This window comes from Arthrobacter sp. APC 3897, from assembly GCF_030407495.1.
In the GTDB taxonomy this organism is placed as follows: domain Bacteria; phylum Actinomycetota; class Actinomycetes; order Actinomycetales; family Micrococcaceae; genus Arthrobacter_B.
On record NZ_JASDDG010000019.1, the window covers coordinates 1 to 82,064 of the forward strand.

The 82,064-nt window shown below is 65.8% G+C and carries 78 protein-coding genes and 2 pseudogenes; 55 read left to right on the forward strand and 25 right to left on the reverse strand.

Going from position 1 to position 82,064, the window contains the following annotated elements; genetic code table 11:
* The 5 genes from QMA10_RS10370 to QMA10_RS10390 form a co-directional block, all read left to right on the forward strand.
* Nucleotides 1–882, forward strand: an 882-nt coding sequence (locus QMA10_RS10370) for a dihydrodipicolinate synthase family protein (RefSeq protein ID WP_290168097.1), incomplete at its 5' end; no start/stop codon positions are given.
* Between the two features lie 2 nt (nucleotides 883–884).
* On the forward strand, nucleotides 885–1,859 hold the full coding sequence (locus QMA10_RS10375) for an ROK family protein (protein WP_290168099.1): 975 nt from the start codon (nucleotides 885–887) through the stop codon (nucleotides 1,857–1,859).
* Nucleotides 1,852–2,553 (forward strand): N-acetylmannosamine-6-phosphate 2-epimerase, encoded by a 702-nt coding sequence (locus QMA10_RS10380; RefSeq protein ID WP_290168102.1) that lies wholly within the window; start codon nucleotides 1,852–1,854, stop codon nucleotides 2,551–2,553. The genes QMA10_RS10375 and QMA10_RS10380 overlap by 8 nt, the downstream gene beginning before the upstream one ends.
* A gap of 67 nt (nucleotides 2,554–2,620) precedes the next feature.
* On the forward strand, nucleotides 2,621–2,878 hold the full coding sequence (locus tag QMA10_RS10385; protein WP_290168103.1) for a MerR family transcriptional regulator: 258 nt from the start codon (nucleotides 2,621–2,623) through the stop codon (nucleotides 2,876–2,878).
* Nucleotides 2,863–3,348, forward strand: coding sequence for a hypothetical protein (locus QMA10_RS10390; RefSeq protein ID WP_290168104.1), 486 nt, complete (start codon nucleotides 2,863–2,865; stop codon nucleotides 3,346–3,348). The genes QMA10_RS10385 and QMA10_RS10390 overlap by 16 nt, the downstream gene beginning before the upstream one ends.
* A gap of 12 nt (nucleotides 3,349–3,360) precedes the next feature.
* Here QMA10_RS10390 and QMA10_RS10395 read toward each other — a convergent pair whose 3' ends face one another.
* Nucleotides 3,361–4,974, reverse strand: a complete 1,614-nt coding sequence (locus QMA10_RS10395; protein WP_290168107.1) for an SLC13 family permease — start codon at nucleotides 4,972–4,974, stop codon at nucleotides 3,361–3,363.
* Between the two features lie 172 nt (nucleotides 4,975–5,146).
* Here QMA10_RS10395 and QMA10_RS10400 point away from each other — a divergent pair, with 172 nt between their 5' ends.
* Nucleotides 5,147–5,707, forward strand: coding sequence for a small multidrug efflux protein (locus QMA10_RS10400; RefSeq protein ID WP_290168109.1), 561 nt, complete (start codon nucleotides 5,147–5,149; stop codon nucleotides 5,705–5,707).
* A 15-nt stretch (nucleotides 5,708–5,722) separates the two neighbouring features.
* On the opposite strand, the gene QMA10_RS10405 is transcribed toward QMA10_RS10400, so the two are convergent.
* Genes QMA10_RS10405 through QMA10_RS10420 form a run of 4 tightly spaced genes read right to left on the reverse strand, consistent with a single transcriptional unit; the run spans nucleotide 5,723 to nucleotide 7,504 of the window.
* On the reverse strand, nucleotides 5,723–6,130 hold the full coding sequence (locus QMA10_RS10405; protein ID WP_290168111.1) for a VOC family protein: 408 nt from the start codon (nucleotides 6,128–6,130) through the stop codon (nucleotides 5,723–5,725).
* 2 nt (nucleotides 6,131–6,132) lie between these two features.
* Nucleotides 6,133–6,633, reverse strand: coding sequence for an SRPBCC family protein (locus QMA10_RS10410; protein WP_290168113.1), 501 nt, complete (start codon nucleotides 6,631–6,633; stop codon nucleotides 6,133–6,135).
* Nucleotides 6,633–7,139 (reverse strand): SRPBCC family protein, encoded by a 507-nt coding sequence (locus QMA10_RS10415; protein WP_290168114.1) that lies wholly within the window; start codon nucleotides 7,137–7,139, stop codon nucleotides 6,633–6,635. Before QMA10_RS10415 ends, QMA10_RS10410 begins: the two co-directional genes overlap by 1 nt.
* On the reverse strand, nucleotides 7,136–7,504 hold the full coding sequence (locus tag QMA10_RS10420; protein ID WP_290168116.1) for a metalloregulator ArsR/SmtB family transcription factor: 369 nt from the start codon (nucleotides 7,502–7,504) through the stop codon (nucleotides 7,136–7,138). The genes QMA10_RS10415 and QMA10_RS10420 overlap by 4 nt, the downstream gene beginning before the upstream one ends.
* Before the next feature lie 211 nt (nucleotides 7,505–7,715).
* On the opposite strand from QMA10_RS10420, the gene QMA10_RS10425 reads away from it, so the two are divergent.
* Nucleotides 7,716–8,009 carry a hypothetical protein gene (locus tag QMA10_RS10425; protein ID WP_290168119.1) on the forward strand — a complete coding sequence of 98 codons (294 nt, stop codon included), beginning with the start codon at nucleotides 7,716–7,718 and terminating at the stop codon, nucleotides 8,007–8,009.
* On the opposite strand, the gene gluQRS is transcribed toward QMA10_RS10425, so the two are convergent.
* Entirely contained in the window at nucleotides 8,006–8,935 is a 930-nt protein-coding gene (gene gluQRS, locus QMA10_RS10430) for a tRNA glutamyl-Q(34) synthetase GluQRS (RefSeq protein ID WP_290168120.1), read from the reverse strand. The two genes, QMA10_RS10425 and gluQRS, sit on opposite strands and share 4 nt — an antisense overlap.
* An 83-nt stretch (nucleotides 8,936–9,018) precedes the next feature.
* On the reverse strand, nucleotides 9,019–9,447 hold the full coding sequence (locus tag QMA10_RS10435) for a VOC family protein (protein ID WP_290168122.1): 429 nt from the start codon (nucleotides 9,445–9,447) through the stop codon (nucleotides 9,019–9,021).
* A 118-nt stretch (nucleotides 9,448–9,565) separates the two neighbouring features.
* Between QMA10_RS10435 and QMA10_RS10440 the strand changes: the two genes are divergently transcribed.
* The 4 genes from QMA10_RS10440 (at nucleotide 9,566) to QMA10_RS10455 (ending at nucleotide 14,288) form a co-directional block, all read left to right on the forward strand.
* Entirely contained in the window at nucleotides 9,566–11,161 is a 1,596-nt protein-coding gene (locus QMA10_RS10440) for an exonuclease domain-containing protein (RefSeq protein ID WP_290168124.1), read from the forward strand.
* A gap of 62 nt (nucleotides 11,162–11,223) precedes the next feature.
* Nucleotides 11,224–12,084, forward strand: a complete 861-nt coding sequence (locus QMA10_RS10445; protein WP_290168127.1) for an MBL fold metallo-hydrolase — start codon at nucleotides 11,224–11,226, stop codon at nucleotides 12,082–12,084.
* A 120-nt stretch (nucleotides 12,085–12,204) separates the two neighbouring features.
* Nucleotides 12,205–13,440: an NRAMP family divalent metal transporter gene (locus QMA10_RS10450; RefSeq protein ID WP_290168128.1), complete on the forward strand. Its 1,236-nt coding sequence runs from the start codon at nucleotides 12,205–12,207 to the stop codon at nucleotides 13,438–13,440.
* 26 nt (nucleotides 13,441–13,466) lie between these two features.
* The gene (locus QMA10_RS10455; RefSeq protein ID WP_290168131.1) at nucleotides 13,467–14,288 is read left to right on the forward strand and encodes a putative hydro-lyase; all 822 of its coding nucleotides are present in this window, start codon (nucleotides 13,467–13,469) and stop codon (nucleotides 14,286–14,288) included.
* 41 nt (nucleotides 14,289–14,329) lie between these two features.
* On the opposite strand, the gene QMA10_RS10460 is transcribed toward QMA10_RS10455, so the two are convergent.
* The 6 genes from QMA10_RS10460 to QMA10_RS10485 all read right to left on the reverse strand — a co-directional run bounded on the left by QMA10_RS10460 (nucleotide 14,330) and on the right by QMA10_RS10485 (nucleotide 21,086).
* Nucleotides 14,330–14,995 (reverse strand): GntR family transcriptional regulator, encoded by a 666-nt coding sequence (locus QMA10_RS10460; protein ID WP_290168134.1) that lies wholly within the window; start codon nucleotides 14,993–14,995, stop codon nucleotides 14,330–14,332.
* A gap of 94 nt (nucleotides 14,996–15,089) precedes the next feature.
* Nucleotides 15,090–16,826 carry a biotin carboxylase N-terminal domain-containing protein gene (locus QMA10_RS10465; protein WP_290168136.1) on the reverse strand — a complete coding sequence of 579 codons (1,737 nt, stop codon included), beginning with the start codon at nucleotides 16,824–16,826 and terminating at the stop codon, nucleotides 15,090–15,092.
* On the reverse strand, nucleotides 16,823–18,535 hold the full coding sequence (locus QMA10_RS10470) for a carboxyltransferase domain-containing protein (RefSeq protein ID WP_290168138.1): 1,713 nt from the start codon (nucleotides 18,533–18,535) through the stop codon (nucleotides 16,823–16,825). Before QMA10_RS10470 ends, QMA10_RS10465 begins: the two co-directional genes overlap by 4 nt.
* A complete protein-coding gene (locus tag QMA10_RS10475) occupies nucleotides 18,532–19,290 on the reverse strand; it encodes a 5-oxoprolinase subunit PxpA (protein WP_290168141.1) in 759 nt (252 codons plus the stop codon). Before QMA10_RS10475 ends, QMA10_RS10470 begins: the two co-directional genes overlap by 4 nt.
* 135 nt (nucleotides 19,291–19,425) lie before the next feature.
* The gene (locus QMA10_RS10480; protein ID WP_290168143.1) at nucleotides 19,426–20,307 is read right to left on the reverse strand and encodes a CoA ester lyase; all 882 of its coding nucleotides are present in this window, start codon (nucleotides 20,305–20,307) and stop codon (nucleotides 19,426–19,428) included.
* Between the two features lie 8 nt (nucleotides 20,308–20,315).
* A complete protein-coding gene (locus QMA10_RS10485; protein WP_290168145.1) occupies nucleotides 20,316–21,086 on the reverse strand; it encodes an IclR family transcriptional regulator in 771 nt (256 codons plus the stop codon).
* A 222-nt stretch (nucleotides 21,087–21,308) separates the two neighbouring features.
* On the opposite strand from QMA10_RS10485, the gene QMA10_RS10490 reads away from it, so the two are divergent.
* From QMA10_RS10490 to QMA10_RS10545, 12 genes are all read left to right on the forward strand, one after another.
* On the forward strand, nucleotides 21,309–22,544 hold the full coding sequence (locus tag QMA10_RS10490; RefSeq protein WP_290168146.1) for an ABC transporter substrate-binding protein: 1,236 nt from the start codon (nucleotides 21,309–21,311) through the stop codon (nucleotides 22,542–22,544).
* 13 nt (nucleotides 22,545–22,557) lie between these two features.
* Complete coding sequence (locus tag QMA10_RS10495; RefSeq protein WP_290168147.1) at nucleotides 22,558–23,562, forward strand: branched-chain amino acid ABC transporter permease; 1,005 nt, start codon at nucleotides 22,558–22,560, stop codon at nucleotides 23,560–23,562.
* Entirely contained in the window at nucleotides 23,559–24,599 is a 1,041-nt protein-coding gene (locus tag QMA10_RS10500) for a branched-chain amino acid ABC transporter permease (RefSeq protein ID WP_227929131.1), read from the forward strand. The genes QMA10_RS10495 and QMA10_RS10500 overlap by 4 nt, the downstream gene beginning before the upstream one ends.
* On the forward strand, nucleotides 24,596–25,315 hold the full coding sequence (locus QMA10_RS10505; protein ID WP_290168148.1) for an ABC transporter ATP-binding protein: 720 nt from the start codon (nucleotides 24,596–24,598) through the stop codon (nucleotides 25,313–25,315). The genes QMA10_RS10500 and QMA10_RS10505 overlap by 4 nt, the downstream gene beginning before the upstream one ends.
* Entirely contained in the window at nucleotides 25,312–26,016 is a 705-nt protein-coding gene (locus QMA10_RS10510) for an ABC transporter ATP-binding protein (protein WP_290168149.1), read from the forward strand. Before QMA10_RS10505 ends, QMA10_RS10510 begins: the two co-directional genes overlap by 4 nt.
* A gap of 46 nt (nucleotides 26,017–26,062) precedes the next feature.
* Nucleotides 26,063–26,713: a hypothetical protein gene (locus QMA10_RS10515; RefSeq protein ID WP_290168150.1), complete on the forward strand. Its 651-nt coding sequence runs from the start codon at nucleotides 26,063–26,065 to the stop codon at nucleotides 26,711–26,713.
* Nucleotides 26,710–28,125, forward strand: a complete 1,416-nt coding sequence (locus QMA10_RS10520) for an MmgE/PrpD family protein (RefSeq protein WP_290168151.1) — start codon at nucleotides 26,710–26,712, stop codon at nucleotides 28,123–28,125. Before QMA10_RS10515 ends, QMA10_RS10520 begins: the two co-directional genes overlap by 4 nt.
* Nucleotides 28,122–29,510 (forward strand): FAD-binding protein, encoded by a 1,389-nt coding sequence (locus QMA10_RS10525; RefSeq protein WP_290168152.1) that lies wholly within the window; start codon nucleotides 28,122–28,124, stop codon nucleotides 29,508–29,510. Before QMA10_RS10520 ends, QMA10_RS10525 begins: the two co-directional genes overlap by 4 nt.
* A 65-nt stretch (nucleotides 29,511–29,575) precedes the next feature.
* Complete coding sequence (locus QMA10_RS10530; protein WP_290168154.1) at nucleotides 29,576–30,805, forward strand: CoA transferase; 1,230 nt, start codon at nucleotides 29,576–29,578, stop codon at nucleotides 30,803–30,805.
* Nucleotides 30,802–31,614 (forward strand): cyclase family protein, encoded by an 813-nt coding sequence (locus tag QMA10_RS10535; RefSeq protein WP_290168156.1) that lies wholly within the window; start codon nucleotides 30,802–30,804, stop codon nucleotides 31,612–31,614. Before QMA10_RS10530 ends, QMA10_RS10535 begins: the two co-directional genes overlap by 4 nt.
* Nucleotides 31,611–33,089: an MmgE/PrpD family protein gene (locus QMA10_RS10540; RefSeq protein WP_290168157.1), complete on the forward strand. Its 1,479-nt coding sequence runs from the start codon at nucleotides 31,611–31,613 to the stop codon at nucleotides 33,087–33,089. The genes QMA10_RS10535 and QMA10_RS10540 overlap by 4 nt, the downstream gene beginning before the upstream one ends.
* On the forward strand, nucleotides 33,086–34,549 hold the full coding sequence (locus QMA10_RS10545) for a dihydroorotase family protein (RefSeq protein WP_290168159.1): 1,464 nt from the start codon (nucleotides 33,086–33,088) through the stop codon (nucleotides 34,547–34,549). The genes QMA10_RS10540 and QMA10_RS10545 overlap by 4 nt, the downstream gene beginning before the upstream one ends.
* 142 nt (nucleotides 34,550–34,691) lie before the next feature.
* On the opposite strand, the gene QMA10_RS10550 is transcribed toward QMA10_RS10545, so the two are convergent.
* Nucleotides 34,692–35,789, reverse strand: a complete 1,098-nt coding sequence (locus QMA10_RS10550; protein ID WP_290168162.1) for a LacI family DNA-binding transcriptional regulator — start codon at nucleotides 35,787–35,789, stop codon at nucleotides 34,692–34,694.
* A 263-nt stretch (nucleotides 35,790–36,052) separates the two neighbouring features.
* Between QMA10_RS10550 and QMA10_RS10555 the strand changes: the two genes are divergently transcribed.
* The 7 genes from QMA10_RS10555 to QMA10_RS10585 all read left to right on the forward strand — a co-directional run bounded on the left by QMA10_RS10555 (nucleotide 36,053) and on the right by QMA10_RS10585 (nucleotide 43,084).
* The gene (locus QMA10_RS10555) at nucleotides 36,053–37,348 is read left to right on the forward strand and encodes a M20 family metallo-hydrolase (RefSeq protein ID WP_290168163.1); all 1,296 of its coding nucleotides are present in this window, start codon (nucleotides 36,053–36,055) and stop codon (nucleotides 37,346–37,348) included.
* Nucleotides 37,345–38,088, forward strand: coding sequence for a DUF5058 family protein (locus tag QMA10_RS10560; RefSeq protein WP_290168164.1), 744 nt, complete (start codon nucleotides 37,345–37,347; stop codon nucleotides 38,086–38,088). Before QMA10_RS10555 ends, QMA10_RS10560 begins: the two co-directional genes overlap by 4 nt.
* Before the next feature lie 29 nt (nucleotides 38,089–38,117).
* Entirely contained in the window at nucleotides 38,118–38,843 is a 726-nt protein-coding gene (locus QMA10_RS10565; RefSeq protein ID WP_290168167.1) for a hypothetical protein, read from the forward strand.
* Nucleotides 38,844–39,008: 165 nt separating this feature from the next.
* Nucleotides 39,009–40,199 (forward strand): amidohydrolase, encoded by a 1,191-nt coding sequence (locus tag QMA10_RS10570; protein WP_290168238.1) that lies wholly within the window; start codon nucleotides 39,009–39,011, stop codon nucleotides 40,197–40,199.
* Nucleotides 40,200–40,201: 2 nt separating this feature from the next.
* Complete coding sequence (locus QMA10_RS10575) at nucleotides 40,202–41,662, forward strand: amidase (RefSeq protein WP_290168169.1); 1,461 nt, start codon at nucleotides 40,202–40,204, stop codon at nucleotides 41,660–41,662.
* 477 nt (nucleotides 41,663–42,139) lie between these two features.
* On the forward strand, nucleotides 42,140–42,529 hold the full coding sequence (locus tag QMA10_RS10580) for a VOC family protein (RefSeq protein WP_290168172.1): 390 nt from the start codon (nucleotides 42,140–42,142) through the stop codon (nucleotides 42,527–42,529).
* A gap of 156 nt (nucleotides 42,530–42,685) precedes the next feature.
* The gene (locus tag QMA10_RS10585) at nucleotides 42,686–43,084 is read left to right on the forward strand and encodes a hypothetical protein (protein WP_290168173.1); all 399 of its coding nucleotides are present in this window, start codon (nucleotides 42,686–42,688) and stop codon (nucleotides 43,082–43,084) included.
* 83 nt (nucleotides 43,085–43,167) lie between these two features.
* On the opposite strand, the gene QMA10_RS10590 is transcribed toward QMA10_RS10585, so the two are convergent.
* Nucleotides 43,168–43,959: an acetoin reductase gene (locus tag QMA10_RS10590; protein WP_290168175.1), complete on the reverse strand. Its 792-nt coding sequence runs from the start codon at nucleotides 43,957–43,959 to the stop codon at nucleotides 43,168–43,170.
* A 415-nt stretch (nucleotides 43,960–44,374) separates the two neighbouring features.
* Here QMA10_RS10590 and chvE point away from each other — a divergent pair, with 415 nt between their 5' ends.
* The 12 genes from chvE to QMA10_RS10650 all read left to right on the forward strand — a co-directional run bounded on the left by chvE (nucleotide 44,375) and on the right by QMA10_RS10650 (nucleotide 56,838).
* Nucleotides 44,375–45,493: a multiple monosaccharide ABC transporter substrate-binding protein gene (gene chvE / locus QMA10_RS10595; RefSeq protein ID WP_290168177.1), complete on the forward strand. Its 1,119-nt coding sequence runs from the start codon at nucleotides 44,375–44,377 to the stop codon at nucleotides 45,491–45,493.
* Between the two features lie 88 nt (nucleotides 45,494–45,581).
* Nucleotides 45,582–47,129: a multiple monosaccharide ABC transporter ATP-binding protein gene (mmsA, locus tag QMA10_RS10600; RefSeq protein ID WP_290168179.1), complete on the forward strand. Its 1,548-nt coding sequence runs from the start codon at nucleotides 45,582–45,584 to the stop codon at nucleotides 47,127–47,129.
* Nucleotides 47,130–47,194: 65 nt separating this feature from the next.
* A complete protein-coding gene (gene mmsB, locus QMA10_RS10605; protein ID WP_290168241.1) occupies nucleotides 47,195–48,328 on the forward strand; it encodes a multiple monosaccharide ABC transporter permease in 1,134 nt (377 codons plus the stop codon).
* 299 nt (nucleotides 48,329–48,627) lie between these two features.
* Nucleotides 48,628–49,626, forward strand: coding sequence for an ABC transporter substrate-binding protein (locus QMA10_RS10610; protein ID WP_290168180.1), 999 nt, complete (start codon nucleotides 48,628–48,630; stop codon nucleotides 49,624–49,626).
* Nucleotides 49,623–50,507: an ABC transporter permease subunit gene (locus QMA10_RS10615; protein WP_290168181.1), complete on the forward strand. Its 885-nt coding sequence runs from the start codon at nucleotides 49,623–49,625 to the stop codon at nucleotides 50,505–50,507. The genes QMA10_RS10610 and QMA10_RS10615 overlap by 4 nt, the downstream gene beginning before the upstream one ends.
* Nucleotides 50,507–51,265, forward strand: coding sequence for an ABC transporter permease (locus QMA10_RS10620; RefSeq protein ID WP_290168182.1), 759 nt, complete (start codon nucleotides 50,507–50,509; stop codon nucleotides 51,263–51,265). The genes QMA10_RS10615 and QMA10_RS10620 overlap by 1 nt, the downstream gene beginning before the upstream one ends.
* A 9-nt stretch (nucleotides 51,266–51,274) precedes the next feature.
* Entirely contained in the window at nucleotides 51,275–52,096 is an 822-nt protein-coding gene (locus tag QMA10_RS10625) for an ABC transporter ATP-binding protein (RefSeq protein WP_290168183.1), read from the forward strand.
* Nucleotides 52,093–52,926, forward strand: a complete 834-nt coding sequence (gene hpaH, locus QMA10_RS10630; protein ID WP_290168184.1) for a 2-oxo-hept-4-ene-1,7-dioate hydratase — start codon at nucleotides 52,093–52,095, stop codon at nucleotides 52,924–52,926. The genes QMA10_RS10625 and hpaH overlap by 4 nt, the downstream gene beginning before the upstream one ends.
* Complete coding sequence (locus QMA10_RS10635) at nucleotides 52,911–53,729, forward strand: HpcH/HpaI aldolase/citrate lyase family protein (protein ID WP_290168185.1); 819 nt, start codon at nucleotides 52,911–52,913, stop codon at nucleotides 53,727–53,729. The genes hpaH and QMA10_RS10635 overlap by 16 nt, the downstream gene beginning before the upstream one ends.
* Nucleotides 53,730–53,876: 147 nt before the next feature.
* Nucleotides 53,877–55,259, forward strand: a complete 1,383-nt coding sequence (locus tag QMA10_RS10640; RefSeq protein ID WP_290168187.1) for an MmgE/PrpD family protein — start codon at nucleotides 53,877–53,879, stop codon at nucleotides 55,257–55,259.
* Nucleotides 55,260–55,330: 71 nt separating this feature from the next.
* Nucleotides 55,331–55,936, forward strand: a complete 606-nt coding sequence (locus QMA10_RS10645) for a VOC family protein (protein ID WP_290168189.1) — start codon at nucleotides 55,331–55,333, stop codon at nucleotides 55,934–55,936.
* Nucleotides 55,933–56,838 carry an alpha/beta hydrolase gene (locus tag QMA10_RS10650; protein ID WP_290168191.1) on the forward strand — a complete coding sequence of 302 codons (906 nt, stop codon included), beginning with the start codon at nucleotides 55,933–55,935 and terminating at the stop codon, nucleotides 56,836–56,838. The genes QMA10_RS10645 and QMA10_RS10650 overlap by 4 nt, the downstream gene beginning before the upstream one ends.
* A gap of 123 nt (nucleotides 56,839–56,961) precedes the next feature.
* Here QMA10_RS10650 and QMA10_RS10655 read toward each other — a convergent pair whose 3' ends face one another.
* Entirely contained in the window at nucleotides 56,962–58,221 is a 1,260-nt protein-coding gene (locus QMA10_RS10655) for a hypothetical protein (protein WP_290168192.1), read from the reverse strand.
* Between the two features lie 121 nt (nucleotides 58,222–58,342).
* Nucleotides 58,343–59,497 (reverse strand): flavin reductase, encoded by a 1,155-nt coding sequence (locus tag QMA10_RS10660; protein ID WP_290168193.1) that lies wholly within the window; start codon nucleotides 59,495–59,497, stop codon nucleotides 58,343–58,345.
* Between the two features lie 53 nt (nucleotides 59,498–59,550).
* On the opposite strand from QMA10_RS10660, the gene QMA10_RS10665 reads away from it, so the two are divergent.
* On the forward strand, nucleotides 59,551–60,102 hold the full coding sequence (locus tag QMA10_RS10665; RefSeq protein WP_290168195.1) for a carboxymuconolactone decarboxylase family protein: 552 nt from the start codon (nucleotides 59,551–59,553) through the stop codon (nucleotides 60,100–60,102).
* Here QMA10_RS10665 and QMA10_RS10670 read toward each other — a convergent pair.
* On the reverse strand, nucleotides 60,094–61,359 hold the full coding sequence (locus QMA10_RS10670; RefSeq protein WP_290168197.1) for a TetR/AcrR family transcriptional regulator: 1,266 nt from the start codon (nucleotides 61,357–61,359) through the stop codon (nucleotides 60,094–60,096). The two genes, QMA10_RS10665 and QMA10_RS10670, sit on opposite strands and share 9 nt — an antisense overlap.
* A 246-nt stretch (nucleotides 61,360–61,605) precedes the next feature.
* On the opposite strand from QMA10_RS10670, the gene QMA10_RS10675 reads away from it, so the two are divergent.
* Together QMA10_RS10675 and QMA10_RS10680 are read left to right on the forward strand one after the other, a co-directional pair.
* A complete protein-coding gene (locus QMA10_RS10675) occupies nucleotides 61,606–62,400 on the forward strand; it encodes an IclR family transcriptional regulator (protein ID WP_290168200.1) in 795 nt (264 codons plus the stop codon).
* 103 nt (nucleotides 62,401–62,503) lie between these two features.
* The gene (locus tag QMA10_RS10680) at nucleotides 62,504–62,920 is read left to right on the forward strand and encodes a VOC family protein (protein ID WP_290168203.1); all 417 of its coding nucleotides are present in this window, start codon (nucleotides 62,504–62,506) and stop codon (nucleotides 62,918–62,920) included.
* Here QMA10_RS10680 and QMA10_RS10685 read toward each other — a convergent pair.
* Nucleotides 62,917–63,498, reverse strand: coding sequence for a VOC family protein (locus QMA10_RS10685; RefSeq protein WP_290168205.1), 582 nt, complete (start codon nucleotides 63,496–63,498; stop codon nucleotides 62,917–62,919). The two genes, QMA10_RS10680 and QMA10_RS10685, sit on opposite strands and share 4 nt — an antisense overlap.
* Nucleotides 63,499–63,602: 104 nt before the next feature.
* Here QMA10_RS10685 and QMA10_RS10690 point away from each other — a divergent pair, with 104 nt between their 5' ends.
* Nucleotides 63,603–64,394 (forward strand): helix-turn-helix transcriptional regulator, encoded by a 792-nt coding sequence (locus QMA10_RS10690; protein ID WP_290168207.1) that lies wholly within the window; start codon nucleotides 63,603–63,605, stop codon nucleotides 64,392–64,394.
* Between the two features lie 87 nt (nucleotides 64,395–64,481).
* Nucleotides 64,482–65,651, forward strand: coding sequence for an SGNH/GDSL hydrolase family protein (locus tag QMA10_RS10695; RefSeq protein ID WP_290168210.1), 1,170 nt, complete (start codon nucleotides 64,482–64,484; stop codon nucleotides 65,649–65,651).
* Nucleotides 65,652–65,726: 75 nt separating this feature from the next.
* On the opposite strand, the gene QMA10_RS10700 is transcribed toward QMA10_RS10695, so the two are convergent.
* The 5 genes from QMA10_RS10700 to QMA10_RS10720 all read right to left on the reverse strand — a co-directional run bounded on the left by QMA10_RS10700 (nucleotide 65,727) and on the right by QMA10_RS10720 (nucleotide 71,471).
* On the reverse strand, nucleotides 65,727–66,443 hold the full coding sequence (locus QMA10_RS10700; protein WP_290168212.1) for a hypothetical protein: 717 nt from the start codon (nucleotides 66,441–66,443) through the stop codon (nucleotides 65,727–65,729).
* A gap of 155 nt (nucleotides 66,444–66,598) precedes the next feature.
* A complete protein-coding gene (locus QMA10_RS10705; RefSeq protein ID WP_290168215.1) occupies nucleotides 66,599–67,528 on the reverse strand; it encodes a carbohydrate ABC transporter permease in 930 nt (309 codons plus the stop codon).
* On the reverse strand, nucleotides 67,528–68,469 hold the full coding sequence (locus tag QMA10_RS10710) for a sugar ABC transporter permease (RefSeq protein WP_290168218.1): 942 nt from the start codon (nucleotides 68,467–68,469) through the stop codon (nucleotides 67,528–67,530). Before QMA10_RS10710 ends, QMA10_RS10705 begins: the two co-directional genes overlap by 1 nt.
* Before the next feature lie 77 nt (nucleotides 68,470–68,546).
* Nucleotides 68,547–69,923: an extracellular solute-binding protein gene (locus tag QMA10_RS10715; RefSeq protein WP_290168220.1), complete on the reverse strand. Its 1,377-nt coding sequence runs from the start codon at nucleotides 69,921–69,923 to the stop codon at nucleotides 68,547–68,549.
* Between the two features lie 36 nt (nucleotides 69,924–69,959).
* Nucleotides 69,960–71,471 (reverse strand): alpha-N-arabinofuranosidase, encoded by a 1,512-nt coding sequence (locus QMA10_RS10720; protein WP_290168221.1) that lies wholly within the window; start codon nucleotides 71,469–71,471, stop codon nucleotides 69,960–69,962.
* Between the two features lie 228 nt (nucleotides 71,472–71,699).
* On the opposite strand from QMA10_RS10720, the gene QMA10_RS10725 reads away from it, so the two are divergent.
* Together QMA10_RS10725 and QMA10_RS10730 are read left to right on the forward strand one after the other, a co-directional pair.
* Nucleotides 71,700–72,740: a LacI family DNA-binding transcriptional regulator gene (locus tag QMA10_RS10725; RefSeq protein WP_290168223.1), complete on the forward strand. Its 1,041-nt coding sequence runs from the start codon at nucleotides 71,700–71,702 to the stop codon at nucleotides 72,738–72,740.
* A gap of 183 nt (nucleotides 72,741–72,923) precedes the next feature.
* Complete coding sequence (locus QMA10_RS10730) at nucleotides 72,924–74,018, forward strand: endonuclease NucS domain-containing protein (RefSeq protein ID WP_290168225.1); 1,095 nt, start codon at nucleotides 72,924–72,926, stop codon at nucleotides 74,016–74,018.
* 85 nt (nucleotides 74,019–74,103) lie between these two features.
* Here the strand turns inward: QMA10_RS10730 and QMA10_RS10735 are convergent, their stop codons facing one another.
* On the reverse strand, nucleotides 74,104–76,767 hold the full coding sequence (locus QMA10_RS10735; RefSeq protein WP_290168227.1) for a M14 family metallopeptidase: 2,664 nt from the start codon (nucleotides 76,765–76,767) through the stop codon (nucleotides 74,104–74,106).
* 480 nt (nucleotides 76,768–77,247) lie between these two features.
* Here QMA10_RS10735 and QMA10_RS10740 point away from each other — a divergent pair, with 480 nt between their 5' ends.
* The 6 genes and pseudogenes from QMA10_RS10740 to QMA10_RS17685 all read left to right on the forward strand — a co-directional run.
* On the forward strand, nucleotides 77,248–78,027 hold the full coding sequence (locus tag QMA10_RS10740; protein ID WP_290168229.1) for a tyrosine-protein phosphatase: 780 nt from the start codon (nucleotides 77,248–77,250) through the stop codon (nucleotides 78,025–78,027).
* Nucleotides 78,024–78,296: pseudogene (locus tag QMA10_RS17680) on the forward strand (metallophosphoesterase); the annotation flags it as partial. The gene QMA10_RS10740 and the pseudogene QMA10_RS17680, both read left to right, overlap by 4 nt.
* 112 nt (nucleotides 78,297–78,408) lie before the next feature.
* Nucleotides 78,409–78,990 (forward strand): hypothetical protein, encoded by a 582-nt coding sequence (locus QMA10_RS10745; RefSeq protein WP_290168231.1) that lies wholly within the window; start codon nucleotides 78,409–78,411, stop codon nucleotides 78,988–78,990.
* Nucleotides 78,974–80,011, forward strand: a complete 1,038-nt coding sequence (locus QMA10_RS10750) for an ABC transporter substrate-binding protein (RefSeq protein WP_290168233.1) — start codon at nucleotides 78,974–78,976, stop codon at nucleotides 80,009–80,011. The genes QMA10_RS10745 and QMA10_RS10750 overlap by 17 nt, the downstream gene beginning before the upstream one ends.
* Nucleotides 79,995–81,734 (forward strand): iron ABC transporter permease, encoded by a 1,740-nt coding sequence (locus QMA10_RS10755; protein ID WP_290168235.1) that lies wholly within the window; start codon nucleotides 79,995–79,997, stop codon nucleotides 81,732–81,734. The genes QMA10_RS10750 and QMA10_RS10755 overlap by 17 nt, the downstream gene beginning before the upstream one ends.
* Nucleotides 81,735–81,880: 146 nt before the next feature.
* Nucleotides 81,881–82,064 (forward strand): annotated as a pseudogene (locus tag QMA10_RS17685) (ABC transporter ATP-binding protein); the annotation flags it as partial.

The following is an 82,064-nucleotide window of genomic DNA, read 5'->3' on the forward strand; positions in this document are numbered from 1 at the left end:
ACGCCCCGCAGCGCCGACGGCAGCATTGACACCCATTCCCTCACCCGGGTGACCAAACACCTGCTGGAAGGCGGCGTGCACGGACTGTTTGTCCTCGGCTCTTCCGCCGAGGTGCCCTACATGACCAACGACGAGCGGGAGCTGGTGGTCACCACCATTGCCGGCGTCAACGCCGGCCAGGTCCCGCTGATTGTCGGGGCGTGCGAGCAGACCACCAACCGCGTCATCGAAGAAGGCCGCAAAATGGTTGGCCTGGGCGCCGACGCCCTGGTGGTGACGTCCCCGTTCTACGCCATCCCCAACGTGCAGGAAACCGACACCCACTTCCGCAGCATCCATGCAGCCCTGGACGTGCCGCTCTTCGCCTACGACGTCCCGGTCCGCACCCACTTCAAGCTGCCGCTGGACCTGCTGATCCAGCTGGGCCAGGACCAGGTCATAGCAGGCGTCAAGGATTCCTCCGGTGACGACGTGTCCTTCCGCCAGCTCTGCCTGGCCGCCCGCAGCATCGAGAACTTCTCCGTGTTCACCGGCCACGAAGTGGTGGTGGACGGTGCCCTGCTGGGCGGCGCCGACGGGGTGGTGCCCGGCCTGGGCAACGTGGATCCGGCCGGTTACCGCCGGCTCTACGATGCAGCAGGCCGCGGCGACTTTGCCTCGGCCGCAGCCGAGCAGGACCGTTTGGCGGATGTCTTCAACATTGTCTACGCCCCCACCCCGGGCCGCGTCTCCGGTGGTGCGGCAGGGCTGGGTGCGTTCAAGACCGCGCTGATGCTGATGGGCGTCATCGACACCAACATCATGTCCGCGCCGATGGTCACGCTGAATGAGCCCGAAACGGGCGCCATCCGCACCATCCTTGAACGCAACGGCCTGATCTGACCATGCCCTCCGCTTCGCACTGTGTGATTGGGGTGGACATCGGCGGCACTAAAACCGCCGCCGGCCTCGTGGACGCCGCCGGCACGGTGCACGCCGCGGACTCCCGGCCCACCCCGGCCGCCGCCGGCTCCGCAGCCATCCTGGCCACCGCCGTCGGGCTCGTGGAATCCCTGCTGGCGCATGCCCGCACCCTGGGGCTGCGCCCGGCGGCCGTTGGCATCGGATCGGCCGGGGTCATCGACGCCCGGGACGGATCGGTGGTTTCCGCCACCGATTCGCTCACCGGCTGGGCCGGGACCCCGCTGGCCGCCCACCTCAGCCGGCACACCGGGCTTCCCGCCTACGCCGTCAATGACGTGCACGCCCACAACCTGGGCGAACACTGGCAGGGCGCGTCCGCCGGTGCGGAGTCCAGCCTGCTGGTGGCCGTGGGCACCGGCGTCGGCGGATCGTTGATCCTGGCCGGCGCACCACACCTGGGATCGCGTGCCGTGGCCGGACACGTGGGGCATCTCGCCTCGCCCTACGCGTATGACGACGGCGGCCGCCCGCTGCCGTGCAGCTGCGGACGCGCGGGGCACCTGGAAGCCATTGCCTCCGGCCCGTCCATAGCTAACCTGTACCGGCGGCTGGCAGGAACCGGTGATGCAGTCTCCGGGCGCGAGGTTGCTGTCCGCGCTGCAGCCGGTGAGCCCTTGGCGCTGCAGGCCCTGACCCTCGGCGCGCAAGCTGCCGGCCAGGCGGTGGGGGGACTGGCCAACGTCCTGGATCCGGACAGGGTGGTCATCGGCGGGGGAGTGTCCGCCGCAGGGGAGCTGTGGTGGACGCCGTTCCTCGCAGCGGTCCGGTCCGAACTCATGGATCCGCTGGCCGGCCTGCCCGTGCTTCCCGCCGTCCTGGGCTCCAACGCCGCCGTCGCGGGAGCCGCCAAACTCGCCTTGGACCGTATCGATGTTCCGGAGGAAACCCGTGTCTGACCCGATTGCACCACACCCCTCGAAGCTAGACCTTTTAACGCTGGAAGGCCGCCTGATTGTCTCCTGCCAGGCCTACCCCGGCGAACCCCTGCGGGACCCGCGGACCATGGCGCAGATGGCGCAGGCCGCTGTGACCGGCGGGGCCGCAGCGGTCCGCATCCAGGGCATCACTGATCTGGAACAGACCCGCGCCGCAGTGGATGTACCGGTGATCGGACTCTGGAAGGACGGCAGTGACGGCGTGTTCATCACGCCCACGCTGAAGCATGCCCTGGCGTGTGCGGCGGCAGGCTCGGACATCGTGGCGATTGACGGCACCCGCCGGCCTCGCCCGGACGGCCTGACCCTGGCTGAAACCGTCTCGGCACTGCACGAACAGACCGGGGCGCTGGTGATGGCGGACTGCGGCTCAGCGGCGGACGCCAAAGCCGCAGCCGACGCCGGGGCGGACCTGATCGGCACCACATTGGCCGGGTATACGGGGGAGCGGCCCAAGACCGACGGTCCGGACCTGGAACTGATCGCCGGGATCGCTGTGCTTGACGTGGGCCGGCCGCTGATTGCCGAGGGCCGTATCCATACTCCTGCCCAGGCCCGGGCCTGTGTGGACGCGGGCGCGTTCGCCGTCGTTGTCGGCACCGCCATTACGCACCCCGCCACCATTACCGGCTGGTTTGCGGACGCCCTGGCCTAACGGCACACTCTGCCCAGCCGCTCCCGGCGGGTATTCTTTGACTCTCGGGGCCCGGGGAGGGGATCGGATGGCGTGGAGCACGCGCGAACTGGCTGAACTGGCACACACCACGGTGAACACCGTGCGACACTACCACCGGCTGGGTCTCCTGGAGGAGCCCGACCGGCGGTACAACGGCTACAAGCAGTACGGGGCCCGGCACCTGGTGAGCCTCCTGCGGATCCGGCGTCTGGCCGCTCTGGGCGTGCCGCTGGCGCAGATGCAGGAGCTTGGTGCGGGCGCTCCGGCCCTTCGGAGGTTCTGCAGGAAGTGGATGCGGAGCTGAAAAAGAGCATCGAGCGGCTGCAGGAGGCGCGGGCCCATATCGCAGCCATTCTTTCGCACCGGGCGCCCGCAGACGTCCCCGCGGGCTTCGAAGCCGTCGCTTCGCGCTTATCCGAAAATGACACCGCCGTGATCCACCTGATGAGCCGGCTGTATGACGAAGAAGAGCTGGCTGATGTGCGGAGGATGACCGCGGACGAATCAGATGACACGGGCCCGGACCTTGACGGGCTGCCGGCCGATGCCGATGAGCAGACCCGGCAGGAACTTGCCGGCAGGATTGCGGTGGTGCTGGCACGGAATTTGACCGAGTACCCGTGGATGAACAACCCTGCGGCCGCTCGGACCGCATCCGGGCACCTCACCGCGGAAAAGGTGGGGGGAGGTCCTGGCCGAGTTGTACAACCCCGCACAGCTGGATGTGATCATGCGGGCGGGTATCCTGGCAGCCGAACAGGTGCGGGCCCCTAATAGCTAAACAGCTCAGAACGGCCAGATCAGCGGCACATAGAACACCCCGGCTGCCAGGAAGATCAGGGCAAGCGGCAGGCCCAGCCGCCAGTAATCGCCAAAGCGGTAGCCGCCCGGCTGCATGATCATGAGGTTCGCCGGTGTGGCGATGGGCGTAAGGAAGGCCGCGGCCCCCACCACGGTCAGCGCCATCATGAACGGCTGCACGCTCACCTCCAGCGTCTGGGCAAACGACACCGCCACGGGTGCCATGACCAGCACCGTGGCCACATTGGAGATGACTTGGCTGAGGATGAGCGTAAGCACGCAAATGATCAGCAGGGCAAAATGCGGGGAACCTCCGCCGGTGAGACGGTCCACGAGAGCGGCAATCTGATCAGCCGCACCTGATGAAACGAACGCGTTGGACAGCGGAATGAGACCCGCGATAAGGACAACGGTGTCCCAGGAAACGGCACGGAAACCCTGGGGAACGGTAACCGTTCCCGAGACAACGAGTGCCCCCGCAGCCAGCAGGCCAACGATCACCGGAGGAACAACACCGGTGGCCAGCAGGACGATGGTGCCGATGAGCACGGCGAGGCAGCGGCGCCAGCCGCGTCCCAGCGGCACGCTCCGCTGGACGGTTTGGGAGGGCTCGACGGCGATCACATCGGCGGAGTCGGTGTAGCGGTGCAGTGCATCCCACGGGCCGTGCACCAGCACACCGTCCCCTGCGTGCAGGGTGAGCTCACCGGTTGCGGGCGCGGCGTCCGGTCCGGTGGACGGGGTGCCGCCGCGGCGCAGGGCGATGACTGCGAGGTCGCCGTCCCCGATGATTTCTCCGGGGAAGACGGTGCGTCCGATCAGCCTCGAGTGAGGTGCCACTATTACCTCGGCCACGCCTTCGCCTCCGGTGAAAAGCCGCCCGGCGTCGAGATCGGCGGTGTATCTCTCCTGCCAGGACCGCACCCGTTGACGGGGGTCGGCGGTGTTTCCCGCGGCCCGTTCGGCGGTTCTCTCCGGGAGGAGCCGTCCGCCGAAGGCCACCACCAGGAGCGCGGTCACGATGACGAGGGGGATTCCCACCAGCGCAAACTCGAAGTAGCCGAACTCCCGCCCGCCCGAATCGGCGGCGATTTGGGACACGATGATGTTGACCGGTGTTCCGGTCAGCGTCAGCAGGGATCCGGCACCGGCGGCGAAGGCCAGCGGAATCAGCATGCGTGAGGGAACAACACCGGAGCGTCCCGCGGCAACGACGGCGACCGGCAGGAGCGCCGCAACGGCACCATTGATGCTGATCACGGCGGAGAGCACAGCCGCAGCGGCCATGACCGCCAGGAGAAGCCCTGCCCCGCGCAGGGACGAACGCCGCTCGAGCTGCTGCCCGATCCAGGCGGTGATGCCGGTGGCGTCGAGTGCGTCGCTGAGGACAAAGAGGAAGGCGATGAACAGGACCACCGGATCGCTGAATCCCTGCAGGGCTTCGGTCAGCGGAAGCACCCCGGCGGCCCAAAGCGCCAGGGGGACGAACAGCGCGACGATCACGAGCGGGATCCGGTTTGTCATGAAGCCCAGTACCGCCAGGACCAGCACCGCGTACGTGGCCCACCTTGGGTCCAGGACCATCTGCAGGTTGTCCACGAATCCAGTCAAGAGGGTTAACGCCGGCATGTCGATGGATCAGCGTCCCGGGCGGGTGCAGAGGAGCGAACTGCCTTCTGCGCCGGGGTTGACCCTGTTCCGGGAACACAGCTTCTACTGATGAAACGCCCGGAAATGTCCGGCGCATCAAGCGCAGAGAGGCACAATCGTCATGAACCCCATCGAGGATCTCATCCAAAACTTCCAGGAACTGGCGGCCCAGGTGCCGGAAGCTCTGCAGCCGTTGGTTGTGGCCTTGGCCGGTGCCATCCCGTTCATTGAGGGGGAGGGCGGAGCAATCATCGGCGTCGTCGGAGGAGTCCCTCTGATCCTTGCCGCAGCGGCAGCGGCTGCCGGCAATTTCCTGAGCGTCCTTGTCGTCGTCTTGCTCGGTTCCCGGGCGCGGCATGCCGTAGTTGACCGAAGGGCCGTGCACGCCGCCGCAGCAGGTGCCGCCGGGGGAGGGACGGTGGCGACACTCAACGCCGTCCCTGCGGCGCCTGAGTCAAAGGGCCGGCAGCGGTTTAAGCGCTGGCTGGTGCGGTTTGGGGTTCCGGGGGCCAGTCTTCTGGGCCCGTTGGCGGTCCCGACCCAGTTCACCTCCGCGATGCTGGTTGCCGCCGGAACTCCGCGGGGCTGGGTGCTGCTTTGGCAGGCAGCAGCCATCATCCTCTGGACGACCGTTGCCGCGGTCTCGATCTGGGCCGCGCTCACGTTTGTGATCGGCGCCTGAGATTCCAGGGCGGTATCAGCCGGCGCGAGGTATCAGCGGATGCTCGGCCCGGACCGTCAGTTCCTGGACGGTCCAGGAATTACCGTCCGGGTCCGAGAATCCGAACAGGGTCCCGCCGTCGCGCGGGTCAATGACGGTGACCTCGCCGGCGTCCACGCCGCGCTCCACCAGCTCCCGCCGGGCCGCCCGGGCATCCGAGACCACCAGCTGCAGTCCGTGCAGGGACCCGGGCTCCATCCGCTGCCGGGACGGATTGCCGATCACTATGGAGCATCCCGAACCCGGCGGCGTCAGCTGGGCAAAATCCATGTCGCCGGCGGTGGTGCGGTGGTCCAGGATGAAACCCATCTGGTCGCGGTAGAAGGCAATGGCCCGGTCCAGATCGGTAACCGGAACCTGCACCACTTCGAGGGTCCAGTCCACGGTTACTCCCTGCCTTCCGGCGTGTCGGCGGGCAGGGACGCGAGCAGGTCATCCAGCTGGTCATAACCGGAGGACATTCCCTCTTCCATGCCGTTGGACAGGAACGTGTCGCGGGCCTGCACCGAGGGGTACAGGGAACGGCCGGAGAGCCGGCTCCTGCCGCCGGGCAAGTCCGTGAAGGTGCTGTACTCCAGTGTCACCACGTTCGGATCAGCTTCGAATTCGAAGGTCTGCAGCACAAAATCGTCCTGCCGCAGGGTATGGAAGACACCCCGGAAAGCGTATTCATCCTCGCCCCGGCACTGCACAAACCGGTAGGCGCCGCCGGTGCGCGCTTCGAAGACATCAATCCGGGTGGCCAGGTCCTGCGGTCCGATCCACCGGGCGAACAGCTCCGGGTCCGTGTGGGCGCGGAACACGTCACGGACCGGGTAATCGAATTCCCGGGAGTAATCCATGTGCGGCTCACCCGTCGGAGCACTGAGATTCAGGGGGTTGCTCATCACGCACTCCGTCCCTGCAGCGCTTCCGGCTGGAGCTGGGCAAGCAGTTCCTCCATCCGGTCGAAGCCCTCGGCCACTCCGGATTCCATACCGGAAGCAGCCATGCCGTCCCGCGCCTCCATGGAGGGGTAGACGGCATGGGCGCTGATCCGGGTGCGGCCGCCGTCGAGCGGTTCAAGGGTCATGAATTCCAGGCTGGTGACATCCGGATATCCGGAGAACTCGAAGGTTTGGATGGCGGATTCGTTCTCCCGCACGGTGTGGAAGATGCCCCGGAATTCATAGGGGATCCCCTCCGGCCCGGTGTGGATGTAGCTGTAGGAGCCGCCGGTCCGGAAGTCGTAGTGGTTGATCTCCATCTTCATGCCGCGCGGACCGAGCCACTGGGCCACCAGCTCCGGTTCGGCGTAGACCCTGAAGACCTGTTCCACGGGGTAGTCCACCTCGCGGGTGAAATCAATGAACGGAACTCCGTCCGGAACGGAAAGCTGCAGTGCGTTGGTCATGATGGTTCCTTTGCCTGCGGGCCGCCTGTCGCTGCGGCCTGTGCGTGGAGCACGGCGTCAAGGCTGCGGAACTGCTCCTCGCGGATCAGCCGGTACTGGCCGATCCAGGCGGTGAGCGCCTCCAGCCGTGCGGGGTTCAGGTGGACGGGACGGCGCTGGGCGTCGCGGCTGCGCGTGACGAGCTGTGCCTGCTCGAGGACCTGAATGTGCTTCGAGATTGCCTGCTTGGAGATCTCGAAGGGTTCCGCAAGTTCGTTGACCGTGGCCGGACCCCGGGACAACCGGGCGATGATGCGGCGGCGGGCCGGATCTGCCAGGGCCAGGAAGGCCCGGTCCAGTTCTGCCTCGTCACCTGATGCGTCCATGGCTTTGGCCAGCTTCTGTCAGGGTGATCCGGGCGGTTTCCCGCCGGTAATCAAGGTGCTGGTTGTTCAACCTGTTGGTTGATTACGAAGCTACGCCCGTGCGGTGGCACGGTCAACGGGTTTTGCATCTTTTGTCGGAGACTTTTCCCCGGCGGGGACTGCCCGCCCCCGCCGGTATTCACAGGCACAGGGCACCGCCGGACAATAAAGCATGACTAGTTCGGTTTCACGTTCCCGTCCCCGCGGCGAGCCCGCTTTCCATTGGGGCAGTTTTGTCTTCGGGCTGATCATGCTGCTGCTGGTGATCGCGCAGGGGGTGGCCTCCGGGCTTCCGGGCTATGTGGGTATGGCCGGGCTGATCCTGCTGCTGACCGGCCTGTATGCCTTCTTCACCCGCCGGCCCTCCTGGCTGTGGCTGCATCACCGGCGGGACGCTGCCGTCGTGGCGGTCATCGGACTTGCAGCCTTCATCCTGGCACTGGGCATTCATCTCGGCAGGGTCTAGGAGCCGGACAGCGCTGGGCCCGGCGAGTCGAAGACCCACGGTCCGCGCGGCAGCCGGGCCGGAGAGAATGCCTCCACTGCGTCCTCCAGTGTGCCCGGCGGCAGGTTAAGCGAGCCCAGAATCATGTTCCGCACGTCATCCGAACCCATGCCGGTGCCGGCCAGCGCTGTCAGGGTGATGGCGCCGTCGCGCTTCGCCAGCCGCCGGCCCGCACCGTTGAGCACCAGCGGGACATGCGCGTACTCCACCTCGGGCAGGTTCAGCAGCGAGGCGAGGTAGGCCTGCCGGGGTGCGGAGGTGAGCAGATCACCGCCGCGGACCACCTGGTCAATGCCCTGTGCGGCGTCGTCGATGACCACCGCGAGGTTGTAGGGCGGCACACCGTCATTGCGCAGCAGCACCATGTCATCCACCGGCCCGGTAAATTCGCCGTGCAGCAGATCGTGCACCGTGTACTGCTCCGCATCGGCGCGCAGCCGGAGAGCGGCGGGACGGTCCCGGCGCCGCCGCTCCCGTTCCGAATCCGTGAGATCCCGGCAGGTTCCGGGGTAGGCGCCGGGCGGTGCGTGCGGAGCCCGCGGTGCGTCGGCAATTTCACTGCGGGTGCAGAAGCACTCATAAACCTTGCCGGCGCCGGCCAGTTCGTCGATGGCGGCCAGATAGAGCCCGGTGCGTTCGGACTGCCGCACGGGAACGTCGTCCCAGGAGAGGCCGACGGCGGCGAGGTCCCGCAGCTGCCCGGCCTCCGTCCGCGAACGCTCGGGGTCAAGGTCTTCCACCCGCAGCAGGAACCCGCGCCCGGAGGAGCGGGCAAACAGCCAGGCCAGGACGGCGGTGCGGAGGTTGCCGACGTGGAGATCACCGGTGGGGCTGGGGGCGAAGCGGCCGGCGCCTGCTGTCACGGCGGGTGCGGGGGAAGCTGTCACTTGTCCACCTTACGCAACCGGCTGCTCCTCGGGCGCCACCGGATCCCCGGTCCAGCCCGGAACCTGTTCCAGTGCCTCGATACCTAGTCCAGCTCCTCGAACAGGGTCAGCTGAAGACCCCCGGGTGCGTTGAGCCGGGAGTTCAGCGACCGCCACGGCGTTTCGCGGGGCTCGGCCACCAGCTGCGCCCCGCCGTCGACGGCCGCCGCGGTGGCGGTCCGCGCGTCGTCGACTTCGAAGGCCACCCGAAGTTTCAGGCTCGGCTTGCCGTTGGCCTCCACCCGGTCAATCATGCGGACCTGGGCAGCGTTGGCGATCTCCAGGGTGGCCCGGCCGGCGTCGAGGATGGTGACCTCGGCACCGTCACCGCCCGAGTAGGCCTCCTGCTGCGGCAGGCCGAGGGTGTCACGGTAAAAGGCGAGGGCGGCCGCATAGTCCTCGGCGGCGATCACGAGGCGCAGCTGGCGGACGGGGGTGGCCTGGCCGGACGGATCCGGAGCGGTTGTGGTCATGCCGGCACAACCGATCCGGACGCTTCTGCATTCCCCGGAGGGTAAGGTAGAGGGCCGCCGCCCGCGGTTTCGACCCCCGGCTGAGTTCGGCCGGAAAGCCCAAGGACTTGCACACAACATGACATTGAACTTCACCGCGATCGACTTTGAAACAGCCAACGGATCGCGGGCCTCGGCCTGTGCCCTGGGCATGGTCAAGGTTCGCAGCGGACAGATCGTGGAGCGGGGACAGTGGCTCCTTCGGCCCGCCGACGGCGGCGGATTCCAGCAGCGCAACATTGATGTTCACGGCATCACCGAAGCCATGGTGTTCAACGCACCCACCTGGGCCCAGGTCCATTCCGAGATTGCTGCCTTCATCGCCGACGACGCAGTGATCGCCCACAACGCAGCCTTTGACCTTGACGTTTTCCGTAAAACCAGCGAGGCAGCCGGAATCGCACCGGCACCGTACCGCTCCGGCTGCTCGGTGAAACTGGCGCAGAGCCTGCTGCCGCTGGAGAACCACAAACTGCCCACCGTCCACGCAGCGCTGGGCTTTGGAGCTTTCCAGCACCATGACGGGCTGGCCGACGCCGAGGCCTGCGCCAACATCACCATTGCCCTCGCGGACAGGGAGAACCTGGCGGACATCGACGCGGTGCTGGCGCTGTGCGGGTCCCGGAAGCCCGCGGGATCCGGCGGTGCTTCAGCCGCTGCATCATGGGCAGGTGCCGCAGCTCCCGCAGCTCCCGCGGCTGCGCGGGCTCAGCGGTTCGCGCCGCGCACCGCCCTGAGCCTCGCGGAACCGGTGACAGCGCGCTCCGACAAGATGAACGGTCACATGGTTTCCTTCACCGGCGACTTCTCCGTGGAACGCTCCGTCCTGCAGCAGCTGGTCCTGGAACACGGCGGGGCGCTGAACAACCACGCCCCCACGCGCACCACCACACTGCTGGTGGCCGGGGACTGGGACGCAGAAATGCTGCGGCCCGGCGCCGTTGTCAGCCGCTCCGTTCAAAAGGCCCAGGACCTGCGCGCCAAAGGCCAGGCGCTGGAGATCATCAGCGAAGCGGCGTTGTGGGAGCTGCTGGATGCTGATCCGGCGGCTGCGGCGGAGGCTGCCGCAGCTGCGGCCCTGCTGCCCTCCGCCTATGAACCGCTGTCCCTGGCCGACGCCCCGCCGCAGCTGCCCAAGCGCCGCGACGTCAAGGGGATGGCTGCCGTGCTGGCCCGGATGGGTCCGGCGGAGCTCGCCGCTGCCACCTTCAAGAGCGAGCACTACGGAGTGTTCCGGGTCTCCGGCACCGCCTTCAAATCCCCGGTCCTCGGTGTTCGGATGCTGGGCCACCGCAGCATCGAAAACAACGGCAAGCCCGAGCGGGACATTCATTCCTTGGCAGTTCTGCAGGACGAGGACGCCGCCTTTGTCGCCGTCCTCACCGCAGGCCTTTCCCTGGAAGAGTCCACCGGCCTGCTGCTGGGCAGCGTCCGGCACGGTGATGTGGTGACCGCAGTATTCGATGCCCTGGGCGGCCCGTTCGTGGTTCAGGGCGTGGCGGTTTACGCTCCCGTTGCCGACATGTTCATGCTGGGCTCGATGATTCTGGCACACCGCGGGCGGCCCGGAACCAAGCTCAGCTCGCTGGAGTCGATCACCCCGCGCGACGGGCACACGCTGGCAGTGCCCGAGATGATCACCGCCTGGGACTTCTACGAATCCTCGGCCGACTAGCGCAGCCAAGCTGTTGCAGCCCGCCGGAAGCCGGGCTATACCTCTATACAGGAGGTACCGGCATGCGCGGTGGACACAAACACCAGGGATACTCACTGAGCGAGCCGGCCCCCGACGTCTTCTTTGTTGAGGGGCCGGCGTCAAACTGGGTCATTCTGCGGCGCGGCGCCTCCTTCACCCTGATCGACGGCGGCTACCCCGGGGACCTGCCGCTGGTGCTGGCCTCGCTTTCGGACGCCGGCCTGCATCCTGCTGACGCCTCCGCCGTCCTCATCACGCACGCGCATATCGACCACGCGGGGACCGCCGGCCACTTCGCCGCAGCGTACGGCACCCCCGTGCTGTGCAGTGCGCCCGAGCTTCCGTACCTAGTGGGGCAGGACCGGGACCAGGTCTCAGTCATGACCATCATGAGCAGGGCCTGGCAGCCTTCGGTGCTGCATTGGGCCTTGCACGTCCTGGCTTCCGGCGGTGCCTCCCGGGTGGCGGTCCTGTCCGCCGCGGCATGGGCCGGCGACGACGAGCTCGCCGGACTGCCGGGATCTCCCGTGGCCGTTCCCACGCCCGGCCACACCCCCGGCCACACCGCCTTCTTCCTGCCGGAGGCCCGCGCGGCGGTGACCGGCGACGCTCTGGTGACCGGGCACGCGATCAGCAGGATCCGCGGGCCGCAGATGCTTGATCCGATGTTCCAATCGGATGAGGCCCGTGCCCGCCGCTCGCTGGGACAGCTGGGAAAACTGGAGGCCTCGCTGCTGCTGCCCGGCCACGGGCCTGCCGTCCGGACTGTGATGGGACGTGCGGTGGGAGCGGTGCGCTCGCACGCAGCGGTTCCGAAACGCAGGTTTGCGGTGCCGGGGCCGGCGGGCGGTTTTGCCGACCCGGTCTACGGCCGGAACGCCGCGGCTGGCGGGGACCAGTAGCCGGCGCAGCAGGTAAAAATCGCCGGACGGGGCAACACAATTTCCACAAGATTGTTCAACAACCCATAGACTGCTGAAAGTCATGTGGCAGCGGCCACATCCTCCGGCGATTGGAACAGCATGGATACAGCGGCCCCGAACGAGACTCCTCCCCGCAAGGCAAAGCTCAAACCCAATGCCAAGCGGACGGCGCTGCTCGGCGCCATGTTCCTCATGGCCACCAGCGCCATCGGGCCCGGGTTCATCACCCAGACAACCGTCTTCACCGTCCAGCTCGGCGCCGCCTTTGCCTTCGCCATTTTGGTGTCCATCCTCGTGGACATTGCCGTCCAGTTGAACGTCTGGCGGATCATCGGCGTCTCCGGCCTGCGCGCCCAGGTGCTGGGCAACAAGGTCCTGCCGGGAGCCGGCTGGCTGCTCGCCGCGCTGGTGTTCATCGGCGGCCTGGTCTTCAACATCGGAAACATTGCCGGCACGGGTCTGGGCATGAACGCCATGTTCGGGCTGGATCCCAAAATCGGCGGTGCCGTCTCCGCCGTCGTCGCCGTCCTGGTGTTCCTGTCCAAACGGGCCGGACTGGCACTTGACCGGATTGTGGTGATGCTGGGCGCCGTCATGATCCTGCTGATGCTCTATGTGGCCATTGTGGCCGCCCCTCCCGTGGGTGAAGCCCTCAAGAACACGGTGCTTCCTGCCGAGGTGAATTTCCTGACCATCACCACCCTGATCGGCGGGACCGTGGGCGGGTACATCACCTATGCCGGTGCGCACCGCCTGCTGGACTCCGGCACCACAGGCACCGGTCACGTCAAGGAAATCACTCGGGTTTCGCTGCTGGGCATCATTGTCACGGGCATCATGCGCGTGCTGTTGTTCCTGGCCATCCTGGGCGTAGTGTCCAGCGGCGTCGCGCTGACGGGCAGCAACTTGGCCGCCGATGCCTTCCTGGCAGCAGCCGGTGAAATTGGCCTGCGCATGTTCGGCATCGTCTTCTGGGCCGCGGCCCTGACATCCGTCATCGGCGCCGCGTACACCTCGGTCTCCTTCGTCACCACGCCGGCCACAAAGGACCGCACCCGCAGTCTGATCACCGTGGCATTTATTCTCTTCTGCCTGGCCGTCTACCTGCTGGCAGGCCAGGCACCGCAAACGCTGCTGGTGTTCGCCGGAGCGTTCAACGGCCTGATCCTGCCGCTCGGTTTCGGCATCCTGCTCTATGCCGCGTGGCGCCGCAGGGACCTGCTGCAGGGGTATGAGTACCCGAAGTGGCTTCTGGGCATCGGAGTGCTGGCCTGGCTGCTCACCCTGTTCCTGGGCTGGAATTCCCTGTCCGGTCTCGCCGCGCTGTGGCAGTAGCACCGGCACCGTCGAAAGGACCCTCCATGAACGCCGATTTCGAATTCCGGCATCTGCTCGCTGATACCGTATCCACAGCCGCGCTGACTGCGGCCGAGGCGCGCACCCTTTTCCGCAGCGGGCTGGTTACCCCCACGGCGGGCTGGTGTGCCGGCTATGCGCAGGCCAACCTGATCATTGTGCCCAAATCCCAGGCCTTCGATTTCCTCCTTTTCGCGCATCGGAACCCCAAATCCTGCCCGATCCTGGGCGTGCTCGACGCCGGTGAAACCTCCGGACCGCTGCTGGCCGACGGCGACATCCGGACGGACCTGCCGCAGTACACGGTGTACGTGGACGGTGAGAAAGTGGCTGAGCCAACGGACATTTCCGGCTACTGGCGCGATGACCTGGTGACCTTCATTGTGGGCTGCAGCTTCACCTTTGAGGCTGCTCTGCAGGAGGGCGGCATCCGCGTTGCGCACATTGACCAGGGCACCAACGTGCCCATGTACCGCACCTCGATCTGGTGCCGGCCGGCGGGAAGCATCAGCGGCCCCCTGGTGGTGTCGATGCGTCCCATTCCGGCCGCCCAGGTGTCCGACGCCGTCCGGATCACCTCCCGCTATCCTGCGGTTCACGGGGCTCCGGTCCATGTGGGAAACCCGGAGGAACTGGGCATCACCAACCTGGGCCGGCCGGACTTCGGTGATCCGGTGGAGATCCAGGAAGGGTACGTTCCGGTGTTCTGGGCGTGCGGGGTGACTCCGCAGGCCGCCGTGATGGAGTCGAAACCGTCACTGGCGATTGGACACGCCCCCGGGCACATGCTGATCACGGATGCGCGGGACAGTTCGTACCTGGTGTGAGCGGGCCCGGCGAGAATCAATAGGCCGCAGGCCGGGGCCGGCTAAGGAGCCAGATGTCCCAGCAGTTCGGCCTCGGCGGCGTCGAGATAGCCGCGAAGCGCATCGGCGGCTTCCGCCCGGCGGCCGGCACGCAGCAGCACGACCAGTGACGCGTTTTCCTCAACATAGCGGCTGTGGAAATCAGGTTCGCTGCGCATCGAATGAAACACCAGGCGCATCTCTGCGAGCACACGGCCCATCATCTGCTGCAGCTGCACACTGCCGGACATGGCCACCAGACTCTGATGGAAGTCCTGATTGGCCGCCGCCATTTGCGCCACAATTCCCCGGGATCTGGCCGCCCGGGCATCTGCAATGACCGCATCCATCCGGGGCAGGTCCAGCTTCGGCCCCCACTGGACGGCGGCCGGTTCCAGCATCCGCCGGACGCTGTAGATTTCGCGCACCGCATCGGCGTCGGGGGAGGCGACAAACACTCCGCGGTTGGGGTAGCGCGTCACCACGGATTCGATGCTGAGCATGGTGAAGGCTTCGCGCAGGGTATTCCGGGAGACCTGCATGGAGTCGGCGAGCTGCTGTTCCGACAGCTTGGTGCCCGGCGGCAGTTCGCCGGCGGCGATGCGGCTGCGCAGCACATCGGCCACCCATGCCGTGGTGTTGGCATGGCCGGAGCGATCGGTGGTGATGTCCCCCAGATTCACAAGCATCTCCCTAATCTAGCGGGCGGGCAGTCGCAGATGGTGCAGGACGAGAGATCCGGAGCACCGGCCGGAGGGGGGGGCGGCCGGTACTCCGGACGATTTAGGAGCCGATTCGGCCCAGAGAGTCCCCGCGTGCCACCGGGGACCCGGTCTCCAGATCGGCACGGGTGAAGGAGCCGGCACGGTCGGCAAGGACGGTGGTCTCCATTTTCATCGCCTCCAGCACGGCCACGGGGTCGCCCTCGGTCAGCTGGGCGCCGTCGTCGGCCAGCCATTTGACCAGGTTGCCGGCCATTGGCGAGGCCAGGAACCCGCCGTCGTCGGCCGCTGCCGCGGGACCCGCACCTTCACCGGCGCCGCCGCCGGAACGCAGCGCATTCAGCAGCGCCGCCGGCACTCCGAGCGCCACGGCACGGCCGTCGACGTCGATGGTGATGGTTTCGCGTTCGGCACCGGGCAGCGAGGCGGCGATTTCGGGGGAGGCCGCCAGCGGCTCGGCGAATTCGGACTCGATCCACGTGGTGTAAACGCCCAGCTGATCCTCGCGGGTGAACGCCTCGGAGCGGACCACGGCGCGGTGGAACGGAACCACCGTGGGCAGCCCGCGGATGACCAGTTCATCCAGTGCTGCCTTCGCGCGGCGCAGCGCCTGCGCCCGGTCCTCGCCCCAGACAATCAGCTTGGCCATCAGGGAGTCATATTCTGCCGGGACCACGGAGCCGGACCGGACGCCCGAATCCATCCGGATGCCTGGGCCGGTGGGGGGTTCAAAGGACTCCACCGGGCCCGGGCCGGGCAGGAAACCGCGCGCGGGATCCTCGGCGTTGAGCCGGAACTCGAAGGCATGCCCGTGCGGCACCGGATCCTCGGTGAGGGACAGCGGCAGCCCGTCGGCGATGCGGAACTGCTCCCGGACCAGGTCCACGCCGGTGGTTTCCTCGGTGACCGGATGCTCCACCTGCAGGCGGGTGTTCACCTCCAGGAAGCTGATCAGGCCGTCGGGGGAGACCAGATACTCCACGGTCCCGGCGCCGGTATACCCGGCCTCCCGGCAGACTGCTTTGGCCGAGGCATGGATGGCGGCGCGCTGCTCCTTGGTCAGGAACGGAGCGGGCGCTTCCTCCACCAGCTTCTGGTTCCGGCGCTGCAGCGAGCAGTCGCGGGTGCCGACGACGACGACGTTGCCGTGCGTATCGGCCAGCACCTGCGCCTCCACATGCCGGGGCTTATCCAGGAAGCGTTCGGCGAAGCATTCACCGCGGCCAAACGCGGACACGGCCTCCCGGACCGCCGACTCAAAGGCGTCCTCCACGTCTTCGAGCTTCCGGGCGATCTTCATGCCGCGTCCGCCGCCGCCGAAGGCCGCCTTGATTGCCACCGGCAGGCCGTGCTCTTGGGCGAAGGCGCGGACCTGTTCAGCGCTTTCGGCAGGTCCATCGGTACCCGGCACCAGCGGTGCTCCGGCGCGGACGGCGATCTCGCGGGCGGTGACCTTGTTGCCCAGGTCGCGGATGGCCTGCGGTGACGGACCGATCCAGGTGAGTCCGGCGTCGAGCACTGCCTGTGCAAAGTCCGCGTTCTCGGACAGGAAACCGTAGCCGGGGTGGACGGCGTCGGCCCCGGCAAGCTGTGCCGCCCCGATCAGCTTCGGGATGTTCAGGTAGGTGTCCGCGGAGGCTGAACCGTGCAGGGGAAAGGCTTCGTCGGCGATCCGCACGTGGAGGGCATCGGCGTCGGGGTCCGAGTACACGGCCACGGAACCGATTCCGGCGTCGGCGCAGGCACGGGCCACCCGCACGGCTATTTCGCCGCGGTTGGCGATCAGGACCTTCTTCATGGGGTTCCTTCCGGAAACAGTGCGGCTGCCGCGTCGGGGGAGAGCGGGGCCAGGGTATCGGGGTTCACGAATACAAAGCGGACGGGGTGCCCCGGCGGCAGCTGCGCAGCAACGGGGATGTCCTGGGGTACGACGGCGGCAATCACCGGATAGCCGCCGGTCACCGGATGGTCGGCGAGGAACAGTACGGGCAGGCCCGACGGCGGAACCTGCAGCGAGCCGGCCACCACGCCTTCGCTGGGCAGTTCGCCGTCCCGGGTCCGATGGAGGGGGTGAGCTTCGGCGTCGTCGGGGTCGGTTGCGAGCCGCACGCCGATCCGGTTGGACTCGTTGGTGGTGTACCAGGTGCGGGCTGTCAGGGCAGCGGCGGCGTCGGCGCCGAACCAGTCCTGACGGGGGCCGGCGATGATGCGCAGCTCGGCGGGGGCGTTGCCGCTGCCGAGCAGGCCGGGGCCGGTGCCGTCCGGCAGGGACGAGGGTTCCGGTGCACCCACGGGGACAACCCCCACGGGGACATCAGAGGAGGCTGCAGGAACTGCGGCCACCGGGAGGCGGACGCCGGCGGTCAGCGGGGCCGGGCCGATGCCGCTCATGGAATCGGTGCTGCGGCTGCCCAGGACGGGTTCCACCGCGATGCCGCCGCGGACCGCCAGGTAGGAGCGGATTCCCCGGAACGCGCTGCCGAGGGTCAGGGTTTCGCCGTCGAGCAGGGCGAAGGGAGCGTTCAGGGGAGCGGGGCGGTCCCGGTCTCCGTTCGGGGAGACAACGGCGGCGGGAATTCCGGCGCCGGCCAGAGCCAGGACTGCGTCGCCGTTGGCGGTGAGTTCGAGGCCGCCGAAGAGGTTCTCGATCACGGCGGCTTCGGCCGGGTTGCCGACCAGCCGGTTGGCCTGCCGGGCGGACCGGACGTCGGCGGCTCCGGCAGCTGAAACGCCGAGGTCCGCATAGCCGGGGCGGCCCAAATCCTGGATCAGGGATTGCAGGCCGGGGGAGCGGACTTCCAGGGCGGAGCCGCCGCGGCCCTCCGTGCTGTCATTGCCGGACGTATTGGGCGTCGCAGCGGGCGCCGTCGTCGTGATCAGTTCGCGGACGGCGTGGAAGATGACCTTGTCGCCGGGACGGATGAGAGCGGGATCGTTGCGGTTGAGGTCCCACATGGGGGCGTTGGTGCGGCCGATCAGCTGCCAGCCGCCGGGAGATTCGCGCGGATAGACGGCGGAGTACTCGCCGGCCAGTGCCACCGAGCCGGCAGGAACCGCGGTGCGCGGGCTGTTGCGCCTGGGCACGTTCAGGACCGGATCGCCGCCGGTGAGATAGGTGAAGCCGGGGGCGAAGCCGCCGAAGCCTCCGAGCCAGGGACTGCCGGTATGGGCCTTGACCACTGCCTCTTCGGAGAGCCCGGTGAGCCGGGCCACCTCGGCGAGGTCGGCGCCGTCGTACACCGTGTCAATGCTGACCGTGCGGGCTTCCGGAGTTTCGGCGTGGGCGAGATCCAGCGACTGGATGCGGGCCGCGGCAGCTATGGTTTCACGTCGTCCGGCGAACCGGACCAGCACGGTGGTTGCTGCCGCGAGGACATCTGCCTGCCCGGGCAGCGGATGGGCCTTGAGCTGCGCGTGGAGAGCGGTGACATCGGCGAGCGAGCCCAGTTCGACGAGCAGGGAACGGGTGCCCGCCGGCCGAATGCCGATGACCGGCGAGGACGTCATACGAAGCTCTGGATGGTGACGCCGGCGTTTTCCAGGGCGGTCCGGACCGCCTTCGCCATTGCGACGGCGCCGGGAGTGTCGCCGTGGACGCAGATGGAGTCCGCGTTCATCGGGATGTCCGTGCCGTCCACCGCGGTGATGGTTCCTTCGGTGGCGAGGCGGACCATATTGGCGGCAACCCGGTCCGTGTCGTGGATGACGGCATTGCTCTCACGGCGCGACACCAGGGTTCCGTCCGGGTTGTAATTGCGGTCGGCGAAGGCTTCGGCAACGCCGCGCAGTCCGGCGTCGGAGGCTTTGTCCAGAGCTACGGCGCCGGGCAGCAGCAATACGGGGAGGTCCTTGTCGAAGGTGCGGACGGCGTCGATGACGGCGGAGGCATGGACCTCGTGGTGGACGATCGTGTTGTAGAGCGCGCCGTGCGGCTTCACGTATTTGATCTCTGCGCCGGCCGCCCGGGCCATGGCCTGCAGGGCGCCGAGCTGGTAGAGGACGTCGTCGAACAGTTCGGTGTAGGAGCAGTCCAGGAACCGGCGGCCGAATCCGGCCAGATCCCGGTAGGCCACGTGCGCTCCGATGGTCACGCCGGCGGCAACGGCGTCGCGGCAGGTCTGCGCGATGGTGGAGGGGTCTCCGGCGTGGAAGCCGCAGGCCACGTTCGCGCTGGAAACGGACTCGAAGATGGCGGCGTCGTCGCCCATCGTCCAGTTGCCGAAGGACTCTCCGACGTCGCTGTTCAGATCAATGACCGGCATGCTGGCCTCCGTGCTTCTGCTGGGAGTTGGTGTCCCTACAGTGTGCGCGATCACGTTCAATTGTTCAACAATCTAAAGTCATGTTGCGCTGCGGTACTGATCCCGCTGGTTGAAGTGCCGCGGGCAACCGTGGAATCAAAACGCCGCCGCGCGGGTGACCAGCTCCCTCGCCGAGCGGACCACGGCGGCGTCAACCATGCGGCCGCTGCCATCCACGGTTACGCCGTCGTCGCCGGTGTCAAAACCCGCCAGAACTTCGCGCGCCGCGGCAACCGCATCAGGTGCTGGTGTGAAAACACGGTGGATCACCTGCACCTGCGACGGATGCACGGCCGTGCGGGAACGGAATCCCAAATCATGCATCTTCCGCCCGGTGGTCTCGAAGGTGACCAGATCCCTGATGTCGGTGGATGTGGGGGCCACGGGGGCGCTGAGACCGGCGGCAGCACAGGCAACAACGATGCGGGTGCGGAGGGAATCCAGTGCTGGTTCCGTCGAATCACACCGGGTCATCCGCAAATCCGCCATCAGGTCCACTTCCCCTACCCCGAGAGTGACGAGGCGCTGGCAGCGAGTCAGGGAATCCAAATCCGTCAGCGCCGCGGCATCCTCAATCAATCCGATGAGACCTGTCCCCGGCGCTAGACGGCCTTCGGCTTCGAGTTCGGCCAGCATGGCGGCAGCTGCCTGCAGGGAATCTGCACTGCATTTTGCCAAGAAGATCCCGTCCAGTGCGGGTGACGCAATACTGAGCAGGTCGGCGGCAAAGTCGTCCGCCGTGACCCGGACCCACTGCTGCTGCCGCACCGTGCCGGAGCCCTCTGGTGCCCCGTCAGGTTCCGTCAGCCAGGTCCGCACGGCTTCCCTGGCCTCCACTTTGCGGTGCAGCGGAACGGCGTCTTCCAAATCCAGGATGACGGCGTCCGCTGGACCTGCGGCAGCCTTGGGGAATAGCTCGGGCTTATTCCCCGGAACGTAGAGGAACGACCGAGGGAGAACTGAAAGGCTGCGGTGCATTGTGGCTCCTATCGGGCGAGCAAATCGGATATTTCGCGTGCGGCTGCGGTTACTTTGGCGGCATGCCCGGCGGTATCTGCGGACGTAAAACGGAAAATGGGCCCGCAGGAGCTGATGGCGCCCAGGACATTGCCGGTCTTGTCGAAGAACGGTGCCGCAATGGATGCCGCTCCGATGTTGCGTTCGTTATAGGACGTTGCGTAGCCGTCGCGGCGAACCGTTTCCAGCAGCCGCCGGTACTCCGCCTCGTTGAAGTCCGGTTTGGACTGCCGCAGCGCGGAGACGGCCTCCTCCACATAGGACTCGGGCAGGAAGGCGATCATGGCCCGGCTGGATGCGCCGGAGTGCAGCGGATGCCGGGCCCCGATGTCCACCACCATCTTGATTTCCTGCGGACTTTCGAACTGGTCCACATAGAGCCGGGAATGATTCATCAGCACCGAGAGGGTGGTGGTTTCCCGGGTGTCGTCGCGCAGCTGGCGCAGGACCGGGGCGGCAATGCTGCGGAAGTCGAGCTGGCCCCAGGCCTTGTTGCCCATGCCGATGGCCGACGGTCCCAGCACGTAGCTGCCGGAGGCATCCACGGTGGAGAGCAGTCCGCGTGAGCCCAGGGACTGCAGGATCCGGTGCACTACTGCCTTGCTCAGGTTCAGGGTGCGGGCAATTTCGGAAACCCCCAGCGCGCCGTCAGCCCGGCTGAACAGCAGCAGGACGTCCGCCACCCGGTCTGCTGCCTCGGTTCCCCCGGCAGTGGGTTGAAGATCTGTTGTTGGCGCCATGGTGAGTCCTTTCCGGAACGTAACTCTATCCTAGCGTTCCGTTCAGCGGAATGATTCCGGCACGTAAACTCTGGATTAACGGCTAGTAATCCAGGTCACACTCGTGCACAATGGTCGAAAGCCTTGCTGCTCCCCCACCGGCAGTCCGCTGAACGGAACATTAGGAACTTCTGTTGTTCCGCTCAGCGGACCGGCCTCAGGCATATGAAGGGAAATACCATCATGAAAAGAAAAGCCCTATCCGCAGCGGTGCTGGCTGCCAGCCTCGTTGGGCTCTCCGCCTGCTCCTCCGATTCCGCTGAATCCGGCTCAGACTCCGTGGAAACAGTGACCATCGGCTCCGTCCACCCGCTCAGCGGAAGCCTTGCCGGTGTGGGCGGGCTGATGAACGACGGCGCCAAGATGGCTGTGGAGGACATCAACGCCGCCGGCGGCATCGAATCCCTCGGCGGCGCACAGCTGGAACTGCTGGACGGCGACAGCCAGGGCGAGGCACAGGTGGGCCAAAGCGAAGCACAGCGGCTGATCAGCGGCGGCGCCGTCGCCCTGGTGGGCACCTACCAGTCGGACGTGACGCAGAACGTGGCCTCCGTGGCGGAGCGTTCCAAGGTCCCCTTCGTCATTGACGTGGCCGTGGATGACAAGATCCTGGAGCAGGGCTACAAAAACACCTTCCGCATCCAGCCCGATGCCAGCAGCATGGGCCAGGCCGGCGCACAGGCGCTGGTGGCCATGGGGGAGGAGACCGGCGAGCCCATCGATTCGGCGGCCTACATCCACATTGAAGGCGCCTTTGGCGACTCCGTCTTCGCTGCGTTCAAGGAGGAAGCGGAGAAGCAGGGCATCACCATCACCAAGGAAATCACCTACTCCGGCAGCAACTTCTCCGACGCCACCACCCAGGTCAGCGAGGCCCTTGCCGGCAATCCGGACATCATCGCCGTCACCGGCTACTATCCGGACAACCTGCTGGTGGCCAAGGCGGTGGGCTCCATGGCCAATGACACCAAGGCCGTCTTCGGCATTGCCAGCGGAGCCTTTGATGACACCTCCTTCCCGGCCGCGGCGGGCGACGCCGGCACCGAAGTGCTCAGCGCCAACTACCACTACAGCGCCACCAGCGACCGTGCCGCCGACATTCGCGCGCGCTTCGAAGAGAAGTACGGCAAGCCCATGGAGACGGCGTCCATGCTCTCCTACCAGGCGGTGGAAGTCATTGCCGAGGGCCTGGAGGAGAGCGGTTCCGATGATCCGGAGGAGCTGCGGGATGCGATCGCCGGGCTCAGCCTCGAGGACCCGCTGCTGGCCTTCGACGGCCCCATCCAATTCGGCGAGGACGGGCAGAACGAGAACGCCACCGTCATTGTGATGCAGGTCCTGGACGGCAAGGTGGAGCAGGTCTTCCCGCAGCAGTTCGCCACCGCGGAGCTGGTCTTCCCGGCCGGCTCCGGTAACTAAAAGCAGGGAATTCATGGCTATTACAGAAGCTCCGGCGGCTCCGGCCGCCGACAAACGCAATCCGCTGACCGCCGGCGGCACCCGGATCACCCTGATCATCGGCGGCATCGCCGTCGTCGGACTGGCCCTGGTGTACCTGCTGGGGGACCGGGAGCCGGCGCTGATCACCCAGTACCTGGTCTCCGGGCTGCTGCTGGGCGGGGTGTACGCCCTGGTCTCACTGGGCCTAACCCTGATCTTCGGTGTCCTGGGCATCGTCAACTTCGCCCAGGGCGCCATGCTGACCCTGTCCATGTACCTGGTCTACGTGCTGCAGAGCAGTCTGGGGCTGAACCTGTATGTGGCGGTGGTGCTGACTATTCCGCTGCTGTTCGGCTTCGGCTGGCTGGTGCAGTCCATGCTGCTGAACCGGCTCACCGAGGACGCCAGCCATGACCGGCCGCTGCTGGTCACCCTGGGCCTGTCCCTGCTGATTGTGAACGTGCTGCTGATGATCTTCGGCGGCCGGCCCAAGAGCGTGGACGCCCCGGTCAGCGGCAGCATCGAGATCCTCGGTGCGCTGGCGGACACCCAGCGGATCATTGCCTTCGGCGGTGCAGTGCTGGTCGCGGCGGCCCTGACCCTGGTACTGCGCAAAACCTCCATGGGCCTGGCCATCCGCGCGGTGGCCGCCAACGGCACCGGCGCCTCACTGGTGGGCGTGAACGTCCGCCGCGTTTATGCCATGACCTTCGGCCTCGGCGCCGCCTCGGTGGCCGTGGCCGGCGGCCTGATCACCCCGTTCACCACACTGGTGCCCACGGCCGGTGAGCAGTTCACCACGCTGGCCTTCGTGATTGTGGTCCTCGGCGGACTGGGCAGCATCCCGGGCGCCCTGGTGGGCGGCCTGTTCATCGGCGTGCTGCAGACCGTCGGGTCCCTGTACCTGCCCGGCAGCGGCTCCCTGATCCTGGTCTTCGGGATCTTCGTCCTTATTCTCTTTCTGCGTCCCCAGGGACTGTTCGGAGCAAAACAATGACGGCCACCGACGCCCCAGCCGCCCCGCAGGCACCCAAACTGCGCCCGGCCAACGGAGCCAAACGCCAGTACACCTTCCTGCTGATAGTTATTGCGGCGCTGTTCTTTGTGCCCTACATCCTGCCGGATTCCGCCCAGCCGGTGGCGGTGCGGACCCTGATCTTCGCCATTATGGCCGTGGGCTGGAACCTGATGAGCGGCTTCGGCGGCATGTTCAGCTTCGGCCACGCCGTCTTCTTCGGTGTCGGTGCCTACACGGATGCCTACCTGCTCACCGCCTTCGGGGTCTCGCCCTGGCTGTCCATGATCATCGGCGCCGTCCTCGCCGCCGGCGTCGGGCTCACCATCGCCTACTTCTGCCTGCGCTATAAACTGGCCGGCTCCTACTTTGCCCTGGCCACCTTTGCCTTCGCGCAGATGTTCTACCTGCTCAGCCAGAACCTGGGCTTCCTGAACAAAACGGACGGCATCAACGTTCCGCTGCTGCCGGAGGAATCCTGGGCGATGCTGCAGTTTGACCAGGACTCCAAGTTTTACTTCTGGATTCCGCTGGTGATCCTGGGCCTGGCCATGGCCGTGACCATCTACTTTGCCCACTCCCGGGCCGGACAGTTTGCCCAGGCCATCCGTGACGACGCAACGGCCGCCGAATCGCTGGGCATCAAGGTCATGAAATACCGGCTGATCACGGTAGCCATGAGCTGCGCGATCACCGCCGTGGCCGGCGCCTACTACAGCCAGTACTACCTCTTTGTGGGGCCGGAGCAGGCCTTCGGCATCCACGTCTCCACCGACGCCATCATCCCCGCGGTGATCGGCGGCATCGGAACCATCTGGGGCCCGCTGATCGGTGCCGCCGTCGTCGGACCTCTCTCCGAACTCATCGCCCACCTGCTGCGCAACCCGCCGGAGTTCCTGGAATTCCTGCAGGGCACCAGCGGCCTGGACGTTGCCGTCTACGCGGCCCTGCTGATTGTCATTGTCATCTTCCTGCCCAAGGGCATCTACGGAACCATCCGAGAAAGGATGCGCAAATGAGCCTGCTGACCCTGGACGGCGTCTCAAAATCCTTCGGCGGCCTCAAAGCACTGGGGGAGACCACGCTGGAGATCCCCGAACACGAGTTCTTCGGGATTATCGGCCCCAACGGCGCCGGGAAAACCACCCTGTTCTCCGTCCTCGCCGGCCAGCTTGCCCCGTCCTCCGGACAGATGATGTTCGACGGCGTGGACATCACCGGCTGGTCCGCGGATAAAACCGCCGCGCAGGGCTTGGTCCGGACCTTCCAGCTGATGCGCCCGTTCGAAAGCATGACCGTGCTGGAAAACGTCACCATCGCCTCGCACAACAAATACCGTTCCCCGCACAAGGCACGCGAACATGCTGCCGCGGTGGTGGAACGGGTGGGGCTGGATTCCTACATGTACGCCATGTCCGGCACCCTGCCCACTGCCGGCCTGAAACGCCTGGAACTGGCACGGGCGCTGGCCCTGGAACCGCGCATGATCCTGCTGGACGAGGTGCTGGCCGGCCTGGTGCCCACCGAACGCGCGCCGATCATCGACCTGCTGCGCAGCATCCACGCCGAAGGGGTCACCGTGATGTTCGTCGAACACATCATGGCTGCCGTCATGGCGCTGTCCGAACGGCTCCTGGTGATGCACGAGGGCAGGGAGCTCGCCCTGGGCCTGCCCGAAGAGGTCATCGCCAACCAACAGGTGATCGACGCCTACCTCGGAGAGGACTACTCATGATCCTGGAACTGGACGCCGTTTCCGCCGGCTACCGGCGGCTGGAAATCCTGCACGAGCTGACGCTGGGGGTGCAGGAAGGCGAAATTGTCTCCATCATCGGCGCCAACGGCGCCGGGAAAACCACCACGCTGCGCGCCGTGGCCGGGCTGATCTCCACCTCCAAGGGCAGCATCAGCTTCAAGGGCGAACCCGTGCACAACACCCGCCCGGACAAGCTGGTGCGCTCCGGACTGGTCCATGTGTCCCAGGACCGTGCCCTGTTCGGGAACCTGCAGGTGCTCGAAAACCTGACCATGGGGGCCTATACCCAGCCCAGGAACACCATCGCCTCCTCCCTGGAACAGGTCTTTGACCTGTTCCCCATCCTCAAGGAACGCCGCGCACAGCGGGCAGACACCATGTCCGGCGGGCAGCAGCAGATGCTGGCCATCGGCCGGGCGCTGATGGCCCGGCCGGCGTGCCTGACCCTGGATGAGCCCTCCATCGGCCTGGCCCCCAACCTGGTGGCCCAGGTGCTCGAAGCCATCACCCGGATCCGGGACACCGGCGTCACGGTACTGATCGTGGAACAGAACGCCTCCCAGGCCCTGGCCATCTCGGACCGCGCCTACGTGATGGAAAGCGGCGCCATTGTGCTGGAGGGCACCGGCACCGAACTCGCCGACAGCGCCGAGGTGCGCAAGGCCTACCTGGGCATGTAACCGGGCCCCATGCCCCGCGCATGCCCGGCAATTTGAAAGGAACACCATGCAGATCCTTGCAGTGACCCCCATCGCTGTTCCCGAGGACGAACTGAAGCGCCGGCAGGAGCGCTACACCCGGCTGGCTCCCGCCGGCCTCACCGTCACCCTGCACAACCTGGGCACCGGCTCCTCCGTGCCGAGGGCCCTGGAGACCGACGACGACGTCGCCGCCTCCGAGGCGGCCGTCACCGAATGGTTCGCTATGGCGGACCCCGACGGCGTGGATGCCTTCCTGCCCGACTGCGTGCTGGACCCCGGCGTTGGTCCGGGCGCCCGCGAGCAGAGCCGCCCGATGCTGGGCCTGACCCGGCTGGGTGCCGGATTCCTGGACGGCGCCGGCGCCACCTTCGGCGCGGTGGCCCGCAACGAGGCCATTGCCCGCGAACTCGACCGCAAGGTGGCCTCCTACGGGCTGGGCCTGCACGAACCCGTGTCCGTGCTGGGCCTGACGCTGGCGGATATTGCCGACGATTCCGGCTGGAACAAGGCCGTGGATTCCGCCCTGACCGGGCTCTCTGCCGACTATGTCCTGAACGCCTGCTCCGCCGTGAACCTGACCGGCCGGAGCCCCGGCGGCCCGGTACTGGTGGATCCCGCTGCCCTGGCCCTGCAGCTGGCGGGCCTGCTCACCGACCTCGGGAAGGTTCCGGCATGAGCCTGGCTGCCCGCCCGGAACTGTCCGGAACTGCCGCTGCCGTCGGCTCAGCCGTGGACGAGCTGGCCCGTTTCGCCGCGGATCTGGACTACGCGGGGCTGCCCGAACCGGTCCGTGAACGCCTGGCCCTCATGCTCACGGATCTGTGGGGCGTCACGGCGGCCGGTGGCGTCACACGGGAACAGCAGGCGCTGTGCACCGCCTGGCAGGCCGCACCCGGGGACTGTCCCGTGCTGGGCAGCGGAATCAACTCCACACCCGAGACCGCTGCGTTCCTGAACGCCGTGGCCGCCTGCCAGCTGGAACTGGATGAGGGCAACAAACACGCCCAGGGCCACCCCGCCGTGCACGTAGTCTTCGCCGCGATGGCCGCCGTCCAGGGAGAATCCCGGCCGGTGTCCGGCAAGGAATTCCTCACCGCCGTGGCCGCAGGCTATGAAGTGGCTGCCAGATTTGGCCGAGCCCTGACCCGTAACCCGGGCTGGCACACCCACGGACACTGGGGTGCCAGCGGTGCTGCCTGCGCAGCTGCCCTGATCCGCCGGCTGCCGGCGGATCAGATCGCGGCCGCCATCGACGCCGCCGCCGGGCTGGTGCAGGTAGCAGCCTGGGACATGGTGCTGGGCGGTCAGTACACCCGCAACCTCTGGGCCGCCGGCGCCAACTTGGCCGGACTGAACGCCGCTCGGCTGGCCGCGTCCGGACTGACAGGCAATGACGGTGCAGCAGCCATGAGCCTGGGTACGCTGGCAGGCACCCTGGACCCGGAGCGGCTGGTGGAAGGACTCGGCCGGGACTGGCTGCTTCCGCAGGGCTACGCGAAGCTGCACTCCTCCTGCTCCTACACGCACGGAGCCGTGGACCTTGCCCTGGAACTGAGGCCGGAGCCCTTCGAACCGGACCGGGTCACCGAAGTACGGGTGCACACCCATTCCCTGGCCGCACCGCTGTTCCCGGGCGCCGGCAACGGCGGGCCCCGGAACCGGCTCGCGGCCATGTTCGACTTTCCATTTGTAGTGGCCAACGCGCTGCTGGCCGGGGAAATCTCTCCGGCCAGCATGGCCCCGGAGGCTCCGGGGTTCGACGCCGCGCAGCAGCTGGCCGCCAAGGTCAGCGTCACAGCCGATCCGGCGTATGACCGGGTGCTGCCGGACCAGCGGCGCACCCGGCTGGAGATCCGGTTCACCGACGGCACCGTTACCGCCGCCGAGTCGCCCAACCCGCGCGGCGACGTCGATCATTTCCCGCTGGACCGCGCCGGCCTCGGCACCAAACTGGCCGCCCTGATCGGCGCCGGCCCAGCCAGCCGGCTGGATGAGGCAGTCCGCGGCCTGCCGGCCACAGCCGATGCAGCAGGCCTCCTCAACACCTTGATGCCCCCGATGACCTCCCCGGAAGGAGAAGCCCAATGAGCGAAGACGATTTCGCCGGACCCGATCTGGTGGTTGCCGGCGCGGGCGGAGGGCTGATCGCTGCCCTGCGCGCCGCCCAGCTGGGACTGTCCGTCCTGGTGGTTGAACCCAATGAACATTTCCGCCGCGGAAACAACACCGCCATGTCCACTGCCATGATCCCCGGAGCCGGCTCCCGCTGGCAGGCGGAGGCCGGGGTCCGGGACTCGCCGGAGGCTTTTGTCGCGGACATCATGGCAAAGACCAAGGGAACCGCGGATCCCGTGCTCGCCGCAGCGCTGGCCAAGGTCAGCGCCCGGCTGGTGGAATGGATGGCGGATGACCTCAAGCTGCCCCTGAGCCTGGTGACGGATTTCTCCTATCCCGGACACAGCAACCACCGCTGCCATACCGTTCCGGGCCGAATCGGCACCGCACTGCTGGACGGCATCTGGGAACGTGTTGCTGCTGAACCCCTGATTGACCTGTACAGTCCCGCGCGGCTGATGGATGTGACCACCGAGACTGGAGCGGTCACCGGCGTCGTCGTTCAGACCCCGGACGGGGACGAGGAAATCCCCACCAGAGCCGTCCTGCTGGCGACCAACGGATTCGGCAATAACACCGAACTGGTCCGCAAGTACCTTCCCGAAATTGCCGGCGCCCAGTACTACGGGAGCGAAGAATCCCGCGGAGACGCACTGCGCATCGGCACCGGGCTTGGCGCCGATACGGCCTATTTGGATGCTTATCAGGGCCATGCAGCGCTCGCAGCGGCGTCGGCAACGCTGGCCGGCTGGGCCACCGTGATGCACGGGGGATTCCTGGTGAATGCGGAAGGCCAGCGTTTTGGCGACGAGACCATGGGATATTCCGAGTACGCCCTGGAATCCCTGAAGCACGCCAACGGGCAGGCCTGGATAGTGCTCGACCAACGGATCTTCGAGGCCTGCGAAAGCTTCTCGGACTTCCAAGCGACCGTTGAATCAGGCGCCCTGAAGTGGGCCGATGATGTCGCCGAAATGGCCGCCGCCACCGGGATCAGCGCTGCGGGACTGCGGCAAACCCTGGACCAGACACAGCGGATCGCAGCCGGAGAGGCTGTGGACAGCTACGGCCGGACCCATTGGGAGGAGCCCCTGGCCGGAAGAATCGGTGCCATCTCAGTGGTTCCCGCCCTCTTCCATACCCAGGGCGGGCTCCGGGTGGACGGCAACGCCCGGGTACTGAAAGCCGACGGCACCGCCATCGGCGGGCTCTACGCCTCGGGCGGTGCAGCCAACGGTATCTCCGGGCACGGGGCGGGCGGCTATCTGGCCGGCAACGGTTTGCTGCCGGCCCTGGGACTGGCATTGCTGGCAGCCGAAGATGCAGCCGCCAACGGTCCGGACCCGCAGGGTCCCTGACATCCGTCCCACGGGCGGCAACCCCCCCCAGATTTGAACCAACCATGAGAACGGAACAAGACAACGTGAGCGAGCAAGTTGTATCCCCTGAGCAATCAGGCACAGGCACCGGTCCGCTGCAGGGCCTGCGGGTCCTGGACGCGTCCACCATTCTTGCCGGTCCGCTCTGCTGCCAGATGCTTGGTGACTTCGGTGCTGAAGTCATCAAGATTGAGCACCCGCGAATGGGTGACAGCATGCGCGGACATGGAGAGAGCAAAGACGGGGTTTCCCTCTGGTGGAAGGAGATTTCCCGCAACAAGCGCACCCTCGGTCTGAGCCTGAGCACACCGGACGGTGCCGAGGTCTTTCGGCGTTTGGCTGCGACGGCCGACGTTGTGGTGGAGAACTTCCGTCCGGGCACCCTGGAGCGCTGGGGACTGGGCCCGGAAGTGCTGGCGGAGCTGAACCCCGGACTGGTCCTGGTGCGCCTGACCGGTTTCGGCCAGACCGGCCCGTATAAGGACCGGCCTGGTTTCGGCACGCTGGCCGAGGCCATGAGCGGGTTCGCCCATCTCACCGGGCCGGCAGACGGCCCGCCCACCCTTCCGGCTTTTGGACTGGCAGACAGCATCTGCGGCATCGCGGCCTCCTCCGCTGTCCTGATGGCCCTGCGCCACCGGGACCAGACCGGCGAGGGGCAAACGGTGGACATGAGCATCCTGGAACCCATCATGACCGCGGTGGGACCCAGCCCCACCGTCTACCAGCAGCTGGGCGAGGTGGGACAGCGCCACGGCAACCGCTCCACCAACAACGCTCCGCGCAACACCTACCTGACCAAGGACGGAAAGTGGGTGGCCGTTTCCACCAGCGCGCAGCGCATTGCCGAGCGCGTGATGGAACTGGTGGGGCATCCGGAAGTGATTGCCGAGCCGTGGTTTACTGCCGGGAACACCCGGGTGGAGCACGTGGAGGAGCTGGACACGTACGTCGGAAGCTGGATCGCGGACCGAAGCCGGGAAGATGTGCTGGCGGCTTTCTCAGCGGCAGGCGCTGCCGTCGCCGCCGTCTATGACGCCCGCGATGTGGTGGAGGACCCGCACATCCGTGAAACCCAGATGCTGCTTGAAGTGGAAGACCCGGAACTCGGCCCGTTGCTGCAGCACAACGTGATGTTCCGGCTCAGCAAAAGCCCGGGGCAGATCCGGTTCACCGGGCGCAGCCTCGGCGCGGACACCGCGGACATACTGCACGAAATCGGTTACTCGGACACACAGGTCTCCAGTCTCAGGGAAAGCGACGTCATCAAATGAGCGATGCACTGCTGGAAGCAGTCACCAACGGCATCACCTTCGTGGATCTTGGCCGGCAACTGAGCGTCGGCATGCCGCAATCACCCAACCATCCGCAGTTCTGGCACACCCTGCCGCGCCGGCACGGGGACATGGTCCGCGCCGACGGCGGCAGCGCCGCGAATGACATGATCACCACCGGCACCCACGTGGGCACCCACATCGATGCGCTCGCGCACGTCAGCCAGGACGGCAAGCTGTTCGGCGGGGCGGACGCAGGCCAGTCCTGCCTGGGCGGCAAATACGTGGAGCACGGGGTGCACACGATCGAGCCCATGGTCCGCCGCGGCATCCTCCTGGACGCCGCCGGGCACCTCGGCGTCGACGTGCTGGAGGGCGGCTATGAAATCACCGTGGCAGACCTGCAGGGCTGCCTGGCCGCCCAGCAGGTGGACCTGCGCGAAGGAGACGTGGTGCTGATCCGCTCCGGCTGGGGGCGAAGGTTCGCCGAAGGCACCGCCTACGTGGGCAAGGACTCCGGAGTGCCCGGCATCAGCGAGGACGGCGCCGAATGGCTCGCCGCGCAGGGCATCCATGCCGCCGGTGCGGACAGCATCGCCTTTGAATGCCTGGCCCCCGGCGGCGGCCACGCGTCCCTGCCGGCGCACCGGGTGTTCCTGGTGGAAAACGGCATCTACATCATCGAAGCCCTGGACCTGGAGGAACTGGCCCAGCGGCGGATCTACGAATTCACGTTTGTCCTGGTGCCGCTGAACATCTTCGGCGCCACCGGATCCCCCGTCCGCCCGCTGGCGCTGGTGAGCGCATGAGCGCCGTCGACGCCGGGGAACGGACCCTGGCACAGCAACTTGGCGACTTCGCCGCGGGAACCCGCTACGAGGACCTGCCCGACGAGGTGATTCAGAGCGTCAAGGCCCGGGTGCTGGACATCCTGGGCATCGCCGCCGCCGCAGCCCCACTGGACACCAGCCGGGCCGCCCGCCGCTGGGCCGCAGACCAGGGCGGCACGCCGTCGGCCTCCGCAGTGGGGATCGCTGACCGGCTGCCGGCCAGCCAGGCCGCGTTTGTCAACGGCGTCCTGGCCCACTCGCTGGACTATGACGACACGCATCTGCCCTCCGTGCTGCACCCCAGTGCCAGCGTGATCCCGGCAGTCCTTGCCGCTGCGGAGGCCGCCGGAAAGGACGGACGGGCGACCATCCGCGCCATCGCCGTCGGACTGGAAATCTGCGTCCGGCTGGGCATGGCCGGCTATGACGTGGAGGCGAAGAACTCCACCTTCTTTGAGCACGGCCAGCACGCCACCTCCATCTGCGGGGCCATGGGCGCCGCAGCCGGGGTAGCCGCACTGCTCGGCGACGGTCAGCTGGTCACCGATGCGCTGGGCGTCACCGCATCCATGGCCTCGGGAATCATCGAATCCAACCGCACCGGCGGCACGGTCAAGCGCATCCACTGCGGCTGGGCCGCGCACGCCGCCGTCAGCGCGGTGGAACTGGTCCGCTACGGGCTCACCGGCCCGCCCACCGTGCTGGAGGGCAGGTTTGGCTTCTTCCAGGCGTGGCTGCAGGGCAAGTACAGTCCGGACGCCATCACCGACGGGCTGGGGGAGCGGTGGCAGGTGCCGGACATCTTCTTCAAGCCCTATCCGGCCAACCACTTCACCCACGCCGCGGTGGACGCCGCGGCCGCGCTGCGCCGCGCCGGCATCGGGCCCGACGACGTCGAATCCTTCACCCTCGGCGTGCCGGCACCGAACCTGCGCACCATCGGCGAACCGCTGGCAGTCAAGCAGCAGCCGGAAACGGGCTACATGGCCCAGTTCTCCGGACCGTACGCGGTGGCCGCCGGGCTGCTGGGCGGCGGCGGCCTGGAAGTGGGCCTGGACGACTACACGGACGAGCTCGCCAAGGACCCCGTCCGCCGGGCCATCATGGCCCGCGTGGATGTGGTGCCCGACGACGAATGCACCGCGATTTTCCCGATGCAGTTCCCGGCCGTGCTGACCGCCCGGCTCACCGACGGCCGCACCGTCACCGAGAAGGTCCTCACCACCCGCGGCGGGCCGCAGCGTCCGCTGGGCTTTGAGGATCTGGGCCGCAAATTCGAGGACAACGCCCGCCGCACCCTGGACCCGGGCGCCCGCGACCATCTGCGCGAAACCTGCCGGACGCTGCAGGACTGCACCGACCTCTCCGTCCTGTTCAAGGACCTTTCCACAGCCGACACCCCGGTGCCCGGCACCCCCACAAACCTCCCCAATGTAGAAAGAGGAAACAAATGAGCAACTATGACCTGCTGGTAAAGAACGTCCAGGTTGTCCGTCCCGGCGGCAACCGCGCCGAAGCCCTCGACCTTGCCATCAAGGACGGCAAGTTCGCCGCCATCGAGGCCAACATTGATCCCGCCACCGCCGCCGAAGTGGTGGACGGCGGCGGGAAGCACCTGTTCCCGGGCGTGGTGGACGTCCACCAGCACTGGGGCATCTACAACGAGCTGGGCGAGGACACCGAGTCCGAAAGCCGCGCCAGCGCGCAGGGCGGCGTCACCAGCGGCATCACCTACATCCGCACCGGCGCCTACTACCTGAACAAGTCCGGCCCCTACAAGGAGATCTTCCCGGAAATCCTGGAGGCCGCGGACGGCCGGGCCTACATCGACTACGGCTTCCATGTGGCACCCATCCTCAAGGAACACATCGAGGAAATCCCGGACCTGCTGGACATGGGCGTGCCGTCCTTCAAGATCTTCATGTTCTACGGAATCCACGGCCTGCACGGCAAGTCCAGCGACCAGGGCAAGTTCCTGATGATTCCGCCGGAGGACTCCTACGACTACGCGCACTTCGAATTTGTCATGCGTGCCATCGAAAAGGCCCGCCGGGATCCGAAGTATGCGGACATTGCGGACCAGATTTCCCTGTCCCTGCACTGCGAGACCGCGGAGATCATGCGCGCCTACACCAAGCTGGTGGAGGATGCAGGCGAGCTGAAGGGGCTTGAAGCCTACAGCGCGTCCCGGCCGCCGCACTCGGAGGGGCTGGCCATCACCATCGCTTCCTACCTGGCGTACGAGACCGAGCTGCCGAACATCAACCTGCTGCACCTGTCCTCCCGGAAGGCCATCGAAGCGGCCATGATGATGCAGGAGACCTTCCCGCACATCAATTTCCGCCGTGAGGTCACCGTGGGCCACCTGTTGGCGGACTACAACACCGCCAACATGGGCGGCAAGGTCAACCCGCCGCTGCGCTCCCCGGAAGACGTCGAAGCGCTCTGGGAACACCTGCTGGCCGGAGACTTTTCCTGGGTCACCTCTGACCATGCCTGCTGCAAGGACGAGACCAAGTTCGGAGACCCGCGGGATGACGTGTTCCTGGCCAAGTCCGGTTTCGGCGGCGCGGAATACCTGCTGCCGGGCATGATCTCCGAGGGCCGCAAGCGCGGGCTGTCCTACAACCGGATCGCGGAGCTGGTCTCCAAGAACCCGGCTGAGCGCTACGGCATGCCAGACAAGGGCGACCTGGCGGTGGGCTTCGACGCAGACTTCTGCCTGGTGGACGACGGCGTGCAGTACACGGTCCGTGCCGAGGACTCCATGTCCACCCAGGATTACACCCCGTTTGAGGGCTTCGAGCTCACTGCGGCCGTGACGGATACCTATCTGCGCGGCAGCAAGGTGTTCGGCGACGGCGCCATGGTGGGCGAGCCCCGCGGCCAGTATGTAAAGCGGTCCGGGAACTAGTACCGGCCTTTTCCCTCTAATCGCAACGACGCAGAGGCACCACGACGGCGCAGCCCAGGCAGGCTGCGTCGTCGTCTTCTTTGCGGAAAAGGCAGCCGAAGCGGTGAGAGCGCCGCAGTCCGGCAGTTGCGGGACAGGAGGGCTAGCGGTCCCTTCTCACGGATCCATCGGGACCGCCGGGTTCGACGCCGAGCGTTGACGCCCGCGGCACCAGCACCGGAGGCAGCAGGACTGAAGCCACGTCCCGCCCGGCGATCCGGTCCAGCAGTACTTCCAGCGCCAGCCGGCCCATCTGCTCCCGGTCGGAGCGCACCGAGGTCAGCGGCACCGGCAGATCGGCGGCCAGTTCGACGTCGTTGTAGCCCACCAGGGCGACGTCGGATCCCACCGTCCGGCCGGCGTCACGCAGCGCGCCGAGGACTCCGACCGCCGTAAGGTCATCCACTGCGAACACCGCCGACGGCGCCGGACCGGACCGGCAGAGCAGATCCCCGGCCTGATGCCCGGCAGCCACTCCAAACCCGGTGGCTGCCACCTGGTCTTCTGCAACCGGCAGGCCTGCGTCGGCAAAGACCTCCCTGAACCCGGCGGTGCGGTCCCGTCCCGTACTGGCCAGCGGATCACCGGCCGCCACGGCTACGCGGCGGTGGCCAAGTTCCAGCAGGTGCCGGGCGGCCAGCCGGCCGCCTTCCAGATCATCGGTGCTGACGCTGATATGGCGGGGCAGAGTGCGCATGGCCAGGACATAGGGGACGCCCAGTTCCTGTAAACGTTCGGCAAGGGTGTCATCGAGCCGCGCATCAGCCAGGATCACGCCGTCAATGCGCCGGGCCAGCAGGGCATCCAGACGCCCGCGGCGGACTACCGGATCATCCAGCCCGTTGGCCACCACCGCGCTGTAGCCGGCTGCGGCCGCTGCCAGGTCCACTCCCGCGTACATAGTGGACAGCGCCAGATCCGTCAGCCGGTGCACCAGCACTCCTATCAGCCGGGAGCTGCCTGTGCGCAGGGCTGCCGCAGCGCTGTCCCGCTGGTAGTCCAAGGTGCGGGCGGCTTCCCGCACCCGGGCCACGGTGGCCGAACTGATGCGCACCGGACGTTCCGCCAGAGACCGCGAAGCCGTGGAGGCATGGACGCCGGCCAGCCGGGCAACGTCCTCAAGAGTTGCGGGACGGAGCTGGCGGGGGCTGGTATCGCTGATGGCTCGTGCCCCCTCCGATCGGGAAAACCCATGACGCACCGGCGGCGCCGGAGGTGCAAGTGTAAGCCATGACGCTGCCCGTGCCGGGGCGGTTTACACAATCGAATTAAACAATTTACGTCCGGCTTTGTTGCGGAAGAAATAATTTGGAATTAATCCGCTGGCTATAGACGCCCTTCCCGCCGCTGTGTGAGTGTGGTGCCCAAGCCCGCCCGGGGAAGTGGTCCGACTCTCCCCGGCACCGGGCCTTCTGCACAAAGTGTTGTGCAAACGATTGCATTTCGGGAGGTAAGCCTTTGTCTGTGTCGTTGTCCGACGCCGGGGAAATCACCGGCAGTCTCAATGCCGCCATTGCCGGGCTGTCCGAGTTCCACACCCCGGGACGCCAGGGCTGGACCCGTGAAGTCTTCAGCGAGTCCTACCTCGACTCACGCCGATGGGTCCAGGCGCAGATGGGTGCCGCGGGCCTGGAGGTCCATCGTGACGCGGCGGGCAATCTTGTGGGCAGGCTCGCGGGACGGAACCCGGCCGCCCCGGCACTGGTAACGGGATCACACACGGACACGGTGGACGGCGGCGGACGGTTCGACGGCGTTGTCGGTGTCCTGGGCGCCCTCGAAGCCGTGCGGCTGCTGCGCGAATCCGGCACCGTCCTGGAACGGGACCTGCTGGTGGTGGACTTCCTCGGTGAAGAGTCCAATGCCTTCGGCCTCAGCTGCCTGGGCAGCCGCGCCCTGGCCGGAGAACTGACCGCCGCGGACCTGGCCCGGACCGACTATTCGGGGAAAACCCTGGCTGCAGCCTATGCGGACTTCGGGGTGGACCCGTCCGCGCTGCTGTCCTTTGCAGGCTGGACGGGCAAACGGCGTCCGCATGCCTACCTGGAGCTGCACGTCGAGCAGGGACCCACCCTGGAAGCACGCGGCCTGCCCGTCGGCATCGTCACCGCCATCACCGGGATCGAACGCCTGGTGGCCAGCTTCACCGGCACGCCGGACCATGCGGGAACCCGTCCCATGGACGACCGCCGGGACGCCATGGTGGCTGCCGCGGAAGCAGTGCTGGCCATCCGGTCGGAGGGCTGCGGTGCCCCGGAGCACGGCGTTGCCACCGTGACCCGGCTGGAAAACGCCTCCCGTTCGCCCAATGTGGTGCCGTCCCTGGTCCGCCTGCACGGGGAAGTGCGCAGCGTGGACGAGTCCTGGCTCTCCGGCACCCGCAGCCGGCTGGCCGCTGAAATCGCGGCCCGCGCGGCGGAGTACGACGTCGAAGCGGACCTGAGCTGGTCCACGGACAACACCGTGGTCCGCGCCTCGGACAGCGTGCAGGACCTTGCCGGCGACGCCGCCTCGGCTGCCGGCATTGACTGGATGCCCATTCCCAGCGGCGCCACCCATGACGCCGTTCACATGGCCGCACTGGCGCCCATGGGCATGATCTTCATTCCTTCAGCCAACGGCAAGAGCCACTGCCCGGAGGAATTCACTGCCACTGACCACATAGCCACCGGCGTGCGGGTCCTCGCGGACACCCTGGTCCGGCTGGACCAGCACAAGTTCTCCACCACTCCCCACACAACTCCAAGGAGTACCTTATGAGCCCTCTCCTTCCCCGTGACGGCAGTTCCACCAACATCATCCAGGTGGCGAATACCCCCATTCTCTGGGTGTTCGCGCTGGCGGTGTTTGCCGTCGTCATCATCCAGAGCCTGATCTACATGAAGGCCGCCGCCAAGGCCGGCCCCGCCGCGGACATTTCCCAGGCCGAACTGCGTGCCTCCTTCCGTGCCGGAGCGGTGGCCGCAGTCGGCCCGTCGCTGGCCGTGGTGCTGGTGAGCATCGCCCTGCTGTCCCTGTTCGGCACCCCCGCCGTCCTCACCCGGATCGGGCTGGTGGGCTCCGCGGCAACCGAGACGGCGTCGGCCTCCATTGCCGCCGGCACGATGGGCGCGGAACTGGGCGGGGCGGACTACACCCAGACCGTATACGCCGTGGCATTCACCGCCATGAGCCTGTCCGGAGCCATGTGGATGGTCTGCTGCCTGATCTTCACCCCGCTGCTTCGCCGCGGCGACACCAAGCTGCGCAAGGTAAACCCGGCCCTGATGGCGATCATCCCCACTGCCGCGCTGCTGGGCGCCTTCGCCAGCCTTGGCGTGGCCGAGCTGCCCAAGAGCGGCGTGCATGTGCTGACCGTCGCTGCGTCCGCCGCCGTAATGGCCATGTGCCTGTTCCTGGCCAAGCGGCTGCAGGCGCCCTGGCTGCGTGAGTGGGGACTTGGCATCTCCATTGTGCTGGGCCTGGTCATCGCCTACCTCGCCCACACCGCCGGCGCCTAACTACCCCCACTTTCGAAGGAGAACGGCTTATGTCCACCACCGCCACGGGCGCCCAGGCCTCCGCGCTCGCCGAATTCGACCGCACCACCTCCCGGTGGGGCCAGCTGACCATGACCGCAGCACTGCTGCTCTCACTGGCCGGCCCCGCCTACCTGGTTTTCTTCGCCGACCTTGGGGTCACGGGCACCATGGTGCTCACCGCGGCCCTCGCCGTGGGCGCCTCGTTCTTTGTGCTCTGGTTCGTTGAACCCATTACCTACTACCCGGTGCTGGGACCGGCAGCCATGTACCAGGCCTTCATGATCGGAAACCTGGCCAACAAGCTGCTGCCCGCCGCGATGGTTGCCCAGGCCACCATCGGTGCGAAGTCCGGTACAAAAAAGGCCGACTTCTCCGCCATCATGGCCATCTGCGGCGCCGCCATGGTGCACGTGATGTCGATGCTGATCTTTGTCGGTTTGCTGGGCACATGGCTGCTGAGCCTGGTTCCGCTGGAAGTCATGGAAGTTACCCGCATCTACATCTTCCCGGCCATCATCGGCGCCGTGATCGTGCAGCTGGTGTTCTCCGCCAAGCAGCCCCGCATCACCATCGTTGCCGTGGGCGTGGCGCTCCTTGTCATCTTTGTCCTGGTTCCGCTTGTTCCGGCCCTGGCCAAGCTGGCCACCGGCATCAGCGTGGTGGTTACCGCGGTGCTGGCCTGGTTTGTCCGGGACCGCAACGCCGCCGCCGGCAAGGCCGAGCTGGTCAACTAGTCCGGCTCAAGCAGATTGACGCCGGCGGGCACCGCTGCCCGCCGGCCTCCCCACTCCACCGGGCCGCGCCCGCAACTGAAAGGTTTATCCATGAGCACCAACACCGAAACCGCAGCACCGGCCATTCTCACCGCCTTCGGCTATACCGCTGCGGACCGGCAGAAGATGCACGAAACGTACCGCTACCTGCACGCCAATCCGGAACTGTCCATGCAGGAATCCGGGACGGCGGCGTTCCTGCTGCAGCGGCTGCAGGAGCTGGGGCTTGAGGCTTTCACCTGCGGAGGCACCGGCGTCGTCGGCGTCCTGCGCAACGGGGACGGACCGGTGGTGGGGTTCCGTGCGGACACCGACGGGCTGCCGATAGCGGAGAACACCGGTCTGGAATACGCCAGCACCGCCACCGGCACGCTGGAGGACGGCACCGCGGTGCCGGTGATGCACGGCTGCGGCCATGACACCCACATGTCAGTGGCTCTGGCCAGCGCCGAACTGCTGGCCCGCGGCACCGATACCTGGAGCGGAACCGTGGTGTTCATCTTCCAGCCCGGCGAGGAGACCGCCGCGGGAGCACAGGCCATGGTGGCGGACGGGCTGTGGGACAAGGCTCCGAAGCCCGAGGTGATTTACGGGCAGCATGTCTGGCCCGGCGTGGCCGGAGGGCTGGAAATCAGCAGCGGCACTGCCATGGCCATGGCGGACTCCTGGAAGATCACCGTCATCGGCAAGCAGGCGCACGGGTCGCAGCCGGAGAAATCGATTGATCCGATTGTGCTGGGTGCGCACATGATTGTCCGGATCCAGACCATTCTTTCGCGGGAAGTCCCGGCGCGGGACTCCGCCGTGATCACCATCGGCACCTTCCACGGCGGGCTGAAGGAGAACATCATCCCCGGCAGCGCCGAATTCACCGTCAATGTCCGGACCTTCGAACCTGCCATCCGCGAGCAGGTACTGGGCGCCCTGAAGCGGATTATCGCCGCCGAAGCCGCGGCCTCCAACGCTCCGGATCCCGTGATTGAGGAGATTTCCAGCTTTCCGCGCTGCTACAACGATCCCGATGCCACTGCGGAAGTGCTGGCCCGGCTCCGGGGAGCGCTGGGGGAGGAGAACGTCAGTGTGGTTCCGCCGGTGATGGGCAGCGAAGACTTCGGTCTGCTGGCAGACGCCATTGGCGTCCCCTCCGTGTATTGGATGTTCGGTTCCACCAGCGCCGCCAGGATCGACGCCGGTGATCAGGTGGCCGGAAACCACTCGCCGGAGTTCGCTCCCGAGCTGGAACCGACGCTCGGCACCGGGCTGGCCGCCGCGCTCGCCGCCATCGGCACGCGCCTCGGAGTGGAAGGACGGGCCTGAACATGGGGCTGACACCGTCCGCCGAGGCCATTCAGGCCATGTCCGCGGTGGAGCTCACCGGGGCCATCAGGGCCAAACAGCTCTCCGCCCGCGAGGCCCTGGACGCGCAGCTGGAGCAGATTTCGGCGGTGAACCCGCAGATTAATGCGGTGGTGACGCTGGACCCGGAGGGCGCCCATGCGCTGGCCACGGCCGCCGACCAGCGCACCGCAGCCGCGGCGGGGGATTCTCTGCCGCCGCTGCACGGGCTGCCCATGACCCACAAGGACACCCACAACACACGGGGAATGCGGACCACCCAGGGGTCCGTCCTGTTCCGGGATTCTGTGCCCGACGCCGATGACCTCATCATCGCCCGGCTGAAGGCCGCCGGCGCAGTGACCACGGGCAAGTCCAACGTGCCCGAGTTCGCCGCCGGTTCACACACCTTCAACGAGGTCTTCGGCACCACCACCAACCCGTACGCGCCGGACCTCAGCGCCGGGGGCAGCAGCGGCGGGGCGGCCGCTGCCCTGGGTGCGCGCATCCAGGCGATCAGCGACGGCAGCGACATGGGCGGATCCCTGCGGATCCCGGCGTCGTTCTGCAATGTGGTGGGGTTCCGGCCCACGGCCGGCGTGGTGCCCACCTGGCCCAGCCGCGATCTGTGGAGCTGGCTGGCCCGAAGCGGCCCGATGGCCCGCGACGTTGCCGACATTGCCCTGATGCTCACCGCGGTCGCCGGGCCGGGCCCGGGACCGGCTGTGCTGCCCTCCCTCTCGCCGGAAACCTTCGCGCAGCCGCTGGAGCGTGACCTGACCGGGATGCGGATCGGCTGGACCCCGGACTTTGGCCTGGGGATCCCGGTGGAGAAGGAAGTGCTGCGGGTGCTGGAAGCCCAGCTCGGAGTGTTTGAAGAGCTCGGAGCCAGAGTGGAACAGGCCACCCCTGACCTGCAGGATGCAGACCTGGTGTTCCGCAACGTCCGCGCCCTGGAGTTTGTCCAAACCCTCGGGGACCTGGTCCGGGATCACCCTGAATCCATCAAGCCGGAAATCCGGTGGAATGTGGAACAGGGACAGCAATTGACCGGACAGGACATCGCCGCCACCGCAGCAGCGCGTACGCGGCTGGCATTGAAGGTCCACGAATTCTTCGGCGGCTACGACGTGCTGCTGGCACCGGCCGCCCAGGTACTGCCCTTTGACGCGCGTCAGCGTTACCCGGAGACCATCAACGGCCAGGCGCTGCCCACGTACCTGGACTGGATGCGCTCGGCCTGTGTCATCTCAGCCACGGGGCTGCCGGCGCTGTCCATGCCGGCCGGCTTCAGCGCTGAGGGATTGCCGGTGGGCCTGCAGATGGTAATGAACCACGGGCAGGATTTCCAGCTGCTCCAGGTGGCACGGGCCTTTGAACAGGCCACCGGCTACGCCCGCCGCGCCCCGGCACTGGTCGCAGGGGAAGGGGTGGGGATGGGCTGACTAATCCATCCGCTCCAGGACGAACACCGGGATCTCCCGGTCCGTTTTCGCCTGGTCATCCGCATACGGGGGGATAAGCAGCCACGGACCGTTTTTGGTTGACCGGGCCTGCGCCGGATCCTAACGTGTCGTCTGTTCGTCCCGCCGGCAGATCGGACCGATGATGACAACACCGCTAAATGCCCTTCCCAAGGTTGGAGCCCCTGCAGCCCGGGCGCTGGACGCTGCGGGGTACTCATCGCTCCGGAGTCTGTCTGGAGTTCCACGCAGGGAGCTTGCAGCTCTGCACGGACTGGGGCCCAAAGCCCTGGACATTATTGAGCGGGCCCTTGCCGAGCACGGACTCGAGCTCGGCTGAACTGTTTGCCGCCGCACTGTTTGCCGCCGCACCCACGGTGTCCCCGGCATGCAATGATGACCTTGTCCGGCGGCCACTTCCGGCGCGACGGCGTACAACACAACACCCGGGGGGGCAGAATGCGGCTACACCATGTACAGGTCTCGATACCCCAAGGCGGGGAAGATCAGGCGCGCAGCTTCTACGGAGACGCGCTCGGTATGACCGAGGTGCCCAAGCCTCCGTCCCTGGCCGGACGCGGCGGGTGCTGGTTCCGCGCCTTCGACGGCGAGGCCGTGGTTGCCGAAATCCATCTGGGCGTCGATACGCCGTTTGTTCCCGCCAAGAAAGCTCACCCGGCACTGGTTCTGGCTTCACCCGAGGAGCTCGAAGTCCTCGGTGCCGCGATTGAATCGGCGGGGTTTGAAGTGTCGTGGGAAGAGCGGCACACCTTTGAGGGCTACGAACGGTTCCACTGCCGGGATCCGTTCAACAACCGGGTGGAAGTGCTTTCGCCGCTGGCGGGCTGAATCCGACGACAGCGCGAGCACAGTCGCTTTTCGTCCATACGGTCCGCTTCGGCTTTTCGGGCCGGCGACCTGAAAGAATGGAAGTTCGTCCGGCCTGCCTGCTCGCCGGACCGCAGGTAACCGCACAGTCTCACCCCTGGAATGGAGCTCCACCACATGTCATCCGATTCAACTGCTGCCCGCATCTTCGGGATTTCCACGGAGGACCGGGTCACGGTCTATGGTGCAGCAGACCGTCCGGAGGTAGCGCCGTTCCTGCCTGCCCAGGCGTACCTGGCCGAATCCGGCTCGCGGAACCCGGCCAACGTCGTCGTGCTGTTTGCAGGCTCAGCAGCAGATCTGGCCCATGAGCTGTCCGGTGCCGCGGCTGCCGTGGAATCCGGCGGCGTGCTGTGGGTCTGCTACCCCTCGGCCGCAGCGGTGAACGAGGAGCGTGACCTCAACCGTGACACCGTGGTCTCCCTGATGGAGGACAACGGATGGCAGCCGCTGGCGGATGCCTCCGTGAGCGAGGCATGGTCCGCGGTGCGCGGGCAGCCGACGCCCCAGCAGTAAAGACTCACCGGGACACTGTTCACCGGGTTTCGGGGAAGCATGCCTGCAGCGCACTTCCCCGGAACCCGCCTTGCTGATGCCGGCTAAGCGAAGTTGATTCCGCCGTCGATCAGTACGGTCTGTCCGGTCATGTGATCAGAATCAGGACCGGACAGGAACGACACCAATTTGGCGACGTCCTCCGGGACGGAGACCCGCCCCGCAAGGATGCCGTCCACCTGGCGCTCAAGAGCGCTGCCGCGGGGAGTGCCTTCAATGGTGGTGAGGCGCTCGTCAATGAGGTCCCACATAGCCGTGCCCACCACACCGGGAGCGTAGGCATTGACGGTGATCTTATGCTTCGCGAATTCCATGGCAGCAGCTTGGGTTAGCCCTCTGACTGCCCACTTCGTCGCTGAGTAGGAGGCAAGGAGGGGAAAGGGCCGATAGGCAACTATCGATGCTGCTCCGATAATCTTGCCGCTGCTTTTCTGGGCGATGAACTGCCGGGCTGCTGCCTGGTAGCAGTAGTAGACGCCCTTGATATTGACGTCGAGCATGCGGTCCAACGCGGCGGGCTCAACATCAAGAATGGGATCAACCTGGGCAATCCCCGCGTTGGCGACGAACACATGCAGGTCGCCAAGAGCCGTGGTGCCTTCGGCCACGAAACGGGCCACGTCATCGGGGTTTGAAACGTCGCCGAATACGCCCACGGCTTCCCTGCCCCGCTCCTGGACCGCGGCGACGACGCTATCGACATTGTCTTTGGCATCGGGGACATCCGCCACGATGATATTGAAACCGTCGTCGGCCAAGCGCTCTGCAATAGCCCGGCCGATTCCCCTGCCGGCTCCGGTGATGAGTGCTGTGCTGCCTTGGTTCTGAGTAACCATGATTGCTCCTTTGGTGGCTCCGGGGTGCTCCCGGTTGGCGTCGTTGCCCGTGCCCAGTCTTCGCACCGCTGCAGGACCCAGTAAAGAGTGGGCACAGATCCGCAGGGAGCAACCGCCAAAAAGCCGATGCCGCACGGGGTCTCGATGCCCGCCGACGGACCGGCGGGCCGCCGCTACTCCCATCGCGGCAGGAGCGATGTTGCGTTCGCATAAACATTCCAAAATCTCTTGTCCAGATGCGGTCGGAGTGGAATTGTTGGCTCAGCCCGCAAATAGGTGACGGTTGCTCGTCACGGGGCGCTACAGCGTTGTATCCGTCCGATCCGGACCTGCGGTGCATGAGCGGGGTCTCCCGCCGTTTCCCGCGGCGCCAGGCCAACCCCGCGGGGCCGGATCCTTTTTCAAAGGCTCAACAATGACTCGAATCAAGCATCTTTCGACCCTGTGTCTGGCCCTCGGACTTGCTGCCGGCATGTCCGCCTGCGCCCCGGCCGGGTCCAACAATGCCTCGGAGGACGGCGACGCCGCCGAATGCAACGTGGGGATCTCCATGCCCACGCGCAGCCTGGAACGCTGGATCAACGACGGCGAGGGGCTGGAGGAAAAACTTGAAGCCCGGGGCTGCACCGTTGACCTGCAGTACGCGGAAGACAAGACCGATCAGCAGATCAGCCAGATCCAGAACCAGGTGGCCGGCGGCGCCAAGATCCTCGTGGTGGCGGCCATCGACGGCAAGACCCTCGGCCCGACCCTGGAAAGCGCCAAGGACCAGGACGTCACCGTTATTGCCTATGACCGGCTGATCAACGGCACCGACGCGGTGGACTACTACGCCACCTTCGACAACTACCAGGTGGGCCAGCTGCAGGGCGAGTTCATCGAGGAGGAACTGGGCCTGGCCAACGGTGAGGGCCCGTACAACCTGGAGCCCTTCGCCGGCAGCCCGGATGACAATAACGCCTCCTTCTTCTTCTCCGGCGCCTGGGACGTGCTGCTGCCCTATGTGGAAAGCGGCCAGCTGGTGGTGCCCTCGGGCAAGTCGCCGGCGGACAATGACGCCTGGACCTCCATCGGCATCCTGGGCTGGAAGTCAGCGGATGCCCAGTCGGAGATGGACAACCGCCTGCAGTCCTTCTACACCGGCGGTGACCAGGTCGACGTCGTGCTCTCGCCCAATGACAGCCTGGCGCTGGGCATCGAATCCTCCCTCCTGGCCGCCGGCTACACGCCCGGCACCGACTGGCCGCTGATCACCGGGCAGGACGCCGACGCCGCCAACATCAAGGCGCTGCTCAACGACCAGCAGGCCATGACCGTGTGGAAGGACACCCGTGAACTGGGTGCCCAGGTGGACACCATGATCGCCTCGCTGGTGGCCGGGGAAGATCCGGAAGTGAATGACACCGAGACCTACGACAACGAGGTGAAGGTGGTCCCCACCTACATTCTGGAGCCGCAGGTAGTGGTCAAGGATGACGTGCAGGGCACGCTGGTGGACTCCGGTTTTGTCTCTGCGGATGAGGTTGGGCTCTAACCAGCCCCGTTCATTGACCGGAAGCGGGGCGCGGCCGGTCCGCGTCCCGCTTCCCGGGTCTCCAATTCGGCACCGAAACGAGAACGGCATGAATGACGTCATCCTCTCCATGGACGGCATTGTGAAGGAGTTCAACGGCATCAAGGCGCTCGACGGCGTTTCCGTGGACATTGAACGCGGCGGAGTGCACGCCATCTGCGGCGAAAACGGCGCCGGCAAGTCCACCCTCATGAAGGTGCTCAGCGGCGTGTATCCGCACGGCAGTTTCGAGGGCAGCATCACGCTGGAAGGCTCGGCGGTGTCCTATTCCACGATCAATGACAGCGAGCGGGACGGGATTGTGATCATCCACCAGGAGCTGGCGCTCAGCCCGTTCCTGTCCATCGCGGAAAACATCTTCCTGGGCAACGAAGTGTCCCGCGGCGGCGTGATCGACTGGAACCAAACCAACCTGCAGGCCGCAGCCCTGCTGGAGCGCGTGGGGCTGGATGAAAGCCCGGCCACCAAAATCCTCGAGCTCGGCGTGGGCAAGCAGCAGCTGGTGGAAATCGCCAAGGCGCTGTCCAAGGAAGTGAAAATCCTGATCCTGGATGAGCCGACGGCGGCGCTGAACGACGGCGACTCCGCGCACCTGCTGGGGCTGATCAACCAGCTCCGAGAACAGGGCATCACCTCGATCATCATTTCCCACAAGCTCAACGAGATCCGGGCCATTGCGGACATTGTTACGGTCATCCGCGACGGGCAGACCATCGAAACCTTCCCGGTCGAGGACACCGACGACATTGAAACCCGCATCATCCGGGCCATGGTGGGCCGGCCGCTGGACAGCCAGTTTCCGGAACGCGAGCCGGACATCGGCGCGGAGAAATTCCGGGTCGAGGACTGGACGGTGCACCACCCCGTGGACACGGAGCGCGTCGTCGTCGAATCAGCCTCCTTCAATGTCCACGCCGGAGAAATTGTGGGCTTTGCCGGGCTGATGGGCGCCGGCCGCACCGAACTGGCGATGAGTATCTTCGGCCGCTCCTGGGGGTCCGGAATTTCCGGACGCGTATATAAGGACGGAACCGAAATACACACGCGCACGGTGGGCGAAGCCATCCGCAACGGCCTGGCGTACGTCAGCGAGGACCGCAAACGGTACGGGCTGAACCTCATCGGCAGCGTCACCGTCAACGTCTCCGCCGCAGCGCTGCGCAAACTGGCCAAGCTGGGGATCATCGACCGCAACCGCGAGTACGGGGTGGCCGATGATTACCGCCAGCGGATGAACATCAAGACCCCCAACGTGTCCTCCCTGGTGGGGAACCTGTCCGGCGGCAACCAGCAGAAAGTTGTGCTCAGCAAATGGATCTATTCCGGTCCGGACGTGCTGATCCTCGACGAGCCGACGCGCGGGATTGACGTCGGCGCCAAGTTTGAAATCTACGGAATCATCAACGAGATGGCGGCACAGGGCAAAGCCGTCATCGTCATTTCCAGTGAACTGCCGGAGCTGATCGGGCTCGCCGACCGCATCTATACGATCGCCGAAGGCCGGCTCACGGCCGAGGTGCCCCGCGCCGAGGCAACGCAGGAAGAACTGATGCGCCACATGACCGCCGCCCGGAACCAAGGAGCACAAGCCCCGTGACCACCACTACTCCAGAACAGGCGAAGGCACCGCTCCCGCCGAACCCCAAGAGCTCGAAACGGCGGATGCGCGTTGACCTGCGGCAATACGGCATCCTTGCCGCGCTCGTCGTCATCATTGTGCTGTTCCAGATCCTCACCGAGGGGCGGCTGCTCTATCCGGGCAACGTCTCCAACCTCATCCAGCAGAACGCCTACGTGCTGATCCTGGCCATCGGCATGGTCATGGTCATCATTGCCGGGCACATTGATCTCTCCGTGGGATCCGTGGTGGCCGTGGTGGGCGGTGTTGCGGCGCTGTCCATGAACAACTGGGGTCTGCCGTGGTGGGGAGCCGTTGTCCTGGCCCTCGCCGTCGGCGCCCTGATTGGTGCGTGGCAGGGATTCTGGGTGGCGTTTGTGGGCATACCGGCGTTCATTGTCACGCTGGCCGGCATGCTGATCTTCCGCGGCCTGGCCCTGGTGCTGCTCTCCGGCGGCACCGTCAGCGGCCTGCCCCGGCCCTATGTGGCGATCGGCTCCGGCACGCTGCCCTCCACCGGAACACCGGACCTGATCACCCTGGGGATCGGCGCCGTTGCGTCGGTGGCCGTGATTGTGCAGCAGCTGAAGAGCCGCGCGGACCTGCAGCGGCTGGGACTGCCGCGCGAGCAGGCCCTGTCCTTCTGGTTCAAGATTGCCGTGGCCGTGGTGGCCATCATGTACCTGTGCTACCTGCTGGCCTACAACCGGGGGACTCCCATCATCCTGGTCATCCTGGCCGTGCTGGTGCTGGCGTACTCCTTCCTGCTGACCCGCACCGTGTTTGGCCGGCACATTTACGCCATGGGCGGGAACCTGAATGCGGCCATGATGTCCGGCGTGAAGACGCAGTGGGTGAACTTCTTCATTTTCGTGAACATGGGCTTCCTGGCCGGGCTGGCCGGCGTGGTCAGCACGGCGCGCGCCGGGGGAGCGGTGGCCTCGGCCGGCGGCGGCTATGAGCTGGACGCGATTGCCGCCGTGTTCATTGGCGGTGCGTCGGTGCAGGGCGGCGTGGGGACTGTCATTGGCGCGGTGATCGGCGGCCTGGTGATGGGCGTGCTGAACCAGGGCCTGTCCATCCTGTCCGTGGACGCCGCCTGGCAGCAGGTGATCAAGGGCCTGGTGCTGCTCCTCGCGGTGGCGTTTGGGTTCAGCCGGCGGAAGGGTGCGCGCTAGGTTCCGCAGTTCCAGAACGACGACGGCGGCCGTCTCCTTCGGGAGGCGGCCGCCGTTTTGCCGCCGGGGCCGCTCCGCAGGAGTTGGAGTGAGGTCCGGCCCCGAATATGTCGCGCCGATCCGGCGTTTTTGACGCCGTTTTTCACTATCCGGAATGCTGCGTTGCTTCGGGGTGTGATGCTGATTACAGTTTCTGAACCAAGCACTACAGAAACACCCTGTTTCGACGTCGTTCGGAGCTGGGATTGACCGTAGGTCCCCCACGGCCCATCACCTTCGAAGGAAGATTGGTACATCACATGCGAGCTCTTTCCACGCGCCGGCGCCAGCGCGGTTACGCCGTCGTAGCCGCTGTTGCGCTGACTCTTTCCGTCAGCGCCTGCACCGAATCAGCGGCCTCTGACTCCGCCCAGGTTGAATCATTGACTGTTGGCAGCACCACCAGCCTGGCCGGGGTGGGTGTCCGCAACGCCATTTCCGGCGGCAAGTTCGAAGATGCCGGACTGACGGTGTCAGCCACGGGCATCAAATCCGGCAATGACGCCGTGCCCCAGCTGCTCAGCGGCGATCTGCAGATTGCCCAGGTTGACACCACAACCGCAATGCAGGCCATTGAAAAGGGAATTCCGATCAAGATTCTTGCCGCAGCCGGTGTCCAGTCCACTGACGGAGCCGACGGCGATCCGTCCACCGGCAGCGTGCTGGTCACCCCGGACAGTGACATCAAGACGGCTGCTGACCTGACCGGAAGGAACGTGGGAGTACCGGCCATCAACAACCAGATCTGGATGAATATCCAGGTGGTGGTCGATGAGGCCGGCGGCGATTCCTCACAGGTGAAGTTTATTGAAATCCCGGGCCCGCAGGCCGTTGACCTGCTGCTCAAGGGAGACGTGGACGCAACCACCGCGTCGGAGCCCCTGGCATCGGCGACGGTGGCTGAGGGGAAGGCGCGGCTCATCCACAGCACGGACATTCCCGGCGGCAAGGGCGAGCCGAGCTCGGTGTACATCGCCACCACGGAATTCATCGCGCAGAATCCCGAGACCCTGAAGAAGTTTGTCTCCGCGGTGTACGCCGGCCAGGACGAAGTCAATAAGGACAAGGAACTGGGCAAGAAGATTGCCGTGGAACAGCTGGGCTACAAGACCGAACAGCTTTCCCAGGCCTTCATCCTGGACTACGGAACCAGTGCCATTGATCCGGAGCAGCTCGGCTCGGTGGCCGAGACCGCAGTGAAGTACGGAATCCTCGGTGAGGTTCCGGATCCGGCCACCCTCCTGGCGGACGTCCAGTGACGCTGAGTACCTCACCCAGCGCTGCGCCCCCGCAGACGCCGGCCTCCTACTCCGGTACCGGCGCAAAATCGCGGCGCATCAGTTCGCGCCCCGCGCCGGGCCGGCCCGGAGGGACTCATGCCCGGCTCCGCACCGTCCGGTGGCAGGTGACGGCGGTCCTGGCTGTTCTTCTGGTCTGGCAGCTGGCGGCCGTAACCTCGGACGGCAGCCTGCCGGGTCCGCTCCAGGTCGCCTCCGCCCTGGCCGGACTGTGGGGAACCGGCGCCTACTGGACCGCCGTGCTGACTACCCTCAAAGTATGGGCGCTCGGCCTGGCCATCTGCACCGTCATCGGCATCCCGCTGGGACTCCTGATCGGCATCTCCCTCAATGCCACCCGGAGCACCCGGTGGGTAATCGATTTCTTTCGGACCATCCCCACCATTGCGCTGCTTCCGCTGGTGCTGCTGCTCTTTGGCCCCAGCATCCGGATGGAGGTTACTCTGATTGTCCTCTCAGCCGTGTGGCCGCTCATGATTCAGTCCATGTATGCGGTCAAGCAGGTGGAACCGGTCCTGAAATGGGTCACCAAAGTCTTCCGGGTGTCCCGCCGCGACCGCATCCGTTTCCTGTGGGCGCCCAGTGTCACCCTGCTGGTCACCACCGGTATGCGGCTGGCTGCCACCATTGCCCTGCTGATGACCGTCAGCGCCGAGTACATCGGCGGTGCGGCGGGTCTTGGCAAGCAACTCTCGATCTCCGAGCAGGCGTTCCAGCGCCCCGAGGTCATCGCCTACGCTCTCACCGCCGGAATCATCGGCCTGGGCGTCAACATGCTGATCATCTTCGTCCAACGCCGCCTGCTGTGGTGGCATCCGATCATCCGGGGGGAGCGCGCCTGATGAACACCCTGAAAAAAATTGCCTGGGAACTCTGGCTCCCGATCGTGCTCATTACCCTGTGGCTGGTCCTGTCCGCCGGGAGCACCTCCTTCTACTTCCCTCCGCTGTCCAAGATCATGGAGCAGTTCGTCCACATCTGGTTCTTCGACGGGATTGTCAGCGATCTCCTCCCGAGCCTGCAGCGGATTCTGCTGGGATTCCTGCTGGCCGTGGTTGTGGGCGTGGGCGGCGGCGTTCTGCTGGGACTGCTGCGGCGCACGGAAGAGGCACTCCGCCCCCTCCTGGAACTGCTGCGGTCAACCCCCGGGGTTGCCCTGCTGCCCATCGCCACCCTCTTCCTGGGCGTGGGCCAGGAAATGAAACTTTTCATGATTGCCCTGGCCTGCACCTGGCCCATCCTCCTGAACACGATTGACGGTGTGCGCTCGGTGGAACCCGTTCTGCTGCAGGTGGCCAAAAGCTACCGGCTGACGCTGCTGCAGCGTATCCGCTTCATCTACATTCCCAACGCCGCCCCGCAGATCTTTGCCGGGGGACGATTGTCGCTGGCCATCGCCGCCGTCGTCATGGTTGTGACCGAAATGATTGGATCGCCCGGGGGCGTTGGCTACTTCGTCCTCAACGCCCAGCGGAACTTCGACCTCCTGAGCATGTGGACAGGCATCATCATGCTGGGCCTGCTCGGGTACCTCCTGAACTTTGCCTTCCGACTGGCCGAGAACCGCATCCTCCGCTGGCACCACATCAAGAACGCTTAGGAAAAGACTATGAACCAGCCAACCGCCACCCGAAAATTCCCGGAGCCCCGCACCGCGGGCGAAACGCTGCTTTCCGTCCGCAGCCTCGGTAAAAGCTACGGCGCCCACCAGGTTCTCGGTGACATCAGCGTGGACGTTCGCACCGGAGAATTCCTGTGCATCGTGGGGCCCTCCGGGGCGGGAAAGACAACCCTGCTGCAGTGCCTGTCCGGGCTGATTCCGCCGTCCTCAGGATCCGTATCCCTCCGCGGCGTTGAAGTGAACGAGCCGCCCGCCGAAATGGCCATTGTCTTCCAGGACTACTCGCGGTCGCTGATGCCCTGGCTGTCCGTCCTGGACAACGTTTCCCTGCCGCTGCGTTCCACCAAGATGCCCAAGGCAGACATCAAGAAGAAGGCGACGGCGGCGCTGGAGGAAGTGGGCCTGGCCGGGCACCTGGACAAGTACCCCTGGCAGCTCTCCGGCGGCATGCAGCAGCGTGTGGCCATTGCCCGGGCACTTGCCTTCGAGCCGGAAATCGTCCTGATGGATGAACCCTTTGCCTCAGTGGACGCACAGACGCGCTCAGACCTGGAAGACCTGACCCTGAGGCTCAAGCAGCATCTGGGCATCACCATTGTGCTTGTCACCCACGACATTGATGAGGCGGTGTACCTGTCAGACCGCGTCCTGGTCCTGGGCGGAAAGCCCACCGAGGTTGTTGACCTGATTGAAACCCACCTTGGCGATGACCGGGACCAAATCAGCACCAAGTCCACCGCACAGTTTGCGGAGCTGCGTGCCAAGGTCTACCAGGAAATCCGGACCCAGCCGGCTCCGGGACAGGCATGAGCGTCCAGACCGTACAGGGCCCGGAAGCGGGACAGGGGAACGCCCGGCTTGATGAGCAAACCATCATCGGCATTGCCGACGAGCTGGTCGAAGCGGGCAGGACCCGGATCCCGGTGCCCCGCCTGACGGCACGGTATCCGGACATGACTGTGGAGGATTCCTACCGGGTCCAGAATCTGTGGAAGCAGCGGAGCCAGGACGCCGGGCGCAAGCTGGCGGGCCGGAAGATCGGCCTCACCTCCCGCGCCATGCAGCTGGCCACCGGAATTACCGAACCGGATTACGGCATCATCTTCAGCGACATGATCCTGGAAAACGGCTGCACCGTCCGGTGGGACCAGTACAGCTTTCCCCGGGTTGAGGTGGAGCTGGCCTTCGTCCTCAACCGGGACCTGGCCGGCCCCGGCGCCACCATTTTCGACGTCCTGGACGCCACCGAGTATGTGGTGCCGGCGCTGGAAATCCTGGATTCCCGGATCGAGATGGAGGGGAGAACCATCGTGGACACCATTGCCGACAACGCGGCCATGGGAGCCATGGTCCTGGGCGGCAACCCCGTCCGTCCCCGGGACATGGACCTGCGCTGGGTTTCAGCCATCCTCCACCGGAACCAGAGCATTGAGGAAACCGGTGTCGCGGCCGGCGTCCTGGGCCACCCCGCAGCCGGCGTGTACTGGCTTGCCAACAAAATCGCCCCTCACGGCGACCTGCTCAAGGCCGGCGACATTATCCTGGCCGGTTCTTTTACCCGGCCCATGCCGGTGCACCGGGGCGACACCGTCTTTGCCGACTACGGAACGCTGGGAACCGTCACATGCCGCTTCGAGTAACTCCCGATCCCTCCTTTAAGACACTCATTGAGGAAACGGACCGCACCGTCACCGGCATGTTCCTGTGCAGCGGCGATGCCACAGCGGCGGAAATCTGTGCCGGATCCGGGCTGGACTACCTCCTCATCGACGCCGAACACGGTCCGATGGGGCTCGAGTCCATTCTGGCCCAGCTCCGCGCCATCGCAGGCTCTCCCGCAGTGTCAGTGGTCCGGGTTCCGGTCAATGACCCGGTCATCATCAAGCAGGTCCTTGACCTGGGCGCCCAGTCACTGATTGTGCCCATGGTCAACACCGCGGAGCAGGCGGCCGACGCGGTCCGCTCCGTCCGCTACGCACCGCTGGGCCACCGGGGAGTCGGCGCTGCACTTGCCCGGTCCGCCCGCTGGAACCGGATACCGGATTACCTGCAGCGCGCTGATGAACTGATTACCGTGCTGGTGCAGATCGAATCCTCGGAAGCCGTGGCCAACGCCGGCGAGATCGCCCGCGTGGACGGCATCGACGGCGTCTTCATTGGCCCTTCGGACCTCGCTGCGACCATGGGACTGCTTGGCCGGCAGCAGCACCCGGACGTGACGGCGGCCGTGGTGGACACCATCAGGGCGGTGAAGAGCGCCGGCAAGATCGCAGGCGTCAACGCATTTGTCCCCGCCCAGGCACGGATGTATATCGATGCCGGTGCCGACTTCGTGAATGTTGGCGCTGATGTCTCCGTCCTGGCCCGCGGAACCGAGGCACTGGCTGCCGAGTTTGCGGACCTGTCCGCCGGCGGCGTCTACACGGCGCCGGAGAGCTATTAGCCCGCCCGGTGCACGGAGCCCGTACGGGCAGCTCCTCCGGACGGCCCAGACGGCGTTTCCAGATACCGGAATGCAGGCTTACCCGTGCACCTGCCGAAGAATAACCTCGCACCTGAACCAAGATCCTCACTGAAAGGCGGGAACAGCATGGCTCCGCGCATCATCGACCGGCTGGTCGAGCACATACTGGACACCCCCTACGAAGCATTCACCGAAGACGTGATCGAGGCAGCGAAAATGCGGCTGATTGACGCCCTGGGCTGCACCGTTTCGGGTGCGGGAGGAGCCGGCAACGATGCGGTGCTTCAGGTGGTCCGCGCCCTGGGCGGGGCACCCCAGGCGTCCCTGGTGGCCAGCGGTGAGAAGCTGGCTCTTCCTTACGCCGCCATGATCAACTCGCTGCAAAGCAGGAGCTTTGACTTCGAGGTGTGCGGGCCGGAACCGGAGGGGGTGAATGCCGGCAAGATGGTGGGACACGTAGCCAGCACCACTGAGCCCACGGCCTTGAACGTGGGGGAGTTCATGCACTCCAGCGGAAGGGAGCTGCTCGCGGCGGTCATCCTCGGCGGCGACGTGGCGGCCCGCGTTTCGGTCGCGAACACTTTCAATTTCGACGCCGACTTTGAAGTCTGCGGAACATCGAACGCTTTTGGCGCCGCCGCGGTGGCGGGCCGGCTCATGGGCCTGACCAGCGACCAGCTGCGCAACGCTTTTGGCATCCTGCTCAACCTGATGGCGGGCTCCTATCAGGGGATTTGGGACGGTGTTCCCTCCTTCAAACTCCCCGGTGCCATGGCGGCGTTCAACGGCATTCTCAGCTGCCAGCTTTCGGTGGCGGGCTTTGACGGCGTCCGCGACGCCCTGGAAAGCCGGCTGGGATACTTCAGCCTGTACACGGATGATCCGCACCCCGACGCCATGACCGCTGACCTGGGCGATATTTTCTACGTCCGGGGACAGCACAAAATGCACCCGTCCTGCTACGGAAACCACAACCCCATCGACTGTGCCCTGGAAGTCAGGGCGGAACACGGGTTTGCCGGCGACGACGTAGCGCAGGTGTACCTGGACGTCCTGCCCCAGCGCATTGACCATTTCCTCAATCAGGTTCCCGGCCCGGATGACCTGCAGCCGAAGTTTCTGTTCAGCATTCCCTACGGTGTGGCCAATGCGCTGTACCGGGGGCGGCCGGAACTGGAACATTACAGCGAACCTGCCATCCGTGATCCGCGGATCCTGGACCTGGCGTCCCGGGTGGTGCTTCGGCCCAATCTGCCCAGCGGCAAGACGCATGCCATCCGGCTCACCATCATCCTCAAGGACGGCCGCGAACTGGAGTTCTTCCGCGAGAATCCGGTTGGCTGGCTCGATGACCCGGTGGGATACGACGACGTCGTCGCCAAGTATTGGCGCAACGTCCGGTTTAACGGCGCGCTTCCGCAGGAACAGGCCGAAAGTGCCCTGGAACTGATCCACAAACTCGAAGACGTCCCGGACGTCGCAGAACTTGCAAAGCAGCTGTCGCTGTAATGCACCACCGCACCCCCGCCTTGCAGGGGCTGCACCGCACCATTTCCGCACAACCAAAGGATGGAATCGACATGACACTGACCACCGGCACCGAAGCGCAGGTCAAGACAGAGTTCAACCCCCGCCTGGCCCACCTCGGTATCTTCTGCAAGGACCTCGACGCGATGGTTGAGTTCTACTGCCGTGAATTCGGCATGATTATCAGTGACTCCGGGCTCGGCAAATCCGGCAAAGCAGCCACCAAGCGACGCGGCGCCTTCCTCACCGGTGACCCGAGCGAGCACCACCAGCTGGCACTCATCGAAGGCCGCGCCCCGGAAACCCCGCCCACCACGGCGCAGATCTCCTTCCTCGTGCCCAACCTCAGTGAGCTGCGGGCCTTCTGGCGCCACGTCGTCACCACCGGCATTCCGGTTCAGGTGGTCAAGAACCACGGCAACGCCTGGAGCATCTACATCGATGATCCGGACGGCAACATGATCGAGGTCTACACCCACTCTGACTGGTACACGCAGCAGCCCCTGGGGGAGCCGCTGAACCTGGAGGACAGCGAAGAAGAGATCCTGCGGCAGACCGAGGCACTGGTCAGCCAGGACCCGAAGGCCCGGCCCCGTACCGAGTGGATGGCAGAGCAGGCAGCAAAACTCAAGGCTGCCCGAGTCGCTCTCGCCTCGTGACCGCCGCCGTCGGGGAATTCCGCAGCGTCTGGACTTACCTGAACCGCACTCCGCACGCCCTCCGCACGGTGGAGGCGCGCGGGGTGCGCACCAGGTACCTGGAAGCGGGCGATCCCTCCAACCCCGTCCTCATCCTGCTGCACGGCACTGCCGGCAGCCTGGAGAACTTCTGCGCCAATTATGAGGCGCTGTCCCGGGATTACCACGTCCTGGGGCTGGACCTGCTGGGCTGCGGGTACACGGATAAACCGGACTTCGATTATCAGATTTCCGATTATGCAGCGCATGTGCGCGATTTCATGGACGCCCTGGGCATCAGGGAAGCCTCGCTGATTGGCGTGTCCCTGGGATCATGGGTGGCCGCCCGGCTGGCCAGGGATCTGCCGGAGCGGATTGTGTCCCTGGTTGCGCTGGCACCGGCCGGAATCGTCGTCGACGCCGCTGCCGAGGAGAGTTTTGCAGCTGACGTCAGGCGGCGCCGCGGAGCCGCGGCAGCGGACCCGACCTGGGAGACGGTGAGCGCGGCCATGGGACGCCTCATGCTGAACCGCGAGGATCTTATTGATGACCTCGTGGCCGTGCGGCTGGGGATTTACCGGCAGGATTCCATGAAGGCCGCCATGGGCCATCTCCTGGCCTTCACCCGCGGGAACAACAAACTGACCCGCGAGGAGTGGTCCGAGATCCGCCAGCCCATGCTGGTGGTGGCGTCGGTTGATGCGCCGAATATGTTCCTGGACAACGCGTATGAGATCACGCGTCTGGTGCCGGGCGCCGAACTCTGCGAAATGCACGGGTGTGACCACTGGCCCCAGTTTGAACAGCCGGAAGTTTTCCACGAAGTGGTGCTCCGGTTCCTGGGCAAACATGTGAAGGGCCGTGAACTGACCAGCGCGCGCTGATGATACGAAAGGCCGGCCGGACGCTTCACCGTCCGGCCGGCCCTTTGGGTTTTCATACACCGGCCGAGAGGGTGCACCAAAAAGGGGCGGGATGTCTTCATCCCGCCCCTTCCCGTGTTCGGCCTACTTGTAATAGGCCAGGGTGCCGAAGTCAGTGAACGGTGCAGGCGGCAGCCCGAACAGAGTCTTGATGTACTGTCCCGCCGCCAGTTCACGGCCTGCCGAACCGTGGTTCCGGGCAGCCATCAGATCCCGGAAGGTCTGCTGCAGCGGGTTGCTGGAAGCGGAAGCTGCAGCGCCGGCAATGGGCCAAATGTCGGCAAAGGACTCGAAGCACGTGGCATTGGCCTGCGCTGACTCGTAACGGATCCGCATGCGCTCCAGCGGAGTGGCTTCCTCTCCCCGGCAGGCAATGTCAAATAGCATCCGCCAGTTCTGCAGGTGGCGCTCCCGTGCCGTACCGATCTTGGTCAGCGCCTCGGCTACCTTCAGGTGCAGGAAAGGGTTCTGGGCGATGGGAGAACCGGTGCCCTGACGGGTGAGCCGCAGGCGGGACTGCTCAATGAACGTGTTGATGCCCCCGAGTCCTGCGCCCAGGACGGTGTTGGTGGGTGTGGCGTTAAAGACGGCCGAGAAGGACATCCAGTAGAGGGGAACGTTGTTGACTGCCCATCCCGGGTTCTCGTCATTGTAGGTGTCGACGAATTTGTGCACCCGGTAGTCCGGCACAAAGACATCGGTGAGCGAGACTGACTTGCTTCCGGTGCCCTTGAGTCCCTGGACATCCCAGCTGTCATGGTCCACCGTTACATCGCTGATCGGCACAACAAAGGCCTTGTCGCCGCCGCCCAGGATCACCCACTGGGCATGGTCAACACCGCTGGAGAACGTCCACGTGCCGTTCAGGACGTAGCCGTCACCGGCTTCCGTTACCTTGCCGATGGGAGCGTAGGAGCTGGAGGCGCGGGTGTCCGGGCCGGTGGCCCAGAATTCATCCTGCATCCGCTCGGACATGAGCGCGATCTCGAAAGAGTGCACGTTGAGCTGGCCGGCAATCCAGGCGGCGGAGGCATCGGCCTCGGCGATTTTCATGATGCCTTCGAAGAAGGACGCCGGGTCCATCTCAAGTCCGCCGTAACGCAGGGGAGTGAAGGCCCGGAACAGTCCGGTCCCGATCATGTCCTCAACCGTGGCGTCGGGGACCCGCCCCTCGGCTTCGGACTGTTCCCGGCGGGACCGGACGCCCTCAAGGATTTCGTCAACGGCTGCGAGGTAATCCTGGCCGGCGGACAGTGCGCGTTCCCGGTAAGCGGACCAGTCAAGGGTGCGGGGGTTGGAATCAGTGATGGTGGCTGGGTTCAGGGAGTCGGACAAGGTCGACATGTTCCCTCCTCTTGTTTCTTTGGTCGGTGCGCGTCGCCGTATTTTGGGCGGGCTGACGCAGGTCATTCAGCGGGCTTCAGGGAACGCGGCTAACCGGTTCCCTGCGGTTATCAGGAAGTGGTTACGGTGCCAGAAGGCGGAGCAGGACCCGGCGGGCAGCTTCCAGGTCAGCGGGGTCTATGCCGTTCAGCTGTGCGGCGGTGAATTCCTGCGCGCTGCTCAGGAGATCACGGCGCACGGCCCTGCCGGCGTCAGTCAGTTCAAACACGTTGCCTGCGGAAACGGCAACCCACCCCCTCGCACGGAAATCGTTCAGCGTGTCCTCCACCGTGGCTTCGCCCAGCAGCGCCCGCTCGGAGATCTCGGCGGCTGTTGCCGGGGCAGCATCGAGCAGGTTGATGACCCGGCTTCCCACCACATTGATGTCCAGGCGGCTCCGGTACTCATCAAAGAGGCTGGACATGTGCTGTTCCGTGGCCTTGAGCAATGACATGAACAGGGGCTGATCCCCTTCGGCGCCGGCAGGCTTGACGGAGGGCGCTGCTGAGGTCAGCTCCACCTGCGGATGTGCCTCGGCTATGCCGTACTGTCCCTGCGAGAAGAGCAGCGGTGCACCGTCCAGCCGGGTGCAGCGATTGACCCGGCCAATGATGATCTGGTGATCGCCGCCGTCGTGCGTTGCCTCCAGGGTGCATTCGAAGTGCGCAATGGCCTGGTTCAGGACCGGGTCGCCGTGCATGCCGGCAGTCCAGGAAACCTGGTCAAACTGATCGTCCTGCGGACGTGCGAAGAGGCCGGAGACAGCCACCTGGTCCTCTGCCAATACGCTGACGCTGAAGTGCCCGTTGCGGGTAAAGGTGTCGCGGTTCCGGGATTCGTTGCGGATGGACCATGAAATAAGCGGGGGATCCAGTGATACGGCGGCAAAGGAATTGACCGCCATGCCCACGTGGCTGGTTCCGTCCGACGTCGTGATGACGGTGACTCCGGTTGCAAACTGTCCAAGGGCCCGCCGGAAGGCGCGGGGGTCCTCCGCGGGATCTCCCCGCTCAATGATGCCGGCAGCGGTTGGCTGCGGCGAATAGGTGATGCTCATTTCCTGGTCTCCTTGTTGGTGCGGCATGACCGTCACGGCCCATGTCTCCTCGCCCAAAGTATGGTCCGTGGCGGGACGCGCCGGGAGCAGGTGTTCCGGATGCCGGGATAGTTCCCCGTCGGCCGTGCCCGGCATTCCGCACAGCGGAAGACGGCGTGCCGGCAGCTCCGGATCAGCCATAGACTTCCCGGGTGGCAAGGCCCGCTGCACTTACTCCGACAGAAGGAGCCCCCGTGGCACGCATCCCCTACCTCGATCCTGCTGCCGCGCCCGCACGGACGCGGCAGGCGCTGGACGGCAAACGAGGCATCAACATTTTCCGGCTCATTGCACAGGCGGAAAACGCGGCACCCGAAGTCCTGGCGCTCGGGCACCGGCTGAGCCGGGGAAGTTCACTGCCGCCGGTTGAACGCGAGGTGGTCATTCTCCGGGTGGCCCGGCTCTCGCAGGCAAGCTATCAGGCGCACGAGCACCATGCAGTGGCGCTGCGGCACGGGTTCACGGAAGAGAAGATCGCCGCGGTGGCCCAGTATCCTGCCGCAGGAAGCGCGGAGCACCTGACGGACTTTGAGCAGGACCTGATCAGGTTCACGGATTCAGTGGTGGAGACCACCACAGCCCCGGATGATCTGTTTGCCCGGATCACTGCTGTCTACAACCACTCCGAAGTGGTGGAGCTGGTGCTCATGATCGGCTTCTACATGATGGTGGGCCGCGTCATGAATACCTTCGAGGTGGAACTGGAAACGGGTCCGGTGGAGATCTTCAGGACCGCGTCAGCCTAACTGCCCGTCCGTTCCGCCCGCCGTGCCTTCGATCATGGCGCCAACAAGTGCGGAGAGCAGAGCCGTGTCATAGGTCTGGCCGAAAGCGACGCCGAGCATCAGCCCTTCCCGAAGGACATTGGCGGCCCAGCCGATGCCGGCAGGATCGGCTGTTGTCCCGGCGGACCCAGCGGCCGCGGCAATCCACGTGTCCAGGGCGGCAAACTCACGCGCCATACCCAGCTGGATGGCCTCTCCGCCCAAGGACGGCGGGTCCCTGCGCTGGAGTTTCAGGAGCAGTCCTGCCTTGACCGTATCCGGACACCTCATGGCACCCTCTACGCTGCCTACCAGTGACCCGGCCAGGGCAGCGGACCAGCCGGTCCCGGACCGGGGGTCGGTGTGCGGTGCGTTCATGAGGCTGAGGAAGGGTTCGGAGACAGCCTCGCGGATCAGCGTCTCCTTGTTTTGGTAGCGCCAGTAGATGGAACTGCGCTGCATCTGCGAACGCTCGCAGATCCGGGCCAGGGTTGCTCCTTCGTATCCGCTTTCGGCCACAAGGGAACGCGTGGCGGAAAGCAGGAACTCCGGCGAGCCCGGCTCCGGGTGGGCCGTGTCTTTTCCCGCGAAATCCGGGGCGCCCGCGATGGCCGGGGGAAGCAGGTGTTCCCGGGACAGCAGTTCCTCGAAGGCTGCAGAGAGCGCCGCCGCTACGAGGGTGCCACCCCGGTGGACGGGCGGCACATCGGAAATATAGTGGCCGTCCAGGAAAGCGATGGTCAGCATGGTCATCCACTCGGCAATGTCTTCCCGGGGAGACCCGAAGCGCGCTTCAGCTGCAGCCTTCCACCAGGCGGCAAGTTGCCGGCGTACCCGCTGGCGGCGTCCGCGGAAGGGCTCCTGGGCGGGGGACCCGGCGGCGTTGCCTTCCAGGGCGATCATGATGCCCAACCGAACGGGAGCTTCTGTCGGCGCCGGGGTGAAGTCCGCTCCGAGCACTCGGAACAGTTGCTCCGCCAGGGGAGTCTCCGGATCAAAGTCGGGCCAGCCCGGTGCTTCGTCCGCCCGCCGCCGGTATGTGCTTTCCAGCGCCGCGGCAATCAGGCCGTCCTTGGTATCGAAGTACCAGTAGATGGAGCTGGCAGGCCTGCCGGTGACTCGTGTGATGCGCGCAATGGTGGTGCCGTCATATCCATACCGGCTGACGAGGCTCACGGTTTTCGCCAGGATGGTCTGCAATGACACCTCGCCGCGCGCGTTTCTGCGACTGGTGTTCATCGCCGCCTTCCCCTAGCTTTCGAAACGGGCAGTGCGCCTATTCTGCCCTAAATCCTATCCGCACCAGCCACCGAGCATATTGCCTATCCCGGTGGATGGGAATGCGCTTGCGGCGGCGCGCCGGGGGATTGACCACGCGTGGACCATTCACTACAATCTCTGTACTAAGCACTCCAGAAGTGATGTAGGCCATAGAACGTACAGTGCAGAAGCAAGGATGCTGTGCGCTGATCTGAGGGAGCCGGTATGTCGATCGCCATTGAAGACAGAAAAACCAAAAAGGGCAGCCATGATACGGACCCCACGGAGGGAAGGGCGTCCGTACTTCGTGCGCTGCAACTGCTGGACGTCTTCACGGGCGACCAGCCAACACTCGGCGTCAGCGATATCGGCCGCCGCGCCGGGATCCCCACCTCCACCGTGCACCGATTGCTGTCGCACCTGGTCAAGGGTGACTTTGTTGCCAAGGAAGGATCGAGCTACCGGCTCTCCGACCGGCTCTTTGAGTTGGGAAACAAGGTGGGGCACAGCCGGCCCAAGGGGCTGAGGTGCACGGCGGCACCTTTTCTGGGTGAATTGTTCGGCGCCACGCGTCTGACCACCCACCTGGCGGTGCTTGACGGACCGCAGGTGCTGATTGTGGACAAAGTGGTGGGCCTGAGCACCTATCCGTCGCGGACCGACATCGGCGGACGGTACCCGGCGTTCTGCACGTCCTTGGGGAAGGCCATGCTGGCCTTCGAGCCCGAGGCACAGATCCGCGCCGCAATCGCCGCGGGAATGCCGCGCCGCACCAGGCACACCCTCACCAGTCCGGCTGCCCTGCTGCAGGAACTTGCCCAGACAAGGACCACACGGCTGGCCTATGACCGGGAGGAGGCCACGCTCGGCCAGATGTGCGTCGCGGCGCCCATTCTCTGTGATGGCAGGGCTGTCGGCGCGATCAGCCTTTCCGGCGCGGCGCATTCCTATGACGTCGCGGCACATGGCGCTGCCCTGGTGCGGATTACGGCTCAGCTGGGGCGGAAACTGGGAAGCTGACGCATTCGCGATCCGGAACCCCTTCCTCCCGGATGCTGTCCGCGCCTACTCTGGCTGGACATCCATCCACACCGTTTCACACGGAGTTTTGAAGGAGATCACCATGTCCGTCCTCATGAATCCCTACCTCAGCTTCCGGGACAACGCCCGCGAGGCCATGGCTTTTTATCAGAGCGTGTTCGGCGGATCCCTGGAAAGCAGCACGTTCGGGGAAATGAACATGGCCAATGACCCGGGCGAGGCGGACAAGATCATGCATTCGTCCCTGAAGACGGACGACGGGCTTGTCCTGATGGCCTCGGACACCCCGGCCGGGATGAACCTGGACGAGGGCAGCAGCTACTCCATCTCCCTGAGCGGCGACGACGGCGAGCGCCTGCGCGGCTACTGGGACAAGCTGCTCGACGGCGGCCAAATGACGATGCCGCTGGAAAAGGCACCCTGGGGCGACGTGTTCGGGATGCTGGATGACAAGTTCGGCACCAGCTGGATGTTCAGCATCGAGACGGAGGACTCCTAGGAGTTCTTTCCGGAGTCCGCCTGGACGTCCTCTCCGGAGCCGGCCGACATGCCCTGCCCGGCCGCCCACTCGGCAACCCGGGCGGCACTTTCCTCCTCGGACAGGTCCTCCACCCGGGACATCACGGACCAGCGGACCCCAAACGGGTCACGGATACTGGCGAACCGGTCCCCGGAGACGAAAGTGGTCAGCGGTTCGCGGACGGTGGCCCCGGCTGTTTCTGCCCGGGCCACGGTCTCATCCGCGTTTTCGCAGTACAGGCCCATCGAATAGCAGTCGGCGTCACCTTCCGGGGCAGGGACCAGCCCGTAGTCGGGGTTGGGTTCGCCCAGCTGCAGCCGACCGCTGCCGAAGTCCAGATCGGCGTGAACCACAATGCCGCCCATCTCGGTGGCATCGATCAGCCGGGCGCCAAAGACATCACGATAGAAGTTGATGGCTTCGCGGGCATTCGGAACGGCGAGGAACGGGGTCAGCGTGGTGACTCCGTGCGGGACGCCGCCTGTTGTGTGCCGGCCGGTGACACCTGACGTACCCGGCGCTGCGGCAGAGGAAGGGGAGTTGGGTGTAGTAGTCATGTCTTGACAGTAGGAGTGCGGACAGGGCTCAGGCTTGAAGATTCGCGACAGCTTGGCAGACGCGGACACGGGAGAGGCATCGGCCGGACACGGCAGGGACGGACATGGGCGAGGAGCAATGGCGAGGGGCGCTGTATCCCGCGCGGCTGCCCACCTTCCATCGGATCCCGGCACCGGCAGCGCTCGCAGACCGGGTGCGCTGGTTCTGGATTCCGGAATGGAACCTGGCCCCCGGCCGGGTGTCGCGGCAGGAATTGCTGCCCTTTCCGGCATTGAACCTGGTGGTCCAGCCGGGCGGCGTCACGCTGTCCGGTCCGGCGACCCGGCGTTCCTTCAGGGACCTGTCCGGACGGGGCTGGGCCGTGGGAATGCTGCTGCGTCCGGCGGCGGTGCCGGTGTTCGCGCAGGACCCGGGCAGTCTGCGCGGCGTCGAGATTCCCTTTCCTGCGCCGGATTTGCTGGCGCAGGTTTCGGCTGCCATGGCGGAGGACGACGGCGCCTCCCGCCGCAGTGCCGCGGCGGCTGCGGCGTCCGGCTGGTTGGAAGCACAGGTCCCTGCCCCCGGCGCTGACGCTGTGCTGGCCAACCGGCTGGAAGACCTGATCGCTGCGGATCCGGCACTGGTACGGGTGGAGCAGGCCGCCGAACAGCTTGGCGTCTCCGTCCGGACGGTGCAGCGGCTGGCACGGCGGCATGTGGGAGTGCCTCCGTTGGCCATGATCCGCCGGTACCGGTTGCAGGAAGCGGTTGAACGGGTGCGGCTGCAGCCCTCAACCCCTATTGCGGACATCGCTGCGGAACTGGGCTACGCGGATCACGCGCACCTGGCGGCAGCCTTTCGCGAGGTCCTCGGGTTCACCCCCAGCAGCTACCGCCGGTCCGCGGGCGGGTCGTAGCCAACAAGCGGGTTCCGGCCGGAAATGCCCGGACCTGACGCATGCACTAAGGTGGCTGGGCACCTGGATACCGACGAAAGACCCCCCATGATCACCACTGCCATCACGCCCGATCTCGTTCACGGAGCCGCGGAACTCGAAACCACTGCCCGGGGACTGCGGCCGCACCGCCTGCCCGCCGGGGTGCGCTCGCGTTTCCCGGATCCGCAGCTGCTCATGGCCGAGGCCCAGCCCTCCGGCGTCCGGCTGGTGCTGTGGACGACGGCGGAACGGCTGGAGATTGTTACGCACCCCGCCCGCGTGGTCTATCTCGGCGCCGACCGCCCCCGCGGACACGTGGATCTGCTGGTCGACGGCGAGCTGATGCACAGCGACACGCTCAGCGGGGGCTCCTACACCGAGGTCAACATGTCCACCGGCGCCAGCCGGCAGGTCGAAGGAGCCTCGCACACCAGTATCTTCACCGGCCTGCCTGCCGGGTCCAAAGTGGTGGAGATCTGGCTGCCGCACAACGAGTCGGTAGAGCTGGTGGAGCTGCACAGCGACGCTCCGCTGGAACCGCACCGCTATGACCGGCCGGTCTGGCTGCACCACGGCAGCTCGGTCAGCCACGGCTCCAACGCCGCCGCGCCGTCGGGCATTTGGCCCGCTGTGGCGGCGCGGATTGGCGGTGTGGAGCTGCGCAACCTGGGGCTGGGCGGCAGTGCCCTGGCGGATCCGTTCACCGCGCAGGTCATGCGGGACACTGCGGCGGACCTGATCAGCGTGAAGCTGGGGATCAACGTGGTGAACATGGACGCCATGCGGCTGCGCGCGTTTGTGCCCGCTGTGCACGGCTTCCTGGACACCATCCGGGAGGGCCATCCGGAAACACCGCTGCTGCTCATTTCGCCGATTTTCTGCGGCATCCACGAGGACACCCCCGGTCCCGGCGCCTTTGATCCGGCGTCCTTCGGCACTGACCAGGTGAAGTTCATCGCCACCGGTTCGCCGGAGGGGGTGGCTGCCGGCCAGCTGACGCTGCGGGTAATCCGCGACGCGCTGCAGTCCCTGGTGGAACGCCGGTCCGAGGACGCGAATCTCTATTACCTGGACGGGACGGCCCTGTATGGCGCCGAGGATGCTGAGGACCATCCGCTGCCCGATGCGCTCCACCCGGATTCTGCTACGCACCGGCTGATCGGGGAGCGGTTTGCGAAGTACGCTTTTGCGGGCGAGGGCCCGTTTGGACAGAACGCGAAGCGGGCTGTTGCCTAAGCGGACCCGTTAAAACTCGTTGGGGGTGCCGGCTGAATTCAGCCGGCACCCCCAACAGCGGAAATATGGTGGCGGTTAGGCCTGGTAGCCGCCGAACTTCTTGGCCTGCCGGTAGGCCTTGCTGCGGGTGAAGTACTCGCTGGAGGGCTTCATGAACATCAGGACGACGGCGGTGAACGTGGCCAGCAGTGCCAGCAGCGTCAGGATGCCGGAGACAGTCCCCGCGGCGAATAGGCCGATGAGCCCAAGGAGGGAGAACACGGCGAAAATGGTGATGACGATCCGCGCCCAGTTAAAGCCCGCGCGCACCAGGAAAGCGAGCGTCACCCGGACTGCGAGCCCGACAACGCCGGACAGCACTGCCGACAAGGTACCGCTCGCCACGCCGGCGGACAGCGTGTCGGAATCGACGTCCAGTCCGGCGTTCCGCAGCGTCTCCTCGAGGGTTTCGAGGTATTCGGGGGAGTTCACGTAGATCAGGCCGAAAGGCAGTGCAATGAGTCCCAGGACAGCGCTGGCGATCAGGAGCCAGAAGGCCTGATCGATTTGCTTGGGCCGGGGCGGCTCTTCGGCCGGGGTCATCTGGCCGTAGGGACTTCCCTGGTAGGCGTAGCCGCCCTGTGCCGGGGAGCCGCCCGGAGCCGGATAGTTGTAGTTGCCGGGCGTGCCGGGGCCGCCCGGATAGGCCTGTCCGCCCTGCGCCGGCTGCTGTCCCGGCTGACCCGGCTGGCCGGAATTCCACGGTCCGGGGTTGTTGCCGGACTGATCGTTGGGTTGGTTAGGTTCGCTCATAAGTTGTTCCCCCTGGAAGATGCTGTGCCGTGACGGCAATCGCGGTGAGCCGCCCGAGCCGGGCGGTCGAATCGGTCACGGCCAGCCTAGCGGTGATGGATGACGGATGACGGGATTCAAGGGGCCCGGTCGCCCTTGTTTTGCAGGGTTACTTGTTATTTCAGGCTTCCCAGTGACAACCCGCCCTGCCAGTATTTCTGCAGCATCAGGAAGGCGATGATGAGCGGGATGACGGACACCAGGGAACCGCTGGTCACCAGGTTCCAGACCAGGCTGTTGGCGGTGGCGGAGTTTGACTGGACCTGCCAGGCGTTCAGTCCCACCGTGACCGGCAGCAGCGTCTGGTCCGAGATCATGGCCAGCGGCAGGAAGTAGTTGTTCCATCCACCCACCACGGACAGCAGCAGCACGGTGACCACGGCCGGCCGCATCAGCGGCAGGGCAATGGTGAAGAAGGTGCGGATCTCTCCGGAGCCGTCCACCCGCGCCGCATCGAGCAGTTCGTCCGGGATGGCGTCCTGGACGTAGACCCGCATCAGGTACACGCCAAAGGGGCTGAGCAGTGACGGCAGGATCACGGCCCAGACGGTGTTGGTCAGGCCAAGGTTGTTGAAGAGCACGTAGGTGGGAATGACGAGCGCCGTCGCCGGCACCATCACCGAGGCCAGCAGCACCATGAAGCTGACGGTCCGGCCCCGGAACCGGTATTTGGCAAAGGCGTAGCCGGCCAGCACGGCGAGGACAGTGGCACCGACCCCTCCGGCCGTTGCATACAGGAAGGAGTTGCCCAGCCAGCGCAGGTAGATGCCGTTGTTGTACGTGGCCAGCTGCTGGAGGTTGTCGAACAGGGCAAAGTTCGAGTCGAACCAGAGCGGACCGCCGCTGCCGGTGAACAGGCCCTGGGTACTCTTGGTGCCGGCCACAATGAGCCACCACAGCGGCAGCAGAAAGTACAGGGACGCCACGGCCAGGAGGATGTGCAGGCCAACGGACCGCTCGCGCCGGGGTTTGGCGGCGGCGCGTTTGCGCCGCGGACCCGAGGCGGTGACGGCGTCGTCGAGGAGGGGTGCCGGTGTAGTGGTCATCAGTTGAGTCCGCTCTTCTTGCGGGTGGCGATCAGGAAAATGATGGAGGCGAGGAAGACCATGAGTCCCAGTGCAAAGGAGATGGCCGAGGCGTAGTTGAACTGCTGATAAGAGAACGCCAGGTTGTAGGCGTAGAGATTTGGCGTGTAGGCGGCGTCGATCGCGTTGCCGGCGAGCGGAGCGAGCACCTGCGGTTCGGTGAAGAACTGCAGCGTCCCGATAAGAGCGAACACCATGGTCAGGACCAGCGACGAGGTGACAATCGGGATTTTGATCTGCAGGGCGGTCTGCAGCTTTGTTGCCCCGTCAATCCGTGCGGCTTCGTAAATGGACGGGTCGATCGACTGCAGCGACGCATAGATGATGATCATGTAATAGCCGGTCCACTGCCACGTCACGATGTTGGTCAGCGACCAAAAGATCGAGTTCCGGCCCAGCAGGTCCGGCGCCTGCACATTCAGGAAATCGAAGAAGCTCACCAGCGGCCCGAAGGACGGGCTGTAGAGGAATCCCCACATCAGGGCACCGATAACACCCGGAATGGCGTACGGCGCGAAGATGAGCAGCCGCGAGAACCGGGACAGCCGCGTCCTGACGTCGTCAAGAAGGAGCGCAAAGATGAGCGCCAGCCCAATCTGGAGCGGCACAAAGACGACGGCGAACCCCGCCACCCGCGTCATGCCGGACAGGAACCGCTGGTCGGTAAAGGCCTTGACGTAGTTCGCCAGGCCGGCGAACTTCTCGCCGCCGGCGAGAGTGTTGGTGTGCAGGCTCATCCAGAACGCGTAACCCAGCGGCAGGACAAGGAATACCAGGAAAACGATTGCGAAGGGGGCGAGGAACACCCACCCGAACCGCGCGGTTTTGCGCTCCAGGCTGGTTCCCCGTTTCAGCGCGGCCGGGAGCCGGGCCGGCGTTTCAAGCTCTGAGGTGGCTGACATGTGTCTCTTCCTTGGGACGCATTGGGGGGGGGGTGACCTCCGTGCGGGCGGGGTCTGCCCCGCCCGCACGGAGTAACTTATTTCAGGGTGAAACCCTGCTCGGTGGCATAGGTTTCCAGTGACTCCTGGAGCTGATCCGCAGCATCCGAAGCTGAGATGTTGCCTTCGATCGCTTCCGAGAGCAGACGCTGGGACTCGTCGTAGTAGTACTGCGAGAAGGGCGAGAATGTCACGCCCTCATACTCAAGCGCTGCCGTGCCGAAGATTTCCTTATTCAGCTGCTGCCCGTCGAAGAACTCGTAGGGGCGGTTTTGGAAGTAGTCGGATTCGATCATTTCGGGGTAGGCCAGGAAGAGTCCGCCCACCTCGACGCCGAGTTCCTTGGTTTCCTCTGACTCGTAGAGTTCCGCGGCCACCCTGGTGGCGAGGGCGGCGTCGTCGGCCTGGACCGTCACGGCCAGCGTGCTGCCGCCCCAGTTCACCTGCTTGGGGGTGGAGGCATCCCACTGCGGGATCGGAGCCGCCCGCCACACCGCTTCCGCGTCGGCACCTTCCAGTGCGGGGATGTGGACGTTGTACCAGAACGGGTAGATGGCCGTGGCGTACTTGCCGGTGCCCAGAGCGGTACTGAATTCGGGGGTCCATGCCTGGTCGGTGCCCATCAGGTCCTGATCGACCAGGTCCAGCCAGTAGTTGAAGACCTTTTTGCTGGCCTCGTCATTGTGGTTGATGCTGATCTCGGTGGGGTTGCTGTTGTCGAACTCGAAGGGCACGGCATCCGCCTGGTCCAGGAAGGCGTAGTGCTGGCCCTGGCCGTTCGGCGCGAAGTTGCCGATCAGGGTCTTTCCGCCGGTGGCCTCGCTGAGCTGCTTGGCCGCAGCGGCGTACTCGTCCCAGGTGGTGGGAACCGGAATCCCGTGCTTGTCGAAGATGTCCTGCCGGTACCACATCCCCACGGGCCCGAGGTCGACCGGCACCGCGTAGACGCTGTCGCCGCTGGAAACATCGCGCCACGCACCGGCGGTGAAACTGTCCTTGTACTCGTCAATGCCGTGTTCGCTCATGTCCACCAGCCCGCCCTGCATGAGGAAGCTGTTCAGCCAGTCGTACTCGATCTGGGCGATGTCCGGGGCACCGGACTTCGACTGCAGCGAGGTGGAGAGCTTGGTGTACTGATCGGCTCCCTGCCCGGCGTTGGTCCAGCAGATCTGCACGTCATCGTGGCTTGCGTTGAACGTGTCGACCGTCTGGGCAGTGTCCTCGAACCAGCCCCAGTAGGTGACCACCGGGACGTCGTTCACCTTGATGTCGTTGGCGCAGTTTGTTTTGCTCGCGCCGGCCCCGCTGCTCCCGCCGCCGTCGCCGTCGTCGTTACTCCCACAGGCGACCAGTCCTGAGGCGAGGACCGCCGTCATGCCTGCTGCGAGCAGGTTCTTTGTTGTTTTCTTGTGCACCGCTTACTCCTTTGTATGGGTGGTGTTGGCAAATGCTTAGTGCAGGTCCAGCGCGGTCCAGGAGACCGGGGGAAGGGTCACGGTGACCGTTCCGTTGTCGATGCGTGCGCTCTTGTTGGGTTCGGGGACCACCCGGTCCTGGTTGTTGAGGGTGTTGGTGGCGGAGAAATCGTCGTCGTGCAGGGTGTCCGCGCTGCGGAGCGTGTCGACGCCGAGGGTGCCGGCGTCGATGCTGACGGTGACGGTTTCCGTGAGGCTGCGGTTGACCAGGAACACGGCAGCGGTTCCGGCTGCCTCATCCGAGGTGGCGACGGCGTCGACCATGGGCACGTCGCCGTACAGGGCGGTGGACATCAGCGGGGACTCGATTTTCGGATCCAGGACGGTGCCCCTAGCCAGCCGGGAGGTGATGGCAAAGGGGTAGAAGGTGGTTTGCCGCCAGGCCGGTCCCTCCGGTTCGGTGGTAATCGGGGCGATCACGTTCACCAGCTGGGCCAGGCTCGCGGCGGTCACCCGGTCCGCGTGCCGGAGCAGGCTGATCAGCAGGTTTCCGACGACGACGGCGTCCATCGCCGAGTAGGCGTTCTCCAGCAGGCGCGGGGCCTGCGGCCAGTCGGCGGGATCGGTGACCTTTTCGACGTCGTCGTAATGCGAGAGGTACCAGACATTCCACTCGTCGAAGGAAAGGTACATGGTCTTCTCGCTGCGGCGGACGGCCTTCACATGGTCCGCGCTCGCCACCACGGAGTCGATGAACCGGTCCATGTCCACGGCGGAGGCCATGAAGCTGGCGAAGTCATTGTCCTTCGGCTCGTAGTAGGCGTGGCAGGAAATGAAGTCGACGTCCTCGTAGGTCTCTTCCAGGACGGTCCGCTCCCAGTGCCCGAACGTGGGCATGTTGGCGCCGGAGCTGCCGCAGACCACCAGTTCCAGCGCGGGGTCCACCTGGCGCATGGCGCGTGCGGTTTTGCCGGCCAGCCGCGCGTATTCTTCGGCGGTGCCGTGGCCGAGCTGCCAGGGGCCGTCCATTTCATTGCCCAGGCACCAGAGGCGGATGGCGTGCGGCTGCGGGCTGCCGTTGCTGATGCGCTGGTCCGAGAGCGTGGTGCCGCCCGGGATGTTCGCGTACTCGAGCACGTCCAGGGCCTCCTGCACGCCGCGGGTGCCGAGGTTGACGGCGTACATCAGTTCGGTGCCGGTTTCCCTGCTCCACCGGGCGAATTCATCCAGGCCCACCTCGTTGGTTTCGGTGGAGTGCCAGGCCAGGTCCAGCCGGCGGGGCCGCTGCTCGCGGGGGCCCACGCCGTCCTCCCAGCGGTAGCCGGAGACAAAGTTGCCGCCCGGATAGCGGACGGTGGTCACTCCGAGTTCGCGCACCAGGTCCATGACATCTTGGCGGAAACCGTCTTCATTGGCGGTGCGGTGGCCGGGCTCGTAAATGCCGTTGTAGACGGCGCGGCCGAGGTGTTCCACAAAGGAGCCGAAGACCCGTCGGCTGACGGGCGCCACGGTGAAGTGCGGGTCAAGGGTGAGGCGGGCATCGGGCATGGGGACTCCGTTGTCTAAATGGTCCAGGGCCGGTGTACGTCCGGCGCTGCGGAAGGCTTTTTTCTGAGGTGCTGGTGGTGCAGGCTTGATGTAGGTACAACGTTGTACCCGGAACGCTAAACCGCGCACGGTTGAGGCGTCAAGGGTTCGGGGCATTGTTTTTATCCGGCTAGGATTTGAAGACGTTTTGGCCGGAGAGGCCGCAGGGCAGGAAGGCTCCTTCGAACCATGAATCCAACGCTTCACGATGTTGCCCGAGCCGCCGGCGTTTCCATCAAGACGGTTTCCAATGTCCTGAATGACAATCCCAAGGTCGGCCCGGAAACCCGCTCCCGGGTGAGCCGGATTATCGAAGAATTGGGATACCGCCCCAATTTGTCCGCCCGCGGACTGCGCTCCGGCAAAACGGGAGTTATTGGACTGGCCGTTCCGTCCATTCGGGAAAACTATTTTGCCGAGCTGGCGGATTCGGTGATTCGTGCCGCCGCCAAGCGGGGGCTGCGGGTGCTCATTGAGCAGACCAACGGCCAGCGGAAACTGGAACTGGCGGCACTGTCCGGCGGCCGGCTGCGCTTTGTTGACGGCATGCTGTTCAGCCCTGCGGCGCTGGGGCAGGACGACGCCGGCGCCCTTGCGGTGGACGAGCCGCTGGTGCTGCTGGGGGAGCGGATCTTCGGCGGACCCACGGACCACGTCACCATGCACAACACGTCCTCGGCGCGGGCCGCCATCGAGCACCTGCTGGGCCTGGGCCGCACCCGGATTGCCCTGGTGGGTGCGCCGGAGATTTCCGAGGATGCCGCCAGCTCGGCGAGCCTGCGCGAGCGCGGCTACCGCGAAGCGCTGGCAGCGGCCGGCATTTCCTTTGATCCGGATTTGGTGGCCCGCGGCGGCAGATGGGGCCGGGACACCGGCGCCGAGGCGATCCGCGGACTGTGCCGCAGGGGCGTCCGTTTCGATGCCGTTTTTGCGCTGAACGATTCCCTGGCCCTGGGGGCCCTGCGTCAGCTGGCGGTGGAGGGGCTGCGCGTGCCCGGGGATGTGGCAGTGATCGGCTTCGACAACATTGACGAGGGGCGTTTTTCGCTGCCCTCGCTCACTACGGTGGATCCCGGCCGGGACGAGATTGCCGAAACCGCGGTGCAGCTGCTGGCGGAGCGGATCGGCGAGAAGGGTGAGCCTGCGGCGCCGCGGACGGTGAAGGCGGGGTTCCGGATTGTCCGTCGCGAGTCCACGGGGTTTCGGGACGACGACGGCGGTAGGGAGTAGCTCCAGATGTGAGCGCTCGATTCGATTGGCAAACGCTTTGCGCTTTCGAAGCCATGAAGACGCGAAATTTTCCACCTGTGCAAACGTCGAAGCCAACAGCTAGCATGCATCCCAACTATGTCGACCGGTTTAAGCCGAAGTCGTCGCATCAGACTGCTGCGCCGCACCGTAGGAAGGAAATCCTTGCCCCTAGAAATTGGTCTGTGGCGCGTTACCGACGGCGCTGTTCACCTTACCCCCGCGAAGATGCCCAAAGAATCTCGCCTGGAGCAGCTGATTCTTGATGACCCGTCGATCCTGGAAACTGACTTGTTGCTTATCGGCAATCAAGTTCTCACCAGTCATGGAAAATTTATAGACATCTTGGGAATCGATGTTGATGGGGCAGTTCACATTGTTGAGCTCAAAAGGGACCGTACACCTCGCGACATCGTGGCGCAGGCACTCGACTACGCTTCTTGGGTGCAGGGTCTCTCAAATGACGAGCTGCGGGACATTTTTGCAAAGCACCACCCCGGCATCGATTTCGATACTGCTTTTGCGGACCGTTTTGAGGGTACTCCGACACCGGATGACCTGAATGAGGCCCACTATATTACTGTGGTTGCCAGTGATCTGGATGACAGTACGGAACGAATAGTTCAATACTTGAGCTCAACCCATTCCGTCCCTATAAATGTGATGCTTTTTCGCTATTTCTCCGATCAGGGGAATGATTATCTAGCCAGGACATGGCTTATTTCCAACCAGCGGCAAGTCAGTTCTACCCAGCCCGGTTCCAAGAAATCTGTTTGGAACGGAACGGATTGGTACGTAGCCTTCGGTTGGGAGAACCTCAGACGAAGTTGGGTTGATGCTCGGGAATATGGATTTGTCTCGGCCGGAGGTGGCGAGTGGTACTCTCGGTCGCTGCGCAAACTGCCAGTGGGTGCGCGAATTTTTGTGCACGTTCCGGGCCAGGGCTACGTCGGAGTTGGCATCGTGACGGGTCCGGCACTCCCCGCATCAGAATCTTTCCTCGTCATGTCGGGGGTAGAGCAGCCTTTTCGTCAGCTTCCGTTGCAAGGCGATTACGGTCTGCATGAGAGTGTGCAGGCTGAAGACGGTTCAGATGCCAATGAGTACATCGTGCCAGTTACATGGGAAAATACCGTTGACCTTTCAGAAGCATTCTGGCGGAAAGGACTTTTCGCTAATCAAAACAGTGCCTGCAAACTTCGTCATGAATTGACGCTTACCGAGGTATCCAAAGCTTTTCAGGTAACCAAAGCGGTCTAGCAACAGCTCCGTTTGAAGTGGGTTTTCCCGGTGACAGGAATTCCCGGGCCGAGGGTGGATGCCCCGACCCGGGATTCCTTGGTTGCTAGCGGCCTGCCTTGGTGAACAGGCCGGCCATTTCCTCAGCCGTCAGTTCGGTGCCCGCGCCGTTGTAGATGGCGTTGGTCACCACGGTCCAGGAAGCGCGCGGCCAGGTGCGGAACGTGATGTGCCCGCCGGCGATGGTCACGTCCCCCTCGCCGACGTTGAAGGAGGCAATGTTGGTTGCCCCGTTGAGCGCTTCGGCACCTAGAGCGTATCCGCTGACCAGCGGGTTGCCTTCGGCGGGGTACTGCGAAACCGAGGTTCCCTCCCCGGTCAGGCGGAAGGCGGAGTCGTTGTTGAACCAGGTGGGCCACGACGCCGGCATGCCCCAGGCTGCGGGAGCGGTGGTGTCGTAGTCCTGGGCCAGCAGGGCGCCGGGAACCATGAAGGCGGCGCGGTCCGCCGGGGTAATGTTCTCCACCGGCAGGCTCATGGCAGCGGCAGCGGTGAGGGACGAGGACCCAAGAGCAAGGATGCTGCCGCCCTGCTCGGCAAACTCCGCGAGCTTCTGCGGTGCATCCGGCACACCGGCCGCCCAGGCGAACTCCTCCGGGTATTTGGTGGTGTCCAGCCCGGTGGTCAGCCGTTCAGTGGAGATGCCCGGTGCCAGCACAATGGAGTCGAACTTTCCGGCCAAATCCGCGTAGTCCTCAGCTTCCACCACTTCATAATTGGTGCCGAACTGGTCCATCATCCACATCAGCCAGCCGCCGGGCATGTTGTTGGCCCCGCGGACCAGACCGATCCGGGTATTGTCGGCGAGTTTGATCGCCCCCGTTTCCGGCATCTGCGCCGTGGCGTAGACCGGCAGGCTGGTGTCGCGGATGGCCCGGGTGAGCGCACCGCGGGCACCGCGTTCGCCGGCGGGAACCATCAGCGCACCGGGAGCAAACTCCTGCCCGTTCACGGTGATGGGCCCGGCCGCACGGTACGCATCCACCCCGGCGTCCTGCAGATCGTCAATGATCCGCCCCAGTCCGTAGGACTCGGCACTGAGAATGTAGGCGCCGTTGCTTCCCGGCGGCCGGGGCATCTGAACCCGATCCTGCCGGATTTCGCGCACCTGCCGGGTGGCAGTCTCGAACGGCTCCTGCACCGCGGCAACATCCACGCCCATGAACAGGGCAATGTTGTCGGTGGTTTCGCTGTACGGCATGATCAGCGGGCAGTCGGCGCACTTGCGGGCGCTGTCCGGATACTCGTCGATGCGCAGCAGCTGATCCACCCAGCGGCCCAGCGGCTGCTGGGTGCGCAGGATGTATGAGCCGGCGGCGAACTCCCGGCCCTCCGCGGTGAAGGCTGCCGTGGCCTGCTCGATTTCCACCTCGCCGAAGTCGAAGATCCGCATCATGTCATACACGGCGTAGGGGTCCCGCTGGCCGCTGGGCACCACATAGGCGTACGGGCCGCCGTCCCAGTTAACACTGTTCATGTTCACCCGGTAGAGGTTGTTCAGCAGCCAGGACTGGGGATCCGAGGCCACCGTGTTCATGCCGGAGAAGGCAGCCGAGGTGGCGTACTGGACAATCTGCTTCAGCGTCCAGGTGTCGGAATCGTAGGGCAGGGGAGAGCGCATTGTTTTGTCGACCGGTTCCAGCACGCCGTCTCCGGTGAAGGGGTAGGCCAGGTCCCGGACTGAAGCGATCTCGGTCAGGAAGGTGGAGGTGCCCAGGAAGGTGCCGTAACCGGCGACGTCGGCGTTCCAGAGAATGCCGTACGCGTCGTCGGACTTCACGCCCTTCAGGCCTTCGGCCACGAGGTCACGCTGGGTGAACTGGCCCAGCGCGTTCGAGGAGGAGATGGCGATGGGATCCACGGCCGTGGACAGGGGCTCGTCATACGGCGGGGTCCAGATCCGGGGACTGTTGGTTCCGGCCTGGTGCATGTAGTGCTGAACCACCGGACGGTATTTCTGCTCCAGCTGCACCCGGGTCCGGGATTCCTTCTGCGTGAACATGAACCAGTCGCGGTTGTTATCGTGCCCCACGTAGGAGTGGTAGAGATCCGGGTACACGCGGTTGTACTCCGTGCCCGCGGTGTCGTTGAAGTAGTCCACCACCATCTGCTGCCCGTCCGGGTTGGCGGAGGGAACGATCAGCACCACCATCTTGTCCAGGATCTTGTTCATGGCGGCGGAGTCTTCGGTGGCGAGGCGGTGGACGACGTCGACCAGCGCCTGCGTGTTTCCCACTTCCGTTGCGTGGATGGAGGCCTCAACGTAGTAGACCGGGACGGTTCCGGCGGCGACCTTGCGGGCGTAGTCCTCTTCCTCCATCCCGGCCGCGGCGGCCTCGGCAACCATCGCCTCGGGATCGGCCAGCCGCTCGTTGGTGGCGAGGATTTCATCCAGCCGGTTCAGGTTCTCCTCGCTGCTCATCCGGAGGATCGGGTACTCGTTGTTGTCGGTGGTGCGGTCCACCACTTCGTAGTCAACTTCCGGGGACTGCGCGGCGATCGTCTCGAAGTAGTCGCTGATGTCCGCGAAGGACGCGAGCCTGCCTTCGTCGCCCATCTCGAAGCCGAAGTACTCGGCTGGGGCGGGAAGGTCCGGGAGTTTGCTGCCGGGCGGTGCATCGCCGCGGTAGCCGGCGGCCGGGGAGATGGCCAGTCCCAGCAGGGCGAGTGAGGCAATAACGGCGGTGGCTGATTTGTGCCTTATCTGCATGGAGGAATCCCTCATACGGGCCGCGGCCAGTTCCGGCCACGGCAGGGTGCTGCTTGAATACAGCGCATCGAAAACATGCGGTGTTGCAGCTGACGGTGCCCGGCCGTCGTCGAACCGGGCACCATCAGCCGTGTCTGTGCCGCACCCAGTGGTGATGCGGCGGCGCGAGTGTAGGAGGGACGCTAAGGGGCTGGTTGGCAATGATCAACCGTTGTGGGCGGATTTGGGTCGGGTAAGCGGAGGTGGTGTTGTTTCTTGGGCGGATTCTGATTATTGGGGCGGTACTGATGCGTGGCAGCACAGCCTGCCCGACTTGTCGAGGGTAAAGCAGTGTTCGGCAGTCGCAGAGGGGCAGGGACGAAACCGGTGGATTGGGAGTGTTCGGACACGGTTGGCCTTGCTGCTACCCCGGGTTCACCATCGATTAACCTCCGCTGGGTGAACTCGGAGAGTCCCAACCGAGCACGAACCAGAGGTTCCATGAATACTGAACTGCACCCCGGTCCGCAGGTGTCTGCAGGCCTTCCACCCTCAGCTGCCGGACTGTTCAATTTCCGTGACGCGGCAGCAGGAACCGGCACTCCGGGACTGCGCCGGGGACTTCTCTTCCGGTCCGGAGCCCTGAACGACCCCAACGCGGCAGACCTCGCTGAGCTGGCCGCAGTGCGGATCGCCACGGTTGTGGACCTGCGCGAGCCGGGGGAGGTCGCCTCCGCTCCCGACATTGTTCCCGCCGGCATACGGGTGGTGAACGTTCCGCTCTACTGCGGAAGCATCCCCGTCTCCGAACCGATAGAAACCGTCTACCGGCATTTGCTGCAGAACTGCGCCCAGGCAATGACCAGCGCCGTCGGCGAGGTGATCAGGAACCTCAATGGCGGGGTCCTGGTGCACTGTGCTGCAGGGAAGGATCGCACCGGGCTGGTCATCGCGCTGGTGCTTGACGCCGTGGGGGCCTCGGATAGCGACATTGTGGAGGACTACTCCTGCACCGAATCGGCCCTTCCCGATTCCTTCCGGCAGGCTGTGCTGACCCGGCTCAGCGGTCTGATCAGCGATCCTGCGGAAATGGCTACCGCTGTCCGTCTGCACCTGGCCAGCCCGCCCGAGGTTATGAACGGCGCGCTGCAGGACTTGGCTGCAGAATCCTTCGAGGGCGAGACGGGTGCCGCCGCGTACCTGCTGCGGCACGGTCTGGGCCAGGATTTGCTGGACCACGCCCGCATCCTGCTGCACGGTACCGGACTCCCCACGGCATGACCGGGCTCGGATATACCCTGATCCACCTCACCGACACTCATCTGAAACATCCGGGTGAGCTGCTGTTCGGCGCCTTGGATACGTGGGAGCGCACCGCCGAAGCGCTGCGTACTGCGGGCCGCTACCGGCCCGACGCCGTCGTCGTTACCGGCGACGTCGCGGATTGCGGCCGGGATATCTATGCCGACGCCGCCGGCATGTTCGCCCGGGCAGGGCGGGAGCTGGGCTGCCCGGTGATCGTGCTGCCCGGTAACCATGACGTTCCCGGCACCCGGGCGTGGACGGGAGAAGTGTTCACTGGTTCGCGCACAGCCCAGGGGCCGGGCCCTGGGGATGACGTGCATTTCGTGGGCGGACTGCGCCTTATCACGCTGGATTCGGATGATCCCGGACAGCCCGCTGGCCGGCTCACCGGGGAACAGCTGCACTGGCTGGATACTGTCCTGGCCGATCCTGCCCCCCGACGGCACTGTGCTTGCCCTGCACCATCCTCCCGTCGATTCGCTGCTGCCGCAGCTGGCCGGCCGCGGCCTGGCCCGTCCGGCGGAGCTTGCCGGCGTGCTTGCCGGCACGGACGTCCGTGTTGTCCTGTGCGGGCACTACCACCATGCGCTGTCAGGCCGGCTTGGAGGTGTGCCGGTATGGGCGGGCCCGGCGGTGTCCTACGGCCAGGATCTTTTCGCTCCGCCGGAGACCGTCCAGGGCCTGGACAGCAGCTGGCTCTCGGTCATCAGGCTGGGCGAAGGCAGTTTCAGTGCCGTGCCGGTGCCGCTCCAGCGGGCCCAAGCCGTGGTGTTCAGCAGGCCCACCGCACACCTCAAAGCCATTCCAGCCGCGGCCACCACCGCCACCAACCGTTCCACCCATCCCCTCCCGGAGCCCGCACGGGCACCGGGCCACCCTTCCCGGCAGCAGCCGTTGCTGCCGGTGTTCCAAGGAGAACCCCTTGCTGCGCAGCTCTAAGAACCCCGCCCTCGCTGTCCTCTCGCTTGCTTCGCTTGCGCTCCTGACCGCCTGCGGCGGCAGCGCCGACGGCGCCGAGAACGCCCCGGCAGCCGCTGCTACCGGTGCCACCGGAACGCTCACGGTGTACACCTCCGAGCCGCAGGCCAAGATCGATGAACTGGTTGCCGCCTACAACGAGGTCAATCCGGAGGTCAGCGTTGAGGTTTTCCGCGCCGGCACCGGCGAGCTGAAGACCCGGATCGCCACCGAGAAGGAGACCGGCGGTATCCAGGCCGACGTGATCCTCGCCGCCGACGTCCCCACGTTCGAGGCGTACGCCGCCGAGGGTGACCTGCAGGTCCTGGACATCGACAACACCGCAGAACTGAACCCGGATGTTGTCGACGCCGAGGGCTACTACGTAGGCACCCGCATCATTCCCACCGTCATCGCCTACAACACCACCCTGGTGGACAACGCCCCCGAGTCTTGGGCCGAACTGACCGACGAAGAATACAAGGGCATCATCGCCATGCCGAACCCAGACGTCTCCGGTGCCGCTGCCTTCAACACCACAGTCTGGCTCGAGACTCCGGCGCTGGGGGAGAACTGGTTGAAGGACCTGGTCAAGAACGAACCCACAGTGCTGGAAAGCAACGGCCCGGTGGGGCAGGCCGTGGCCGCCGGCACTTCGGGCATCGGGATTGTGGTGGACTATGTGGCCCGCGAACTGGCAGCGAAGGGCTCACCGATCGCCTTGTCTTACCCGAGCGACGGCGTGCCATACGTTTCCCAGCCGGCCGGCGTCTTCACCGATGCGAAGAACCCGGACGCCGCCAATCAGTTCGTGGAGTTCCTCGTATCGAAGGAAGGCCAGGAGCTGGCCGTGGCGCAGTCCTACCTCCCGGTGCGCGACGACGCCGGCGTCCCCGAGGGTGCGCCGGCCCTCGCCGACGTGGAGCTGCTGAACCCGGACCTCACGGTGATTGCCGAGAAGCAGGCAAGCGCCGTCGCGAAGTTCAATGACCTCCTCAAGTAACTCGGTGGCCATGCCGGCTGGGCAGATCACGACCGCCGGCCGGAGCCCCGCCGGACTGAGCCCCACCGGCGGCGGGCCGCGGGGCGACGGACTGCACTGGCTCCGGTTGGCGGTCTGGGCGGTGCTGGCGTTGCTGGTGCTTCTGCCGCTGGGCGTCATTGTGTTCCGCGGGGCCCAGCCGGCCAACTTCGAGGTGCTCACGGACCCCGACGTGCTGGCGGCGGCGTGGAACTCCGTTTCCTCCGCCACCGGATCGGCCGCGTTGGCCACCGCATTCGGTGCGCTGCTCGCCGTCGTGCTGGACCGGACGGATCTGCCGGGCCGGACGGTGCTGCGCTGGATTTTCCTGTTGCCGTTCCTGATCCCGCCCTTCATTGGGGCGATGTCCTGGATGGCGCTGCTCGCGCCGACCGGCACCGTGAACAAGACGTTGATGGCACTGACCGGTTCCGCGGACCCGGTGCTGGATATTTACGGCGGCGGCGGTGTGGTGTTCCTGCTGGCTGTGCACTCGTATCCGCTGGCCTACCTGGTGATCAGTGCCGCGCTGCGCCGGGTTCCGGGCAGCCTGGAGGAAGCCGCCCGGATCAGCGGTGCCGGCGGGCTGCGCACGTTTTGCCAGGTGACCCTGCCGCTGGTGCGCCCAGCCGTGGTGGCCGCGTTTGTGCTCACCCTGGTCGCTAACCTCTCCGACTTCGGCATTCCCGCGCTGATCGGCCTGCCCGAGCGGTACACCACGCTCACCACCCTGGTGTACCGCTACCTCGCCTCCGGCACGGTGACCAATCCGCTGCCCGCCGTGGCTGCAATCGGCGTCGTACTTCTGGTGCTGGGCCTGGCCGCCGTGCTGCTGCAGCGTCGGCTGCCCCGGGGCAGCGAACTGGGCGGCTCCGGAGCAGCCGCATTGCCGCTGCAGCTGGGATCCGCCCGCTGGGTGGTGGCGGCGCTGCTGTGGTCCACCGCCGCCGTCGTCTGCGTCCTGCCGCTGCTGGCGCTGACCGAGCAGGCGCTGCTGCCCGCGCCCGGTGTGCCGTTGACCTGGGAGAACCTGACACTGGCGAACATCGCCCGCGCCGTCACCAGCGGCGGAGCGCTCTCCGGCATCGCGAACTCGGTGCTGCTGGCGCTCGGTGCCGCGCTGGCGTGCGGCGTGCTGGGACTCGGTGTTGGTGCGCTCCTGACCCGCACCAAGCATCGTTCCAACGCCGCGCTGGACGTCACCGCCATGCTGCCGCAGGCACTGCCGGGCCTCGTCCTGGCCGTCGCCTGGCTCCTGATTGCCCCGGCGCTGGGCATCTTCAACACGCCGTGGGTGATCCTCGGCGCGTATGTCATGGCGTTCCTGGCCCTGGTGGTCCAATCCGTGCGGGCACCGCTGGAATCCGTGCCGTTGTCCTTGGACGAGGCCGCGCGGATCTCCGGTGCGGGTCCGCTGCGGGCACTGGGCGACGTCGCGCTGCGGCTGAGTGTGCCCGCGGCGGTGAGCGGCGCCGTCGTCGTCGCCTTGACCGCCGTGCGCGAACTGACCATTTCCATCCTCCTGGTGGCGCCCGGCTCCCAGACGCTGGGCGTGGTCATCTTCAACCTCCAGCAGGCCGGGGACTATAACTCGGCTTCCGCCCTGGCGCTGCTGGTCACGATCGTCGGCGTCGCGGGGCTCTCCGCGACCGCCGCTCTGGGAGCCCGCCGCACAGCGCGCACCCGCTTCCGGAAGGGAAAGTAAATGTCTTCGATCAGCCTTCAAAACCTGCGTCACGTCTACGCCAACGGCCATGTTGGCCTCGCGGAGGTGGACTTGGAGGTGCACGACGGTGAATTCCTGGCTTTGCTGGGCCGTCGGGTTCCGGCAAGACCACGCTGCTGCGCAGCATCGCCGGGTTTGTCCAGCCGGAGGGCGGCACCCTACGCCTCGGCGGCACGCCGGTGGCGGGCCCGGGCGCCTGGGTTCCGCCGGAGAAGCGGAACCTTGGGATGGCGTTCCAGGATCACGCGATCTGGCCGCACTGGTCGGTGGCGAGGAATGTGGGGTATCCGCTGCGCCTGGCGCGCGTGC

Excerpts from the sequence above, each read along its gene's own strand:
- QMA10_RS10565 (WP_290168167.1), top strand. The coding sequence starts at position 38,118 with ATGTCCACCACCGCCACGGGCGCCCAGGCCTCCGCGCTCGCCGAATTC.
- QMA10_RS10485 (WP_290168145.1), bottom strand. The coding sequence starts at position 21,086 with ATGGCGCCAACAACAGATCTTCAACCCACTGCCGGGGGAACCGAGGCA.
- QMA10_RS10535 (WP_290168156.1), top strand. The coding sequence starts at position 30,802 with ATGAGCGATGCACTGCTGGAAGCAGTCACCAACGGCATCACCTTCGTG.
- QMA10_RS10510 (WP_290168149.1), top strand. The coding sequence starts at position 25,312 with ATGATCCTGGAACTGGACGCCGTTTCCGCCGGCTACCGGCGGCTGGAA.
- QMA10_RS10455 (WP_290168131.1), top strand. The coding sequence starts at position 13,467 with ATGAACGCCGATTTCGAATTCCGGCATCTGCTCGCTGATACCGTATCC.
- QMA10_RS10670 (WP_290168197.1), bottom strand. The coding sequence starts at position 61,359 with ATGAACACCAGTCGCAGAAACGCGCGCGGCGAGGTGTCATTGCAGACC.
- QMA10_RS10375 (WP_290168099.1), top strand. The coding sequence starts at position 885 with ATGCCCTCCGCTTCGCACTGTGTGATTGGGGTGGACATCGGCGGCACT.
- QMA10_RS10440 (WP_290168124.1), top strand. The coding sequence starts at position 9,566 with ATGACATTGAACTTCACCGCGATCGACTTTGAAACAGCCAACGGATCG.
- QMA10_RS10640 (WP_290168187.1), top strand. The coding sequence starts at position 53,877 with ATGGCTCCGCGCATCATCGACCGGCTGGTCGAGCACATACTGGACACC.
- QMA10_RS10710 (WP_290168218.1), bottom strand. The coding sequence starts at position 68,469 with ATGTCAGCCACCTCAGAGCTTGAAACGCCGGCCCGGCTCCCGGCCGCG.
- QMA10_RS10495 (WP_290168147.1), top strand. The coding sequence starts at position 22,558 with ATGGCTATTACAGAAGCTCCGGCGGCTCCGGCCGCCGACAAACGCAAT.
- QMA10_RS10755 (WP_290168235.1), top strand. The coding sequence starts at position 79,995 with ATGACCTCCTCAAGTAACTCGGTGGCCATGCCGGCTGGGCAGATCACG.
- QMA10_RS10385 (WP_290168103.1), top strand. The coding sequence starts at position 2,621 with ATGGCGTGGAGCACGCGCGAACTGGCTGAACTGGCACACACCACGGTG.
- QMA10_RS10470 (WP_290168138.1), bottom strand. The coding sequence starts at position 18,535 with ATGACGTCCTCGCCGGTCATCGGCATTCGGCCGGCGGGCACCCGTTCC.
- QMA10_RS10745 (WP_290168231.1), top strand. The coding sequence starts at position 78,409 with ATGATCCCGGACAGCCCGCTGGCCGGCTCACCGGGGAACAGCTGCACT.
- QMA10_RS10475 (WP_290168141.1), bottom strand. The coding sequence starts at position 19,290 with ATGCCGGTCATTGATCTGAACAGCGACGTCGGAGAGTCCTTCGGCAAC.
- QMA10_RS10500 (WP_227929131.1), top strand. The coding sequence starts at position 23,559 with ATGACGGCCACCGACGCCCCAGCCGCCCCGCAGGCACCCAAACTGCGC.
- QMA10_RS10725 (WP_290168223.1), top strand. The coding sequence starts at position 71,700 with ATGAATCCAACGCTTCACGATGTTGCCCGAGCCGCCGGCGTTTCCATC.
- QMA10_RS10540 (WP_290168157.1), top strand. The coding sequence starts at position 31,611 with ATGAGCGCCGTCGACGCCGGGGAACGGACCCTGGCACAGCAACTTGGC.
- hpaH (WP_290168184.1), top strand. The coding sequence starts at position 52,093 with ATGAGCGTCCAGACCGTACAGGGCCCGGAAGCGGGACAGGGGAACGCC.
- mmsB (WP_290168241.1), top strand. The coding sequence starts at position 47,195 with ATGCGCGTTGACCTGCGGCAATACGGCATCCTTGCCGCGCTCGTCGTC.
- QMA10_RS10410 (WP_290168113.1), bottom strand. The coding sequence starts at position 6,633 with ATGAGCAACCCCCTGAATCTCAGTGCTCCGACGGGTGAGCCGCACATG.
- QMA10_RS10625 (WP_290168183.1), top strand. The coding sequence starts at position 51,275 with ATGAACCAGCCAACCGCCACCCGAAAATTCCCGGAGCCCCGCACCGCG.
- QMA10_RS10490 (WP_290168146.1), top strand. The coding sequence starts at position 21,309 with ATGAAAAGAAAAGCCCTATCCGCAGCGGTGCTGGCTGCCAGCCTCGTT.
- QMA10_RS10645 (WP_290168189.1), top strand. The coding sequence starts at position 55,331 with ATGACACTGACCACCGGCACCGAAGCGCAGGTCAAGACAGAGTTCAAC.
- QMA10_RS10415 (WP_290168114.1), bottom strand. The coding sequence starts at position 7,139 with ATGACCAACGCACTGCAGCTTTCCGTTCCGGACGGAGTTCCGTTCATT.
- QMA10_RS10425 (WP_290168119.1), top strand. The coding sequence starts at position 7,716 with ATGACTAGTTCGGTTTCACGTTCCCGTCCCCGCGGCGAGCCCGCTTTC.
- QMA10_RS10700 (WP_290168212.1), bottom strand. The coding sequence starts at position 66,443 with ATGAGCGAACCTAACCAACCCAACGATCAGTCCGGCAACAACCCCGGA.
- QMA10_RS10675 (WP_290168200.1), top strand. The coding sequence starts at position 61,606 with ATGTCGATCGCCATTGAAGACAGAAAAACCAAAAAGGGCAGCCATGAT.
- QMA10_RS10735 (WP_290168227.1), bottom strand. The coding sequence starts at position 76,767 with ATGCAGATAAGGCACAAATCAGCCACCGCCGTTATTGCCTCACTCGCC.
- QMA10_RS10590 (WP_290168175.1), bottom strand. The coding sequence starts at position 43,959 with ATGGTTACTCAGAACCAAGGCAGCACAGCACTCATCACCGGAGCCGGC.
- QMA10_RS10435 (WP_290168122.1), bottom strand. The coding sequence starts at position 9,447 with ATGACCACAACCGCTCCGGATCCGTCCGGCCAGGCCACCCCCGTCCGC.
- QMA10_RS10680 (WP_290168203.1), top strand. The coding sequence starts at position 62,504 with ATGTCCGTCCTCATGAATCCCTACCTCAGCTTCCGGGACAACGCCCGC.
- QMA10_RS10480 (WP_290168143.1), bottom strand. The coding sequence starts at position 20,307 with ATGCACCGCAGCCTTTCAGTTCTCCCTCGGTCGTTCCTCTACGTTCCG.
- QMA10_RS10575 (WP_290168169.1), top strand. The coding sequence starts at position 40,202 with ATGGGGCTGACACCGTCCGCCGAGGCCATTCAGGCCATGTCCGCGGTG.
- QMA10_RS10580 (WP_290168172.1), top strand. The coding sequence starts at position 42,140 with ATGCGGCTACACCATGTACAGGTCTCGATACCCCAAGGCGGGGAAGAT.
- QMA10_RS10570 (WP_290168238.1), top strand. The coding sequence starts at position 39,009 with ATGCACGAAACGTACCGCTACCTGCACGCCAATCCGGAACTGTCCATG.
- QMA10_RS10585 (WP_290168173.1), top strand. The coding sequence starts at position 42,686 with ATGTCATCCGATTCAACTGCTGCCCGCATCTTCGGGATTTCCACGGAG.
- QMA10_RS10620 (WP_290168182.1), top strand. The coding sequence starts at position 50,507 with ATGAACACCCTGAAAAAAATTGCCTGGGAACTCTGGCTCCCGATCGTG.
- QMA10_RS10505 (WP_290168148.1), top strand. The coding sequence starts at position 24,596 with ATGAGCCTGCTGACCCTGGACGGCGTCTCAAAATCCTTCGGCGGCCTC.
- QMA10_RS10720 (WP_290168221.1), bottom strand. The coding sequence starts at position 71,471 with ATGCCCGATGCCCGCCTCACCCTTGACCCGCACTTCACCGTGGCGCCC.
- mmsA (WP_290168179.1), top strand. The coding sequence starts at position 45,582 with ATGAATGACGTCATCCTCTCCATGGACGGCATTGTGAAGGAGTTCAAC.
- QMA10_RS10460 (WP_290168134.1), bottom strand. The coding sequence starts at position 14,995 with ATGCTTGTGAATCTGGGGGACATCACCACCGATCGCTCCGGCCATGCC.
- QMA10_RS10655 (WP_290168192.1), bottom strand. The coding sequence starts at position 58,221 with ATGTCGACCTTGTCCGACTCCCTGAACCCAGCCACCATCACTGATTCC.
- QMA10_RS10420 (WP_290168116.1), bottom strand. The coding sequence starts at position 7,504 with ATGGACGCATCAGGTGACGAGGCAGAACTGGACCGGGCCTTCCTGGCC.
- QMA10_RS10445 (WP_290168127.1), top strand. The coding sequence starts at position 11,224 with ATGCGCGGTGGACACAAACACCAGGGATACTCACTGAGCGAGCCGGCC.
- QMA10_RS10660 (WP_290168193.1), bottom strand. The coding sequence starts at position 59,497 with ATGGCTGATCCGGAGCTGCCGGCACGCCGTCTTCCGCTGTGCGGAATG.
- QMA10_RS10465 (WP_290168136.1), bottom strand. The coding sequence starts at position 16,826 with ATGAAGAAGGTCCTGATCGCCAACCGCGGCGAAATAGCCGTGCGGGTG.
- QMA10_RS10740 (WP_290168229.1), top strand. The coding sequence starts at position 77,248 with ATGAATACTGAACTGCACCCCGGTCCGCAGGTGTCTGCAGGCCTTCCA.
- QMA10_RS10520 (WP_290168151.1), top strand. The coding sequence starts at position 26,710 with ATGAGCCTGGCTGCCCGCCCGGAACTGTCCGGAACTGCCGCTGCCGTC.
- QMA10_RS10690 (WP_290168207.1), top strand. The coding sequence starts at position 63,603 with ATGGGCGAGGAGCAATGGCGAGGGGCGCTGTATCCCGCGCGGCTGCCC.
- QMA10_RS10560 (WP_290168164.1), top strand. The coding sequence starts at position 37,345 with ATGAGCCCTCTCCTTCCCCGTGACGGCAGTTCCACCAACATCATCCAG.
- QMA10_RS10400 (WP_290168109.1), top strand. The coding sequence starts at position 5,147 with ATGAACCCCATCGAGGATCTCATCCAAAACTTCCAGGAACTGGCGGCC.
- QMA10_RS10515 (WP_290168150.1), top strand. The coding sequence starts at position 26,063 with ATGCAGATCCTTGCAGTGACCCCCATCGCTGTTCCCGAGGACGAACTG.
- QMA10_RS10705 (WP_290168215.1), bottom strand. The coding sequence starts at position 67,528 with ATGACCACTACACCGGCACCCCTCCTCGACGACGCCGTCACCGCCTCG.
- QMA10_RS10545 (WP_290168159.1), top strand. The coding sequence starts at position 33,086 with ATGAGCAACTATGACCTGCTGGTAAAGAACGTCCAGGTTGTCCGTCCC.
- QMA10_RS10635 (WP_290168185.1), top strand. The coding sequence starts at position 52,911 with ATGCCGCTTCGAGTAACTCCCGATCCCTCCTTTAAGACACTCATTGAG.
- QMA10_RS10525 (WP_290168152.1), top strand. The coding sequence starts at position 28,122 with ATGAGCGAAGACGATTTCGCCGGACCCGATCTGGTGGTTGCCGGCGCG.
- QMA10_RS10685 (WP_290168205.1), bottom strand. The coding sequence starts at position 63,498 with ATGACTACTACACCCAACTCCCCTTCCTCTGCCGCAGCGCCGGGTACG.
- chvE (WP_290168177.1), top strand. The coding sequence starts at position 44,375 with ATGACTCGAATCAAGCATCTTTCGACCCTGTGTCTGGCCCTCGGACTT.
- QMA10_RS10610 (WP_290168180.1), top strand. The coding sequence starts at position 48,628 with ATGCGAGCTCTTTCCACGCGCCGGCGCCAGCGCGGTTACGCCGTCGTA.
- QMA10_RS10695 (WP_290168210.1), top strand. The coding sequence starts at position 64,482 with ATGATCACCACTGCCATCACGCCCGATCTCGTTCACGGAGCCGCGGAA.
- QMA10_RS10450 (WP_290168128.1), top strand. The coding sequence starts at position 12,205 with ATGGATACAGCGGCCCCGAACGAGACTCCTCCCCGCAAGGCAAAGCTC.